Annotated in this window: 86 protein-coding genes and 2 pseudogenes; 42 read left to right on the top strand and 46 right to left on the bottom strand. The window is 38.7% G+C overall.

Annotated features, from left to right (window positions below; translation table 11 throughout):
• The first annotated feature begins 113 nt into the window (after positions 1-113).
• The gene (locus tag ACE1B6_RS04595; protein ID WP_413256064.1) at positions 114-1,058 is read left to right on the top strand and encodes a DUF1848 domain-containing protein; all 945 of its coding nucleotides are present in this window, start codon (positions 114-116) and stop codon (positions 1,056-1,058) included.
• On the opposite strand, the gene ACE1B6_RS04590 is transcribed toward ACE1B6_RS04595, so the two are convergent.
• The 3 genes from ACE1B6_RS04590 to ACE1B6_RS04580 all read right to left on the bottom strand — a co-directional run bounded on the left by ACE1B6_RS04590 (position 1,048) and on the right by ACE1B6_RS04580 (position 6,606).
• Positions 1,048-2,400, bottom strand: coding sequence for a hypothetical protein (locus ACE1B6_RS04590; protein WP_413256063.1), 1,353 nt, complete (start codon positions 2,398-2,400; stop codon positions 1,048-1,050). The genes ACE1B6_RS04595 and ACE1B6_RS04590 overlap by 11 nt on opposite strands.
• 228 nt (positions 2,401-2,628) lie before the next feature.
• Entirely contained in the window at positions 2,629-3,339 is a 711-nt protein-coding gene (locus ACE1B6_RS04585) for a tRNA1(Val) (adenine(37)-N6)-methyltransferase (RefSeq protein ID WP_413256062.1), read from the bottom strand.
• A 6-nt stretch (positions 3,340-3,345) separates the two neighbouring features.
• Positions 3,346-6,606, bottom strand: a complete 3,261-nt coding sequence (locus ACE1B6_RS04580) for a diguanylate cyclase domain-containing protein (RefSeq protein WP_413256061.1) — start codon at positions 6,604-6,606, stop codon at positions 3,346-3,348.
• A gap of 175 nt (positions 6,607-6,781) precedes the next feature.
• Here ACE1B6_RS04580 and ACE1B6_RS04575 point away from each other — a divergent pair, with 175 nt between their 5' ends.
• The 3 genes from ACE1B6_RS04575 (at position 6,782) to ACE1B6_RS04565 (ending at position 9,703) form a co-directional block, all read left to right on the top strand.
• Positions 6,782-7,054 carry a DUF4212 domain-containing protein gene (locus ACE1B6_RS04575; protein WP_413256060.1) on the top strand — a complete coding sequence of 91 codons (273 nt, stop codon included), beginning with the start codon at positions 6,782-6,784 and terminating at the stop codon, positions 7,052-7,054.
• 134 nt (positions 7,055-7,188) lie between these two features.
• Positions 7,189-8,877 (top strand): sodium:solute symporter family protein, encoded by a 1,689-nt coding sequence (locus ACE1B6_RS04570; protein WP_413256059.1) that lies wholly within the window; start codon positions 7,189-7,191, stop codon positions 8,875-8,877.
• 430 nt (positions 8,878-9,307) lie between these two features.
• A complete protein-coding gene (locus ACE1B6_RS04565; protein WP_413256058.1) occupies positions 9,308-9,703 on the top strand; it encodes a hypothetical protein in 396 nt (131 codons plus the stop codon).
• A gap of 210 nt (positions 9,704-9,913) precedes the next feature.
• Here the strand turns inward: ACE1B6_RS04565 and ACE1B6_RS04560 are convergent, their stop codons facing one another.
• From ACE1B6_RS04560 to ACE1B6_RS04525, 8 genes are all read right to left on the bottom strand, one after another.
• Positions 9,914-10,390 carry a DUF29 domain-containing protein gene (locus ACE1B6_RS04560; RefSeq protein ID WP_413256057.1) on the bottom strand — a complete coding sequence of 159 codons (477 nt, stop codon included), beginning with the start codon at positions 10,388-10,390 and terminating at the stop codon, positions 9,914-9,916.
• A 98-nt stretch (positions 10,391-10,488) separates the two neighbouring features.
• Positions 10,489-11,040, bottom strand: a complete 552-nt coding sequence (locus ACE1B6_RS04555; RefSeq protein WP_413256056.1) for a Uma2 family endonuclease — start codon at positions 11,038-11,040, stop codon at positions 10,489-10,491.
• A 345-nt stretch (positions 11,041-11,385) separates the two neighbouring features.
• On the bottom strand, positions 11,386-12,798 hold the full coding sequence (locus tag ACE1B6_RS04550; RefSeq protein WP_413256055.1) for an MBL fold metallo-hydrolase: 1,413 nt from the start codon (positions 12,796-12,798) through the stop codon (positions 11,386-11,388).
• Positions 12,799-12,846: 48 nt separating this feature from the next.
• The gene (locus tag ACE1B6_RS04545; protein ID WP_413256054.1) at positions 12,847-13,341 is read right to left on the bottom strand and encodes a hypothetical protein; all 495 of its coding nucleotides are present in this window, start codon (positions 13,339-13,341) and stop codon (positions 12,847-12,849) included.
• Positions 13,342-13,487: 146 nt separating this feature from the next.
• Positions 13,488-13,895, bottom strand: coding sequence for a DUF4279 domain-containing protein (locus ACE1B6_RS04540; protein ID WP_413256053.1), 408 nt, complete (start codon positions 13,893-13,895; stop codon positions 13,488-13,490).
• Between the two features lie 24 nt (positions 13,896-13,919).
• Positions 13,920-14,159 (bottom strand): polymorphic toxin type 33 domain-containing protein, encoded by a 240-nt coding sequence (locus tag ACE1B6_RS04535; protein WP_413256052.1) that lies wholly within the window; start codon positions 14,157-14,159, stop codon positions 13,920-13,922.
• Between the two features lie 118 nt (positions 14,160-14,277).
• Positions 14,278-16,347 (bottom strand): SPFH domain-containing protein, encoded by a 2,070-nt coding sequence (locus ACE1B6_RS04530; RefSeq protein WP_413256051.1) that lies wholly within the window; start codon positions 16,345-16,347, stop codon positions 14,278-14,280.
• Positions 16,348-16,359: 12 nt separating this feature from the next.
• On the bottom strand, positions 16,360-17,103 hold the full coding sequence (locus ACE1B6_RS04525) for a DUF1449 domain-containing protein (protein ID WP_413256050.1): 744 nt from the start codon (positions 17,101-17,103) through the stop codon (positions 16,360-16,362).
• Between the two features lie 101 nt (positions 17,104-17,204).
• On the opposite strand from ACE1B6_RS04525, the gene ACE1B6_RS04520 reads away from it, so the two are divergent.
• The 4 genes from ACE1B6_RS04520 (at position 17,205) to ACE1B6_RS04505 (ending at position 21,177) form a co-directional block, all read left to right on the top strand.
• Complete coding sequence (locus ACE1B6_RS04520; protein WP_413256049.1) at positions 17,205-17,570, top strand: VOC family protein; 366 nt, start codon at positions 17,205-17,207, stop codon at positions 17,568-17,570.
• Positions 17,571-17,895: 325 nt separating this feature from the next.
• On the top strand, positions 17,896-18,078 hold the full coding sequence (locus ACE1B6_RS04515; protein ID WP_413256048.1) for a hypothetical protein: 183 nt from the start codon (positions 17,896-17,898) through the stop codon (positions 18,076-18,078).
• 91 nt (positions 18,079-18,169) lie between these two features.
• Complete coding sequence (locus ACE1B6_RS04510) at positions 18,170-20,812, top strand: endonuclease MutS2 (RefSeq protein ID WP_413256047.1); 2,643 nt, start codon at positions 18,170-18,172, stop codon at positions 20,810-20,812.
• Positions 20,813-20,901: 89 nt separating this feature from the next.
• On the top strand, positions 20,902-21,177 hold the full coding sequence (locus tag ACE1B6_RS04505; protein WP_413256046.1) for a hypothetical protein: 276 nt from the start codon (positions 20,902-20,904) through the stop codon (positions 21,175-21,177).
• A 13-nt stretch (positions 21,178-21,190) separates the two neighbouring features.
• Here ACE1B6_RS04505 and cmoB read toward each other — a convergent pair whose 3' ends face one another.
• The 5 genes from cmoB to ACE1B6_RS04480 all read right to left on the bottom strand — a co-directional run bounded on the left by cmoB (position 21,191) and on the right by ACE1B6_RS04480 (position 25,681).
• A complete protein-coding gene (cmoB, locus tag ACE1B6_RS04500) occupies positions 21,191-22,174 on the bottom strand; it encodes a tRNA 5-methoxyuridine(34)/uridine 5-oxyacetic acid(34) synthase CmoB (protein ID WP_413256045.1) in 984 nt (327 codons plus the stop codon).
• Between the two features lie 10 nt (positions 22,175-22,184).
• A complete protein-coding gene (gene cmoA / locus ACE1B6_RS04495; protein ID WP_413256044.1) occupies positions 22,185-22,943 on the bottom strand; it encodes a carboxy-S-adenosyl-L-methionine synthase CmoA in 759 nt (252 codons plus the stop codon).
• On the bottom strand, positions 22,940-23,515 hold the full coding sequence (locus ACE1B6_RS04490) for a PspC domain-containing protein (protein WP_413256043.1): 576 nt from the start codon (positions 23,513-23,515) through the stop codon (positions 22,940-22,942). Before ACE1B6_RS04490 ends, cmoA begins: the two co-directional genes overlap by 4 nt.
• A 55-nt stretch (positions 23,516-23,570) precedes the next feature.
• Entirely contained in the window at positions 23,571-24,017 is a 447-nt protein-coding gene (locus ACE1B6_RS04485; RefSeq protein ID WP_413256042.1) for a hypothetical protein, read from the bottom strand.
• Between the two features lie 233 nt (positions 24,018-24,250).
• On the bottom strand, positions 24,251-25,681 hold the full coding sequence (locus tag ACE1B6_RS04480) for an MFS transporter (RefSeq protein WP_413256041.1): 1,431 nt from the start codon (positions 25,679-25,681) through the stop codon (positions 24,251-24,253).
• A gap of 316 nt (positions 25,682-25,997) precedes the next feature.
• On the opposite strand from ACE1B6_RS04480, the gene ACE1B6_RS04475 reads away from it, so the two are divergent.
• The gene (locus tag ACE1B6_RS04475; RefSeq protein ID WP_413256040.1) at positions 25,998-27,227 is read left to right on the top strand and encodes a U32 family peptidase; all 1,230 of its coding nucleotides are present in this window, start codon (positions 25,998-26,000) and stop codon (positions 27,225-27,227) included.
• Complete coding sequence (locus tag ACE1B6_RS04470; protein WP_413256039.1) at positions 27,217-28,383, top strand: U32 family peptidase; 1,167 nt, start codon at positions 27,217-27,219, stop codon at positions 28,381-28,383. The genes ACE1B6_RS04475 and ACE1B6_RS04470 overlap by 11 nt, the downstream gene beginning before the upstream one ends.
• Positions 28,384-28,404: 21 nt before the next feature.
• Here the strand turns inward: ACE1B6_RS04470 and ACE1B6_RS04465 are convergent, their stop codons facing one another.
• From ACE1B6_RS04465 to ACE1B6_RS04455, 3 genes and pseudogenes are all read right to left on the bottom strand, one after another.
• The gene (locus ACE1B6_RS04465) at positions 28,405-28,812 is read right to left on the bottom strand and encodes a helix-turn-helix domain-containing protein (RefSeq protein ID WP_413256038.1); all 408 of its coding nucleotides are present in this window, start codon (positions 28,810-28,812) and stop codon (positions 28,405-28,407) included.
• Positions 28,793-28,993: pseudogene (locus ACE1B6_RS04460) on the bottom strand (type II toxin-antitoxin system HigB family toxin); the annotation flags it as partial. The pseudogene ACE1B6_RS04460 and the gene ACE1B6_RS04465, both read right to left, overlap by 20 nt.
• Positions 28,994-29,193: 200 nt before the next feature.
• A complete protein-coding gene (locus tag ACE1B6_RS04455) occupies positions 29,194-30,543 on the bottom strand; it encodes a cytochrome P450 (RefSeq protein ID WP_413256037.1) in 1,350 nt (449 codons plus the stop codon).
• Between the two features lie 261 nt (positions 30,544-30,804).
• On the opposite strand from ACE1B6_RS04455, the gene ACE1B6_RS04450 reads away from it, so the two are divergent.
• Together ACE1B6_RS04450 and ACE1B6_RS04445 are read left to right on the top strand one after the other, a co-directional pair.
• Complete coding sequence (locus tag ACE1B6_RS04450) at positions 30,805-31,434, top strand: AAA family ATPase (protein ID WP_413256036.1); 630 nt, start codon at positions 30,805-30,807, stop codon at positions 31,432-31,434.
• 5 nt (positions 31,435-31,439) lie between these two features.
• A complete protein-coding gene (locus tag ACE1B6_RS04445; RefSeq protein WP_413256035.1) occupies positions 31,440-32,108 on the top strand; it encodes a hypothetical protein in 669 nt (222 codons plus the stop codon).
• Between the two features lie 48 nt (positions 32,109-32,156).
• On the opposite strand, the gene ACE1B6_RS04440 is transcribed toward ACE1B6_RS04445, so the two are convergent.
• Positions 32,157-33,251 carry a site-2 protease family protein gene (locus ACE1B6_RS04440; protein ID WP_413256034.1) on the bottom strand — a complete coding sequence of 365 codons (1,095 nt, stop codon included), beginning with the start codon at positions 33,249-33,251 and terminating at the stop codon, positions 32,157-32,159.
• 258 nt (positions 33,252-33,509) lie between these two features.
• Between ACE1B6_RS04440 and ACE1B6_RS04435 the strand changes: the two genes are divergently transcribed.
• Positions 33,510-34,010, top strand: coding sequence for a 2TM domain-containing protein (locus ACE1B6_RS04435; RefSeq protein WP_413256033.1), 501 nt, complete (start codon positions 33,510-33,512; stop codon positions 34,008-34,010).
• A 25-nt stretch (positions 34,011-34,035) separates the two neighbouring features.
• Here ACE1B6_RS04435 and ACE1B6_RS04430 read toward each other — a convergent pair whose 3' ends face one another.
• On the bottom strand, positions 34,036-34,332 hold the full coding sequence (locus ACE1B6_RS04430; RefSeq protein WP_459562972.1) for a Mo-dependent nitrogenase C-terminal domain-containing protein: 297 nt from the start codon (positions 34,330-34,332) through the stop codon (positions 34,036-34,038).
• A gap of 326 nt (positions 34,333-34,658) precedes the next feature.
• Between ACE1B6_RS04430 and ACE1B6_RS04425 the strand changes: the two genes are divergently transcribed.
• Positions 34,659-34,853 (top strand): hypothetical protein, encoded by a 195-nt coding sequence (locus ACE1B6_RS04425; RefSeq protein WP_413256031.1) that lies wholly within the window; start codon positions 34,659-34,661, stop codon positions 34,851-34,853.
• A 72-nt stretch (positions 34,854-34,925) separates the two neighbouring features.
• Here ACE1B6_RS04425 and ACE1B6_RS04420 read toward each other — a convergent pair whose 3' ends face one another.
• Both ACE1B6_RS04420 and ACE1B6_RS04415 read right to left on the bottom strand, forming a co-directional pair.
• Positions 34,926-35,945 carry a sodium:calcium antiporter gene (locus ACE1B6_RS04420; protein ID WP_413256030.1) on the bottom strand — a complete coding sequence of 340 codons (1,020 nt, stop codon included), beginning with the start codon at positions 35,943-35,945 and terminating at the stop codon, positions 34,926-34,928.
• A gap of 62 nt (positions 35,946-36,007) precedes the next feature.
• Entirely contained in the window at positions 36,008-36,976 is a 969-nt protein-coding gene (locus ACE1B6_RS04415; protein ID WP_413256029.1) for an SGNH/GDSL hydrolase family protein, read from the bottom strand.
• A 103-nt stretch (positions 36,977-37,079) separates the two neighbouring features.
• Between ACE1B6_RS04415 and glsA the strand changes: the two genes are divergently transcribed.
• On the top strand, positions 37,080-38,054 hold the full coding sequence (gene glsA / locus ACE1B6_RS04410; protein ID WP_413256028.1) for a glutaminase A: 975 nt from the start codon (positions 37,080-37,082) through the stop codon (positions 38,052-38,054).
• 24 nt (positions 38,055-38,078) lie between these two features.
• Here the strand turns inward: glsA and ACE1B6_RS04405 are convergent, their stop codons facing one another.
• Positions 38,079-38,462, bottom strand: coding sequence for a DoxX family protein (locus tag ACE1B6_RS04405; RefSeq protein WP_413256027.1), 384 nt, complete (start codon positions 38,460-38,462; stop codon positions 38,079-38,081).
• A 422-nt stretch (positions 38,463-38,884) separates the two neighbouring features.
• Here ACE1B6_RS04405 and ACE1B6_RS04400 point away from each other — a divergent pair, with 422 nt between their 5' ends.
• The 4 genes from ACE1B6_RS04400 to ACE1B6_RS04385 all read left to right on the top strand — a co-directional run bounded on the left by ACE1B6_RS04400 (position 38,885) and on the right by ACE1B6_RS04385 (position 49,357).
• Positions 38,885-40,534 (top strand): choice-of-anchor I family protein, encoded by a 1,650-nt coding sequence (locus tag ACE1B6_RS04400; protein WP_413256026.1) that lies wholly within the window; start codon positions 38,885-38,887, stop codon positions 40,532-40,534.
• 363 nt (positions 40,535-40,897) lie between these two features.
• Entirely contained in the window at positions 40,898-44,599 is a 3,702-nt protein-coding gene (locus tag ACE1B6_RS04395) for a PAS domain-containing protein (protein ID WP_413256025.1), read from the top strand.
• Between the two features lie 69 nt (positions 44,600-44,668).
• Positions 44,669-45,763: a potassium channel family protein gene (locus ACE1B6_RS04390; RefSeq protein ID WP_413256024.1), complete on the top strand. Its 1,095-nt coding sequence runs from the start codon at positions 44,669-44,671 to the stop codon at positions 45,761-45,763.
• A gap of 21 nt (positions 45,764-45,784) precedes the next feature.
• Positions 45,785-49,357 (top strand): WD40 domain-containing protein, encoded by a 3,573-nt coding sequence (locus tag ACE1B6_RS04385; RefSeq protein ID WP_413256023.1) that lies wholly within the window; start codon positions 45,785-45,787, stop codon positions 49,355-49,357.
• Positions 49,358-49,364: 7 nt separating this feature from the next.
• On the opposite strand, the gene ACE1B6_RS04380 is transcribed toward ACE1B6_RS04385, so the two are convergent.
• Positions 49,365-50,705, bottom strand: a complete 1,341-nt coding sequence (locus tag ACE1B6_RS04380; protein WP_459562971.1) for an AAA-like domain-containing protein — start codon at positions 50,703-50,705, stop codon at positions 49,365-49,367.
• Between the two features lie 254 nt (positions 50,706-50,959).
• Here ACE1B6_RS04380 and ACE1B6_RS04375 point away from each other — a divergent pair, with 254 nt between their 5' ends.
• From ACE1B6_RS04375 to ACE1B6_RS04330, 10 genes are all read left to right on the top strand, one after another.
• Positions 50,960-51,691, top strand: a complete 732-nt coding sequence (locus ACE1B6_RS04375; RefSeq protein ID WP_413256021.1) for a helix-turn-helix domain-containing protein — start codon at positions 50,960-50,962, stop codon at positions 51,689-51,691.
• Positions 51,692-51,735: 44 nt separating this feature from the next.
• On the top strand, positions 51,736-52,254 hold the full coding sequence (locus ACE1B6_RS04370) for a putative quinol monooxygenase (RefSeq protein WP_413256020.1): 519 nt from the start codon (positions 51,736-51,738) through the stop codon (positions 52,252-52,254).
• Between the two features lie 295 nt (positions 52,255-52,549).
• The gene (locus tag ACE1B6_RS04365) at positions 52,550-55,960 is read left to right on the top strand and encodes a type 2 lanthipeptide synthetase LanM family protein (RefSeq protein WP_413256019.1); all 3,411 of its coding nucleotides are present in this window, start codon (positions 52,550-52,552) and stop codon (positions 55,958-55,960) included.
• 334 nt (positions 55,961-56,294) lie between these two features.
• Complete coding sequence (locus tag ACE1B6_RS04360) at positions 56,295-56,900, top strand: Nif11-like leader peptide family natural product precursor (protein WP_413256018.1); 606 nt, start codon at positions 56,295-56,297, stop codon at positions 56,898-56,900.
• A 153-nt stretch (positions 56,901-57,053) separates the two neighbouring features.
• Positions 57,054-57,683 carry a Nif11-like leader peptide family natural product precursor gene (locus ACE1B6_RS04355; protein WP_413256017.1) on the top strand — a complete coding sequence of 210 codons (630 nt, stop codon included), beginning with the start codon at positions 57,054-57,056 and terminating at the stop codon, positions 57,681-57,683.
• A 191-nt stretch (positions 57,684-57,874) separates the two neighbouring features.
• On the top strand, positions 57,875-60,682 hold the full coding sequence (locus tag ACE1B6_RS04350; RefSeq protein WP_413256016.1) for a two-partner secretion domain-containing protein: 2,808 nt from the start codon (positions 57,875-57,877) through the stop codon (positions 60,680-60,682).
• Positions 60,683-60,703: 21 nt separating this feature from the next.
• On the top strand, positions 60,704-63,316 hold the full coding sequence (locus ACE1B6_RS04345) for a CHAT domain-containing protein (protein WP_413256015.1): 2,613 nt from the start codon (positions 60,704-60,706) through the stop codon (positions 63,314-63,316).
• Positions 63,317-63,365: 49 nt separating this feature from the next.
• The gene (locus ACE1B6_RS04340; protein WP_413256014.1) at positions 63,366-64,991 is read left to right on the top strand and encodes an NHLP bacteriocin system secretion protein; all 1,626 of its coding nucleotides are present in this window, start codon (positions 63,366-63,368) and stop codon (positions 64,989-64,991) included.
• Between the two features lie 157 nt (positions 64,992-65,148).
• Complete coding sequence (locus ACE1B6_RS04335) at positions 65,149-67,329, top strand: NHLP family bacteriocin export ABC transporter peptidase/permease/ATPase subunit (protein WP_413256013.1); 2,181 nt, start codon at positions 65,149-65,151, stop codon at positions 67,327-67,329.
• A gap of 72 nt (positions 67,330-67,401) precedes the next feature.
• Complete coding sequence (locus tag ACE1B6_RS04330) at positions 67,402-70,332, top strand: NHLP bacteriocin export ABC transporter permease/ATPase subunit (protein WP_413256012.1); 2,931 nt, start codon at positions 67,402-67,404, stop codon at positions 70,330-70,332.
• A gap of 14 nt (positions 70,333-70,346) precedes the next feature.
• On the opposite strand, the gene ACE1B6_RS04325 is transcribed toward ACE1B6_RS04330, so the two are convergent.
• A complete protein-coding gene (locus ACE1B6_RS04325; RefSeq protein ID WP_413256011.1) occupies positions 70,347-72,908 on the bottom strand; it encodes an EAL domain-containing protein in 2,562 nt (853 codons plus the stop codon).
• Positions 72,909-73,487: 579 nt separating this feature from the next.
• On the opposite strand from ACE1B6_RS04325, the gene ACE1B6_RS04320 reads away from it, so the two are divergent.
• The 3 genes from ACE1B6_RS04320 to ACE1B6_RS04310 all read left to right on the top strand — a co-directional run bounded on the left by ACE1B6_RS04320 (position 73,488) and on the right by ACE1B6_RS04310 (position 75,083).
• Complete coding sequence (locus ACE1B6_RS04320; RefSeq protein WP_413256010.1) at positions 73,488-74,210, top strand: DUF928 domain-containing protein; 723 nt, start codon at positions 73,488-73,490, stop codon at positions 74,208-74,210.
• Positions 74,211-74,476: 266 nt separating this feature from the next.
• Entirely contained in the window at positions 74,477-74,692 is a 216-nt protein-coding gene (locus tag ACE1B6_RS04315; protein WP_413256009.1) for a DUF2949 domain-containing protein, read from the top strand.
• Positions 74,693-74,846: 154 nt separating this feature from the next.
• On the top strand, positions 74,847-75,083 hold the full coding sequence (locus ACE1B6_RS04310) for a hypothetical protein (protein WP_413256008.1): 237 nt from the start codon (positions 74,847-74,849) through the stop codon (positions 75,081-75,083).
• Here ACE1B6_RS04310 and ACE1B6_RS04305 read toward each other — a convergent pair.
• From ACE1B6_RS04305 to ACE1B6_RS04290, 4 genes are all read right to left on the bottom strand, one after another.
• Complete coding sequence (locus ACE1B6_RS04305; protein ID WP_413256007.1) at positions 75,080-75,244, bottom strand: hypothetical protein; 165 nt, start codon at positions 75,242-75,244, stop codon at positions 75,080-75,082. The two genes, ACE1B6_RS04310 and ACE1B6_RS04305, sit on opposite strands and share 4 nt — an antisense overlap.
• Before the next feature lie 77 nt (positions 75,245-75,321).
• A complete protein-coding gene (locus ACE1B6_RS04300) occupies positions 75,322-75,534 on the bottom strand; it encodes a DUF6887 family protein (RefSeq protein WP_413256006.1) in 213 nt (70 codons plus the stop codon).
• Positions 75,531-75,704 (bottom strand): DUF6888 family protein, encoded by a 174-nt coding sequence (locus tag ACE1B6_RS04295; protein WP_413256005.1) that lies wholly within the window; start codon positions 75,702-75,704, stop codon positions 75,531-75,533. Before ACE1B6_RS04295 ends, ACE1B6_RS04300 begins: the two co-directional genes overlap by 4 nt.
• 35 nt (positions 75,705-75,739) lie before the next feature.
• Positions 75,740-75,865 carry a hypothetical protein gene (locus ACE1B6_RS04290; RefSeq protein WP_413256004.1) on the bottom strand — a complete coding sequence of 42 codons (126 nt, stop codon included), beginning with the start codon at positions 75,863-75,865 and terminating at the stop codon, positions 75,740-75,742.
• Positions 75,866-75,964: 99 nt separating this feature from the next.
• On the opposite strand from ACE1B6_RS04290, the gene ACE1B6_RS04285 reads away from it, so the two are divergent.
• Positions 75,965-76,237 (top strand): hypothetical protein, encoded by a 273-nt coding sequence (locus ACE1B6_RS04285; RefSeq protein WP_413256003.1) that lies wholly within the window; start codon positions 75,965-75,967, stop codon positions 76,235-76,237.
• A 161-nt stretch (positions 76,238-76,398) separates the two neighbouring features.
• Positions 76,399-76,599, top strand: a complete 201-nt coding sequence (locus ACE1B6_RS04280; RefSeq protein WP_413256002.1) for a hypothetical protein — start codon at positions 76,399-76,401, stop codon at positions 76,597-76,599.
• Positions 76,600-76,731: 132 nt separating this feature from the next.
• On the opposite strand, the gene ACE1B6_RS04275 is transcribed toward ACE1B6_RS04280, so the two are convergent.
• Positions 76,732-79,089, bottom strand: a complete 2,358-nt coding sequence (locus ACE1B6_RS04275) for a glycoside hydrolase family 31 protein (RefSeq protein WP_413256001.1) — start codon at positions 79,087-79,089, stop codon at positions 76,732-76,734.
• Positions 79,090-79,365: 276 nt separating this feature from the next.
• Here ACE1B6_RS04275 and pstS point away from each other — a divergent pair, with 276 nt between their 5' ends.
• Both pstS and ACE1B6_RS04265 read left to right on the top strand, forming a co-directional pair.
• On the top strand, positions 79,366-80,478 hold the full coding sequence (gene pstS / locus ACE1B6_RS04270; protein WP_413256000.1) for a phosphate ABC transporter substrate-binding protein PstS: 1,113 nt from the start codon (positions 79,366-79,368) through the stop codon (positions 80,476-80,478).
• A gap of 650 nt (positions 80,479-81,128) precedes the next feature.
• Complete coding sequence (locus tag ACE1B6_RS04265; RefSeq protein WP_413255999.1) at positions 81,129-85,328, top strand: ExeM/NucH family extracellular endonuclease; 4,200 nt, start codon at positions 81,129-81,131, stop codon at positions 85,326-85,328.
• An 89-nt stretch (positions 85,329-85,417) separates the two neighbouring features.
• On the opposite strand, the gene ACE1B6_RS04260 is transcribed toward ACE1B6_RS04265, so the two are convergent.
• Positions 85,418-85,651 carry a Calvin cycle protein CP12 gene (locus tag ACE1B6_RS04260; protein ID WP_413255998.1) on the bottom strand — a complete coding sequence of 78 codons (234 nt, stop codon included), beginning with the start codon at positions 85,649-85,651 and terminating at the stop codon, positions 85,418-85,420.
• Between the two features lie 45 nt (positions 85,652-85,696).
• A complete protein-coding gene (locus ACE1B6_RS04255; RefSeq protein WP_413255997.1) occupies positions 85,697-86,197 on the bottom strand; it encodes a PRC-barrel domain-containing protein in 501 nt (166 codons plus the stop codon).
• A 162-nt stretch (positions 86,198-86,359) separates the two neighbouring features.
• Between ACE1B6_RS04255 and ACE1B6_RS04250 the strand changes: the two genes are divergently transcribed.
• A complete protein-coding gene (locus ACE1B6_RS04250) occupies positions 86,360-86,932 on the top strand; it encodes a hypothetical protein (RefSeq protein WP_413255996.1) in 573 nt (190 codons plus the stop codon).
• On the opposite strand, the gene ACE1B6_RS04245 is transcribed toward ACE1B6_RS04250, so the two are convergent.
• The 5 genes from ACE1B6_RS04245 to ACE1B6_RS04225 form a co-directional block, all read right to left on the bottom strand.
• Positions 86,925-87,437: a ferritin-like domain-containing protein gene (locus ACE1B6_RS04245; protein ID WP_413255995.1), complete on the bottom strand. Its 513-nt coding sequence runs from the start codon at positions 87,435-87,437 to the stop codon at positions 86,925-86,927. The two genes, ACE1B6_RS04250 and ACE1B6_RS04245, sit on opposite strands and share 8 nt — an antisense overlap.
• A gap of 431 nt (positions 87,438-87,868) precedes the next feature.
• Positions 87,869-88,396 carry a DUF3122 domain-containing protein gene (locus ACE1B6_RS04240; protein ID WP_413255994.1) on the bottom strand — a complete coding sequence of 176 codons (528 nt, stop codon included), beginning with the start codon at positions 88,394-88,396 and terminating at the stop codon, positions 87,869-87,871.
• A gap of 21 nt (positions 88,397-88,417) precedes the next feature.
• A complete protein-coding gene (locus tag ACE1B6_RS04235; RefSeq protein WP_413255993.1) occupies positions 88,418-89,020 on the bottom strand; it encodes a Tll0287-like domain-containing protein in 603 nt (200 codons plus the stop codon).
• A 142-nt stretch (positions 89,021-89,162) separates the two neighbouring features.
• A complete protein-coding gene (locus ACE1B6_RS04230) occupies positions 89,163-90,257 on the bottom strand; it encodes a Photosystem Q(B) protein 1 (RefSeq protein WP_413255992.1) in 1,095 nt (364 codons plus the stop codon).
• A gap of 271 nt (positions 90,258-90,528) precedes the next feature.
• Positions 90,529-91,575, bottom strand: a complete 1,047-nt coding sequence (locus ACE1B6_RS04225) for a heterodisulfide reductase-related iron-sulfur binding cluster (protein WP_413255991.1) — start codon at positions 91,573-91,575, stop codon at positions 90,529-90,531.
• Between the two features lie 268 nt (positions 91,576-91,843).
• Between ACE1B6_RS04225 and ACE1B6_RS04220 the strand changes: the two genes are divergently transcribed.
• Positions 91,844-92,941: an NAD(P)H-dependent flavin oxidoreductase gene (locus ACE1B6_RS04220; protein WP_413255990.1), complete on the top strand. Its 1,098-nt coding sequence runs from the start codon at positions 91,844-91,846 to the stop codon at positions 92,939-92,941.
• 47 nt (positions 92,942-92,988) lie between these two features.
• On the opposite strand, the gene ACE1B6_RS04215 is transcribed toward ACE1B6_RS04220, so the two are convergent.
• Complete coding sequence (locus ACE1B6_RS04215) at positions 92,989-94,134, bottom strand: AAA-like domain-containing protein (RefSeq protein ID WP_413255989.1); 1,146 nt, start codon at positions 94,132-94,134, stop codon at positions 92,989-92,991.
• A complete protein-coding gene (locus tag ACE1B6_RS04210) occupies positions 94,131-95,489 on the bottom strand; it encodes an AAA-like domain-containing protein (protein WP_413255988.1) in 1,359 nt (452 codons plus the stop codon). Before ACE1B6_RS04210 ends, ACE1B6_RS04215 begins: the two co-directional genes overlap by 4 nt.
• Positions 95,490-95,919: 430 nt before the next feature.
• On the opposite strand from ACE1B6_RS04210, the gene ACE1B6_RS04205 reads away from it, so the two are divergent.
• Positions 95,920-96,960, top strand: coding sequence for a diguanylate cyclase domain-containing protein (locus ACE1B6_RS04205; RefSeq protein ID WP_413255987.1), 1,041 nt, complete (start codon positions 95,920-95,922; stop codon positions 96,958-96,960).
• A gap of 36 nt (positions 96,961-96,996) precedes the next feature.
• Here ACE1B6_RS04205 and ACE1B6_RS04200 read toward each other — a convergent pair whose 3' ends face one another.
• The 3 genes from ACE1B6_RS04200 to ACE1B6_RS04190 all read right to left on the bottom strand — a co-directional run bounded on the left by ACE1B6_RS04200 (position 96,997) and on the right by ACE1B6_RS04190 (position 101,659).
• Positions 96,997-98,061: an AI-2E family transporter gene (locus ACE1B6_RS04200; protein ID WP_413255986.1), complete on the bottom strand. Its 1,065-nt coding sequence runs from the start codon at positions 98,059-98,061 to the stop codon at positions 96,997-96,999.
• The gene (locus ACE1B6_RS04195; protein WP_413255985.1) at positions 98,054-98,680 is read right to left on the bottom strand and encodes a DUF3611 family protein; all 627 of its coding nucleotides are present in this window, start codon (positions 98,678-98,680) and stop codon (positions 98,054-98,056) included. Before ACE1B6_RS04195 ends, ACE1B6_RS04200 begins: the two co-directional genes overlap by 8 nt.
• A 96-nt stretch (positions 98,681-98,776) precedes the next feature.
• On the bottom strand, positions 98,777-101,659 hold the full coding sequence (locus tag ACE1B6_RS04190) for a CAAX protease (protein WP_413255984.1): 2,883 nt from the start codon (positions 101,657-101,659) through the stop codon (positions 98,777-98,779).
• A gap of 541 nt (positions 101,660-102,200) precedes the next feature.
• Between ACE1B6_RS04190 and ACE1B6_RS04185 the strand changes: the two genes are divergently transcribed.
• The 3 genes and pseudogenes from ACE1B6_RS04185 to ACE1B6_RS30035 form a co-directional block, all read left to right on the top strand.
• On the top strand, positions 102,201-107,492 hold the full coding sequence (locus ACE1B6_RS04185) for a hypothetical protein (protein WP_413255983.1): 5,292 nt from the start codon (positions 102,201-102,203) through the stop codon (positions 107,490-107,492).
• A gap of 74 nt (positions 107,493-107,566) precedes the next feature.
• Entirely contained in the window at positions 107,567-108,460 is an 894-nt protein-coding gene (locus tag ACE1B6_RS04180; protein ID WP_413255982.1) for a choice-of-anchor L domain-containing protein, read from the top strand.
• A 172-nt stretch (positions 108,461-108,632) separates the two neighbouring features.
• Positions 108,633-108,758: pseudogene (locus tag ACE1B6_RS30035) on the top strand (RNA-guided endonuclease TnpB family protein); the annotation flags it as partial.
• Positions 108,759-109,115: 357 nt separating this feature from the next.
• On the opposite strand, the gene ACE1B6_RS04170 reads toward ACE1B6_RS30035, so the two are convergent.
• The 3 genes from ACE1B6_RS04170 to ACE1B6_RS04160 all read right to left on the bottom strand — a co-directional run bounded on the left by ACE1B6_RS04170 (position 109,116) and on the right by ACE1B6_RS04160 (position 115,225).
• Positions 109,116-109,301: a hypothetical protein gene (locus ACE1B6_RS04170; protein ID WP_413255980.1), complete on the bottom strand. Its 186-nt coding sequence runs from the start codon at positions 109,299-109,301 to the stop codon at positions 109,116-109,118.
• A 221-nt stretch (positions 109,302-109,522) separates the two neighbouring features.
• On the bottom strand, positions 109,523-114,892 hold the full coding sequence (locus ACE1B6_RS04165; protein WP_413255979.1) for a trifunctional serine/threonine-protein kinase/ATP-binding protein/sensor histidine kinase: 5,370 nt from the start codon (positions 114,890-114,892) through the stop codon (positions 109,523-109,525).
• Between the two features lie 96 nt (positions 114,893-114,988).
• Positions 114,989-115,225, bottom strand: coding sequence for a hypothetical protein (locus tag ACE1B6_RS04160; RefSeq protein WP_413255978.1), 237 nt, complete (start codon positions 115,223-115,225; stop codon positions 114,989-114,991).
• Positions 115,226-115,343 lie beyond the last annotated feature (118 nt).

Below are 115,343 nucleotides of genomic sequence, written 5' to 3'. Positions count from 1 at the left end.
TATTAATTTGTTAGCCGACAACTTTTGTCCATTAAAATTGATATCCTTGCCTCAAGCCAAGCTTAGTCTAAAAGCAGAAAAATAAGACAATTGTGTTTGGGAGAAAAAATCAAATGATTATTAGTGCCAGCCGACGCACCGATATTCCAGCATTTTACCATAGATGGTTTATGAATCGTATTCAAGCAGGTTATTGCGTCGTGCCAAATCCCTTTAATCGCAATCAAGTTTCCCGCATTGATTTGACTCCAAAAAATGTGGAAGTAATTGTTTTCTGGACGCGTAATCCTAAACCTTTATTATCATCATTATCTGAATTGGAGCGACTGGGATATAAATATTATTTTCAGTTCACAGTGATGAATAATCCCTGTTTTATAGACACTAATAAGCTACCTTTGCCTTCTTCTATTAAAACATTTCAAGAATTAGCTATCTTGATAGGTTATGAAAGAGTCATTTGGCGATACGATCCGATTATTTTTAGCGATCGTACTAATATAGATTTTCATCTTAAGCAATACTCGGAAATTGCTAGGCAGCTATCTGGTTATACTAGCCGATGTGTTATTAGTTTTATGGATAGGTACGCCAAAAATAATTCTCGCCTCAAAAAGATTGAAAAAGAACAAAAGATTAAAATTTTTAGCTTTGAAGATATCCCAGAAGTTTTTAGCGTTTTTTTGCCATCAATAGCAAAGATTGCTAGTCAATATAATATGCAGCTTTTTAGCTGTGCTGAATCTTATGACTTGCAATCTTATGGTATTAATCATGGTAAGTGTATAGATGATGATTATATTAATCAGATTTTTCAAATAGAAGTCAATCATAAAAAAGATTCTAGTCAAAGAGAAGCTTGTGGTTGTGTCAAGAGTAAAGATATAGGAATCTATGATACTTGTTTATTTGGTTGTCAGTATTGTTATGCAACTACCAGTTTTGATAAAGCAAGAGAAAATCACCGACAACATAATCCCGATTCGCCTTCTTTGATTGGATGGTATGAGCAAGAGAGTAGATCTCAAGTACAACAGGTAGAAACTACTAACCTTTGAGCTTAATTTTGTGCAAAGTTATAAAACTACAATCAATATCTTTACTACGAGGGATTAACTTATCTTTTCCGCTTAAGAGATTTTCTTTAATAATTGTGGGAATACTAGGGTAAGCTTTAATTTTTAAGTCTTGATATCGAGGACGATAAATTTCAAAATCATCTCGATTACTTACTTGTTCTTCCAATCGATCAATTATAGTTGCGTTTTGGCGATAATTACATAAATCGATAATAATTATTACCCGATCTAAAAGTATCTCATTAAGTAAGAAATCGATATTTTTTTGAACTGTAGATATATTATAAATTTCATTCAGACAATTTTGGAAAATGAATAGTTTGCTTTTCTTAATTATTGTTTTTATCGAATGAAGAGAATTAGATTCACATAAATCTAGGTAATTATTATTTAATTTTAAATCTCCTGACCAGTATTCCGGTATAATAAATTTTTTGGTAATATTTCTGCTTAAAGTCCATTCCTCAGAAGCAATGTCATATACATTAACAATTAACTTTTTAATATGTTGATATTGCTCTGATAACAGTTTACTTAAACCTACTATTTCTGGGCATGGCCCTCCACCAAACAAGCATACTTCTAGCGTTTCATTAGTTAAGTTTTGAAAGATATTTTGATTATGTATAATTTCTAAAATTTGAAAATTCATGTAAGCATAATGGGGATAGTAACGTATTAAATAAACTGCTTGAACTGACGCATCTGAATAATTGACTTTAACCTGATTTGATCTGTAAGAATTCCACAATTCTTCAGCTGTTTTTTGTAATGATTGTAAGTAGTTTTCAAATGTCTGGTGGTTTTCTTTGTTATAAAAATCTATTGAATTTTCTAATCCCGCTAAAATGCAATTGTATAATCCTGTTTTTTTGATTTGTCTTACTTCAGGTTTAACAGTAATTTTTTGCGTAATTTCTATTTCTTGATTTTCAAGGTAAAAAATTACAGCTTGTAGATTTTCTCGCTGCGTATTTAGAGATTTGATCTCTTCTTTAAGCTGATTAACTTGTCTAAGGATTGAGTTATATTCTTCTTCAAGCGTTATGTTTAATTGACTTTTGCTATCAATTACTTTTCCCAGACTTCTCTTTTGATTTTTCAGGTTTGAAATCTGATTTTCAAGGCTTTTTAAGTTTTCGGTGTGGATATTTTTTAGTTCTCGTTCAGATTTTTTTCTGAAAACAAACGCGCTACTAAGGGTGCTAATTGTCGCTATACTAGCTATGGCAGCACTTTTAGTAACATTTTTTTCTACTACTATACCTAAAGTAAAGGCAATACTAAAACTTAATGTTCCTAATACAAATAAATATTGCATAACTCAATTAGCCGTAATTTGATAATTTATGAAACTATAGTATTTTAGAGTAAAGCACTGATCGAAACAACCAGATTTATGAGTCCAAGCTTTTAAGCAAACTTTATTCAATTACTCACTGTAATGATACTTACAACCCATAATGAAAATTTTGTCCTTGCTGTAAGATTTCAGTTAAAGAAAGTTCCCGCAAATGCACTACAGGCTTTGAGCCTGTCTCAAAATTTGTTAATATTTCAAATAAAAGTCCTTGATTAAAGCCACAAATTCGGGGCTATAAATATGTCTTGCTGTTTCTATTACTAGCATACTTTCTTGATATTCTAGTTGACTTTTACCCAATTCTAATAATATGCGTTTAATCGGACTTTTTAAGGTTGGTTTAACGTAGAGTTTGCGCTGGCAATAAATGCCAAAACTTTTGGCTGTTTCTTGAAATGTTTTTGCTTGTTCTGTTGGATAAATTATCGCTAATCTGCCGTCTTCAGAAAGTAGCTTATCGGCTATTTGTAAGATTTCAATTTGATCGAGGGAATCGCTATGTCTGGCTATAGTTCGTGCTTTGACTGCGGCTTTGGAAGCGTTGGTGAAAAATGGGGGGTTGGAAGTTAATATATCGTAGCGTTTGGGACAATTAATTGCGTAATTTTGGATAGAATTATGATATATTTCGATGCGGTTTGACCAAGGGGAATTATTAATGTTTTCTTGAGCTTGATTAAAGGCTAGGGGATCAATTTCTACTGCGTCTATTTGGGCGAGGGAACGTTGGGCTAACATTAAGGCAATTAAGCCTGTTCCTGTGCCAATATCGAGAATTTGTTGACTGTTGGTAATATTTGCCCATGCACCTAATAAAACGCCGTCTGTACCGACTTTCATAGCACAGCGATCGTGAAATACTGTAAACTTTTTAAAGTGAAAGTAAGGATTAGGCATGGGAAATTATGGGTCAGGAACATGGATAAAGAAACGATTACGCCCGTTTAATTTAGCTTGGTAAAGGGCGCGATCCGCTGCTTCAATTAAAGCTAAAGGAACTTTGGTTTCATCGGGAATTTTTGTTGCAATTCCTATACTAATAGTTACTGATTGTGCCACAGCAGAAGCAATATGAGGGAGATGCAATTCTTGGATGGTTTGATGGATTTTTTGAGCAACTTTTACGGCTCCTTTACTATCAGTATGAGGTAAGATAATGGCAAATTCTTCGCCACCATAACGGGCGACTAAATCGATCGCCCTTTTAACAGCTTTTTTCAAAGCTTGGGCGACAAGTTTTAAACAAATATCTCCGGCAGTGTGACCATAAGTATCATTATATTGTTTAAAATAATCAATGTCACAAAGCAGTAATGATAAAGGACGTTGTTCGCGAATTAAACGATTCCATTCTTCCGCAAGAGTCAGATCGAAACAACGACGATTAGCAACTTGAGTTAACTGATCGATTAATGCTAAATTTTCTAACTGTTTGTTGGCAATTTGTAATTGTTGATGCAGTTCTGATTGTTGAATTGCGATCGCTACTTGCATTGCTAATTGTTGCAGCAATTCACTTTCCCAAGGATGCCACTGTCGTGGGGAACTACAATGATGCGCTACTAACAAACCCCAAAGATTATCACCTTGTAAAATTGGGACAATCAGCTTGGCTCTTACTTGCAATTTTTCCAATAATTCTATATGACAAGGATCAAAATTTGCTTGGTAAATATCTGAAATTTCTCGAACTGTATTGTACTCATATAACTTTCCTTTTCTTTCAACGAAATAAGTATCTGTGATTTCCATATTGAGAATTTTTAGCCAACCTTCGGCAACTGATTCTTTAACTACTATGCCACTCCAATCAGGATTAAAACGATAAATAATTACTCGCTCAGTTTGGAGAAAATGTCGTACTTCATCAACTGTGGTATTTAAAATTTGCTCTAAATCTAAGGATTGACGAATGCGTTGGGCGATCGTATAAATCATCCTTTCCCTTTCTGCTTGTTGGGTTAAAGCTTCTTCTATTTGTTTGCGAATTGTGATATCAGTAAATGATGTAACTACAGCATAAGGTTGAGTTTTATTCGGGCAAAATAAAGGTTGAGAATTAATCGAAATCCAGCTAAGATTTCCATCAGGTTTGTGAACTCCCATGATAATATTAAATTGCGGTTTTCCCGTGCGTAAAGTGACTATTGCCGGATGAGTTTCTCCCGGAAAAGGTGAACCATCTTCGTGTATTGCTTGCCATCGGGGATCGATCGAACTTCGCCCCATCATTTGATCGGCAGTTAACCCTAAAATTCTTTCTGCACTTTCGTTACAAGCGGTAATTGTTCCATCAGCTTGCTGTAAAACAATGCCTTCTGCCATCGTTGCAATTAAAGAACGATAACGTTCCTCACTTTCGCGCAAAGCTTCTTCCATAAATTTGCGTTCAGTGATATCAGTATTCGTCCCAATCATTCGCAAAGGTTGACCATTTTCTCTGCGCTCAATAACTTTACCACGAGCCAAAATCCATTTATAAGTTCCGTTTTTACATTGCAATCGGTACTCTTTAATAAGCTGTTCAGTTTCTCCACGAAAATGTTTTTCAATTTCTTGATAAACTCCCTTTAGATCGTCAGGATGCACCAATTTTTCCCAATCATTTATATTAGTGCCGATTTCGGTTCCGCCAAATTCCAGCATTTCTTTCCATTGCTGAGATAAGATCAGTTCATTTGTCTGAAGATTCCAATCCCAAACGCCATCTCCGTTTCCTTCTAAGGCATATTGCCAGCGGGTTTCGCTTTCATGTAGTGCGGATAGCATTTCGATGTATTCGCTAATATTTTCAGCAAAAACAAAACAATATTCTTCATCATTAAACTTGATATAATTAGCACTTATTTCTACTGGAAAAATTTCACCATCTTTTCTTTGATGTCGAGTAATCAAGGTAATATTTTTGCGTTGTTTAAGCGATCGCCAAGCTTTTAACCATAACTTCTGAGAAAAATCTGGATCGAAGTCATAAACGGACATTGATTCTAACTCGGTACGCGAATAGCCGAGCGATCGACAAGCGGCTTGATTGACACGCAAAACCTTACCTTTTTTGTCAAACCAAGTAGCAGAAAGAGATAAAGATTCAAAAGAAATATCAGTTAAGCGGAGAGACTTTTCTAACTGTTTGCGATCGCTAATATCTTCAAAAATATATAACCTGCCAAAATAGCGATCGTAAATATCTCGAACTTGGCTAGAAAAGCGACGAATCGTTCGCCCATCGACAAACAAAATTTCATCCTCAATTGTGCAACGATTTTCTTCAATCTGCAACGGTTTACAACTTTCTACAAAAGCGGGTATATCTGCAATTAAACGCACGCAATCAGGAATAATACCATTATTTTTTATCTCACCTCGTTGCATTTTTTCTGCTAAATGTTCAATTCCCCAAATTTCACAAAAGCGGTGATTAAAATATAAAATCTCATCATTACGGTTATTAACAACGTAAAAACCAAACTCTGAACTATCAGTCATCGAACGCAAAAGTGCTTCTTGACCTCGCAGTTCTTCTTCAATAGCTTGATGTGCTTGTGAAAGAACTTGTTCTCTTTCCAAGAATTTATTCTGCTGTCGTAATTGCTGCTGCATTTCTAACTTTTGCAAGACAACTCCCATTTGTGAAGTAATCAATTGCAGAAATTTAATTTCCAAAGATTTCCACTGACGCGGACTGCTGCATTGATGAACAATTAGTAAACCCCAAAGATCGGGATCGATAGTAGAATTATCTTGCGGTTGTTGGTGCGTTACCCAAATTGGTACGACCAATTTCGCTTGGATTTGTAAACTGATTAATAAATTTTTGTAACATGGTTCTAGAGGTTGGGCATCAATATCTTCTAAAATACCGATTCTTCCTTGTTGATATTGCGCTACCCATTTAGCTTGGAAGCAAGAATCATAAATCAGTTGTCCCATAATGGGTTGCCATTCGGGACTGACAGATTCTTCGGCTACTACTCCATCTCCTTCCGAGAGGAAACGATAGATGACCACCCGATCGCATCCCAACACTTCCCGAACTTCCCGCACAGTGATGCTAAGAATCTCACTTAAGTCAAGCGCCTGATGAATTTGCAGGGTAAATTCTCTCATGCGATCGAGTATTTGTTCTAAAGCAACATCAACACCTGATAAATCTCTGGGAAGCATGGCAGAAAAAATGTTAATCTCTGTACTATTTAATACAATTTTTTAGAGAAAATCTCTATAATCCAAGATTACACATAAATTAATAGAGAACTTAAGACAGGGTTACAAATAATTCCGTGACCTTTGGGATGTAAACTTATTGCTACACAATTAAACTGCAACCTTGATAACAAAGATGAATCAAAACAACCAACGTGCTTATTGGCGAGCAAACACAGCCTTGATTCGTAATTTACTAATCATTTGGGCTGTGGTTTCCTTTGGATTGAGCATATTATTCGTACAACCTCTTAACAACTTCAGAATCGGTAGTGTTCCTCTAGGTTTTTGGATAGCACAACAAGGCTCAATTTACGTTTTTGTGGCCTTGATTTTTTACTACGCCTACCGCATGGAAAAACTCGATCGCAAGTATCTGAAAAAGAATAATGATTCGCAACAGGACTAGAGGCTAGGAACTCTTGAGAAAAGGGAACAAGGAAAGTTCTTTAACTCAAAATTCAAAACTTTCCCAGTACCCAGTACCCAGTCTCCAATCCCCAGTCCCCTACTACCAATTACTACAATCTTTGAGGTTTCATAATGTCAGCAGAAGTTTGGACGACTGTACTCGTCATCATTTCATTTATTGTCTACATCTATATAGGATGGCACTCGCGAGTTAAAGATACCAAAGGCTTTTTTGTAGCCGATCAAGGTGTGCCTTCTTTAGCGAATGGGGCGGCGACTGCGGCTGATTGGATGTCTGCTGCTTCGTTTATTTCAATGGCAGGGATTATTTCCTTTTTGGGTTACGATGGTTCGATTTTCTTGATGGGTTGGACAGGGGGATATGTGTTACTGGCGCTGTTGCTAGCACCTTATCTTCGTAAGTTTGGGAAATATACAGTGCCGGATTTTGTAGGCGATCGCTATTACTCAAATGTCGCTCGTTTAGTAGCAGTAATTGCGGCAATTTTCGTGTCTTTAACTTATGTTGCCGGACAAATGCGGGGAGTGGGAATTGTCTTTAGCCGCTTTCTGCAAGTAGATATTAATACCGGAGTAGTTATTGGCATGGTAATTGTTGCCTTTTTCGCCATTTTAGGTGGCATGAAAGGCATTACTTGGACACAAGTTGCCCAATATGCAGTATTAATTGTGGCTTATTTGATTCCGGCGATCGCAATTTCTATGTTGCTCACCGGAAATCCAATTCCACAACTTAGTTTCACCTTTAGCGATATTGTCGAAAGACTTAACACAATCCAAACTGATTTAGGTTTTCCCGCTTACACTCAACCTTTTGCTAATAAACCAATGATTGATGTGTTGTTCTTTACTATTGCTTTAATGGTAGGAACAGCTGGTTTACCACACATTATTGTTCGATTTTACACTGTTCCCGATGTAAAAGCGGCACGTTGGTCTGCTGGTTGGGCGTTGTTGTTCATTGCTATTCTTTATACTACTGCCCCAGCTTTAGCTTCCTTTGCTCGTTACAACTTAATTGATAGTTTGAACAACAAAACAGTTGAACAAGTGCAACAACTTGACTGGGCAAGAAAGTGGGAAAATACAGGATTGTTGAAGTTTGAAGACAAAAATGGTGATGGGCGTTTTCAATTAACACCCGACAAAAAAACTAATGAGATTATTATCGATCGCGATATCGTAGTTCTCTCAACTCCAGAAGTTGCTAAACTCGCCCCTTGGGTAATTGCGCTTGTCGCCGCAGGTGGATTAGCAGCAGCTTTATCAACAGCTTCGGGTTTGTTATTAGTAATTTCCAGTTCGATCGCCCATGATGTTTATTATCGAATGATCGATCCTGGTGCTTCCGAAGCAAAACGGCTATTTATTGGTCGAGTTATGGTGGGAATTGCGATCGTTATTGCTGGTTATTTTGGCATCAATCCGCCCGGTTTTGTCGCTGAAGTAGTTGCTCTCGCCTTCGGGTTAGCAGCAGCTAGCTTTTTCCCAATTATTGTGTTGGGTGTGTTTGATAAAAGGACTAATCGGGAAGGTGCGATCGCAGGCATGATTGTCGGTTTAGTTATCACCACTTTTTACATTTTCAGCGTCAAATTCGGCGGGATGCAACCTTGGTTTGGCATTTCCGCAGAAGGATTCGGCACAGTTGGCATGATTCTTAATTTCATCGTCACTTTAACCGTTTCTCGCTTCACTCCCCCACCCCCCGCCGAAGTGCAAGCACTAGTAGAAGACTTGCGAATTCCAGAACATGAACCCCCAGCATTACCAGACATTGGCGAGGACGAATTAGATTAGAATTTGGCGACTGGGGACTAGGGACTGGGATTTCTGATGTAGAGAGGTTATATGTAACGTCTCTACAAACTTTTGGGGTATTGACTGTTAAGCACAATCAGTAGGGTGCGTCAGAAGCTCAAACCCTGATTCTATCAGTCAAATTTAATGTCTGACGCACCCTACAATTCGATTCAAATGTGACTAATTAATTTACAGTGCAAGACTCGTCATTGCATACTTTCCCTGGAGTTTTTGTATGTTACGTAACAAATTGTTTCTATATCATCCATTATGCAATTAGTTCTGATACTGTATAAGAGTACACAAAAAACGGGAGGGAGTTGTGAGTCAAAGAGTTACCATAGCAGTTCCAGAGTCACTATTTGCCCGACTTAAACCCGTTAAACAACACTTCAATATTTCTGCCGTTTGCCAGGAGGCTCTAGAAATGGCTATTACAATCGAAGAACTCAAAATCCAAGTTGCTGAAGAAGATAATTTAGTCGAACGCCTTCAGTCAGAAAAGAAAGTTCTCCTCAACAAGGTTCGTCAAGAAGGATTTGAATTAGGAATTCGCTCCAGTTCCAAATTGTCCTACAAAGATTTTCGCCATTTTGAACGGGTGCAGTCTCTAGCGGTAGCCCTCGATGAAGATGTTCTCGACTACCTATTTTCTTACCTGGATCTGAAAAACTGTCCCGAACAAGCACGCCATCTCGATGCGGATTTTGCCTACTTACTACAAGTCGATCCCCCTTGCCGGATCACCTTTGCACAAGGATGGATTGATGGAGTGTTATCCGTTTGGCAAACCCTGAAGACTCAAGTAGAAAACCTTCAGTAGGTTAAGGGTAGGGGCGAAGCATTCGGGCGACAATTTTTGGCTCAAACCCTAAATTTTCTGTCCGAATGCTTCGCCCCTACAAAGGCAAAAAATACTTAACCGAGCAGTATTGAGAGACGTTGTATACAACGTCTCTACAAAAATTCCCAGTAACGCACCTTTAATTTCTGGAGATGTCTAAAAATATCGCCAAAACCAAAAAGGACAATATTAATCAAGTTCTTCTTTTTTGTTGTCAGACTGATTAGGAAACCAGTCTTCATTAAGTAGTTCGTCAAGGGTGTAAGGGCATTCTAAGGGGAATTGTACCTGATTTTTAGTTTTTGCTTTTACAGCCTTTAAAGCTTGGTTGTAGATATGTTCTAATTCTTGTTTTAGGTAATTACGAAGGTTCGTCGTCATCCTTTGGCTTAACTGAAATCGGAAAGCATAAATTTCTTCTTGCCAATGAGCCGAATTATTTTCATACTCACTTATCCAATATTGCAGTAATAGTAAATATTTTATTGTTTGATATAATAAACTAGCTACTGCATTTTTCTTTTCGCTACCCAAATCTTCTAATTCCTCGATTAAATTATCTAAATCTAAAGCATTAAACTGCTTATTTTTTAGCAGTTCTATGGTTGACTTTAACCACTCTAAATTATCAGTTTCATAAAGACTTTTTAAATCAATCACATTCATTTTGCCTTCCTTTCCTAATTTTTATATCTACTACATTATTCTATTTTATCCTAGTTGTCAGATGCGTTATGTTAACACTAACCACCCTGAAAATAGTGCTAATCGATCAATCTTTGTACGGAGATGAAGATATGGGGAAATGCGATCGCGCAAATTTCTCCAGATGTTAATGTTTCCTCAGAACGATAATCACCATCAACCGGATCGCGAAATACTTTAAGTTGTTTATTTTTTAAGTCTACTACCCAATATTCTTGAATTAATGCAGCGGCGTAAGTTTTACGTTTAGCTTCCAAGTCTTTAGCGAGAGTTGTCTGAGAAAATTCAATCAACCAAAAAATGTTTTCCGGGTAAGGATGGTGTTGTAGGTATTCTCGTCCGAGTGGTTGGACGATCGCAATATCCGGTTCAGGTTCAGAATTACTGGCGATAATTGTAATTGGTTTGCCTTGGCGAATTGTAACTCGATCGCCTAACAATGCCTTGAGATAATCACTGCCTTCTGTTGAGTAGTAAGCATGGGGTTCTCCTTCTGGTGGCATTTCAACAATTTCTCCATTCAATAATTCTACCTGACGACCTACTAATAATCCCACTTCAATCATCTGGTGATAGTCGTCTAATGTCCATTTAGCAATAGTGACTGTCATGGCATGAACTCCTAAACTAAATTCTCAGAAACTTGTGGAATAGAATATTTTTAATATAAACCACCCGGAAATTAATTTTCGGGTGGTTGACTGAAAAATTGAAAAATATTAATTAATATCGTACAAATGCTTGGGAAAGGGCGGGTTTTGATTTTAATCTTATGGTTGGGTATTCCAGGCTTTTGGCTAAACCCGCCCCTACTTTATTTGTAGTTGTAGGGTGCTCTACTACAATAAATTCGATACGCCTACGGCAGGCTACGCGATCGACAATATCAGCTTTGAGTTTCTGAGGCACCATAAAAATAATGGGATGGTGCGTTAATAACGCACCCTACAAATAGATTAACTGACTCCAACCATTTGTTTAGGTTTTTCTACTGGAAGTTGAGCACCTTTCCAAGCAGTCCAAGAACCGGGAATATTAATCACATTTTCAAAGCCATGTTTTTGCAGCAAACTAGCAGCAATGGAAGCACGATAACCTGTACCGCAATAAGTTGCAATGGTTTTAGAACGATCCAATTCATCCAAATTTTCGGCTAAATGTGCGACGAAAATATGTTTAGCACCGGGAACAAAACCACTGTTAAATTCGCTGTCAGTCCGCACATCTAAAATGGTTAAATCTGGATCATCTTTGTGCTGATTCAATTCATGCACAGTCCATTCGCCAGTGCGTTGTAAAGGTAAACCTGCATTCTGCCAACTAGTCATTCCGCTGTGTAAATAACCTGCTAAATTGTCATAGCCAATGCGGAAAAGTTGTTCTGTGACTAGCTTGATATCTCGATCGCTTTCCACCACCAATAACAGCTTTTTCTCAGGCGGAATCATCCAACCAACCCAGTTAGGAAATGCGGGAAGCAAAGCGATATTAATTGCACCGGGAATATGTCCCCCACCAAAGGCGAGAATTGAGCGAGTGTCAATGACTAAACTATTTTCATCCTGCATTATTTCCCGGAATTCTTGGGGGGAAAGTGGCGCTAAAGTTGGTACACAACCTTTAATTGTTGCACCTTTGGCATTGACTTTTTTTAAGCGTGGGTAATGTGTCGGTGGTTCTGGCATATTGCTTAAAATCCACTCGACAAATTGTTGTTCGCTGCGTTCTTTTAAGGCGGGATTAAAGATTTTTTCATTACCAATTGTGCTTTGTCTGCGATCGCCAATTGATTTCCCACAAGAAGAACCCGCACCATGACAGGGGTAAACTTCGATGCGATCGCCCAAAGGCACTAACTTATCAAACAATGAATGATAAAGTTGTGTTGCTAATTCTTTTTCCGTTCCCGTTCCTAATAAATCTGGACGACCAACATCCAAATTAAACAAAGTATCTCCGGTAAAAATCCCAAAAGGTTTCTCCCCTTGTTTCGCATCAAAAATCAGCAAACAAATATGTTCGGGAGTATGTCCGGGAGTCTGCAAAGCACGCAAAGTTACACTACCTAAATGTACCTCATCTCCCTCTTGCATTTGCTGTAAATCAAACTGGTAATCATCAGTTTTTCCGCCGTAAATGGTAGCATTAGTTCTGGCTTTTAATTCATGAGAACCAGAAACAAAATCAGCATGAATGTGAGTTTCTAAAATGTGAGTAATTCGCACTCCTCGATCTCGCGCAATTTGCAAATAAACATCCACATCACGGCGCGGATCGATCGCAGCAGCTACCCCAGCTTTATCATCACCAATTAAATAGGAAAGATGTGCTAATCCTTCCACATTGATTTGTTCAAATACTAAAGCCATAAGCTAATCTCCAAAATCAGACAATTGACAAAAATGCTTTATCTTTATTTAGTTTTGTACTCCCACAACTTTTAAAGCTGCGTTTGCACGAGTACCAGCATCAGCTTCCGAAGCTTTTGGTAAGTTAGCAAAATCTCCGCGCAAGACTTTTAAAGCGAATTTTTCTTTGTCAATTTCGCTGCGAGTACGCACACCTAAGCGACGAATTACAAATATTGGTGGACACCAACCTTGTACGGCGTGTTGAAATAGAAATGGTAGGACAATTCCAGTTAACCAAAACCAATTGTGATTTACAAAAATACCCAACATTAAGCCAGTAAAAGCCAGTACTGATGCGTTGGCTTCTAATATGCGTTCAGTGTCCCATTCTCTGTCTAATTCGGCTATTTTTTGGGTAATATTTGCTTCAGGTTGGTTGGCGTATTGTTGAATGTTTGTGGCGATCGCTCGATCGATATTCTGATTAACCTCAGCTGAGGTACTTCTTCTGACGCGATCGCCATTATTTGTCTCTGCATTCATATTATTGTCAACAGTCATTTTCCCTAATTTCTGTCTAGTTCTATACTTATATGATGAAAAATAATCAAAAAAATACTTCTATCGCAGGTAAACGATCGCATCTATCTGCTGATAGACTAATTTCTTTCTAGAGGCTGATGTAATCTAGGTTTGTAGTAATGACTTTAGTCGTTTCTTTCCAGCACGTAAAAATCCACATCAATTTCTGCATTCAGTTCGGCAACTTGCTGCATAATATGTTTATCAAAATGAATAGCTGGAACACTACCACTCCAATAATAAATTACACCAGCAATTTCGGCATAATACTGAGAAGATAGTTCAACCAAAGGTAGCCAACCTGCTTGCAATTGTTCGAGAACTGATTTAATGTGATCTTCTAATTCAGCCGATTTATCCAGTTTAGAATTCAGCCTCCAACCATTGTGTTTTTTGCGAATAGTACCTCTAGGCGTAATCAAGTCACCAACTCTCCAAGTTTGATCGGGAATTATGCCAACTTTGGCAGTAATTTCTTCCGGTTCAAAATCAAACTTAGTTAAGGCGAAATAAGCGTAAATTTCAGATTCCATGCTAATAATCCTTTATTAAAATTATTAAAAATCATTAATATTAAGTCCTGTATTCTCACCTGGAGCTTGACCCCTTTTAGGTTTAACGTATATGTTTCCATCTCTGTCTTTATAAAGGTCTTTCTTAGAAGCACTTTCTTCATTTTTCAGAGCATGGATATCTATCCCTTCTCTTTGGAGTTTAGCAACTTCACCAGAAGTAAGTAGCTTGTCTTGTCTCCAGTTTCGCTCATGTTCGCCTCCCTCTGATTCTATTTCTGCCATGCACTCTCCAATGTAGATTTTAGCCATTTTAAACCGGAAGCGATCGCACTCTCCCCAAAAAAAAGCGATTCCCGTTATTACTACGCGAATCGCTTATAATCAGTTAAACAGGCAAAAGCTATGCCTCATTCTTATCAGTTTCTAAACCTTCAGTTGGTTGATTTACTGGAGTGGGATTTGCCACTAATACGGTTTTTTTAGTTGTTGGTGTTTCGGGAGTTTGTCGTTTAGCAGTTGTTTGATTTTGTTGGTTTTTTGGTGGTACTGGAGGGAAAGAACTTGCCACTGATTCAATTGTTGAATGATTACCATTATCACGCATTAACTGATTGATTTGTCCCAGTAAAGCGCCTAATTTTCCTTCATCCAACAAAGTGTTAATCAAGGATAAACCACTAGTCGATAACAGCAGTTTATTCACATCGCCAGCACCGTTACCATTATTGCCATTTGCGCCAGGGAAAGAGTAGATTCTGGCATCGCCTAAAACGCCTGGTTGTGGTGCTAAAGCTTGTAAAACTTCCGGCAGTTTTTCGGATAGTTCGGGCCAAATTGTAGTAATAATTTTTGCAGTTAAGTTGGCATTACTAATCGTATTTTCAGCGGAAATTTTAGCTGCAACACCTTCGGCTTCGGCGACGAGTTTATCGCGGTTTGCTTGTGCTAAAGTACGGATTGATTCTGCTTCTAATAGAGCCGCTTGTTGGGCGATTTCTGCTTGGCGTTTGCGACGGAAAACGTCGATTTCAACTACGTTTTGATCGGAGATGCGGCGTTCTTGTGCTTCTCTTTCGGCGGCGATAATTGAAAGTTGTTTTTCCCGTTCGGCTTTTTCAACGGCGCTTGCTGTGATGACAGATGATTCTGCTTTTGCTTTTTGTGCTTCTGCAAGGAAACTTTCGCGTTTTTTGTTGGAAACTGCGATCGCCACATCTTCCTGTGCTAACTTCGCTAATCTTTCCGACTCTGCTATTTGTACTTGTGCTTGTAGTTTAGCAGCTTCGACATTTTGTTGCCGCTGAATTTCCGCCAATTCTGCTTCCCGCTTTTGCAATGCTTGAGCAACTTTTAGTTGTTTACTGCGTTCTTCTAAAGCAATATCAGCATCAATTTGGTTTTGTTGTACAGATAGTTTCTTGCCAATTTCTTCTTCTTCAACTGACTTATTTTGTAATATCTTCGTCCGCTGAATTGTAGCAGCTTCTCGCGCTTTTGCTTCTTCAATTTCCCTTTCTCTTTGCGCCTTCATTGCCTCAACTTCTAAATGTTGCGCCAACTTAGCCGCTTCTTTTTCTTGAGCAATTTGCAAAGAGCGTTTTTGGGCATCTAATTCTTTTTGTTCAATTACAACTTGGGTAGTTAATTCCACTTCCCGCTTTTGTTGAATTGACTTTTGAATTGTTTCGGTTCGCAGTTTCACACCTTGAGCATCAAAGAAGTTATTGGTGTCGTAAGTATCGCCTTCTTCAATTTCGGAAATGGCAATATTATTCAAGGTTAAACCGACTTTTTTCAAGTCTGGTTCTACCAAGTTTAACACTTCTTGAGCGAAACCTAATTTATCAGAATCAATCTCTGCTAAATCTTTGGTTTTTGCTGCCGCCCTAATTGCGTCATCTGCCCGTTTTTCCAAGGCGTTTTTAATAATATCTGGCGTAATTTTGCCTTGATTAGAAAGTCGAGCAGCTGCCATTAACACATCTTCTTCGATTTCGTTGATGCAGACATAAAAGGTTACTCTCATATCTGCACGTAAATAATCTTTGGTGCGAACGGCTAATTTTCCGGTGCGTTCTACATCAATGGAAATTTCTCGTAAAGGTACGCGAGTTAATTCGTGAAAACCGGGTAAAACAATGCAACCGCCATTGAGAATTACCTTTTTCTTTTTAATGAAAACGCCGCCAGTTCTGACAAAAGCTTCGTTGTTCGGCGTAATTACATAAACTCGCGTGTAAGCCCAAATTCCTAAGATGAGTAACAGAACTAAAGCAGCAGTAATTCCGGCGAAAAAGGTTACTCCGCCACCTAAATCTACTTGCGCTAATGTGGGTTGAATTGAAGTTTGTTGCGCGATTAAAGTAGATTTTGAGTTGTGCGAATTTACTTCTGTGGGTAAAGATGCTGGTGCTGTTTCCGTAGCAGCAGCAAGAGGTAAAGATTGAATGAATGTTAACCAAAAAAGCATGATTTTTTCACCCTAACGGGGACTTTTCAATTTGCTGGAATTTTCTAACCAAAGTTCTTCATCGGAGCTATCTTTGGCAATTACTAGGTAACTTTTGGGTTGGCGATCGATCACCAAAACCTTTTGATTTCGGCAAGGAACAACTTTCGCCCATTCTGGCAAATTTGCAGTAACAGTGACAAGGTTACGGGCAGTATCTAAAACATCAACTTGACCAATTTTGCCTTCAGTTTCGAGGGGAATTTTGGCAGAAGAAACTGTACCAATGCAACCAATTAAGCGATCGCCACTAGCATCTTCTCCAAAACTAGCAAAAATTTTCCCCATTGGTCGGGCAATTAAACTACCTAAAAACAAACTCATCACTAACGCTAAAGTCGCTACAATCCCCGCCCAAAAACCTTGAGGAAAACTTCCCCAAACTCCGGCGAATGTAACATTAAGTATCCAACCAATTAATCCCAAAAGACTAAAATCTGTAGCCAACAACAACAGTAATGGCGCTTTGCCAAAACCTAACCATCCCAGTATTTGTAAAGCATTAAATTCACCATCACTATCGCTGTCTGTGTCTAAATGCAAACCTCCATCTCCGACATCTACATTTACATCTACATCAACATCAAGATCGATTTCGGCATCTGCATCTAGTTCGATATCATCATCGCCCCCACCAGAAACAATTACTAGTAGGAATAGCAACACACCCATTCCTAAAAAAATCCAATAAGGTAGATTGGCGAGATTAAACAGCATAGTACACAAACATCTATCTGGAGAAATAAAAGGTTGAAAACCTATTCCAAAGTAACTGCTATACAATAAAAAGTAGGGAGAAACGTTAAGATTTTTAATCTATGAAGTTGAAACGACTGGGGCACGTTGCTATCCGTGTTCAAGATGTTAGCCGAGCAGCTGAGTTTTACCAAAACTTAGGCATGGAATTAGTTTGGCAAGATGCAGACTGGGCTTACTTAAAAGCTGGGAATGATGGTTTGGCGCTGTTGAGTCCAGGTTACGATCAAGCAGGAGCACATTTTGGCTTTGTTTTCAGCGAGCGTCAGGAAATGGAAACTGCTTACGAACAACTCAAAGCGCAAGATATTCATTTAACCAAAGTTCACGAACATCGCGATGGTACGGCTTCTTTTTACGGTCGCGATCCTGATGGTAACTGGTTTGAGTATCTTTATGAGCCTGTACCAGTTGCTACACCTAGTTAGTTCGGAGCAGGAGAGCAGGGGAGAGGAGAATTCAAAACTGTGTAAGGGCGGGTTTTGTTGTTAAGTATTCTGCTTTGCCCAGACAATTGTCTGCTAAACCCGCCCCTACAAATGAAATTGTCCCAGTCCCGTAGGACAGGCATCTTGCCTGTCACCCTTATTCCCCCATCTTGCCTGTCACCCTTATTCCCCAAAATTTTCGTTATCCTACTTTTGAGAGGGATGATAGCCAGTCAGGTTAAGCAGATTGACAGAGGTTTCACTACCTCGATCGACCTTAGTTTGTAACCATAACTTTACAAACTCTCAGGCAATAGGATTCAATATGGTTAGCTTGACTGGCAATTACTTGGCTCCACTTAGACCTTTTTATGAACGAGATGAGGAAGTTTTACAGGAAATGTTTGCCGATTTGGATGCGGAAGAACTGAAGCATATCGAAAATTATCCTTTAATTTCAGAAAGTTTCATCTGGGAATTGTGGGAAGAAGTTAGCCTAGATTGTTAGATGTTCTTCTGTGTTTAATTCCCTGAATCCCTGTCGAAACTTCGCAATTGTCAAATTAATTTACACCTATTGAAATTAAAAATTTTAAGCCTTGATTCAAAACGAAACTTTAGACCTACTGGAATGGCCCCGCTTGTGCCATCATTTATCTACCTTCGCTGCTACTAAGTTAGGAGCGATCGCATCCCGTCACCTACAAATCCCTCAAACTCAAGATGAAAGTTTAGCACTTTTAGCCCAAACTAAGGAAGTTTACGAATTAGAAAATCGCTTAGTTTCTGGGTTAAGTTTTGATGGCATTACTGACATTGGTGATGCTTTAGAAAGAGCAGAATTGCAGGGGATTTTGTCTGGTGAAGAGTTGTTGAATATTGCTACAACTCTCGCCGGAACTAGACAACTGCGCCGAGTAATTGATAATCAAGAAGATTTGCCTGTTTTAAATGAATTAGTCGCAGATTTACGCACTTATCCAGAGTTAGAACAGGAAATTCATCGCTGTATTGACGATCGCGGTGATGTTGCCGATCGCGCCAGTCAAAAACTCGCCGGAATTCGCCATCAAATGCGCCAACAGCGAGACAGGATTTATCAGATTTTACAGGGAATAATTCAACGGCAATATAATGCGGTTCAAGAACAAGTAATTACCCAAAGAGGCGATCGCTTTGTGATTCCGGTAAAAGCAACTAGTAAAGATGCAATTCCGGGAATTGTTCATGATACTTCGATGAGTGGCGCGACTCTTTATGTTGAGCCAAATTCGATCGTATCTTTGGGAAACCAAATGCGGCAATTAATGCGTCAAGAACAAAACGAAGCGGAAGCAATTCGCAGAGCTTTAACCGAACAAGTCGCAGAAGTTAAACCAGATTTAGAGCGATTATTGGCGATCGCCACAACCTTAGATTTGGCAACTGCGAGAGCTAGATATAGTTTATGGTTAGAAGCAAATCCACCGCGATTTATTGAACCACAAAAAGAAACTATTACCTTGCGACAATTGCGCCATCCGCTATTAGTTTGGCAACAAAAACATGAACAAGGATCGACAGTAATTCCCGTTGACTTATTAGTTCAACCTCAAATCAGAGTTGTCACAATTACCGGGCCAAATACCGGGGGAAAAACTGTTACTTTAAAAACCTTGGCTTTAGCAGCTTTAATGGCAAAAGTCGGCTTATTTATCCCCGCACGCGAACCCGTAGAAATTCCCTGGTTCGACCAAATTTTAGCCGATATTGGTGACGAACAATCGCTGCAACAAAGTCTCTCTACTTTCTCCGGTCACATCCGTAGAATTAGTCGAATTTTAGCAGCAATTTCAGGGGAACAGGAAAACTCTGTAGGGGCGGGTTTAGCAGACAACCCCGATCGCCCAAAAGAGGATTTTTGGGCAAAACCCGCCCCGACAAACTCTGTAAGGGCGGGTTTTGCTGATGTAAGGGCGGGTTTTGTTGATGTAAGGGCGGGTTTTGTTGTTAACTCTTCTGCTGCGGACACAGAGTTATCTGCTAAACCCGCCCCTACAACTCAAAATTCTCCTAGTCCCCAGTCCCCAGTCCCCAATCCCCAGTCCCTAGTATTACTCGATGAAGTCGGCGCAGGAACCGATCCAGCGGAGGGAAGTGCTTTGGCGATCGCACTTTTACAACATCTCGCCAACACCACTTTATTAACAATGGCGACGACGCACTTTGGCGAATTAAAAGCACTTAAATATGAGGATGAAAGATTTGAAAATGCCTCAGTAGAATTTAATGATGTTACCCTTTCGCCAACCTATCGATTATTGTGGGGAATTCCCGGACGTTCTAATGCTTTAACTATTGCGAAAAGATTAGGATTGAATGCCGAAATTGTGGAACAAGCACAAAGTTATGTTGGTGGTGCATCGGAAGATGTTAACCAAGTAATTGCAGGTTTGGAAGCACAAAGAAAACGCCAAGAAACTAAAGCGGAAGAAGCAGCAGAACTGTTAAAACAAGCGGAAAAATTACATCAAGAAGTAGCGAGAAAAGCGGCAAATTTACAAGAAAGAGAACAGCAATTAAAGTTACAACAAGAACAAGCTGTACAAGCTGCGATCGCGCAAGCAAAAGGCGAAATTGCTCAAGTAATTCGCCGTTTACAACAGGGAAATGCGACAGCACAAGATGCTCAAGCTGCGACAGCTGCAATTAATCAAATTAAAGAGAAACATTTACCACCACCAGCAAAACCAAAACCGGGATTTAAACCGGAAGTTGGCGATCGCATTCGCATTCCCAAACTGAATCAAACAGCGGAAGTTTTAACTGCTGCTGATGAAAACGGTAACTTAAGCGTGCGATTTGGCATTATGAAAATGACCGTTTCTTTAGCAGATGTGGAATCTTTAAGTGGGGAAAAAGCCGAACTTCCAATTAAACAAAAACCCGCTGAAAAAGAAACACCTCGCACTTCGCCAAACAAAGGCGGAACTCAAGCACTACCACCTGCACCCGCTATTCGTACCTCGCAAAATACTGTTGATATTCGCGGTTATCGAGTCGCAGATGCAGAAAGCGAATTAGAACGGGGAATTAATGCGGCGACTAATGCTGGCGTGTTGTGGATCGTGCATGGTAAAGGTACGGGAAAATTGCGCCAAGGTGTGCATGAATTTTTGCAAGAACACCCACAAGTTGAGCGTTTCGAGTTAGCTGATTCTAAAGAAGGTGGTGCAGGAGTGACGATCGCTTACCTGCGTTAAAGAATTTAGATCCCCGACTTCTTGAAGAAGTCGGGGATCTGAGTTTTAATAACTTAACAACGTACCGCAGGTTAAGAATTAATTAATCAATGAATTTTGAGGAAGTTCTTGAAACCATAGAAAGGGTGTTACTATCCCGAAAACTAACTCCCATTGAGCGATTCATTTTGCATCAGTCATGGTTAGGTAAAGCTTATACGCAAATGGCAGAGGAGTCTTCTTATTGTAGTGCTTATATTAAAAGTATTGGCTCTCAATTGTGGCAAGATCTCTCCCAAGCATTAGGGGAAAAAGTCACCAAAAAAAATTTGCATTTGATTTGGAATGACTATCAGCAAAAGCAGCAAAAGTTAAGAGGAAGCTAATACATTTATCAAATTAATCTTTCCTCGCAATCAGATAATAACGCCAAGGTGCAGGATAACCTTCAATCGTTAAAGATGAATCATCAGAGTTGAGAAATTCCTGTAAACTATCAATATCTGCCCAAACAGTGCGACGCTGTTCTTCAACTGATAAAGGTGCAGCAAAAAAACAGTTAATCTGCGTAAAACCTGCACGCGCCAACCAATTTTCTAAACAACTTTGCGTAGGCAAAAACCAAATCCCTCTCGCCTGTGCGTAACGCTTTCGAGGAGTTAGGGAAACTGGTAATTCTCCGGGTATTCCTTGACAGTCTATAATGATTTCTCCCTTGGGTGATAAGGCTTGTTTCATTTTTGTTAAAAGCCCGATCGGATCGGGATGATGATATAAAATTCCCAAACAAAAGATAGTATCAAAAAAGTTAGGATAAAAATCAATATGTTCCACACCAAGTAACTCAAAAAATAGGTTTTCTTGCCGAACAATATTCTGGATTAATTGAAAGTTCCAAAAGTGTTTAGCTACAGGTTCAAACCCAATCACACAATCAGGTTTTTGTTCTGCCATGCGAAACATAAAATAACCATTATGGCAACCAATATCCGCGACTTTGCGATTTTCTAAAAATTGAATATAAGGTAAAATTCGCTCCCATTTCCAATCAGAGCGCCATTCAGCATCTATATTAATGCCAAATAGTTCAAAAGGGCCTTTTTTCCAAGGACAAAAAGCTTTAAGAGATTGCCAAAAACTTTGTTGTTGTTCTGGGGAAAGTTCCTCTTTTCGCCCAATTTTCACCACTGAATCGGAAAAGTCAAACCAATTACTTTTGATATCTTGAACAGCTTGCACTGCTTCTTGATACTGCCGATTTTGTGGGGTGAATAATTTAGCTTGGCGTTCCTGACGTAGGGTTAAAATTGCTTCTTTTTGTAGATGGGTGGAATAGCGATCGCAATAATCAGGCGCAAGATAACCAATCAACTCATCAAACATGAAAAAATTCCTATTTAAGTGCTACCAAAGAAAGAAAATTATGCAATTTAATCAAAGAATCAACCTGCTGAAAACCACTATCTTTTAACATTTGCAACTGCTCAGTTTCCGTCAAAGGTACTAAAACATTTTCCAGTGCTTCCTTTTTGCGTTCAATTTCTGTTTGAGCATAGCCATTATACGCCTTAAAAGCTTCATAATGTCGGGTAATTGTTTCTTGAAATTGGGGTAATGGTGATTTTACCTTTTCACTCAAAAATAATAAACCACCAGGAACTAAACCTTCATAGATCGACTTTAGTAACTTTTGGCGCACTTGTAAAGACAAAAACTGTAAAGTGTAATTAATAATCACTACACTGCTGTTTTCAAAAGAGCAATTTTCTGCACTATCACAAATTAATTCTAATTGATGTATTTGCTGAATTGGTAACAACTTTTCCCTAGCTTTTTCTAACATTGCTTGTGAATTATCAATCCCGACTAATGTCGCTGGTTGCTGCAAAAATCGCCCGATTAATTCTAAAAATGTGCCTGTAGAACAGCCAATATCAATAATTTTAGTTCCAGGTTGGTAGTACGCTTTAGTCCAATGAGCAGCACAGGCTAAAACTTCCCGATACAGAGGAACTGAGCGAGAAATCATGTTATCAAAAACATTGACAACATCCTCGTTAAACACAAAAGGTTTGGGCCAAGGGCCTTTTTCAAACAGTTCATCTTTTTCAGGACTAAGATAGAGATTGGTAGGATAAATTTCGTCTTTCATGAGTTTGGTTCTAAGGGAAAAGCTAACCACAACCAAAGATATAAAGGTGCGCCAAATCCAGGGGCAACTATTGCTAAAATTACGGTAACAATTCTTACTGCTAACAGTGGTAAATTGGTTTTTTTAGCGATCGCACTACAAATTCCGGCGATTAATTTATGACGACGACTCCGGTAAAAAATCGCAAATGGTGCTTGTGATGTTTCTTCTCCTTTTCGCAATTTAACGAATTTTATAACTAAAGAAATTAGCATTCCAATTATACCTAAAATGCCAGAGGGAATAGTAATAATTGCCAGTAAATGAGCAAAAGTCATTAAGGTAATTGTTTCTCCCAAAGAGGGATTTCCCGGACATTTATAGATATTAATATCTGTGGTACAGTTGTAGACTTTTGCCAAACCAACTCCGCCCAAACCTATTAGTATGGGGAAAGCTGCGTACAAAATGCAAATTACTAGCAGAACTAATTGCCAAGGAATTGAGAGAGAACGGCGAATGGCGATCGCTGCTAATGCTGGCCCAAAAAACAACAGCAGCGAAATCAAAGAAAGGAAAAAAATTTCACCCATTAGAAAGGTTTAAAGTAATCTAGTTTACCAACTAATAGTTTACTTTATCCTCTCTTTAATGCCTAATAAATTCTTGAATAGAGCCAGCTAAATAGTGTAATAATTGATTGTCCGTACTGGGAATAGGAGTTAAATAAAATCTTTCTCCTGACAATAAGTTTAGTCTTAATCTATAAAACTGAATACCAAATAATTTAAAGGGTTCAACTTCAACTAAAGAAATCTTGCTAATAGGAAAATGGTAATGTCGCCTTCCCAACCATCCTGTTTGTTTAAACACTACCCGATTGTCTACTTTATCAAATAAACAAAATTTTTCCGGGCTACCAAACATCATAAAATTAGCACAAACGATGCAAAAGAATCCAAACCAATCAGTAGGGAATTTAGAAGAGATAAAAATGAGCAATCCAATTGCTGCGGTAAAAATGCTCAAAACCCAAATGGTAATTGGGCGTTCCCGCAAAGTTAGTAAGGTAAAAGTGCGTTGAACTACTCTCATATTTTAAGTATGTCTAGAATTGCAGTTAAGAAAAACTACATTTAGGAAGATTAGGTTTTCGCGATCGCACCTAATAAATCTTACCTCCCATAGAAAAATCAACCTAAAGCAGTACTCACTACCTTACCAAAAGTAGAGGTCATCTTTTTTATAACTAATTAACTCAACATTGATTAAGGATGAGATTTGGGATTTTAGATAGAGATAACCCAAAATTCCAAATCTTAACTCTATCATTCGTTAACTGCTTCCAGAGATTTCCCAGTTGTTTCAATGCGAAACATATAGGTAATTACTGCTGCTAATACGCAACAGATAGACAACAAAACTAGCACAATTGAAATTCCTACCGATTTTTGTAAAATTGGTAAAGCGAAAGTCCCTAAAACGGCTCCAGCTTTGGCGAAAGCAGCGGCAAAACCAGCACCACTGGCGCGAATTGAAGTGGTAAAAACTTCGCCTGATAATAGAAAAGTTGTAGAATTTGGCCCAGCATTCATCATTAAATTAAAGATGAAGAAACCGAGAAAGACGATCGCCGTACTCCAAAAACTACCTGAGCTAATCAAATTAGAACTTGCTAACACCAAAAGTCCCACAGCCATGCCACAAAAACCAACAATTTGTAAGCGAATGCGTCCAACTTTTTCCACTAAAAATACTGCAATCAAAAACCCAGCAATTAAAAACAAATCGACAAAAGCAGAACCTCTTGCAGCAGCAGTTTCTCGCTCCAGAAAACTGGTAGCATTTTCAAAAGCTAAAGCGCCAATAATTGTCGGAGTAAAAATGCCAATTCCGTAGGTAGCAATATCTTGTAAAAACCAAGGAACTGAAGCCAAAATTGTGCTGCGAAGGTATTTAGGAGAAAATAAGGCACTATAAGAAAGACTTGGTTCTCTTTCTGGGGGATCGCTTTCTGCGGTGATTGCGATCGGTTCATCTAATAAAGTAGATGCCGCCTTAGAAGCTTCATCATATTCACACCTGGCAATGTAATAACGCGGACTTTCTAACAAAAAACTAAAACGCAAAATCGCCACAATAATTGCTAATATTAATCCTACTCCTAACATCCAACGCCACGAATATTGAATAATTGGTAACATTGAATCTGGATAAATCACTTGAAACAAATGAATTGTAATTAATCCAGTTACAGCACCCAAAAGTGCTCCCACTGCTTGAAAAGTAAAAGCACCAATTACCATTCTTCCCCGCAGTCGAGAAGGAACATTTTCCGTAATATACGAAACACTAATTGGATAATCTGCACCAATACCAACACCCACCAAAAAACGAAATATAATTAATGAAGTGGCATTCCAAGCAAATGCTGTTCCAGCAGTAGCAATCACAAAAATGGCAATATCAATAACTAACATTAACTGGCGACCAATTTTATCAGTAATTGGACCCAAAGTTAGTGCTCCTACTAACGATCCTGCGATCGCAGCTACCGCCACAGCGCCAACTTGCGTCGAACCCAAATTAAAGTCTCGCTGAAGAAACGGTAAAGCAATACCAATAATAAAAAAATCAAACCCATCTAAGGCAATTAATCCCGCCGATAATATCCAAAGTAACCACATCACGCGAGTTACTGGTGCAGCATCCAGCCTTTCTTCAAAGGATAAAGGTTGGGTAGTTAAAGTTGTAGTCATTTCGTTACTTTCTTAGTTCCTGAATTTTATTGCTAAAGAAGGAGTTTTCATGTTACAAGATTTTTGCCAACGAATTTGAATACCCAGCGATAGAAATTCCGGCAAAACCCGCCCACCTCTACAATTTGTAGCAAATATCCCAACCCTAAATCAATTGTAAAAACCCCTTCTTTTCCTCTTTCTTCCTCTTCTCTTCGCGCTCTTCGCGTCTTCGCGGTTCAAAAATTTTTCTTTCACAAATCATAGAAGATTGCTAAACTTTTGTAAATAACCAATTAAAATCAAGATAACATAAGTTTAGCCCCAAGTAATACCAATGTGGAAACCCGAACTCCTAGCGCCAGCTAAAAACTTAGAACGCCTCAAAGTTGCCATTGCTTATGGTGCAGATGCCATATATTTAGGCGGACAAAAATACGGCTTGCGGGCGCGTGCAGATAATTTTACTGACTATGAATTAGAGCAAGCAGTAGTATTTGCCCATCAACATAATGCGAAAATTTATGTTACCCTAAACGCCTTTCTGCACGATTCTGATTTTGTCGGATTAGCTGAGTATTGTCAATTTTTAGAATCTATTGGTGTTGATGCTGTTATTGTTTCCGATCTGGGTGTAATTCGGGCTATTCGTAACAGTTCAAACTTGAATATTCACTTATCGACGCAAGCTTCTTGTCTCAATTCTTATGCTGGGCTGTTGTGGAAACAAACGGGAGTAAAGCGGTTAATTGTTGGGCGAGAATTGACGATCGCAGAAGCTGGCGCAATTCGAGAAAAATCCGGCATTGAAGTAGAAATGTTTACTCACGGTGCCATGTGTATGGCTTATTCTGGACATTGCACCATTTCTAATTTTACCGCAGGTCGAGATTCTAATCGCGGTGGTTGTATTCAATCTTGTCGATTGCCTTATCATTTAGAAACTGAAGAAAATAAATCGGATGATTTAGTAAGTTTCATGTCTTCAAGAGATTTGTGGGGAATCTATCAAATCGGAGAATTTTTTCAACATCAAATTTGCTCTTTAAAAATTGAAGGGCGGATGAAATCTTCTTTCTATGTTGGCTTAACTTGTAAGGTTTATCGCCAGTTAATTGATGCTTATGCTGCTGGAACATTGAATGCAGAAATGTTGCAAGTTGCGGCGCGAGAACTGCAATCTGTACCTAACCGAGACTATTTTTCTGGCTCTTTAGAAACGCCAGCAAGTAAGGATTCTGTGTTCGGACAATTGTCTGGGATAAATACAGGAACTTACGAATATTTAGGTTTAGTTGTGGATACCACTCCTGATGAAATTGTGCTGCAACTTGTGGAACCTTTAGCATTAGGAGAAGAGATTGAGATTATCCCGTTTCAAGGAGAGGCTATTCGGGGGAGAGTCGATCGCCTTTTCTCCATCACAGGTGAAAGTGTAGAATTTATGCGTCAAGATAGTATTGTGCGAATTCCCAAATTTTCCACAGCAACAAAAGCAGCAAATATTGCCAAATACAATGTAGTTCGATTCAAATCAGCAGTTAAAGAAGTCGCAAATGCAATTTAACACTTTTGTTTCATCAATTTCTGATTTAGAACGGTGCGTTAATGCTCCTAATTTACAGGAAGTATTATTAGAACCGATATTATTAGCACGTCAGGGAAAACTTACAGAAAATCAGGTACAAAGTTTAGCCAAGGAAGCTTTAAAACGAGGATTGCGCCCAGTTTTAGTTTGGGATATTTTGATGCCAGAACGGGTAATGAACGAGGTTTGTGAAAGGTTAAAAAGTTGGGATTTCAGTCAATTTGCAGCGATTCGCGTTTGCGATCCTGGTGTTGCTTACTGGTTGAAAATTTATTTCCCAAAAATGCCGTTACAGTTAATTGTAGAAACGGGAAATCATAACTTTGAATCTTTGCTTGGATGGTGCGAAATTTTTGGGGAAAGTTTGGAAAGATTGATATTGTCGATCGAACTCCCCGAAGAAAAACTCATTGAATATTGCCAAAAACTCCCTCTACCTTGCGAATTACTTGGTGTTGGTCAAATTTTACTATTTTACTCACCACGCTCTCTATTAACTGAACCTTTAGCAGCAGAAGATGATTTAAATTCAACGCTTTATTTACAAGCTAATGCTGCTTTTGAAGATGCACCAAATCGGCATTTTCCCACATTAGAAACTATACATGGAACTTTCATGTTTTTGGACAAAGACCAGTTTATTTTGGATAAATTGCAGGGATTAGAATCAGCAGGATTACATACAGTAAGATTAGACTTAAGACATTTAGAAAAAAATGGCGATGTCGCAGTTGATATCGATAATATTTGCTGTCAAATTCTCGAAGATCCCGCAAGTTTACGATTAAATTGGTTTAGAGAAACTCGCGCCCCATTCTTTAAAGCAAATCGCACTACATCACTTTTCCCCAGAATGAAATCGAAAGTGGCAGATTACCGAAATCAAAATTGTTTAGCAGAAGTGTTAACCGGAGAAAGCGGCAAATATGTAGTTTTTCAAACCTTCCGTTCTTTCGATGTTTCCCAAATAAAAAACATGATTATGCCTACAGGTGAAGAGATTAAAATCCCGCCCGAAACTGTCTTTCGTAATATAAATGGCGAACAATTATCAACTTTTACATCTGACCAAATTCTAGTAACAAATTGGATTAAAAAAGCCGTACCAGGAACTTTACTTTTGAGTAAAGGGTAGAGGATAAAAGGTAAAAATATCCTATTCCACAAAATCCTCTGGCGACATATTGAATAAATCAGCAAGTTGCCGAATTTGATTTTCTGTAAGTTGACGCTGACCACTCAATACTTCAGATACAATTGACTCATTCCCAAAAATAGGAACTAAGTCTTGTGGTTGTAAATTATATTCTATTAACAATGCCTCAATTAGCTCTGCACCAAAAATGTCAGGTATAGGTTCATGATGAAGTTGCTCGTACTCATAAACTAAAGTACCTAAAACATTCAAATAGTCTTGTTCGTCCAGTGTTAATTCACTTCGATCGATCAATGAATCAATTACTTTTTGGGTAGCTAGTAGTTCCTCCTCAGAATTAATTGGACGAGGAGGAAATTTTTTGAGTAATTCTATATATTCGTTAGTGTTAGTTGTACCAGTCGTCATTTTTCCAGTCCTCTTTGTCGTATTCTGCATGGGTGAGGACATGGCGGATAAAAACTTTTTGATATTTGTAATCTACAAATGTAATAAGTCTATAGTTATTACCGCCGATGTTAAAAACTGTGAGATTACCGACTTGATCGGCTGAAGGTATTGTTTGGCGCAATTCATCAAAACTTTGCCATTACATTACCAAATTTAACAAATTATATTATTTATGTCAAATTATTTGAGATTATTTATTCGGGCAATTATTATTTCATTGTAATATTGATTAATTTGAATCAGGACTTACACAGATATTAGTAAACACACTATATTTTGTAGTGAAAATTCATGAAATTTCACTACATACATCATTGCTGTGTAAGCCTTATAAAAATTCTAGCGATAATTTGCCACCATTCGCATTCCGGCGGGTGCTGCTAAAGTTAAACCGCGACGTACTGGACGCACTGGGCGTTTATTAACTAAAGAAACTTGAAAACGTGAGAGAATTGTTGCTAAAACTAACTTCATTTCATACTGAGCAAAAGCCATACCAATACAACGTCGATTTCCGCCACCAAATGGCAAATATTCGTAGGGGGAAAACTGTTTTTCTAAAAAGCGTTCTGGCTTAAATTCCTTGGGTTGAGGGTAAACTTCTTCTCGATGGTGCGCTAAATAAATACTGGGAATAATTACATCTTTTGGTTGTAATTTGTAACCCATGATTTCGATCGCAGTTTTTACCCGACGCGGAAAGCCATTTATAACAATGGGATAAATTCGCAAGGTTTCTTGACAGACTGCTGTTAAATAAGGCAACTTAGCAATAATACTTGGATCTGGATTTTCTCCTAAACTTTCTAATTCTCTTAGTAGTTTTTCTTGGACTTGGGGTAAGCGATCGATCCAATACAACGCCCAAGTTAAACCTGAAGCAGTAGTTTCATGTCCTGCTATTAACAAAGTCATTAATTCATCCCGTAATTCTATATCAGTCATTGGTTGATTATTTTCGTCACGGGCTGACATCATTAAACTGAGAATATCTTGGCGATTTGAGTTGACTTCGGCTCGACGTTCCCGAATTAAAGCATAAATTAATTCATCAATTTCTTGGACTTGGCGTAACATCCAACCCCAAGGACTCCAAGCACCTAAATCTTTTTGCAGAAAGCCAAAAAATAAGGCAAAAGATAAGATGGGAGAACCGAGAAATTCTAACACTGAACTAATTTTGTGTCGCAGTTGTTGTAAATTTTCTCCTTCATCCAAACCAAACACAACTCGCAAGATTACCCGCAAGGAAATTTCTTGCATTGAATGACGAACATTGAAAGATTTTCCTGGTTTCCATTCGGTGATTACCTGTTGGGTAATCTCTGGAATAATTTGACCATAAGCTCGCATTCTTTCGCCATGAAAGGGAGGAGTTAAAAGTTGACGTTGCCGCTGATGACGATCGCCATCTAAAGCTAACAATGAGTTAGTTCCCAACAAAAATGATAAACCGATATTTCCTCCACCTACCTCAAAATAATTAGCATCAGCCGCAAAAATTGCTTGCAGTGCTTCCGGTTGACTGAAGTAAATTAGGGGAATATCATTGCGCCCCAAAACAGTAAAGGAATCGCCATAAATTTTGGCAAAATCTTCTACATATTCCACTGGTTGAGTAACAAACTTAATTAGCCGCAGAAATCGAGGCATTTTTGGGCCATTAGGGAGAGTGCGATCGAAACTCATAAATATATTTTGCTAAATTCCCATCTACTTTATTCTGCCAATTTCTACTTGACAAATGCCATGAAATTTTCAAGTAGGGGCGAAGCATTCCGGTAGATATATTTGGGTTCAACCAACCAATTATTACCGGAATGCTTCGCCCCTACCAATCTACCAACTACCAATTACTGATGAGTAAAACCAATTTACTAAATATGAAAAACTTAAGAAAAAAGTCAAAGAAAGCGGTATATTCTGGAAAGTGAGCGTCGGAAGCAACCAGTGGCTAAAATCATCGCAATTCTAAACGGTAAGGGAGGCGTAGGAAAAACTACTACGGCTATTAATTTAGCTGCAACCCTCTCGGATAAATCAAAAGTTCTTTTAGTTGATGCAGATATTCAAGGTTCCGCCAGTTGGTGGTATGAACGAGCTAAGGATTCCTGGGGATTTGACTTATCGAAAGAAACAAATCCTAAACTTTTGAATCGGTTACGCAAGATAGAAGGCTATGATTTAGTAGTGGTAGACACACCTCCGGCGCTGCGCTCGGAAGCATTAGCAGCTGTCATAGCGATCGCAGATTATCTAGTTTTGCCCACACCTCCAGCACCAATGGATTTAGCCGTACTGATTGAAACAGTCAGGGAAGCAGTCACACCAAAAGGTGTCGCCCATCGGGTGTTGTTGACAAAAGTCGATTCGCGGAGTTTGGGCGAAGCACTAGAAGCACAAAACACGCTTTTAGAACTAGGAATCCCCGCTTGTCATGCTTTTGTTCGGGCTTATAAAGCTCACGAAAGAGCCGCTTTAGATGGCGTACCAATTACACATTGGCGCGGCAAAAATGCGCGGGAGGCTGAAGCTGACTACCGTCGAGTTGCTAACGAATTACAACGAGATTGGAGGTAACGATTATGGCAAGAAAAAATCTTTCTGACTTACTGCGCCAAGAAGCACAAAAAAACCCAAATTCTGAAGATGACAATGTGAAAAATCAGGAAAAAGTAATTGATGTATCAGCAGTAGAAGCAGTGGAAGTTACAGCAGAAGAAGTTACCATAAATGTAAACGATCAATCTTCTCCTAAACGCAGTAGTTCCACTAAAGCCGAATTAGAAACAACTGTCTCGGAATTGCAAGCAGCTTTAGACGCAGTTAAAGAAAATGAAACAAGCTTGCATAAAGAAGTTGAGGAATTACGATCGCACTTAATCAAATCTCAACAAAATGAAGCTAAGCTAGAAAAACAACTGGCAGAATCGCGATCGGAAATAGAAAGTCAGAAAAAATTGCTCAAACAACAAGAACAAAAGCTAGAAAAAACTAGCCAAATCAAAAAGGAATTAGACGAAGCTAAGAAAACTTCCCTGCAATTAGCAAATGCTAACTCGGCAATTGAAGAAGAGGTGAAAGAGTTAAGGAAAAAACTGGAAGACTTACAACCCAAACCCGCACAGTTAACAACAAAATCCGCACAATTAACAGTTAAACAAATAAGAAAAGAAGGGAAACATTTACATTTCCCCTCCCAAACAAATGATAATTCAGATGATTTTGCCTCTAATACTTGGTTGCTGGACTAGAACTTATAGCAGTTGGCTAGTAACCTTCTGCTTTCTGCCTTCAACAAGTTAGCGTTTTTGTAATTTGTTTTCCAGCAATTTGGCGATCGAATCTTTTTCCAGCAATCCCACTAACACACCATCAGCTTGAACTACAGGTAGTTCAGTAACATTATTTTGTTCGATCAACTTTGCCACATCAAGCAACGATCGATCGGGACTTACTACCTTAGTTTGATCTACAGGTTTTGTTAGTTCTCTTACTGGAGTGAAGGGCCAAAGATCGGTAGCAATAGTTCTCATGTCATCAACCGCCATTTCTCCCACTAACCTACCTGTTTCATCGATGACTAAAAACTTGCGCCAAACATCTTTACCAATCACATAATCATTAGCTAATTTTCGCAAAGACATTGATTCTAAAACAATTGGGCTGTTAGGATTTACTGCTTCCTCAGCTTTCAAATTGGTAAGTTGATCTTGTAATTTAGCGTATTGAACAGCACGCCCAGCATTTTGGAATAAGAACCAACCAATCAATGCGTACCACCAACCACCAGCAAAGCTAGTTCCCAACAATCCTAAAACAATTGATAACCCAAAAGTAATTCCTAGTACACCAAAAATTTGACCGACTCTACCAGCGAAAATCACACCTTTAAAAGGATTACCAGTGATTTTCCAAACCAGGGCTTTCAGAACATTTCCACCATCTAAAGGTAAGCCAGGAATTAAGTTAAATACACCCAATGCCAGGTTAATATAACCTAGCAATGCTAACATTCCCGCCAAAGGCCCAGAAATGCCAGTACCTAAACTAATAAATGTAAACAATCCAAACAGCAGAAAACTGACTAATGGGCCTGCGATCGCTACCCAAAAAGCACCCGATGGAGTCTTAGATTCTTCCGCTAAATTAGCTAAACCACCAAACAAAAACAAAGTAATTGATTTGACTTCTATTCCCTGACGAATAGCAGCAAAACTATGTCCTAGTTCATGCGCCAAGACAGAGGCAAATAGCGATAAAGCTACAATTAATCCCAGTACTAAACCCAGTTGGCTGCTATAGCTTAACGTCACTAATCCCAAAATGAAAAACCAAGTGGGATGGACGAAAAACGGAATGCCAAATAAATTACCAATGCGAATAGAACCGTTCATTTGGTTGCCTCTGATTTCAGCTTATAGAAGATAATTTTATCTTCTCTTCTTTTCAATTGTGACAAAATGTAACTATTGTTTTCATTTTTCAAGTAGCGTATTTCCCGTCCTTTTCGGTTCGGTTTTGCCGATCGCAACCAAATTTCCCGATAATTTCGGCATAATATAAGAAGAATCACCAAATCTGAAAACGCATATCAGTCCTCAGATTTATCTATGAGGTAAATCTAAAATTGAAAATCTAAAATCGAAAATCCCATGACACCCACATCCCAAAACAACCAAGTCACTCGCTGTTACAAACAAGAAGATATACAGCAAATTCTCCAAATCGCCATTTCCCGACAAGTTAACGATGGGGAATTTTCCCGCGAACAACTCTGGGAAATAGCTGATGAATTAGATATCGATCCGCAAACATTAGAATTAGCGGAATCCGAATGGTTAGCTAGACAAGGAGAACAAAGAAAGCGCCAAGAATTTAACTTATATCGTCGGAGTAAATTTAAAAGACATTTTGGTAGATATGCAATTACGAATTCATTTTTAATGTTGTTCAACTTTGTAGTAGTTGGACATTTAACTTGGTCGCTTTATCTTCTATTACTGTGGGGTTTAGGTTTGGGACTGAATGCCTGGAATACCTTTCAATCGGATGGTGAAGAATACGAAAGGGCTTTTCAACAATGGTATCGGCGCTACCAATTTAAAGAAACCGTTAATGGCTTTTTCCAGAAGTTAATCAAAGCAGTTAATTAGTCATTGTCTATTCACAAATGACTAATTAAACGCAATAAATGCTAATATCTTCTCCACATCGATCGGCTAGGTAAGACAAAGCCCGAAACCGTAAACTCATTAGTTGATCGTAGAGAGGATTAATTTTACAAAGTGGGGGAATATGTAAAACAGTTTTCCCGAAAACTTTAATATCTCTAGCAAAGGGACATTGGGCGGGAATTAAACGGCAAACTAACTGGGCAAATTGGCGATCGCGCACATCAATATTATCTAAAGATTGACGCATCGGATGTAAAATGTAATCTACAATACTGGGTGATTTGTGATAGTTGCTAGTCATAACAGTCATAATCTCACCTGGGTTAACTTATATTTTTATCTTCATCCCTACAGCGAGTTTTTCCGGTGACTTTGCAAGTAATTATTTGTGATAATTATGGGGAAAATTTGCGATCGGACATCCACCTATTGAGTGACTTGTGACAGCTTTAAGAGTGACTCACCTCACTTTAGTTAAAATTAATTACATATTGTTATTACTCATCACAATTTAATTAACTAGAGTTACGTATTGTTATTACAGATACAGTTTATTTTGGTATTTCATTAAAATAGAAAACTATAGATGCTCATCGCAGCCTCATCACTGCCAACGGAGGTCAGTTTATGTCAGAACTTAAATCTAAAGTTCCAGTGCTTCATAACAATCAAGAACTTGAAGAAGCAATCAAGAAATACAAATCTAGCGATCTAAGCGTTAACGAACTCCTTTGCCAGTGGCAAGCAATCCGTGACGCAGCTTTGAATTTAGGTTTGTCCAACAAAGATACTGACAAAGTTCCAGGTCAAGATAGTTACTAACTCTAGCAAGGGTAATACAGGTATTCCACAAGTATAAATCTGGTAGAATCAAAATTGGTTTTACCAGTTTTTTCAACCGGAAAAAAACACTAACAAAAATCCGCCCAGATACAACAGCAATAACAGAAAACTCTCAAAGCCAATGTTGCCAATGCCATGTTTTTCGCGCCGCAACAAGCCCAAGAGTAGAATCCCAGTCATTAAAATAGTTAAAGCTAAAAGAAATACTTGGTGTTCTGTTAAAGCGTGATAAATTGAACCTTTGTGATAAGCGAGATCGCACAAAGCTAAAACTAAGACATCAAAGCTATTGCCACCGAGAACGCCGCTTACTGCTAAAGTAAAGGCGCGACGTTGTACGGCTGCGATCGTAGTTACTAATTCCGGCAATGATGTCGAAATTGCCGTGAACAAACTACCCACAGCATTTTCCGAAAGATGTGTCGATCGAGTAATAGAAATACCCGCTTTTTCAACACCATACCCAGCAATAGCTAGAATCACCGCAAGTATTAAGAAATATCCCCATAACTTAACTGTTCCCGAACTATCTGTTTCTTCGATCGAGGTTTCAAATTTTTCTGTATCCTGCGCTTTCCACATTGGGGAACTATGGGCTACTGCTACTAAACGTAAGCCAAAAATGTAGGTAATAACTAATCCAATAGAAGCGGGATGAATTCCCCAAATGTTAATCAGCGGATAAGCAGTTGCTAGTAAAGGAATTGTGAGTAAAACTATTAACAAACTTCCTTGGGTTAATGTTTCTACGGAAGCGGCAGCGTATTCTAAATTTGCTTCTAAATAAGTAATATCGGCAATTCCTAAAAATGCCGTTTGCACAGCAATATCACCTAGCGCATTACTTAAAGCTAATACTGGGTGATTGCCTAAAGCGGCACTGATTGAGGTAACAATTCCTGGTAAAGAAGTACTAAATCCTAAGAATAAAGCCCCCATTAATGCTTGTCCGAGTTTGGTTTTTTGGGCTAGGCGATCGGCAATTTCAGCTATGCGAGTACCACTGACAACTATTACCACAGCTGAGATTATAAATAAAACAATACTAATTTCTAGCGATAAGTTACTCAAGTTTTTTACTAATTTTTTGAGCTTTTCTCTTCTATTTTAGAGAAAATTACATCTTTTGAGGTTTAAGAACGATTTCCAATCCGTTTCCTTTGTTTCCACATAATTAAACTGACAGCCAAAACAGTAAATATGAGAATACTTAAAGGTATTGCTAATTTAATTGATGAGTTAGTTACAGATTTGGGAGTAGTTGTTAGCTTATGTGAAGCTAATTGTACTAATAATTTATGGGCAGCAGTTGAAGGATGAATTCCATCCCAAAATAAATATTCGTTGGGGCGATCGCACACATTTCCATCACCTAAACAAGCTTGCGTGACATTTTCCAATCCATATTTTTCTGGAGAATTATAAACTAGTTGAAACAGCGCATTAACATCAATATAGCCAATATTAGTATCACCGAATTCCTGGCGTAAACTTTTCAGAGATGCGGCTAATCCTGTGTTATGATTCTGAGTTAAACGGCTGAGTAAATTGGCACGTTCAGTGGTGCGAGTAGCGGGCAGTTTCCCTAAATCTGGCAAGTTAACCACAACAATATTTTTTGCCCCACTTTCCGCCAAACGCTTGACTGCGGTAGCTAAATTATTAATAGGTAAAGTAGTATCCGTAGCGCCACCAAGGTAATCATTAGCACCAGCCCAAATAATATACAGTGCCTTAGAATTGACAGTAGTATTTTCAGCTTTAAATCTTTGAATTTGGGCTAAAACTCCGGGAGGTAACTGTTGCGAATCGCCTGTTTTAGCGCCCCCATAAGCAAAGTTATTAACTAAATTTGAGCTTAATTTTAATCGAGATGCGAGATATTCTACCCAAACTGGGCCATTAGAATAACGCCCTTTAAAATAAGGTGGACTTGGGGGATTGTTACCGTTAGTAGCTTGGTAAACATTACCTACATCGGAAAGACTATCACCAAAGACATAAATTTGCGGAGAATTTTGTGCTGAAATCGGGTTGAGAGATCCTAAAATTATTGTTAAGCAGATTGTAAATCCGACCGTCGCTAACCACCATTTTTTCATTATTGCTGTTCCCAGATTTATTTTTGGGGTTTTTCTCTTCTATTTTAGAGAAAATTAGAGTTATTGTTATAACTAAGCTTACTTTGCAGGTAATATCCCGACTATGATTAACGAATCAGAGGCTATTTCATCTCCTTTACTGTCTGTATTACAAGATTTGCATCAAAAGTATCAGCACTTACAAGAAGGGGAATTAGCAGATTATATTCCAGAGTTGGCGAAAGTTAACCCAGATTTGTTTAGTATCTGTGTCATGACTACAGATGGTCAAATTTTTGCAGTGGGGGATTACCAACATTTATTTACAATTCAGTCAATTTCTAAAGTTTTTGTTTATGGAATGGCGTTAGAAGAACATGGGCGAGATTATGTTTTAACCAAAGTTGGTGTAGAACCGACAGGAGAGGCTTTTAATTCAATTGTATTAGATGAAATGTCGAAACGACCCTATAATCCAATGGTCAATGCTGGGGCGATCGCTACTACTAGTTTAATCAAAGGTTCTGGCCCAACAGAAAGATTAAACCGAATGTTAGATATGTTCCGGCGATATATTGGTCATGATATTTTTATTGATATTTCTGTGTTCATGTCGGAAAGAACTACCGGACATCGTAACCGGGCGATCGCACATTTAATGCTGAATTTTGGCATGATCGATCGAAACATTGAAGAGGTTTTAGATTTATATTTCCAACAGTGTGCCTTAATGGTTAACTGTCAAGATTTGGCAGTAATGGCAGCAACTTTAGCCAATAATGGTGTTAATCCGCTGACGGGAGAACAGGCAATAAAACGTGATTATGTGCGCGATATTTTAAGCGTGATGTATACCTGTGGAATGTACAATTTTACCGGGGAATGGGTTTATAATGTTGGGCTTCCGGCAAAAAGTGGAGTTTCTGGAGGAATCATGGTAGTAGTACCCAATAAGTTGGGAATAGCGGTTTTTTCTCCACTTTTAGATGAACGAGGAAATAGTGTGCGGGGGGTGAAAATTTGTGAGGAACTTTCGCAAAAATATGGGTTACATATTTTTGATTATTTGTTGGGTAGTTGTAAGTTTAACGGAAATTGATTTACTGGGAAGTTTGACTAACAATCAGGTTTTTTCATCTAAGCTAATCGGCCCCGAACCATAATAATAGACCATTAATAATCCCCCGAAAATTGCTAAGTTTTTCATAAATTGAATTACTTGCATTCTTTCAGCAAAGTTGGTGTGAAAAATCAAAGTTGCGGGGATTAAAAAGAGAATTAGGAGAAGGCTTCCCCAACGGGCTTTGTAACCGATTAGGACTGACAAACCGCCTAAAAGTTCAAATGCGATCGCACCCACCAACAACAAACCTGTTAACTGTAACGGGATACCATTCTGCGCCATATACTTTTGGGTTCCGGCAAAATCTGTGATTTTATCGAAAGCAGATTTCAGAAAAATGGCGGAGAGAAAAGCCCTTGCTATTAAAGGAATATATCTTTGCATGGCTGTGTTAATTTGGTTTGCAGTGCGACAGAGTTGAAGTAATTATTGTTATAGATCGAAGTGTTTGTTGGCATCTATCTTAGGGTAATAAAGGCGATTTATTTAATCCTAAATCCTTAGAAGTAAACCCAAATTTAGCAATAGAGGAGCAAGTTTTCACTACATTACAGAAAAACTGGGTTTCTGAGTCGGGGATTTTTAAAGTTTTCCGCAAAATGTCCGTAGGATTTTTAAAGATTTAGTAAAAATTACCGAAAATTACCGAAAGCTTAACTTCTCTTAAACTAACGCTGATACTTTCAATCAGGGCAAGTACAGCAGATTTACGGTTATTCAGCAACCAAGCCAACACAATGGCAGGGAATAATTCTGTAATTATCTATACCTGCTAACAGCGATTGTTTTTTCAGAGGTTAATTATCATGGCAAAAAATCTACCTGCGTCCAAAGTTTTCGGGAGAATGCAAAAATTCGTTAGTACAACTATTCAATCTACTTTGTTGTTAGGTGTAGTAACTGCACCAGCAACGGCTTTGAATCTGACACCAATGGGTACTTACAATACAGGTATTTTTGATGAAGGCGCAGCGGAAATTTCTGCTTACGATCCGATAACTCAGAGGTTATTTGTTACTAATGCTAATGCTAATACAATTGATATTTTAAGTATTAGCGATCCGACCAATCCATCTTTGTTATTTAACATAGATCTCAACCCTTATGGTGGCGGAGTAAATAGTGTTGCTTATAGCAATAATATGTTTGCGATCGCAGTGGAAAATGCGATCGCCCAAGACCCAGGAAATGTAGTTTTCTTCGACGCAAATGGTACTTTTTTAAACTCAGTCACTGTTGGCGCTTTACCCGATATGCTGACCTTTACACCTGATGGAAAAAAGGTATTAGTTGCTAATGAAGGCGAGCCAAACAGTGATTATACAGTCGATCCTGAAGGTTCGGTAAGCATTATCGATCTGTTTGATTTTAGCGTCAAAACTGCTGGCTTTAATGGAGTTCCGGTTACTGGTTTTGTGCGTCAGTTTGGCCCCGGTGCTACACTTGCTCAAGATTTAGAACCGGAATATATTGCTGTTTCCGCAGATGGGAAAAAAGCTTGGGTAACACTACAAGAAAATAACGCTTTGGGTATTTTGGATATTGCCGAAGGTAAGTTTGAAAAAATTGTTGGACTTGGTTTTAAAGACCATAGTTTAGCGGAAAATTCTCTGGATGCTAGCGATCGCGATAATCAAATCAATATCACAACTTATCCTAATTTATTTGGGATGTATCAACCAGATGCGATCGCCTCTTACAACGTCAATGGCAAAACCTATTTAGTCACCGCTAACGAAGGTGATGCTCGTGACTATGATACTTTTGCTGAAGAAGCCAGAATCAAAGATTTGTTACTCGATTCCGAAGCATTTCCTAATGCAAATGAACTACAAAAAGACTCACAATTAGGACGTTTGCAAGTTACAAATACGCTAGGCGACACTGACGAAGACGGCGACTTCGACAAACTTTATGCTTTTGGCGGACGTTCTTTTTCTATTTGGGATGAAAGCGGTAATTTAATTTTTGACAGCGGTGATGCTTTGGAAAAAATCACTGCGGAACGTTTTCCCGAATTTTTTAATGCTAGTAACGACGATCAAGAATTTGACAGTCGCAGCGATAACAAAGGGCCAGAACCAGAAGGTCTGACTGTAGGCGAATTTATGGGTCGCACTTATGCCTTTATCGGTTTAGAACGCATTGGCGGAGTGATGGTTTATGATATTTCCGATCCGGTGCAACCAGTGTTTGTTGATTATGTAAATAGTAAGCGCAACTTTTTGGGCGATCCTGAATTGGGAACCGCAGGAGATCTCGGCCCAGAAGGTTTATTATTTATTGCAGCAAAAAATAGTCCTACTGGTAATCCTTTGTTAGTGGTAACTAATGAAATTAGCGGTTCAACTACTATTTATTCCGCCTCTGTTCCCGAACCTTCAACAGTTTTAGGTTTGTTGGTTTTAAGCGGTTTTGGTTTGCTAGGTTTGAAACGCAAAGGTTTGTGTTCATAGTTTAGATAAGTTTGGATGGTGCGTCAGAGAAGTGAAAATTTTTAGCGAATTAAGGCTTTTTGCTCTGACGCACCCTACGAATCGAAGATTTTGATTTATTTGTTAGTAATTTGAAACAGTTTTTATTTAAAATTAACTAAAATTAAATTGGGCAATCTGGCGCTAATTTGACAAAATTTAGGACGAGAAGTTAGAAGGAAACTTTAGTGAATTCTGCCAAAAGACAGAGCAGCATTTCTACTCGGTTAACAGAAAATCAATTAATATAATGTATATCTTTAGACTCAGACTCGGTGACAGAGAAAATTGGTGTGCCGATGCGGGGTTGGTAGCTGTGTAGCAATTGCTTTTTGGGTGAGAAAAATGGAACAAGAAAAAGTGATGAATCAAACCCTTCTCGATCGCATTGCGGCACTGGAACAGCAAGTTCAACATTTAGAAAATATCGAGAGTAAGTGTAAGCAGGAAAAGGAAGTATTGCAACAAGAATTGGCGGAAATTCACGGGAAAAGCGATCGCCTAATTCAACTAGAGCAAGTCGAAGATAATTTGCGCGAAACTGAAGAACGTTTACAGTTAGCCCTGAACTCGGCTGAGATGATTGTCTGGGATGTGAATTTAAAGAGAAATCAGGTGATATGTTGCGAGAATGCGACTAAAGTTTGGGGGATTCAAAAAGGTACAGTGGAAGATTTTTTCACACTGGTGCATCCAGACGATCGGCAAAACATGATTCAAGCTTACCAGCAGGCTTTAACTGGCAAATCTGCTTACACTCAGCAATACCGAGTAATTTGTCCTGATGGAAAGGTGCGCTGGCTTTATAGTCAGGGAACTGTATATTTTGATGCCGCAGAACAACCAGAACGCTTAATTGGAATTTCGGTAAATATTACCGAACGCAAGCAAGTAGAAGCGGAATTACGGGAAAGAGAGCAGCGTTTTACTACCTTATTCAACGGCATGGAAGATTGGGTTTTAGTGTATCACGTTACACCTGATTATCAACCAGGAAAATTGATCGAAGTTAATGAGCAAGCTTGTAAACGATTAGGTTACAGCAGAGAAGAATTTTTAACTATGTCGGTTGCTGATATTTTAGGTTCGTCAACTTTAATTCCCAAAATTTATATTGAAAAATTGCAATCACTTAAACATATTGTTGTAGAATCAATTCACCGTACCAAAGCAGGCGAACTAATTCCTGTAGAAGTTAGCGCAACTTTATTTACTCTGAATAATTTACCGACAATTCAAGCAATTTGTCGTGATATTACTGGGCGCAAAAAAGCCGCAGAAACGCTTCGCGCCAGTCAGGAACGTTTAGTATTAGCAAATAAGGTAGGGAGAATTGGTACTTGTGAATGGGATTTTGCCACGGGAAAATTAACCTGGTCGGAAGAAATGGAAGCCTTATTTAATTTGGCTCCAGGGAGTTTTGAAGGAAGTTATGAACATTGGTTAAAAAGGGTACATCCAGAAGATCGCGCCAGTGCCCATGCTGCTGCCCAAAATACTGTAAATTTGGGGGTTGATTTTGACACGGAGTTTCGGATTTTACTTACTGATGGAAAGGTGCGCTGGGTACTAGGAAAAGCACAAATATTTAAAGATTCTTCAGGAAAACCTTACCGTTTGATTGGTGTAAATATGGATATCACCGATCGCAAAAAAGTGGAAGAAGAATTACGTACAAGTGCAGAACGCTTAAGCTTGGCATTAACAGCTGCCAAAATGGGCGATTGGAGTTGGGATACAGCAACAGATATGGTGACACTTTCGCCAAGGGCTGCGGAAATGTTTGGTATTCCAGAGGGTTCTTACATGACTTGGACTCAGATGCGAAATTTGTTGCATTCAGAAGATCGCGATCGAGCAAATTTGGCAGTAGAAAAAGCAATTATTGAAAACAGTGATTATGATATCGAATATCGGGTAATTCGCCCTAATCAGGAAATGCCTTGGGTTGCTGTGAAAGGAAGGGCATATTACAATGCTTCCGGCGAAGTTTTGCGGATGTTAGGTGTAGTACAAGATATCACTTCTCGCAAGCAAGTTGAAGCAGAAAGAGAACAATTATTGTTACGAGAACAAGCTGCTAGGGTGGAAGCGGAAACTGCTAAAGAACAAATTAGTAAGATTTTGGAAAGTATTACTGATGGCTTTGTTGCTTTCGATCGCGAATGGAGTTTCACATATATTAATCATGAAGGTACTCGGACTTTAGGAAAATCTGCTCAGGAATTGTTAGGAAAAAATCTTTGGGAGGAGTTACCGGAATTAGCAGAAACTAGTTTTGGTCGGTTGTTTCAACAAACGATGGTGGAAGGAGTACCGTTAGAATTGGAAGATTATTATCCACCTTTTCATGCTTGGTTTTCGGTGCGGGTTTATCCTTCAGAAGACGGAATATCTATGTATTTTCGCAATATTAGCGATCGCAAACAAACTGAAGCCGAAATTGCCCATTTAAACCGCAATTTACAAAACCGAGTTAACGAACTACAAACTTTGTTTGAAGTAATTCCGATCGGGATTTTAATTTCTCACGATCCAGAATTTAAACAGGTGAGATCTAACCCTGCCTTGGCTAAAATTTTGGGAACTCCTATCAATGATAATATTTCCTACAGGGCAGATATTTTCCCTCCCAAGTACAAAGTTTTTAGTAATGGTAAAGAACTCACCCCCGAAGAAACACCTTTACGTTATGCTGCCATTCACAATGTTCATTTGTCAGGAGTAGAAATTGATATTTTGCGTGAAGATGGGGTATGGTTTAATTTGTATGGATATGCTTCTCCTTTGTTGGATGAACAAGGTAAACCGAGAGGTGCGGTAGGAGCATTTTTAGATATTACCGATCGCAAACGCGCCGAAGCTGAACGAGAACAATTATTAGAACGAGAAAGAATTGCCCGCGAACAAGCCGAAGCAGCCAACCGGGTTAAAGATGAATTTTTAGCAGTTCTTTCCCATGAATTGCGAACTCCTTTAAATCCGATTCTTGGTTGGACAAGATTGTTACAAACCGGAAAATTAGACCAGCAAAAAACCGCTTTAGCTTTGGCAACAATTGAACGAAATACTAAGTTACAAACTCAATTAATTGAAGATTTGCTAGATATTTCCCGGATTTTACAAGGTAAATTAACCCTGCATATATTTTCGGTAGATTTAGCCATGACTATTGAAGCGGCGAAGGAAACAGTGCGGTTAGCCGCCGAAGCTAAATTAATTGATATTCGCACTGATTTAAAATCAGGAATTTCGGTTTTGGGTGATGCCAATCGACTGCAACAAGTAGTCTGGAATTTATTAAGTAATGCCGTAAAATTCACCCCAACGGGCGGAAAAATTGATGTGTATTTAGAATCAATTGACAGTTATGCTCAAATTAGGGTACAAGATACAGGTAAGGGAATTAATCTGGAATTTATCCCTTATGTATTTGAGTATTTCCGTCAGGCAGATAGTTCGATTACTCGTCAATTTGGGGGTTTAGGTTTAGGTTTGGCGATCGCTCGCCAAATAGTCGAACTTCATGGTGGTACGATTAAAGTAGAAAGCCCCGGAGAAGGATTGGGTGCAACTTTTACAGTCCAATTACCTTTAATTACAAGTACTATACCAATCAACCAAAATAATTGCCAGTTAATTCATAATTTGAACTTGCAAAATCAGCATATTTTAGTTGTAGATGATGAAGCAGATACACGAGAATTAATTGCCTTTTTATTACAACAATATGGCGCGAAAGTTACTACCTCAGCCTCAGCAAAAGAAGCATTAATTTTGATGGAACAAGCAACTTTCGACTTACTAATTAGTGATATCGGAATGCCAGATATTGATGGTTACAGCTTAATGCGTCAGGTGCGAAACCAAAACTTAAATAAACAAATTCCCGCCATTGCTTTAACTGCTTATGCTAGCGAAGAAGATCAAAAACAGGCTATTATTTCTGGATTTCAATTACATATTGCTAAACCTTTAGAATTAGAGCAATTAACGCAAGCAATTGTTAAGTTAATGAAATTTTACAGCCACCGCCAATCTGATTAAAAAGCTATTAATTGTTACTCTTGCTTTTCGGGCATTTGACCTTTACTACCAACCAGAATTTAATTAAAAATGACACTGATAAATTTTTATACGATCGCAGGTTTAGGATTAGTATTTATTGCTTTAATAGACATTTACCTCACGGTTTTACATCCGCGAATTGATAGCACTCTCATCAGTGCGCCACTCGCTAAAGTCATTTGGTTTTTCTTCCGCTGTGTTGCTAAAATTTTTCCGAGAATTAGAAAGCAGATGTTTTCTCACAGTGGGCCAGTTATTATTATTACTATTGTCGCTACTTGGTTATTATTACTACTTTTTGGTTTTGCCTTAGTTGTTTGGCCTAATTTAGGATATGCTATTAAATCTTCGGAAGGTTATACACAGGTTGATTTTGCTACCGCACTTTATTATAGTGGCTACTCTTTAACTACATTAGGGACAGGAGATTTAGTTCCTGAAACCGATTTTCATAGGTTGTTAATGGTGATTCAAGCGGCGATCGGTTTTTCCATTTTTACCTTAACAATTACTTATATTTTATCAGTATATAGTTCGATCGTTAAACGCAATACTTTTGCTCTTAGTTTATACCATCGTTCTGGAGAAACAGCAGATGGGGCAATATTTTTAGTAAAACTGATATCAAATAGTAATATTAGTAGCGTGCAGCAGGATCTATCTAATATCGCTAGGGATTTAATTAATTTACTAGAAACTCAAAAAACTTATCCTGTGTTACTTTATATTCGCTTACCACAAACTTACTATTCGTTACCCAGAATTCTGTTTTTAGCGATGGATACTACCACATTAATCAGAAGTGCATTACATAAACAAAAATATCGATCGCTAATCCATTGTGCCGCAGTTGCAGAATTATGGGGAGGGGGAATGCACTTGCTGAGAATCCTATCAAATTTGCTCGTACCAAAACGCCATTTACTCATTAGTGAACAGGAGGAAAAAAACTGGAGAGCGCGATATTATGAAGCTGTGGAACAGTTCAAGGGTGCTAACATTAAAACAGTCGATAATTTAGAAGAAGGAGCAGATTTATATGTGGAGTTGCGCCAGAAATGGACACCATACTTAGGTGATTTAATTGATTACATGGCATATAATTGGACAGAAATTGCTCCCCATGAAAATCACCCTAATTAGCTGAATTTGGTAATTTCGCTGATGAAAACTTACGAATATCAAGTTGGCGGTAGTCTCAAATTCAATGCGCCTAGCTACGTGGAACGACAAGCAGATTTGCAACTTTATAACGCTTTAGTGCGGCGAGAATTCTGTTATGTTCTCAACTCTAGGCAAATGGGTAAATCATCTTTGAGATTGCGAGTTAGACATCAGTTAGAACAAGCAGGAATGCGTTGTGCTTCTATTGATATGACGCGCATTGGTAGCAAGAATATTACCCCGCAGCAGTGGTACAAAGGCATAGTAGTTGATTTGTTAAAAGGGTTTAATATTTATGGCAAATTTAACCTGAAACAATGGTGGGAGTCGCAGGAAAGTTTTTCGGATAGTCAAAAGTTGAGTTTATTTATTGAAGAAATTTTACTGCAACAAATTCCCGATCGAAACTTGTATATTTTTATTGATGAAATTGATAGTATTTTGAGCCTGAATTTTCCGATCGATGATTTCTTCGCATTAATTAGATACTGTTACAATCAAAGGGCAGAAAATCCCGAATACGATCGCCTAACTTGGGCATTGTTTGGCGTAGCTACACCATCAGATTTAATTAGGGATAAAAATCGCACGCCGTTTAATATTGGGAGGGCGATCGATTTACAAGGTTTTCAATGGCATGAAGTTAAACCTTTAATTCAAGGATTAGTTGATAAAGTTAATCATCCCGAAGCGATAGTCAAAGAAATACTAACTTGGACAGGAGGACAACCTTTTTTAACCCAAAAAATTTGTAACTTAGTCAAAGTATTAAGTCAAGAATCGATCGATCCTTTGCTGACAATTCCTCTGGGTACAGAAGCATATTGGGTAGAGCGTTTAGTGCAAACTAACATTATTGAAGATTGGGAAACTCAAGATGAACCTGAGCATTTACGGACGATTCGCGATCGGATTTTAAGAAACGAACAACAAGCTAGTGCTTTACTCGGACTTTATCAGCAGATATTACAAAAAGGTGAAATTTTAATCGATGAAACTCCCGAACAAATGGAGCTTTTACTATCAGGCTTAGTAATTAAGAATCATGGTTTTTTAATCTGTAAAAATCGGATTTATCAGCAAGTTTTCAACCTGCAATGGGTCACTCAACAACTTAGCAATTTACGTCCTTATTCACAACTATTAGATGCTTGGGTAAATTCTCACTTTCAGGATGAATCAAGGTTACTGCGAGGACAAGCTTTAATTGATGCTCAAGCCTGGGCGGAAGGCAAAAGTTTAAGTAATTTAGATTATCAATTTTTAGCAGCTAGTCAAAAATTAGCTCAACAAGAAATTCAACGCACTTTAGTAGCCGAAAGAGAAGCCAAAGAAATTTTATCAGCCGCCCAACAGAAAGCCAAACAAACAATTCGTCGAGGTTTCATTGGTTTAATTATCATTTCTTGTTTAGCAGTTATTTTCTTAGGAGTGTCCAGCTTTTTAGCTTATCAATCAGCCGAACAAAAACGCCGTACCGTAATCAATGAAATCAGAGCCTTAGCCCTTTCGAGCAAGAGTTTCTTGGCAGCAAATCAAGAATTTGATGCCTTATTAGAAGGAATTAAAGCTGCAATTCAACTGGAAAAAGAGCCTTGGACGAAAGAGAATACTGACCTAAAAATGCAAGTTGAAACTTCTCTGCAACAAGCTATTTACTGGATAAAAGAACGTAATCGGTTATCGGGACATGAAGATTCTGTACTCAGTGTAAATTTTAGTCCAAATAACCAAATAATCGCTAGTGGAGGTCGAGAAGGAACAGTAAAACTTTGGACAAAAAATGGTCAATTAATCCGCACTTTGCGCGGTCATAAAAATGCAGTTTGGGGAGTAGTTTGGAGTCCTAACGGTGAGTTAATTGTCAGTACAAGTGAAGATAAAACAGCAAAAATTTGGCGTAAAGATGGCAAAGAACTACACACTTTAAGAGGTCATAAACTTTGGGTTGTCAATGCTGCATTTAGTCCAGATGGTAAAAAGATTGCGACAGCGAGTTGGGATGGAACTATTAAAATTTGGGATTTGAATGGGGAAGAATTGCGATCGCTAAAAGTTCCAGGTACAGGATTTTTTGACGTTAGTTTCAGCCCCGATAATTCAAGCATTGCGGGTGCAAGCCGCGATGGAAAAGTTCACATTTGGAACCAAAACGGCGAAGAACTTTCAGTAATTAACGCCCATGAAGATTGGGTTTTTAGTGTTGCTTTTAGTCCTGATGGTAAATCCTTAGCAACGAGTTCGCGTGATGGAAGCGTCAAAATTTGGCGCTTAGAAAAAGGCAAAAAACCCCAATTACGAACCAACATTAGCGGACATAAAGCAGCGGTTTTTCGCTTAAGATTTAGTCCCGATAGCCAGAAAGTTGCTACTACTAGCTGGGATACAACAACTAAACTTTGGAACTTAGACGGAGAAGAAATTCAAACCTTCCAAGGACACAATGATTCTACTTGGAATTTGGCTTTTAGTCCTGACGGAAAAACCCTAGCTACTACTGGCGAAGATAAGACTGTAAAACTATGGAATTTGCAACCAGGATTAAAAACTTTTCGCGGTCATGAATCAGCAATTCGTGGAGTCAGTTTCAGTCCAGATGGTACGAAATTAGCCACAGCTGGAATGGACATGACAGTAAAAATTTGGAGTATTAAAAAATCAGAAACACCCACTCTAATTCAAACATTAAGCGGGTTTAATTCTGCGATTCGTAGTGTAACTTTTAGCCCGGATAGTTCTAGGTTAGTTACTGCTAATTGGGGGAGTTTAGTAGAAATTTGGAACTTAGAAAATCAAACCCCAACTTTAGAACATAAACTTGCTGGACATCAGGAAGCAGTTTGGAATGTAGCTGTTAGTCCTGATGGCGAAACAATTGCTTCTGCGGGTGAAGATAGAACTATTAGATTGTGGAGTTTCCAGGGAAAAGAAAAGCAAATCCTGCGCGGACATCAAGCGGGTGTTTTGAGTCTCAGTTTTAGTCCTGATGGTCAAACAATTGCTTCTGCAAGTAAAGATAAAACAGTTAAATTTTGGCGTTGGGATAATCGAAGTAAAAGCTACATTGCTGATGTTAATCTTAGTGATTTTGAGGATTGGGTAATTGGCGTTAGTTTTGCAGCCGATGGTAAGACACTTGCTACTGTAAAGCGAAATGGTGTGGTTAAATTTTGGGATTTTCAACCGGGAAAAATGCCTGTTTTGCGATCGACTATCCCCGGACAAAATGATTCTGTGTGGAGTGCAAGTTTTAATTTTGATGACAAGCGAATTGCTTTCGCTTCCGAAGATGGGACGGTTAAATTATGGAGCCAATCTAGTGACAGTTTAAAAACTTTACGGGGTCATTTGGGAGCAGTAAGAAGTATATCTTTTAGTGCTGATGGGATGCAATTAGCTTCCGCAGATTCATCAGGAAAAGTGATTTTGTGGAACTTAGAATTAGATATGGATTTACCGGGACTTTTAGCTAGAGGTTGCTATTGGATGAAAGATTATTTGCAGTATAATTCGGAATTGACAGATGGCGATCGACAACTTTGCCAAAATGTTAAATTAGGAACGAAGCATTAGGAAAAAATTAATTTTTATCACTCAATTGTTCCGAGAAATATTGCCGATATAACTCACAACTAATTGTTGCTTCATTTCCCTGAAGTTTTACTAAACCCATGCTTTCTAATTTGTAGGCTGCGATCGCCTCTATTCTAACACTTACTGGCGTATTTACTACCTGTTGAAAAGCGGTAACTAACTCCGGCGATTTTTGCAACTGCGATAAATGAAATCGTAAATGATTACTATAAATTCCCGCTATTGTTGGAGCATCTTCTAATAACTGAATTAAACCTTCCATTCCTCCCAATTTACCTTGCGGAGGATTAGCTAAATGATAAAGTGCTAACCTTACTAACCGCGGATGTCCTCCCACCATTGCCATTAGTTGTTCCAGTTCATTTGGACCGATCCAACTTAACCCATGACGGATGACTAAATCTTCCACTTGCGCCACTGTAAATTCGGGTAATTTAATCGGTAATCCCACATTAAAAGGTGATTGATTAATATTTAATGGCACATAAGATTCTGTAGCATGAACCACAATAAACCGTAGTTTTTGCCATTCTTCAATCTCTGCTGCATCTTCATACCAAGAACGCAACAAAGGTAAAAAATCCTCCGAAACTTCGCCATATTCAAACAACCGATTTACTTCATCTAAGGCTAATACTACAGGTGTATCAATTTCTGCTAGTAAATAACTTTGAATATAAAGAGTACAACTAACTTTACTGCCAATATCCTCATCCCAATATTCGTCTAATTTTGGAGTCAAATTTAACTGCCGACTAACATTAGCACAAAACCAACGTAAGAATTTATCTAAAGATGTAAAAACGCTATTATCAGCCTTATGTAAACTCAACAATACTGTACGAAAACCTAATTGTTTAGCATGAGCTAAAACTCTTTGCATTAAAGATGTTTTTCCCATCTGTCTGGGAGCTTTGATCCGAATTAAACTACCAGGTTGCTCAATTTCAGTATAAGAAGATGCTTCAATTGGTGGACGCTCAATATAAAAATTAGAATTCAGGGGAACTGGTCCACTGGGAAATTCTAATTTATGATTGGTAATTAATGGGGAAGCAGGAGTTTTTGTACTGACTCGCTGATAGTTTGCTAAAACAGATTGCACATTTTTTTTCGTGACTTTTTCCCCTAACGCTTCCGAAAGAGATTGCCACAATAAGGAACCAACCTCTTTGATATAGTCGAAATCGTATCCCAGGTTTTCGGCAATCTCGGAATAAGTTTGTCCCATCCAAGACTGGGAAAAAACTAATTGTTGAGTGTGATTTAGACGCTTTGATTCGAGGATGCGATCGATAATTTCTAGAGCTTCTTCTAAGGTAATCATTTCCACCAGTGTGACAGGCTCAAGTTGGATCGAGTTTTGGGTAAAGGCGTTCGCGTAACGTGCCGTAGGCATTAGCATTCGGACAAGAATTTATTACTCTTTCTACCCGAATCCTTCGTCCCTACTTTTCTATTTTCCTCACTTTTCCCACTTTTTTCCAAAAAGCTAGCTGAATCTACCCACCTTTCCCCACAGACGCAGAACTTGGAGTTTGGTTTGATAAAGCTATAGAACATTCAGTTTGTGATTTGACCATGAGACAGGAAGCTAAGAGACAAGCAGAGTTAATTCAAGAGTTAGCGGCAATGCGTCAAAGCATAATGGAAAACAACCAAAGTTCTCCCCTAATAGCTAACTTACAAAGTCAGCTAAACCGAATTACAACTGAGTTGAGTACGATCGCTCAATCCGCAAACACAAATCACAACGATCCTAATTTAAATGGGTTAATTCAACATTTAACCACAACTTTGCAATCCTGCTACAATCTCGTTGCTGAAATTAATAATTCGGAACCACTATCATCAGATAAAAATTCTGTAACTAATTTAGCCGATCGCCCAAATCCAACACAATTCCAATTTCCTAACAATTCTCAACTGCGAGAAATATTTGCTTTCATTGAAGCTAATTATCAAAAACCGATCGGCTTAAATGAAATTGCTAAATCATTTGGTTATTCCCCTTCTTATCTCACTAGCTTAGTGCGTCGTTTAACCGGACAAACAGTGTATCAATGGATCGTAGAACGACGAATGTTTCAAGCCCGTCACTTGTTATTAGAAACCGATTTAGCAGTGCGTCAAATTGCCAAAGCAGTGGGATATATAGATACTGGTCACTTTGTTAAACATTTCCGCCAATTACACCAACATCCCCCAAACACTTGGAGAGAAATGCAACGCTTTCCAAACAAAAATTCAGCTATCGATCGCTTATTTAAAGACGAACAATTTGATTACACTGCCTTGACAGTAGCACTTTGATCCAAATAATTCCAATTTTTTTAATTAATCATAGGAGGACAATTATGATTCCTTGGAACTCTAAATTAGCTTTCACCAAAACCACTTCCTTATTGCTGTTTTTCACAGTTGTCAGTAGTGGTGTTGCCACAAAAATTGCTCGAAAAGATCACCAAGAACAAGAAACTGAAAAACAAGCTAATTATCAACTTGTCCAGGAGATAGCTCACAAAGAAACGCCAAATTTAATGATGCCGGAAAAGCAAGTTGAAGTTCCAGTTGTGCTAGCATCTAGATTTAAAGTTAAGCCGGAAAAACGACAGACTTTTTTAAAGCTAGCCACAGCCGCCCTAGAACCAACTCGCGCCGAAGCCGGAGTAATTAGTTACAGTTTTTATGAAGAATCTAATGCCAGAAATTCTTTTATCTACTTTGAGGAATGGAAAAGTAGAGAAGCATTAGAACAACACCTCAATGCTCCTTACGTGACAAGACTTTTAGAAAATTTCCCTGATATTATCGATGGCGAAGCCAATATTAAAGTTTATGACATTAAAAGTCTATCTCATGGATTGGATTCTTAGATGTCACGTAAGACTCCTCAAGCTTTCTCCCACAACTAGACTAATTTCAGACGGGATTCCTACCCGTCTTTTTTTGTTGACAGACTGAAGGGATATTGCGATCTTTGCGAAACTGAAAAAATTCGTTAACTATCGAAGCAATATTTATTGGTAATTTGAGAATTATAAAACTGACGATATTTGCCACAAAGGTTATGATAAAGTTGCAGTTTTCATCTTGACTATTTTTCGGTAATCTGTAATTAAGCTTCTTCTTATTTATTACCAACTACCGATTACTAACTATCGTAATACTATGCAGATCGCAAAATCCGACTTAGCCAAAATTGTTGCCCAAGCTAGCTCTCTGTCAGATCGCTTCCTGACGAATTCGTTTGCAGTTAAGGGTACAGGTACCGGAGAATCACAACCTCATCCTCGCCTAGAACGCTGGTGTCAAGTGGTGGCGCAAGGTAACTGGGAAAAGTTTGCTAAACGCTTGATCTGGGATGATTTAAGTTTGGAGCAAGCAAATCAAATTGTTCGATCGCTTCCCCCCATCAATCCTGAAGATTTGCCAACTTGGGCAGAAACCTTAACTGAAATTATTCAGGCTGCTTGGTTATTAGTTAATGACCCAGAAAAAAGAGCCGAAATTTTTGCTTGTGAACTCAAAGATCAGCATCATTTTATCTCCGACGATGAATATAATTATCCCCTAACCACTGAAATCGACAAATTGCCTTTAGATCCTGGACTAAAATTACCCTTCAAAGAAGTCTTACTTCCGGCGATTTATGTAGCAAGGCAGAAATTATTAAATACTCTAAATTGTGCGGCATCTTTGCCTTTAGAATTACTTTCTACTTCGGCTTATTTTACTTTAGAACGCAACCTACTAAACCAACTTTTAAATTTAAGTGGGAAAACTTTAGAATATGAATTTGCCCGATCGCGTCCTTTAGGGCAAAACTTACTTAATTTACTGCGACAATCAACAGGCGATCGCGCCCAAATTAAAGCTCAGTACGATGCTTTTGTGCAAAAAATTCTCCAAGATGGACTAGTAACTTTTTTCCAGAATTATCCTGTGCTAGGTCGATTAATGGCAACATCAGTTGATTTCTGGGTAGAAGCAACAGCTAAATTTTTCCGACGCTTGCAAACTAACTTAAATGAAATTCAGCAAGTATTCCAACCAGAGCAAACTTCATCCAGTGAATTAGGAAAAGTTATTAAAATTAAACCTGCTCTTTCCGATCCTCATAATTCTGGCGATACCGTAATTGCTCTTAATTTTGAATCTGGGTTACAGCTAGTTTATAAACCCAAAGGTTTAGGTGCAGAAGTAGCTTATAATCAATTTTTAGAATGGTGCAATCACCAGGGAATTATTTTAAAATTTAAAGTTGTAAAAGTCTGCGATTACCAAACTCATGGTTGGGTGGAATATGTCGAACATTTACCCTGTAAAGATGAAGCCGCAGCCAAACGTTTTTATCAACGATCGGGAATGTTATTATGCCTACTTTATGCCCTGCGAGTAGTAGACTGTCACCGGGAGAATTTAATCGCCAATGGAGAACATTTGGTGTTAATTGATATGGAAAGTATCATGCACCAAGAAGTTAATCCTTTAGCTGATTTACAGTCGGAAACAGAAGCCGAAATCACTGTTAATTCTCACTTCGCTGACTCAGTTTTACGCACAGGTTTATTACCCCGTTGGGAATTTGGCAAAAACAAACGTTTGGCTTATGATACCAGTGCTTTAGGCAGCGTTGACGCTCAAATAACTCCACCACCAGAAGCACAGGGAGACACAAAAGATCTGCAATTTTCCATTCCTTCTAATGTACCAGTTTTAAAGAATTTTCCCCTATCTCCGAATGATTATTTAGCCGAAATCATCACTGGTTTTGAGCAAATGTATCGGTTTTTAATGAAAAAACGGGAAATTTTGCTAGCAAGCGATACACCATTATTATTAATGAAAGATCGGCGAGTGCGGTTTATCTTTCGTGCTACTAGAATTTATTGGACAATTTTACAAAAAACTTTTGCACCACAATTTCTTCGCAATGGGTGCGATCGCAGCATTGAACTAGACATTCTCGCTCGTGCTTTCTTAGTTAGCGATCGAAAACCAAAAGCTTGGTCAATTTTTCAGGCAGAATTGAAAGCAATGGAGCAAATGGATATTCCCTACTTTGCCGCTTCTCCTGACAGTGAAGCCCTAACCATTGGTGTAGAAAAACCTATTGAACAATATTTTAGAGCATCTAGTTATCAGGAAGTAATCGCACAATTACAAAATTTTGATGAAACAAATCTAGTTCAACAAATAGAGATAATTAAAGGCTCATTTTATGCTAGAGTAGTACGAAATAACTACAGTAATACCACCATAAACGCCAACTTATCCACCTTAATTTCTACAGATTTATCCCAAATTCAACCATTAAATAAAAAGCAGTTAATTCAAGAAGTGAATCGCATTGCCACCGAAATCCAACAACGAGCAATTTGGGGAAAAGATGGCAGCGTTAAGTGGATTAGTTTTGCCTATATTCCCAATGTCGAAATCTTTCAATTGATGCCTTTACCTGAAGACCTTTACAACGGTAATGGCGGAATTGCATTATTTTTATCAGCCTTAGATTATGTCAGAGGTACACAACAATTTCATCACCTAAGTTTAGCCGCCTTTCAACCAATTCGCAAATTTCTCCAAACAGCTGATTTTGAATCTACTCGCAGATTCCTGCGCTTAGGAATTGGTGGAGGTACAGGTTTAGGTTCGATTATCTACGCCTTAGTAAAAACTAGTTACTTTCTCCAAGAACCTGCACTTTTAGAAGATGCTTTAGCTGTTGCTCAATTAATCACTCCTGAACTTATTACTACTGACAAACAATTTGATATTATGGGCGGTACAGCCGGAGCAATTTTAGGATTGTTGGCATTATACGCTGCCACAAAAGAAGCAAGCGTTTTAGCTACAGCTATTAATTGCGGTCAACATTTACTCGCCCATCAAACCGAACCCAAAAAACCATTTAATTATCCCAATTTCCTAACTCAAAATCCCCAGTCGGGCAAAGCTTGGAATATTTTAGGACAGAAACATTACACAGGTTTTTCCCACGGCGCAGCTGGCATTGCTTATGCTTTATTAAAACTTTATGCAGTAACCCAAATTGAAGCCTTTTTAATCGCTGCTAAAGATGCTATTACTTACGAACAAAGCGTATTTTCTCCTACTGCCGCTAACTGGCCCGATTTCCGAGCATTTACGCAACAAAATGGTCAACCTAGTTTTATGGTCAGTTGGTGTCATGGTGCAACTGGAATTGGTTTAGCCCGGTTGGGTGGCTTGTCAATTTTTAAGACCGATGAAATAGAACAGGATATAGAAATTGCTTTGCAAACTACTCAAAAATACAGCTTGCAAGATGTGGATTGTGTTTGTTGCGGTAATTTTGGTCGTATCGAACTGTTACAGGTAGCTGCGGAAAAATTATCCCGTCCTGAGTTGAAACAGATTGCCGAACAAAGAACTACTTGGGCAGTAAATTGGGCAGAAAAATCAGGAGGATATAAATTACCCAATTTGCCAAACTCTGTATTTAGTCCTAGCTTTTTCCAAGGAACTTCGGGAATTGGCTATCAATTACTCCGGTTAGCGTATCCAGATGTTTTACCTTCTGTTTTATTGTGGGATTGATAGTTAAAAATTACTAAAACCTTTGTCTGAGATAGTCTCTCAAGTTTTTATAGCCTAATTTAGTTATAGGGTTATGCTTAATATTGATGTAACAAACTAAACATAAAAATTACGTATTAATAATTAAAAATAGTAAAATTCTGTCAATAAACTTCATCGGTGAAATTACGCATAAATTGAGTACCAACACTGAAAATCTTATTGATAATTTCACAGTTAATTTACACTTATTTCAATATATTTCTTTTAAAGTATATTTAGGTTGAGCAACCCACAAAATTATGCTCACTCTGGTTTATAAGATTTTAATCGATTCAGTTTAGCGGTAAAAGTCATGATGTATAATCCTCCGGTTCAATCAATTAACGCAGAAGAATTACCTGCTGAAGAATATCACTTTGTCAAAACTCAGCAAGCTATCTACAACCTCTGTAGAGCGATCGAAAATAATAGCGATCTCAAATCTCAAATAGAACAAACAAAAGATATTGACTCTTTCCTGCAAATTGCCGCTGAAAATGGTTTTGACTTTACAGCTTCCGACTTACAAATTGCCTTGAGCTTGGGATTAGAAAATATTCAGGAAATTTCTGATGAGTTTGATGATTACGAACTGGAAGAAGACGAGTTAGAAGTCGTAGCTGGTGGCACCTGGGCATGGAGACGAGGCGCATTCTGGAACAGCTATTGGCATTCCACAGGGATTGAGGTCGAAGATCAATGTTTTTACTTGTTACAGCAATCTAGCGAACAACGAAACGTAGTAGTCAAAGCACTAAGGGATATGGAGCAATGGGAATGGGTTGGTAATAATTCCGTGAAGGTCACTGACTTGGATGGAAATCTTGGTTCATTCCTAATCTCTAATATCACTTATGACGGTAGTTTTACGACAGATAGGAGTGGTTTAAGTTCCTCAGTGTGGGAGACAATTTTCTAATTTGAGATTAGAAAAAGTTAATTTAACTACTTATTTACTCCCAATTATAGGAGCATTATCTTGAAAGTTAGAGGTAATTACTGAGGTAGCAAAACTTGAGGCAATCTAGAATCATCAGTGAAAATCTTCACTTGAATCCTTGAGGAATTACTGATGTTGCGAAATCCAATAGAGCCAATCAATGCTGAAGAATTACCTGCCGCAGAATATCGATTTATCAAAGCTCAACAAAGCATTTATGAGCTATGTCAAAATCTTGAGCAAGATCCCACATTAAGATCTTCTTTAGAAAATGCTCAAACTCCTCAAGACTTTCAAGAAATTGCTGCTAAATATGGTTATGAATTTGCCATTTCAGATTTGCAATTTGCGATCGACTGGGCTGGAGAAAAAAGCGAACAGAATTTTGATGAATTAGATGATTATGAGTTGGATGAAGAAGAATTGGAAGCAGTAGCAGGCGGTACATTTAGTCGCAGAGGAGTGACTAATAATAGTTATTGGCATGATACTGGTATTTTAGTTAACCAACAATGTTTTCATTTAATCGATCGATCTAGTGAAGCACGTATTCAGATAGAAACAGCAATGAAAACAATGGAACTGTGGGTCTGGGAAGGCAACAATACAGTTTCACTGATCGATCTCGATGGAGTACATAGCTCGTACAAATTGACTAACATTGCTTATGATGGCGTGGCTTTAGGTTTGTTGCAGGATACATCGGATCAAAACACTTGGTCGAATTACTCCTCTAGAAACTTAACAAACATTATTCTTTAAAAAGACTCAGTGCATTATTTTTGCTTAAAACAGTAGAGACGTTTCATCAAACGGCTCTATTTTTTTGCTTGTCCCTAACAGTCTCAATCGTGATTAACCAGTTATAATAGTTGCGTCTTGATTGAGTAGTGATATATAAAACTTCATAAAGTTGTGATAATTTTTGATTTTTTCTCAAGGCGGACGAGCAAATGCAAACTTTTGTGAGAAAAAGATTTGGCTGGTGGTTGGGTCAGTTAGGTTACTTAACTTTTAGTGGAATTGCTTTATCAACTCAACTTAGTGTAGCTCAGGTTATTCCCGATACTACGTTAGGGAATGAAAGCTCAGTTGTTAAACCTAGCGTCATTAAAGATATTCCTAGCGACCAAATTAATGGCGGAGCAATTCGCGGTAATAATTTATTTCATAGTTTCCGAGAATTTAATGTTGGTGCAGGGCGAGGGGTTTATTTTACTAACCCAGATGGGGTAGCGAGGATTCTGACTAGAGTAACAGGAAATAATATTTCGCAAATCTTAGGAACTTTGGGAGTTTTAGGTAATGCTGACTTATTTTTAGTTAATCCTAATGGAATTATTTTTGGCCCTGGTGCGAAATTAGATCTGAATGGTTCATTTATTGGAAGTACGGCTAGTAAGATTAGATTTGCTGATGGTTTAGAATTTAGTACTACTAATCCTGAAGCACCACCATTGCTGAGTGTTAATGTTCCTGTGGGATTACAATTTGGCACAAATCCCGGTCAAATTGTGAATCAAAGTGCAGATGAAGTGCCAAATTTTTATTCAGACCTTCCAGGTTTTCCTATTCCTAGATTAGGAGTAGCATCGGGAAGAACTTTCGCGTTAATCGGTGGTGATGTGCTGTTAGAAGGCGGCACTATGGGAGCTTCCGAAGGAAGAATTGAGTTAGGTAGTGTTGGTGATAATGGTTTTGTGGGTTTGAGTCCGATTACCCAAGGTTGGGCGTTGAATTACGATCGAGTGCAAAACTTTGGCGATATTAATCTCTCTCAAAGTGCCATTGTTGATACTAGCGGCGAAAGAGGTGGCGATATCCAAATTCGAGCTAGAAACTTGACTCTTAAAGAAGGTGCAGTTATTTATTATGCCCATCAAGGTTCACAAATTGGGGGAAATATAGATATTTTCACTACTGAATCAGTAGAACTGATTGGTGGAGTTAATCCATTTTTTGGCAATACTGATATTCCTACCTATACCGAAATTTCTGCTTTTGCTCTAGGAACTGAAACTGGAGCTACTGGGAATCTAACACTTCAAACTCGCAGATTAACTATTCGAGATGGCGCTTTTATAACTAATGCCTCTAGTGGTGATGGAAATGCTGGAAAATTAACAGTTTTAGCCTCAGAATTAGTCGAACTGATTGGAGTAGTACCAGACGAATCTTTATCCTTTCTGGCTAGTGGCATATTTACTCAAGTTGTACAAGGGGAAAATGGCAGCGATATACCGATCGGTAATGGAGGAGATATTACTATTGAAACCAAAAGGCTACTAATTCAAGACGGTGGGTTAATCAGTAGTAGCACTTTTACCGCAGGTCGGGCGGGAAATGTGACTATTAAGGCTACTGACTCTGTAGAATTGATTGGCTCAAACCCCGATCCAATTTATTCGGGTGGCATTTTCACAACAGTTGAGTTTGACCCGTTTCTCAATATTCGGGCTGTAGGTAATGGTGGCAATTTAAGGATTCAAACTAGACGATTATTAGTTCAAGGTGGAGGACAAATCGCTAGTTCTACCAGGGCAGATGGAAATGCAGGTGATGTGGTAATTGATGCTTCTGAATCGGTTGAATTAATCGGAACTGCCCCAAATCCTGATGCTGTATTTGGTAGCAGTGGTTTGTTTGTTTCGGCAGAAGGAGGTATAGATGGAGAATCCAGTGCTACGGGTAATGTGGGAAATTTAACGGTTAATACGAGAAGATTGCTGGTTGAAGATGGAGCGAGAATTTCTGCTGATAATTTTGGCACTGGAATTGGGGGAGATGTAACAATTAATGCCAGAGAATTGAGCCTTCAAAGTGGGGGAACGGTGAGAGCAGGTTCTTTTGGGGAAGGCTCTGGGGGAATGTTAAGTGTGAATGCGGAAAATGTGAGAATTAGTGGGAGCAGAATTTTAGGAGAGCAGTTAATTAATAGTAGTTTATTTGTAAGTGGTACGGGTTCTGGTGCGGCTGGTAGTTTGGAAGTTAATGCGGCAACTGTGGAATTGAATAATACTGGAAGATTGGCGGCTGATAGCACAGCTGGATCGGGTAATATTAGGGTGCAAGCCAGAAATTTATTAGTGCTACGCGATCGTAGTCAAATTAGCACTAATTCTACTGGTCAAGAGCCAGGAGGAAATATTAGCCTGACAACAAATAACTTAGTAGGGATAGGAAATAGTGATATTACTGCGAATGCTACTAATAGTCAGGGTGGTCGGGTAACTATTAACGCGACAGGTATTTTTGGTCTGGAATTTCGACTACAGCAAACTCCTAATAGTGATATTACGGCAACGGGGGGAAGTCCAGAATTAAGTGGGGTGGTGGAAATTAATTCACCGGAAGTTGATGTGAATTCTGGGCTAGTTTCTTTACCTACAAATGTGATTGATGTAGCGGGATTAGTTAGTCAAAATGCTTGTACGCCACAGTTGGAAGGTAGTTCTTTTGTGGTGACTGGTCGAGGTGGTTTACCGCCTAATCCGGTTAATTCTGCAACTAATGATGCAGTAATGGTGGAATGGGCAAGAGTGGCAGATGTGAGTCAAAATGTTGGTTCGCAAAGACGCATAAATAGTAGGAGTAATTATCATGCTAAGATGCCAAGAACTAATGAGCAAATTGTAGAAGCTCAAGGTTGGAGAGTGGGGGCTGATGGCAAAGTGGTACTAATTTCTGGGGGAGGGACAGCTTCGCCTCACAGTTTGGATTTAAGTCATCCTGGCTGTGGTGTTTTACCAGTTCAAAAGTAATTTGGGGCAGGGAAGCAGCTAATGAAAGTTAATAGTTTGTTAATTATTAGTTTGGGAAGTTTATGTTTTTTGGGCGTGAGTTGGTGGGGAAAAAATGCCATGTCGGTTTCGGCTTTCCCAGAAAATAAAGTAACTCACAATCAGTTAGTTGTGAATAATTCAATAAGTGATTGGGAAGCAGAAGCGGAAAAGCTTTATGTAGAGGGAAGGTTTGGGGAGGCGATCGCTATTTTAGAAAAACTAAATAATAATTATATTGCTCAAGGCAATGAGTTAGGTCAAGCGAGAGTGGCGAGAAATTTGGCTTTAGTTTATCAACAAACTGGTGAATGGTCTAAGGCTGAATCAGAAGTTGCTAAGAGTTTTAATTTGCTAGAAAAACAGGCTAATAGCAAAGAACGCCAACTACTATTCTCCCAAAGTTTAGAAGTTCAAGGATTGTTAGAATTAGCTGTTGGTGAGACGGAAAAAGCTTTAGATAGTTGGGAAAAAGCTACGACTAGTTATCAAAAAATTGGCGATTTAGCTGGGGTAAGTCGCAATCAAATTAATCAATCTCAAGCTTTACAAAAGCTGGGTTTGTATCGACAGGCGATTAAAATTTTGGATGATTTAAATTTAATTTGGCAAAACCAACCGGATAGTTTAATTAAGGTGAAAGGTTTGCAAAGTTTGGGCGATGCTTTGCGGGTGGTGGGGGAGTTAGAGCGATCGGAAAAAGTTTTAACCGGAGGTTTAACAATTGCCCAAGAGTTAAAGGTGGCTGATGCGATCGCGGCAATATTTTTAAGTTTAGGGGAAACAGCAAGATTACAGCAAGAAGTACCCACAGCTTTAGATTACTATGAAAAATCTTGGCAAATTACTACTTCTCCTTATATTAAAACTCAAGCAATGCTGAATAATTTAAATCTTTTAGTTGCTGAAAAAGAAGGAGAAAAAGCTCTAAAATTAGTCCCAAAAATTCAAGATAGTTTAGCACAATTACCTTTGAGTAGACAAGCAATTAATGGGCGGATTAATTTAGCGAGAAGGTTAATGCAGCTGAGAAAAGCGGGAAATAATCAATTATTAATTCCTAGTTATGGGGAAATTGGTAGAATTTTAGCAACCGCAGTCCAACAGGCAGAAAGTTTACAAGACAAAAGGACATTATCTTATGCTTTAGGGAATTTGGGTGGGTTGTATGAAGAAAATCGACAATGGAATTTTGCTCAACAATTAACGAATAAAGCTTTACTGTTGTCTCAAAGTGTTAATGCTACTGATATTAATTATCGTTGGCAATGGCAATTAGGGAGAATTTATAAACAACAAGGTAATCGTCAAGAGGCGATCGCAGCTTATAATCAAGCAGTGAATTCTCTGGAGTCTATTCGTAGTGATTTAGTAGCGATTTCCGCAGAAGCTCAGTTTAATTTTCGAGATAGTGTAGAACCAGTTTATCGAGAATTAGTGGATTTACTATTACCAGTAGGAGAAAATGTAAAACAATCAGATTTACAAAGAGCGCGAACTTTAATTGATTCTCTGCAATTAGCAGAATTGGATAATTTTTTCCGAGATGCTTGCTTAAATACTAAAGCGGTTAAAATTGACCAAATCGATCCCAAAGCGGCGATTTTATCAACAATAATTTTAAGTAATCCTAACAGTTCCACTGTTAACGAAAGGATAGAAGTAATTGTGACATTGCCAGGAAAACCTTTGCAGCGACACACAAATGTTATACCTAGCCAAGAAATTGAAGCCACAATTAAAACAGCTAATGATGCTTTAACTATTCCTCGGTTACGACTTTCTAAAAAAAATTATTTAGCTGCGGCTAAGAAATTTCATGATTGGTTAATTTATCCGATTGAAACTGATTTAGCAAATAGTGGCATAGAAACTCTAGTATTTGTGTTAGATGGTTCTTTGAGAAATATCTCGATCGCAGGGATTTATGATGGAGAAAAATATTTAGTCGAAAAATACGGTGTGGCGATCGCTCCAGGGTTACAATTAGTAGATGCTAAACCTTTACAACGTAGTGAGATTAAAGTGCTAACGGCGGGATTAAGCGAACCACGTCAAGGATTTGCCGCACTTCCTAGTGTAACTACAGAATTGAAAAGTATTGCCGAGATTACTAGTACTGAAAAGTTAATAAATCAAAATTTTACAGCATCTAATTTTAAGACAAAAGTGGAAAGTGATACTTTTCCGATTATTCATTTAGCAACTCATGGTCGATTTAGTTCTAAAGCGAGCGATACTTTTATTTTGACTTGGGACAGGAAGATTAATGCCAAGGAATTAGATCAACTGTTACGTAGCGATCGAGGAATTACTAACCCCATAGAACTACTTGTTTTTAGTGCTTGTCAAACTGCTGCTGGAGATAATCGAGCAACTTTAGGATTGACGGGTGTTGCAGTGCGGGCGGGGGCGCGAAGTACTATCGCAACTTTGTGGAGTGTGGATGATGAAGCTACTGCTTTATTGATGGAAAATTTTTACAAAGAGTTAAGTAATAGCAAAATTACCAAAGCTGAGGCTTTACGCCGTGCTCAACAGTCTATTTTACAGAACAGCAAATTTTCTCATCCTTATTTTTGGTCGGCTTTTGTGTTAGTAGGAAATTGGTTGTAGGTGATAGAAGATAGGCATTAGCAGTTTAGTAACTAATATTAAATTACCGATGAATCGCCCAGAGAAGAGGAAAATTTTCCGTACAGAATCACTGAATTATTTATCTACACCAGAACGTTTAGATGAGTTAATCAAAGTAATTAGTCCTCAAGATTGGATTCCTTTAGGGACGTTAGGTGGATTGGTATTAGTGGGTTTAGTTTGGAGTATTTTTGGCAGAATTCCGATTACTGTTGCTGGTCAAGGAGTTTTATTGCGATCGCGCCAAGTAGTAGAACTACAATCTCCCATTTCAGGACAATTGCAAGAATTAAAAGTTAAAGAGGGTGATTGTCTGGAAAATTCTCAAGAAGTTATTGCTATTATCGATCCAGTGGAATTAAAACAAAAACAACAATTAGAAATTCAGAAATTAGCAGAGTTGCGAAAGCAAGATCGGGAATTGGGTGCGATCGTATTACAACGAACTCAACTGGAAAAAGCAGCGTTACAGCAACAAAGAACTAGTTTACAACAACGTTTACAAGATGCCCAATCTCTGACTCCGTTGCTGAAAAGTCAAAGTAGTAGTTCGATCGCTAAACAGCGAGAAAGCTTACAACAACGCCTGCAAAACCTACAATCTTTAACGCCTGTTCTCCGCAGTAAAAGAAGCGGTGCAATTCAACAGAAACGAGAAAGTTTACAACAACGTTTGCGAGATGCTAAAGCCCAAGCTCCCGTGCTTAAAGAAAGGCTAGAAATCCGCCAAGAATTAGCAAAACAGGGAGCAATTCCCAAAGATCAAGTATTAGAAGCCGAACGACAATACAGAGATAGTTTGCAAAATGTCGCTGAAATTCAGGCACAATTAAAGCAATTAGATGTTGATGAAACCCAAGCAGAACAAGCTTACTTAGAAAACTTAAATTCAATTGGTGAAATTCAATCCCAGTTAAAAAAACTGGAACTCGATCGAACGGAAGCTGAACAAAGATATGTAGATAATTTAAATAAAATTTCGGAAATTGAAACTCAGTTAAAAGAGTTAGATACTAAAGAAAAAAACCAGGAACAACAAAATTTAGATGCGGCGAATAATCGCAAAAATCAAATTTTGGAAGTGGAAAAGCAAGTTAAAGCTCTGGAACAGCAAATTCAAGTAAATAGTGTAATTAAAAGCCCTAATAATGGTTGTATTCTGGAACTGACTGTTACTAATGGTCAAGTAGTGACTCCGGGAAGTCGCATTGGCTCAATTCAAATTCAAAAATCTGCTCAGCCACTATTAGCAGTTACTTATTTTGCGGTGAGAGATGGTAAACAAATTAAACCGGGAATGCCAATTCAAATTACACCCAGTATTGTAAAACGGGAAAGATTTGGGGGAATTGTGGGAAATGTGGTATCAGTTTCGCCTTTTCCGGTTACTAAACAAGGTGCTACGAGTGTAATTGGTAATTCAGAAATAGTAGAAAGTTTGCTATCTCAATCTAAAGAAGCACAAATAGAAATTTGGGCAGAATTAAAAGAAAATCCGCATAATTTTAGCGGTTATGAATGGTCTTCTTCTCAAGGGCCATTAGATGTGAAATTATCTACTGGTACGACTACTTCAGCACAAGTTACTGTACAGCAACGAGCTCCAATTGAGTTTGTTTTACCATTTTTGCGCGAATGGAGTGGGATTAAGTAATATCAGAAAAAGATCCCCCTAAATCCCCCTTAATAAGGGGGACTTTGAAAAAGCAAGTTAGGATTATCAGTTATGTTTCCCAGGCTTTTTTTACTCCTCTCCGTCTTCTTGTTCCCCCCTTATTAAGGGGGGTTAGGGAATTATCTAATTTAAAACAATGACAATCAAGAATCAAAAATCTAACTTCGTTAAGACTCCAACCGTACTACAAATGGAAGCGGTAGAATGTGGTGCTGCTGCTTTGGGAATGATTTTAAGTTATTACGGGAAATTTGTGCCTTTAGCGGAACTTCGGCAAGAATGTGGGGTGTCTCGTGATGGCATTAATGCAGCTAATTTGTTGAAGGCAGCTAGGCATTATGGCATGGAAGCTAAAGGTTATAAAAAAGGTTTAGAAGCATTACAAGAATTGCCAGTTCCTTATATAGTATTTTGGAATTTTGACCATTTTTTAGTAGTAGAAGGTTATCGGAGCGATCGCGTTTTTCTCAACGATCCAGCTAACGGTAGACGCAAGGTAACAAAGCAGGAATTTTCCCAAGCATATACGGGAATTGTACTAGATATAAAACCGGGAACAGATTTTGAAAAAGGTGGTCAAAAACGTAATACAATTCTGGCTTTACATTCTCGGCTAAAAAATTCATACTCTGCGGTTTTATTATCTATTTTAGCGGGTTTATTTTTGACTTTTCCTCGGTTAGCAGTACCCGCATTTAGTCAAGTTTTTACTGATGAAATTTTGGTACAAGGTCGGGAAGATTGGCTGCGACCTTTATTAATTGGCATGGTAATTACTGCGATCGTGCAAAGTCTCTTAGCTAGATTACGTTTAATCTATTTACGGCGATTAACAATTAAGCTTTCTCTGGTCATGACAAGTCAGTTTATTTGGCATACTTTACGCTTGCCAGTGCAGTTTTATGCTCAACGTTTTGCAGGTGAAATTGGCAATCGTGCTGCAATTAATGGCAAAGTTGTTGGTGTAATCAATAGTATTTCTACTACTATCATTGATAGCATAATGTTAATTTTTTACGCCATTTTAATGTTTATGTATGATTGGGTGCTAACGTTGATGACTATCAGTTTTGCAACGATTAATATTGTTACTTTGCAATTATTACGCCGTTTGCGACTTGATGCTAACTTAAAAATCAGTCAACAAACTAGTAAACTTTCTGGGGTAACAATTGACAGTTTGCAATCAATGGAAACAGTCAAAGCTTCTGGTTTGGAATCAGATTTATTTGCTAAATTTGCTGGCTACCACGCTAAAACAATTAACGCCCAACAAGAATTAGCTTTGCAAAGTCAGACTTTAACTTTATTGCCAACAATTTTAACCTCATTGGCAACAACTGCCCTTTTAGTAGTTGGCGGTTTCCGGGTAATGGAAGGTAGTTTGACGATTGGAATGTTGGTGGCTTATCAAACTTTAATTAGTAGTTTTCTAGCACCAGTTAATAGTTTAGTTAATTTTGGCAGTACTTTACAAATTTTAGAGGCGGATCTCGATCGCCTTGACGATATTTTACAAAATCCTGTCGATCCAGAAGTTGAAAGATCGGAAACAGCTAATCAATTAACTATTAATAATTATTCATCTTTTAAATTACCAGGTTATGTTGAATTACGCAATATTTCTTTTGGCTATAACCGCTTAAAAACTCCTTTAATTGAGAATTTTAATTTGTCTTTAAAACCCGGACAGCGAGTGGCAATAATTGGTAGTAGTGGTTCTGGTAAATCTACTATAGCAAAACTCATCGCAGGTTTATATATTCCTTGGTCGGGCGAAATTTTATTCGATCGCATTTCTCGCCAGGAAATTCCCCGTTTAGTTTTAGCAAATTCGCTAGCAATGGTTGAACAAGATATATTTTTATTCAAAGGTTCGGTTCGAGAAAATTTGACAATGTGGAATTCCACTATTAAAGAAGAAAATTTAGTACAAGCTTGCCAAGATGCAGCAATTGATCAAGTAATTTTATCCAATCTCGGCGGGTACAGTGCAGAAATTGCTGAGGGAGGAATTAATTTAAGTGGCGGGCAACGTCAGCGTTTAGAAATTGCTAGGGCTTTAGTAATAAATCCGACAATTTTAGTATTAGATGAAGCTACGAGTTTTTTAGATACGGAAACTGAATTAATTATCGATCGCAATCTCCGCCGACGCGGTTGTTCTTGCATTATTATCGCCCATCGCCTCAGCACAATTCGCGATTGTGATGAAATTATTGTCCTAGAACGAGGCAAAGTTGTTCAAAGAGGAACCCATGAAGAATTACAACAGCAGGGGGGAACTTATGCTAATTTACTATTAGCTACTAGCTGATGGATAATTATAATCAATAAGTTATTTACCGGAATACTTCGCCCTTACCAAATTGGGATACTTTCATTAGCGATGTTAAATTCTGATTTATTTAAATCATTGCATAACTTCAAAGGCAACCAACTTTTACTACTAGATAATCCGCAGAAAGTTTGGTTAGTTCAATCTGGTACAGTGGCAATATTTGTTACCAAAGTTGTCGCAGGAGAACCAGTAGGCGATCGGCATTATCTGTTTAGTGTTAATTCTGGAGAAGCATTATTTGGCGTTGCTTTGTGGGGAGAAGAAACACTAGAAAATGCCAACTTAGATGAAAGTTACCCATCTTTTAACTATGGAATTTTAGCAGTTACCATTCAAGAAAGTGTAGTTTTAGAATTAGATTTAGCTGATTTAATTGGTAAGATAGCCGCAGCTGATACCGAAGTAATTTTGCTATTAGAAGTTTGGATCGATCGCCTCAGTAAATCAATCGCAACTTCGGCAATATCAAACAAAAAAACTCAAATACAACCAGTAAAATCTAGCCCTCAAAAACTAGCCAAAGGTCAAGTAATACAAGCAACTTCTAAAACACTTTTTTGGATGAAATTGCATCAAGGTAGTACCGCGTGGATGGGAATAGAGGAATTAAACTTAGATGCTAAATCTCCCCCGTTCCCTCTTGCTGTTCCTACCTGGGTAGAAGCACTTAATTTGGTTGAACTTGACACAATTACTACTGGGAAAATTGCGGAGAACTTATTTCACAGTTTACCTTTATTTCATACTTATGCTTGTCGCTATTTCCAAATCAAATATCAACAGAAATTAGAAGCAGAAATTCAACAATTTCAGCAACTAGAACAGCTAAATATTCAAGTAACAGAAAATGCTTTTAATTCCTTAGCTTCGGCTTTACAACCGCAACAATTACCTTCAGAAGAAACAGCTTTATTAATTGCTGCTGGGGCTGTCGCTAAAGCAATGGGAATCACAATTCGTGCCCCAATCAAATCAGAAAACTTACAGCGAATAGATCCGGTAGAAGCGATCGCCATATCCTCTAAAATTCCCATTCGTCGTGTTTCCTTAAATGGGGAATGGTGGAAACAAGAGAATGGCCCTCTTTTAGCTTTCACAATTGACGATCATCCAGTAGCTTTATTAGTTGATAAAAGCAAAGGTTATCGTTATATTTTGTTCGATCCAGAAACGCGAATTCGCACATTAGTTAACCAAAATATTGCTGCTACTTTAGCCTCAGAAGCTTACATATTTTATCGTCCTTTCCCCCCGGTAATTAACAAAGCTTTTGAAGTGTTTAAATTTGGGGTAAAAGGATATGAAACAGAAACAATTAAAGCGATCGTTGTCGGAATTTTAGGGACGATTTTGGGAATGGCGGTTCCTCAAGCTACAGCAATTTTAATTAATCAAGCAATTCCTAATGGCGATCGCCTTCTTTTATTACAATTAGCATTAGGTTTATTAGCAGTATCCTTTGGCAAAACAGCATTTAATCTATATCAAGGATTAGTAGCTTTACGAGTTACTAACGGCATTAATAGCAGTTTGCAAGTAGCTATTTGGGATAGATTACTGCGATTAAAACCCTTATTAATTCGGCAATTTACCACTGGTGATTTGCTAGTAAGAATTATGTCCATCAGTCAGATTTATAGCATTTTTAGTGGTGCGACACAACGCACTTTGTTAAGTGGTTTATTTTCGTTATTAAATTTAGGATTAATGTTCATTTATGACTTGCAACTAACTTTAGTAGCAATAGGAGTAACTTTCCTAGCTGTAATTTTAACCATCATCTCTAGTTTAATTTTATTACGTAAAGAACGAAGGCAAGAAGAATTAAGCGGTGAAATTCAAGGATTAGTAGTACAACTAATTAATGGTGTACCTAAATTGCGAGTAGCTGTAGCAGAATCACGGGCTTTTGCAGCTTGGGCGAAAAAATATAGCGAACAAAATCAATTAACTAAGGAAATTATTCAAGTTAATGATATTGTTTCTGTATTTAATGAATTACTATCTTTAGTTAGTTTCATTTTGCTATATTGGTTTGGGTTTTTAGCAATTCAAGGTTCGCAAACTGGCGAAAGTAGCTTAACACTGGGAACATTTTTAGCATTTAACGCTGCTTTTGGGATATTTTTTGGCGGAGTCACGTCCTTGAGTAATACTTTAACTAATATCATAGAAATTGCTCCTTTATGGGAGCGATCGCAACCCATTTTACAAGGTCAATTAGAATTTGACGAACAGAAAACTAATCCCGGTCGTTTGAGTGGACAAATCGCATTAGAAAATATTACTTTCCGTTATCGAGAAGATAGCCCAATTGTTCTTAATGAAGTAAATATTTATGCCGATCCAGGGGAATTTATCGCTATAGTTGGCCCTTCTGGAAGTGGGAAATCAACTATTTTTCGCTTATTATTAGGCTTTGAAACTCCGCAAAATGGCAAGGTTTATTATGATGGACAGGATTTATCTAAATTAGATTTACAAGCAGTGCGGCGACAATTAGGAGTGGTTTTACAAAATGGTCGAGTTACCCAAGGATCGATTTTAGAAAACATTACTGGTGGCGCATTAGTGACAGTTGAAGAAGCTTGGGAAGCCGCAAGAATGGCGGGATTAGCTGAAGATATTGAACTCATGCCAATGGGAATACAAACGATGGTTAGTGAAGGAGGTACTAATCTTTCTGGAGGACAAAGACAAAGGTTATTAATTGCTCGATCGCTCATCTTTAAACCGCCCATTATGCTCTTAGATGAAGCTACCAGTTATCTTGATAATCGTACTCAAGCAATAGTCACAGAAAGCTTAGAAAAATTGAATGCTACCAGAATAATTATTGCCCATCGCTTGAGTACAATTCGCTATGCCGATCGCATTTACGTCTTAGAATCAGGTCGCATATTACAAGTCGGTTCTTTTACAGAATTAGTTCAACAACCTGGACTATTTACCAAATTAGTAGCCCGACAATTAGAGTAAATTAAATTTATTGATTACCATTGAGGTTGTTCAGCTAATAATGCTGTTGCAGCTTCACTATTTAGCGGTTTAGAAAAATAATAACCCTGTCCATATTCACAACCTAACTCTCTTAATATTTCCATTTGCGAGACTTTTTCTACTCCCTCTGCAACTACATCCATACCTAATTTATGGCTGAGCATAATTACAGTTTGGACGATCGCTAAATTTTCACTACTATCTTCCATTCTGCTCACAAAAGAGCGATCGACTTTTAATGTATCCACAGGAAAGCGATGTAAATAACTCAAAGATGAATACCCCGTGCCAAAATCATCAATACTAAAACGTAAATTCAAAGCCTTTAAACGTAGGATAGTAGTAATAGTAGTTTCGACATTTTGCATTGCCATACTTTCTGTAATTTCTAGTTTTAAAGTATGTCCATCCAGCTTGGTTTCATCAAGTATTTGTTCAATCCTTTCAGTTAAATCCGGTTGAGAAAACTGTTGGCTGGAAAGATTAACACTTAACGATAAAGGCGATGTTAGGGAAAATTGCTCTTGCCAAGTTTTTAATTGACGACAGGATTCTTTTAAAATCCACTCCCCCAAAGGAATAATTAAACCAGTTTCTTCAGCTAAGGGAATAAAATCAGCTGGAGAAATGAACTTACCCGGAGGTTGCCAACGAATTAAAGATTCAAAACCTACTATTTTACCCGTTTGCAAAGATATGATTGGTTGATAAAAAACAATAAATTCTTGACTTTTTCCCGTAGTTAAATTAGCGATCGCTCGGCGTAATTCATTTTCTAATTCCAAGCGCGAAACTATTTGGGTACGCATCACCGTAGAAAACACTTCGTAACGTGCTTTACCTAGTGCTTTTGCTCGATACATTGCCGTATGAGCATCTCGCAACAGTTCCTCTGGTTGGCGATTAACTAATAATTCTATATCTTCAGGTTTGTCACAACCTATCTGATTAAAAGCAATACCAAAGCTTGCTGAAATAAATATTTCTTCCCCTTTCAAGTTAAAAGGTAAAGACAATTTTTGTTGCATTTCGTCAGCTACCGATGTTGCTTGACTGACATGACTGATATTTCTTAAGAGAACAACAAACTCATCTCCGCCAATCCGAGCTACTGTATCCTTAGACTGTACGCAAGATTTTAATCTTTGCGCCACAGTAATTAACAGTTTATCGCCAATATGGTGATTGAATTTATCATTAACTATCTGAAAGCGATCGAGATCTAAAAATACTACTGCCACTAAGCAGTTTTCTTGTTGTTGAGCGCGAGTAATTTCTTTTTCGATTTTTTTGAGAAAAAAAGTTCGATTTGGCAAACCTGTTAAAGCATCATAAAACGAATCATGAAATAATTTATAAGCTGCTACACTACTGGCGGTTATTAATAATCCCAATCCTGGCACTATTAGCGGTATCCATCCTGCTTTTAAAAAGCTAACGGAGAAAACCGTCAATAAAATTCCTAATGCTATAACTGTAGCAATAACTAACACTAATGGTCGGCGAAAATACCAAACTAGCATTCCTCCTACTAGCGACCAAATCCAGATCCACAACCATTCTACCCACTGAGGCAAAAACCAAAATAAAGGTTGTTTATCTACGATAATACTAATAATTTGACTTGCCATCTGAGCATGAATCAGAACTCCTGGCATAGCGGCTTTATTGCGATCTGTAGCCGTATAAGGAGTAAAAAATAAATCCTTTTGACTGGGTGCTACTGTGCCAATAAGGACTATTTTATCTTTCACTAAATTCGGATCTACTTCTCCATTAAGAATTTGCCTTAAAGTTACTTGTGGCGCAATATTTTGACTTCTACCGCGGTATTTTAATAAGATTTGATAACCTGCTGTATCAATATTTTGATATCCCCCAGAGTCAGGATCTAAATGGGGGAAAACCCGATCGCCTAATTTAAGTTGATGAGGTTCGGCTTTTAAAACTGAATTCTGCTCTTGCAAATATTTTAAACTGATGCGTAAACCGAAAGAGTAATATGCTTCTTTATTGAGAGTAGCAAACAGGAAATTTCTCCGAATTACTCCATCAGGATCGAGTACAAAATCATTAAAACTAATTTGTTCTTTTGCTACACTAGGAGGCGGTGGCACACTTGCACTTTCCCGATCTCCTAATTTAGTAATTACTACTACATTTGGCGCTTGTAATTCCCTAATTAAATCTGTATGACCGGGCGGATAAGCCATCTCTCGGTACAAATCTAAACCGATAACTTTCGGTTGATACAATTGTAGAGTTGCTATTAGTCTCGCCAACGTTCGATCTGACAGAGGCCATTGCTTTTCCGCTTGAATATCTGCTTCCGTAATTCCCACTACCAAAATTCTTGGATCTGGCTTCATCTCCGGTTCCAATTGGGTAGCCCGATCGAACTCCATTAACTCCAACGGCTGCAAAATTTCCAAATGTCTAATTGCTAATAGCGAACCCGTAACCAGTAAACTGATAATCAACACAGGTTGCTGATAAATAATCAGTGATTTGTAACAAAACTTTTTAACTCCAGCATCCACTATCTTGTTAGACAATAGCTGAGGTAGTTTTTGAAACAGTTTAGCAGGCACAAATTTAAGCAAAAGCACTACCAGGCACGAATTTTCTTTTCAAGTGTGTTTCCGTAGGTCAACTAGAACTTCTGGCAATCATCTCTCTTACTTCTAGCCAATACCCTATTACTTTTTTGGCACAAGTTAGAGTTTGAAAGCAGCTTTTATCCTCACAGAGGCAAATTTTTTTGATGACCCTATATTACTTTTAACATTGTAACTAACTAATCATTAAAATTTTCCCTCTGCTTAATCAAAGTTTAACAAGTGACTATTCGTTACTTAATAAAAATTCAATCTTTATAGATTTACTCAGACAAACTCTGTATCAATTATCCAAGAATTGATTACGTAATAAAAAATTTTGGCTTCTTAAGAGAAATAACACAAAATTGTAAAAATACAGAGGCGATCGCAGTAGAGATTGTGTGTTTTTACGGAGCCATTTACCTCAACAATTCGACTATAATCAGCGAAAGACTGTTCCACATTAACATGATTAACCTGGCGACAGGTTTTATCAGTAACCATCCAGCTTATTTGAGATCATGATTGGTTAATATGCGTAGCGTAAACTTGCCTCAAATCATTACAGCCGCTTGCTTGTTATCCCTATTCGCTTTTTGCTTCAGTAGCGAAACCAAACAAGTATTAGCAGAAGACGTTAGCCAAGCTAGAGAAGGCTTACCAGGAAGACGAGTTGGTGGCGGTACTCGTTCCGATATGTTCGTGTCTGAAACGCCTTTGGTAGCATTGGTGCCAAACAATAATCAAGGGCTGACAAGCTCAGCTACTCCTACATTCTTTTTCTATGTTCCGAAGACTCAAAAGCCGCAAATAGTGGAATTTGTGTTGATAGACGAAAATGAACGTCCGGTGTATGAAAGACAATTTACAACTGATGGAAAATCAGGAGTAGTTGGGATTAAAATTCCCGGAAGTGAATCAGGAGAAACCCTAGAAGTTGGCAAAACTTACCGCTGGTATTTTGCGATAATTCCCGATCGCGAAAATCGCCGATCGGATATTTACGTAACAGGTTCCATTAAACGAGTCGCCGTTAATCAGGATTTAGAGAATAAACTCAATCAAGGTGCTTCTTTAGACCTGGCTGATAGTTACCAAGCTAACAATCTCTGGTATGATGCAATAGCAACAATAGCTGAGTTACGTCGTTCCCGTCCTGCTGATACAGCTATAGCAACTAAGTGGGAACAACTACTCAATTCTGTTAACTTGCAAAAACTAGCGCAAGAACCTTTAGTAGAATACAACAAACAGTAATTTCACATTTAAGATCGAGGGTGGTTTGATACTCTTTTGCTCCCCGATCGCATAAACCCGTAGCATCAAAATACGGGTTTTCCGTAGGATCGCGGTTTTTTTTAACTAGTTACTACTGATTTAACTTAGTTGGAGAATGCTAACTTCAGATATAACAAAATCTCGGTTTGGGGAAAATTTTTTCCTTCCCTAGTTTTTCCCGATCGCTTTCTAAATTCATAATTAACAAAAAAGACTATTCGGCAAAATATACTTAAATAAAGAAAATGGAAGCGATTCGGTTAAGAAAACTAATTAACTTTTTGCAAGAGGAGTTGAAAATTCCCCCTAACTCCCTTTCCCTAGCCCTGCGACACTCCGAACAGTCTGCCACATCTTTACCTATGATACTTTGGCAGTACGGGTTAGTCAGCCTCAATCAATTAGAAAAAATCTTCGATTGGCTAGAAACAGCAGCAACTCCCGCATCTTCTCATCAGTAAATTTTCAATTACTAATTTGAGATAGAATAAATTTGATCAAAAAACTGTTGGAACTTATTCTGTCAAAGCAATTCAAAATCAGGAAAAATTAAATCAGTCTTAGGGATGATGTATTAAATAGTGATATGCTGCTAAAAGCAGAGTTGTATTCACTATGAAAAAAGTATTTTGGAAAATAGAAACTTGCCCCAAATGCACCACTTTTGCAGTCAAAAGCTTAGATGAGTTTTGGGGATGTTTGAATTGTGGCGACTTATCAGAAACCGCAATTAACAACTTTTTAGCTGGGAAATGTGCCTTTTGTGGCAAACCGATAATTCCGCTAATGGATGCTTGCTTATGCTGTGGCAATCAGCCAAAGTATTTAAATACAGCTTTAAAAAATTATTAATTTAGTTTATTGTAACTGAGATCCGCGACTTCTCCGAGAGGTCGCGGATCTATTGCCATTTCAAAATAGAGGAATGTCAAAGTTGCGTGTCTATCACCTGCAAATTTCATCCAGCTTAGTTCTGAAGTTTGAATCGGCACGTTCCATGAAATTGTTTCCATATTTTTTAGGCGTTCTAAAAAGGTAGCTTGAATTTGTGCGATCGCACTACAAAAAAGAATTCTGCCGACATTTATCCCTATTTCGTCTTGAATTGTTCTAACTTTTGTCTAATTAACATCTCAACTTCCTCAACCTCAGAATTTGTTTTTGGGATGTCAAAAGTCTCAGTGGAAGCTTCAGAAGTAAAACGGTCAACAAAGGCATGAAACGCTGCTTTATCGTTGGGGTGAGCAATGACGTAAGCTCTTAGCTCGATTCTAGTCATGCTACTAAAGTCAGGCTTGATCATAAAAACCTCCAAAGACCATTCGGATAAATTTCTATCTCTATGTTATCTCCTGCTAAGATAAACAGATTACCTGTTCTCTCATCCAAGCGGACAACAAAAATCGGCGTGAATGTATTGGTCAAGGATTGACATAGAATCACACATCTAATAGCTTGTTTAGCAGTTGGCAAAGTTGCTCGACCTCATAATCATATAAATTAAATCATTATATATTGGGGTGCGATCGCACCTGAGAAAAAACAAAGTGCGATCGCTTTTTCATTTTAGGCGATCGCACATCTGAAAAAAGGGACTGCGATCGCCTTTGGCGCTGCGCTTCGCGCAATCGCAAAGTGTGTTTTTTTGCATATCGTTCTTGGTTTTGGTTGTTTATTATTCGGTAAATTGCTCTCAAGTAAGCTATAATTTGGCAAAACTTCTCCGATCTGATATGGAAACAATGAAACTGCGATCGCAAATTGGAACAGATGGCATATTGCTTCTCCAGATGCCTACCGAGCTTAAAAATACTTCTGTTGAAGTGGTGGTAGTTATACAGCCGTTATCATCTGAAGAAACTAAACTACAGTATAATGCTTGGGGAAAACCAACTACTAAAAAATCGATTCAAGAAGCAGTTGCCAAAATGCAACAACTAAGGCAAGAAGTAGGAATAGATAAAAATTCCATTCGCGAAATGATTGAAGAGGGGCGCAGGTTTTAATGCGGTTTGTCTTGGATTGTTCGATAGCAATCAGTTGGTGCTTAGTAGATGAAAATGACAATTATGCTAATGCTATGTAATTGATTTAATTATTGCTTGCATTATCTGAAAACGAAAAATATCGATTAAAATGTATGTATGGAGCAGCAATAAAAATTTATATGGATACCCCATTAGAACTGAACCAGAAAGGCTTTGAAGCATTGATTGCAGCTTTGGGATATGCAGATGCGGTTCGATTTATTAAGCAATTCGATACGGGAACGGGCGATTACACCAACGATCGCCATCGGTGGTTAGATGCTTTTAGTCTGGACGATATTTGGGCTGATATAAAGCAGCAACAAGTTGTCGAAGAATAAGCAAATGTATTTTGGACTTCAGGGTATATCGACTCAGTTAAGCAAATTTGTGATCTGTAGGGGCAGGTTTAGCCAAAAGCTTGGAATACCCAACCATAAGATTAAAATCAAAACCCGCCCTTTCCCAAGCATCTATAGCTGGAAGGTTAATTTTTTGGCAGTTCCATCGTCTTGAAAGCGTTGTTCGCCAATGCCAACTACTTGTACAATTACTTCACGAGTTGGTAGTTTCCATTCTCCTTGGCGTGCGGCAATTTCTACAATTATCTGTTGTTCTTGGTGGTAAACTTTGTAATTTGTCGTGGCATAAATGCCATTTTCATAAGCGAAAGTTTCGCCGTCATCTTCATAGAAAGTTAACTCGCTATTTGCACCTGGGTAAATTCGCAAAGTTAAAGGATCGATCGCCCTTTCCCCCACATATTGCATCACAGGAGACATAGGAATTATTGCCCCTGCACGGACGAAAAGTGGCATTTTTTCTAATGGCGCATCTGCTAAAATATGGGTTGCACCTTGATACTTTTCACCCGTCCACCAATCATACCAAATTCCTGCGGGTAAATAGACCGATCGACATTCCACACCCGGACGATAAATTGGTGCAGCTAAGATATGAGAACCGAGTAATACTTGATCGTAAAGATGATAAGTTTTCTGGTCATTTGGATAATGATAAAGTAGCGGTCTTAAAATTGGTGCGCCAGTGGTTGCTGCTTCCCAAAAAAGTGTGTAAATGTAAGGGATTAACTGATAGCGTAACTCGATATATTCTCGACAAATCTTTTCTACTCTTTCCCCAAAAACCCAAGGTTCATGTTGTGCTGTACTTAACGCAGAATGTCCGCGCATTAATGGGTAAAGTATGCCTACTTGCATCCAACGGGCGAACATTTCCGCCGTTGCATTGCCAGCAAAACCGCCAACATCACAACCAACAAATGCGACTCCTGATAATCCCATGTTACAAAGCATTGGCAGGGACATTTCTAAATGTTCCCACAAAGATTGATTGTCGCCCATCCAAACGGATGACCATTTTTGGATGCCAGCAAAACCCGATCGCGTCAACACAAAAGAACGTTTGTCTCGATGTTTTTTCAACCCTTGAAAACAAGCTTTAGACATGGAAAATCCATATAAATTATGCACTTCGGCGTGAGTTGCCCGTTCATCTTTTGGCCCTTGGGGTGCATCTAAAGGAAACCAAATTTTATTACCTGGATCTCCGAAAGGTCGATCGTCCAAAGCAGGTTCATTCATATCATTCCAAATGCCAGCAACCCCAATATCTGTAAGAGATTTTTGTAAGTCTCCCCACCAGTTTTGCACATCAGGACGGAGAAAATCAGGAAATACTGCTTTATCGGGCCAAACATAACCATGAAACAATTTTCCTTCAGCATTACGCACAAAGCAATCTTGTTCTATTCCTTGGTCAAAAACATGATAATCTGCTTCTGGTTCGTACTTGACTCCCGGATCGATAATGGTGACAGTTTTAAATCCATTATTTGACAAATGTTGAATTAATTTTTCTGGTTCCGGGAAACGTTTCGGACTCCAAGTAAACACTCGATAACCGTGCATATAATCAATGTCTAAATGGATGACATCGCAGGGAATTTTGCGCGATCGAAATTCTTTTGCTAACTCCTCAACTACTTCTTCTGATTCATAACTCCAGCGACATTGATGATATCCCAAAGACCATTTTGGCGGCATGGGCATTCGTCCAGTTAGTTCGGTATAAGTGTTGAGAACTTCAGGAATTTCCGGGCCATAAATAATGTAATAATCTAACTCTGGGGCGTGAGATCCCATTTGCAAAATTCCCGGTTGTTGGGCACCAATATTAAATTGACTCCAATAAGTAGTGTTAAAGAAAATTCCATAAGCAAACCCTGTTTCCTGTTCATCGGGACGCAAGGAAATAAAAAAGGGAATTGCTTGATACATTTCATCGGTAAGAACACCGTAATCTAAAGCATCAACCGTCCAATTAGTTTTAATTTCACTGTTTTTATTGAGTAAACCTGTGCGTTCGCCAAAACCATAAAAATTTTCGTTAGGTTCAATTTTTTTCCAAGCTGCAACGCTACCCATGCGCCAACCCATATTTAACTGTGCATCGTGGGCGAAGGGACGGTTATTTTTATCAAAACAAGCGATCGCACAAGGTTGACGTTGAATGTAAACTCGAATTTGGTCGGTTTCAATTTCGATTTTTTCTGGTGTTTCGCGGATTTCAAATTTTACTTGTAACCATTTTGGATCGTCCTTAGTAACGGCCCAAGAACGACGGGGAAAAATGTCTCCAATTGGAGACATTTTTACTCGGACAAGGTTAGGTGCTAGGATGGCGATCGCCACACTCGCCCCTTCACACTCACATATAACGCCACGTTCGTTGCGTTTAACAGTTTGTACCGCCCCAATAGATGACCATGCTTGTTCATTTACGGGTAATTGTCCGAAGTATTGTGGCATAAATTTATTGATTAGCAGCTAAAAGCATCTAACAACCAACTAGGGAATTCGATCACCTATCGATAGGTAGGTTTAAATATTTGGCACAGACGTTCTAAATTTACATAGGGAACATTAGAAAACATCAATTGCATAAACTTCTCTTAAATTATTCATATTAACTTCATAATTTTCTTATTTTAATCTAAAGCAATAATAATCTCAGTAATCCTTAAAAAATGAGCATTATACTCTTAACTCACTTGTATTCATCATTTGCATAAAGGAGTCAGACAAATGAAGCGACCTACAGGATATGATGTAGCCCGTTTTCTGTTAGCATTTGCTACCATAATTGGTTTCACTGGTTGTAGCGAAACTGAACGACCACAAGCCACTGTAGAAAAGAATCTTCCCTTTGAACAGCGGATGAGAATAAACGGTGCTGGTGCATCTTTCCCTGCTCCACTGTACCAAGCTTGGTTTCGCAACTTGAGTATCAAAGAACCAAGACTTCAATTTAATTTTCAATCTGTTGGTAGTGGGGCTGGCATAGAACGGTTTACTTTAGGAGTGGTAGATTTTGCAGCCAGCGATATTGGGATGACCGATCGACAAATTGCTAAAGTTGACCGAGGAGTTATTTTATTACCGATGACGGCAGGAAGCTTGGTTTTGGCTTATAACCTTCCCGAAGTCAAGAATTTGAAGCTAACTAGGCAAGCATACGTTGATATTTTCTTAGGCAAAATCACTAAATGGAACGATCCCAAAATTGCTCAATCTAATCCGGGTGTGAAGTTACCAAATCAAAATATTACTGTAGTACATCGCTCCGATGGCAGTGGAACTACAGCAGTTTTTACTAAGCATTTGGGAGAAATTAGCCCGGAGTGGAAAAAAAAGGTTGGTGTTGGGACAGCGGTACAGTGGCCTAGTGGTGCTGGCAAGACTTTCATTGCTGGGAGAGGGAATGATGGAGTAACTGGTCTGGTCAGCCAAACTCCAGGAGCAATAGGTTATGTAGAATATAGCTTTGCTAGTAAGAATAAATTGAATATGGCAGCATTACAGAACAAAGCTGGGAAATTTGTTGTTCCTAGTAATGAATCTGGTTCTGCAACTCTCGCCCAAGTTGAATTACCTGATAATTTATTAGCATTTATTACCGATCCTCCAGGAGAAAGTTCTTATCCAATTGTTACTTACACTTGGATGTTGTTGTATAAAAAGTATAACGATCCGAATCAAGCGATCGCGCAAGAAGCAATGATTCAATATTGCCTGACAGATGGACAAAAACTTTCTTCACAACTTGGTTATATTCAGTTGCCTCCTAATGTGGTGAAAAGAGTTGCAGCTGTAGCCGATCGAATTACCCCTGACTTCAAAATTACAATCCCCGAATAAACTTTAACCGGGAACCGAGGAAAAATGTCTCCAATTGGAGACATTTTTCCTCGCATCTAACTGCGAGGATAGCGATCGATCTCAGAGATAAAAGAGGAACATAATTCTTTTGTGCAAGAGTTGACCAGCCTCTTGGGTGAATCTGAGATCTGGCATCATTCTCAACAAGACCTGAAAAGCCGAGTTTCTTTACGGAAAATCAGTGCTTTCAGATTTAACCATTGGCAAAAAACCAAGTTTTTAGACCTGGTGCAAGATCTCAGTTAATCATTTTGCGTTTTTGGTAGCGGGGAACTCTAGCTTAAATTGTGTCTCCGTAAATTTACTCTGGTTTCTGCAATAATTCTTATGGTAGTTTGAACTCATTGGTTAATAAAGATTTACATATTTGTTTTTAAGCAACTGATAAATAAACTATCTGGGTTCACCCTTGATGCTTTCTTTCTCGGTTAGTTATTACTAGTGCATTTTTGTGAATAAACAGGCTGCCAACTTACTAAAAGTAAATTATTTAATCTTTCTACCGATCGCTGAAAGGAAAGTTGAGAACTTTAATTACCACTGGGTCAATTTTTGTGGTTTCAGATAACTGCGATCGACCCAATTGACGAATTTGCTAACTACTAAAATTACTCAAATGAGGTGCATCAATGGCTGATTTATTTTTTTCTAAATATATCGAAGGTAGCAGTTTCAATAAAGCTTTAGAAATTTACAACGGTACTGGATCTGCGGTTGACTTGGCAGCAGAAAACTATGTTGTCGAGATGTATTTCAATGGCAGTACCAATGCTGGCTTAATCATAAATTTGATGGGAACTGTTGCCAACGGAGATGTTTTTGTCCTCGCACATAGTTCTGCAAATCAAGCTATCTTAGATCAAGCGGATCAAACAAATTCATTTGGTGGATGGTTTAATGGAGATGATGCCATTGTTTTGAAAAAAGGTGGCGCAAGTGGAACAATTGTAGACTCAATAGGACAAATTGGTTTAGATCCTGGTACTGAGTGGGGAACTGAACTAATCAGTACAGCCGACAATACTCTTCGCCGGAAATCAAGCGTCATCACTGGGGATAGCGATTCAAATAATATCTTCGATCCATCTAGCGAGTGGGAAGGCTTCGCCAACAATACATTTGACGGACTGGGTAGCCACACGATCGCAGCAGTAACGCCAACAATTGCGATCGCCACTATCGATGCCAACGCTGCCGAAACTGGCAACGATCCTGGCACTTTCCGTATTACCCGCATAGGTGATACTACCAATGCCTTAACTGTCAATTATGCTGTAGCTACGGGATCTGGACAAGCCACAAATGGCACAGATTACAATCCCAATTTAACAGGTACAGCGACGATCGCAGCCGGACAATCCTTTGTCGATATCACCTTTACACCTGTAGATGATGCCATTATCGAAATCAATGAAACTGTTACTATTACTTTGCTTGATAGTACTGACTATAATTTGGGCGCAAATATTGCGGCTACGGTGGCGATCGTTGATAACGATCTAGTCACTAAACCAGATTTAAATCCTGGCATTTCTACTCCTGGTCCCCTAACCGTCGGAACTGCTTTCAACTACACTTTAGATATTCAAAATAATGGCAATGATAATGCTAGCGGCATCGAATTAACCTTCACTCTACCTGCTAATGTTACCTACAATTCCGCCAATATTTTCGGCGGTGGTTTTAGCAGTCCAACTATTAATGGTTCTACACTTACTTTCATTGGTGGAAGCATCAATGCAGGTACATTTGCCAAAATTAATGTTAACGTTACTCCCACCCAGGCAGGTATTCTCGGTGGCACTACTTTAATTGCCGATCCTAACAACAATATTGCCGAAAGTAACGAAACAAATAACTCAATTACTACCGCTGATTTTACAGTCAACGCTATACCAGGAGTTACTATAACTCAATCTAGTGGTAACACCAATGTTGTAGAAGGTGGTGCAACAGACACTTATACAGTTGTTTTAAACACTCAACCCACTGCTGATGTAATTATTGCCATCAATTCTGACAGTCAAACCACAATCAATCCCACAAATCTTACTTTTAATAATAGTAATTGGAACACGCCACAAACCGTTACTATTACCGCAGTTGACGATCCAACAGTAGAAGGAAACCATACTAATACAATTAACCATACTGCCACTAGCAGCGATAACAATTACAACGGAATTTCCATTACTCCTTTCAACGTCAGTATCACTGATAACGATATAGAAACTCAACCCGATCTGTTGACTAAAATTAGCGCAATTCAAGGCAGCGGCGCAACCAGTCCTTTAGTTGGTACTACACAAACAATTGAAGGTATTGTTGTAGGTGACTTTCAAACTCCTACAAGCGCCAACGGTTTAGGAGGATTCTTTTTACAAGAAGAAGCGATCGATCAAGATGGCAACTCCTTAACTTCTGAAGGGATATTTGTGTTTGCAGATAGTAACTTCATTGATGTTAGCGAAGGGCAAAAAATTCGCGTAACAGGTACAATTTCCGAAACCTTCGGACAAACTCAAATTACTCCTACTAATGCTGCTGCTATTCAAATTCAAACAGGTGGTTCTTTAACTCAAATAACACCCGCTACTGTTAACTTACCTTTTGCTAGTAGCAGTTTTGCCGAACAATTTGAGGGAATGCGGATAAATTTTTCCCAAACTCTTACGGTTAGCGATACTTTTGAATTAGTCAGATTTGGTGAAATTACTTTATCTAACGGACGTTTATGGCAACCTACTAATATTGTCAATCCAGGTGTAGCAGCAAACTCGCAACAAGCTGCCAACAACTTAAATCAAATTATCCTCGATGACGGCAGAAATGGTTCTTATCAAACTCCATTCGTTTACGGTTTTAACGCCACAAATCCGATCCGAACTGGACAAACAGTTACCAATATAGAAGGTGTCTTGACTGAGGCTTTCAACGACTACCGAATTCACCCAACCATTAACCCTACATTTACCGGAAACCTTCGTACAAATGCGCCAGAAAATGTGGGTGGAAATATTAAAGTAGCATCTTTTAACTTACTCAATTATTTTAACGGCCCAAACTTCCCCACTGCCAGAGGTGCTAGTAATTCAGCGGAATTTACTCGCCAACGTAATAAAACAATTGATGCCATTCTCAAGATGAATACCGATATTATCGGACTAATGGAATTAGAGAATGATGGATATGGAAGTGATAGCGCCATTCAAGATTTAGTTAATGGTTTAAATAGTTCTCTTGCTAAACCTAACGGAGTTACATATTCATTCATTAAACCTAGTTTCTCTCAGTTTGATTCCGATGAAATTACTGTTGGTTTAATCTACAATTCTGCGAAAGTTACACCTGTGGGTAATGCTGCTATTTTAAATACTGGTGCTTTCGCTCAAGGTTTGCATCGTCTACCCTTAGCACAGACTTTTCAAGATATGGCAACTGGGGGTAAATTTACCGTAGCAGTTAACCATTTTAAATCAAAAGGTAGCGATCCTGAAGCTGGCGATCCTAATACTGACCAAGGCGACGGACAAGGCGCTTGGAATTTAGCAAGAACTCAAGCTGCAAATGAATTAACTGCTTGGTTAGCTACCGATCCAACTAACAGTGGTGACTCAGATTTTTTAATAATTGGTGATTTAAATTCCTACGCTAAGGAAGATCCCATTACTGCTATTGAAGCGCAGGGTTTTACTAATCTAATCGCTAAGTTTGTCGGTCAAGATGCTTACTCTTTCAATTTCCAAGGTCAAGCAGGATATCTCGATCACGCTTTATCTAGTAATAGTTTAACTTCCCAAGTTACTGGTGCGACAGAATGGCATATTAACGCTGATGAACATCGCTTAATTGATTATAATCAAGAGAATTTGCCGAATAGTGCCCTTGCTAAACCAGCAGATTTTTATAATGTCGATCCTTATCGTTCTTCAGATCACGATCCGGTAGTAATTGGGTTGAGTTTAACAGTACCTTCGTCAACAGCAATTTTGTCATCTAATGGTTGTCAATGTGAGGATTTGGAACAGTTAGTAAATAATAGCTATAATGGGGCAATTCCAGAAAGTCATCCTCCTGACGATTTGATAGTGGGGAATGATGATTATAATGTTTTTTTTGGTGGTATTGGTAATGATAGTATCTTTGGCGGATCGGGTGATGACTTAATATTTGGTAATCAAGATCGGGATTTTATTAATGGGAACAAAGGAGACGATCTCATTTTTGCTGGGAAAGACAATGATTTTGTTAGAGGTGGTCAAGATAACGATCTTCTTTTGGGTGATTTAGGTAATGATACTATCTGTGGCGATCGCGGAAATGATAGCGTTTTTGGTATGATTGGCGATGATGTTTTATTAGGTAGTGAAGGCGACGATTTCCTCAATGGAAATTTAGGGAAAGATACGGTTTCTGGTGGGGAAGGTAACGACATTGTGCGCGGTGGTCAAGATGATGATAAACTCAGCGGCAATGGGGGAAATGATACTTTGTTTGGAGATTTTGGTAATGATAGTATTTGCGGTTGTGAGGGTGATGATTTAATTTTTGGTGGTGCGGGAAATGATACTCTTGGAGGTGGCGCAGGTCGTGATATTTTTGGTTTAATATCTGGTGCAGGAAGTGATGTTATTGTTGATTTTGTCATTGCTGAAGATCGATTAGGTTTAACTAGTGGTTTAAGTTCCCCCAGTTTGATTGTTTCCCAAGGAACAGGTGTACAAGTAAACGATACTTTAATTCGTGTTGCTACTACTGGTGAACTTTTAGTTTCCTTAGTGGGAGTTTCCGCAAGTGCGATCGCTTCTAATCAGTTGATAACTATTTGATAATTTTGCCCCACTCAGATCCCCGACTTCTTTAAGAAGTCGGGGATCTAGAGAAAAGAAAGAAGAAAACAGAATAGGGAGTGGCAATATTAAACGTCGTACATTCGACATTCATCGGCATCGGGGCGCTGTTGACAGTATTTTTCTAAGGAATTTGTAGAGCGTTCTTTGCCTAAACGATCCGCCTTTGCTGTCTGCATTTCTTCCACTGCATCCCAAGCTGCTGCACATTCAGTAGAGTAATCACCTGTAGTTTTACAAGCCTCTCTTGCTTGGTCGATCGCATCATTAATTGCTTGTTCTGTAAGTTGTTGATTTTCCATCAACTGAAACCTCGAAATTCTACATTGTTTTGTCGCTATTTTGAACTAACGACGAGAAGCTATTAAGCGTTCTTCGTAAATGCTAAAATCGCCATGTCTTTGCTGAGTCATTTCATACATTGATGGTTCTTGCTGATAGGAATAACTTTGGCGATTGAAATCAGATTCATTGGTTGACGTGGCATTTCCGGCTTTACCTTGGTAGATAATGCGGATTTTGTTTTCCTGTTCAGGAGTCAGGCTCATTTTTTCTTGATATTCTGGTAGTTGTTCAGCTTGTTCTTTGCTCAAACCATCAACAAAAACTCGTCCGGCATTATAATCAATTCGAGATAGTCCGATCGGTAACAGAATCTTTTTACCAAAACCTAAAAATCCTGTACTAACTACCAAATACCGGAACCGACCTTCTTCATCAACTAAAACTCGATCGACTGAACCAATTTTTTCTCCACCTTCAGTGTAAAGATCTAACGCTTTTACATCATCGCCATGAAAAGCTTCTTTGTAATTTGGGTAAAAATCTTGTAATTTATATAGTGGCATAATTGGTTTTTGAATTCATCCACCTAACTACAATAATTAATTAGCATTGGCGCTTCATCTTCCAGTAGATAGAATAAATTTAATCAGGGAGTTTCACCTAGTAAATGCTGCGCCAGTTTGTTATATTCCTATGAACTCACTACTACAAACTTTAATTAGACTATGGCTAATAATGGGAAGTGGGCAAGTTATGAAGCGGCTTTGTTACAGGTTATGGGGTGTGATTATGAGCCATATCCTGAGTATTGGTGGTGGTATCGGTTTTTGTTTATTCCTAGTTTTGCTGTACCCAGTTGTTTAATTATTAGTGGTAATGAACTAGCGGGAGAGTTACATTTTGCTGTCTTAAAAGAGCAACCTTCTGACATATTTGAAGTTGTTTATTTGTCAAAAGAAACTGATTCCGAAGATTTAGAAATTTTGCGAGTTAGGCAATGTCGGGAGATGATGGAGTTGCTGACTAACAAAGAAGTACAACAATTTCGCCAGCATCTCGCAACTATTCAGCCCATGTTACTACCTGATTTAAAATTTTGGGGTCGGGATGGCATTTTTATTCGTTGTTGGTGTCAAGAATCTGGGAAAAAACATACTTTTGAAATGTCTCATTCTAATGCAGCACAATCACCAAAATATAAGTTACTTTTGTCTGCTAGCTTGCAGTTGCTTAAACCGCATATTACTGACCCAATTTTGCTAGAGTACTTGGCAAAAAATTGGCTATTTTCTAGTTAATTTGGCGATTTACACAACGTTGGAAAGCGGGAAGATGTCGTTCTTGGGAAACATAACGCAGTTGACTAAATGCGGCACGGAGATCTGGTTGTTGGATGAAAGTTAAAAAGCGATCGTACATAGCAACATTAGCAATTTCGGCTTTCACTCCAGCTTGACAAGCTGCTTGCAAAGTATCAGGAACGTCTACTTTCCCAGCAAATTTATCAGGGGGTATTGGTAGCCCATATTGAGTAAAAATTGTCTTCCATAAATTGACATGGCGATCTTCTGCATGGACAATGTTACTAAAAGGACGTACCTCACCAAATTTTTTAATTACAGCATTATAAAAAGCACGGGCTTGATATTCATCATTGATGGAATCAATCATTGCTTGTTGGGTTTGATTATCGATTTTTGTCTTGGTTGTAGCGTTAGTTATTGTGGCACTGGCAGCTATTGCTACTACGGATAAAACAGCTAATCTCCAACGATTTAAGCGCCTACTTTGGTAATTATTCATTGCTTTCTCCTAGAGTTTATTTAATCAACAATTTGAGTGATTCGATCCCCCCTAACCCCCCTTAACAAGGGGGGAACTAGATTTCTAGATTCAAACTTACCCCTTTTTAAGGAATTTAAGGAGTTCAAAGCCCTCCTTTTTAAGGAATTTAAAGGAGTCCAAAATCCCCCTTTTTAAGAGATCGAAGGAGTCCAAAATCCCCCTTTTTAAGAGATCGAAGGAGTCCAAAATCCCCCTTTTTAAGAGATCGAAGGAATTCAAAATCCCCCTTTTTAAGAGATCGAAGGAATTCAAAATCCCCCTTTTTAAGGGATCGAAAGGAATTCAAAGTCCCCCTTTTTAAGGGATCGAAGGAATTCAAAGTCCCCCTTTTTAAGGGATCGAAAGGAATTCAAAGTCCCCCTTTTTAAGGGGGATTTAGGGGGATCGAATTAATAGTTAGCAACAGTTTGCCATTCTTGAACTAAAGATGGGGGAATTGACAGTTTAACAGGTTCTCCATTAATTGTTGCTAATGTCAATGTTAGGGGAATTGCTGTCTGTAACTGTGTGACTAATGGCTGAAGATCGTACTGTCCTACATGAGGTTGGATCTCATCAGTAAAAATATTAGCGGAAGCATCATTAGCTTTCCAAGTTTTACCGAGTGAATCTGTTAGTAATAGGGGTTGAGTTCGATCGATCTCTACCATCCCCGGAAAACCCACTAATCTTAAATCAAAACTTGCTTTACCATCAGGACGAATCCGTTTAAAAGCGATCGTACCCCAACGATTTCCATGTTGATCTTTTAAAGTTTCTCTAGACTGATAAACTACTTGTCCCGGCGCTTCTTCTAATTGGCGAATTGCTGCGGCTGCGGTTGCAGTATTTAATATATCAGATATCAGTGATATACTCAACACTAAAACTCCCAATAACAGCAACCGGGAAAAGAATTTTCTCACACGACATTTCATAAGTAATTCCCAATTCAAAGTTTAATCATTGCTGGTTGAATTTGACAATGCTTGTTGCAGATCGGGAATAAATGCAGCATACATTCCCCGCAAATCACCAACATTAAAGTTGTAGGCTAAATCTTCAGGATATTTATCTTTGACGAACTGAGGTCGATCGCCTTTTTGCCCATGACAAACCAAACAACTAGCTTCGACATTAATTCGTCGATAATAACGAGTTCCCGCTTCTCCATTAATAGTTTCTCGCTGCCAAAAACCCATTAATTTTGGATCTTGTTCAAACCTTGCCAAAGCAATTTTCGCTGCCAAATTATCAGGTGCATGACTAGGATTGCGATATTTACTAGCGATTTGTTTCACCTGCCAGCCATTTTCCTGACTCAGTTTCGTCGCTTGCATTCCCACCGGACGGCACACTTCTTTCATCGTTTGTAATGTTGGTGGTTCAGTCCTTCCTTCCAATGTAGAAGCTAATCCAGAACGCATCAAATCGAGATTTTCAATTGCTTCAATAGCTTTCGCTAATTCAGCGGGATTCGTTTCAGCTTGTGCAGGTAGGGGAATTAAGTAAATAGCGATCGCCAACAAACCAATAAATAACCGATAAAAACCTTTCCACATATAGCAATCCTAAAACTTACTTGGAAAACTAATGCAGCGACCTCGAAAAAATTTTAAGTCGCTGCACTATAGCAATCATCTCTCTCTTCTCTCTGTGTTCTCTGCGCCTCTGCGGTTTAAAAAAAGAGGATTGCTATAAACTTCAACTAACAGCAGGCGCACTTTTCACACTAATTGGACTCATCTGATTACCAGAAATCAAAAGTGGAAAATGATGAGTATTTGGAGCTCGCATTTCTTGAATACCGATAGTTGCCCGATTCAGCAAATCAGCATCAGTAGGAATCACATTTCCAGTAGCATCAAGAACTGAATGGTTAAAATTAAATCCATTCAAATTAAAGGAAATGACGCAAATTCCCAGAGACGCAAACCAAATTCCAATTGTCGGTAAAGCACCCATGAGAAAATGCACAGAACGACTGTTGCGAACGCCAACTCCCGGAACTAACAACCGTCCTAAATAACCAGCGTGCCCAGCTAAAAGATTATAAGTTCCTTCTTGTTGCCCAAACTTATATCCGGCATTTGTAGATTCTAGTTCGCTGGTTTCTCGAATCAAACTGCTGGTAACTAATGAACCATGTAAAGAACTCAACAAAGCACCGCCCAAAACTCCAGCAACGCCTATCATGTGAAAGGGGTGCATTAATACATTGTGCTGTGCTTGTAGAGAAAACATGAAATAGAAAGTGCCAGAAATTCCTAAAGGCATTCCTTCCGAAAAGCTACCTTGTCCGATCGGATAAACGAGCAAAATAGCGGTAGCTGCGGCAGCGGGTGCAGAAAAAGCAACTGCAATCCAGGGACGCATTCCCAAGCGATAGCTTAACTCCCACAACCGACCCAAATAACACCAAACACCGATCGAGAAATGCAAAACTATGAGTTGATAAGGGCCACCATTGTAAAGCCATTCATCTAAAGAACTAGCTTCCCAAATGGGATAAAAATGTAAACCGATCGCAGCTGAAGTTGGTACTACTGCCGCAGTAATGAAATTTTGATTGCCAAGAATTGAACCAAAAATCGGTTCCCGAATTCCTTCCATATCTACTGGAGGTGCGGCAATAAAGGCGATCGTAAAAGTAATTGCAGCTACCAGAATTGTCGGGATCATCAAAACCCCAAACCAACCAATATAAATTCGGTTTTCTGTACTGGTGATCCAACCAGCAAATTTTGACCACAATTCGCCGATATCCAGTTCATTTCGGCGTTGTAAAACAGTACTCATAGAACAATACTCCTAATGCTAGAAAAACGAAAAAATTTCGTTGTTGAAGCTGAATTAAACGCTTCCTTTTGGCTTTTCAAGTGAGGTAATCCATAGCAACTAATTAGCCACAAATGTTAGTAGTATTTTTTTGCCCCTTGTTATGGCTAGCACAAGTAGTACGGATTACCTATTTTTGCTCTACCACATTATTATATGTCTACCTAGTAATGAAAAGAAATTAAGTTCTGTTGATTCTAAGTAAACAATTGTGGCTAAAGATTAATTCCTGTTAAAAAGGTCTTCTGCGTTCTTCCGCAGTTTTAGATTTGTCGTAGGGAATACCAATTTGATCCAGCAAAGGCTCGATCGGAACGACTTTCGCATTCATGCCGCAATCTTTAAAAGGATCGTAACCTAACAGCAACCCAGTCAATTGTGCATAGTCGAGGATGCTCACATTAAACTCTTCTTCCATCAGATCCTTGATCGCTCCCTGTTCGGCATCCAGAAATACCGTGCAACCCGGACAATTGGTAAGCATTAAGTTGCAATCAGGGTGCATTTCTTTGAGACTTTTTAACTTTTTGTAAACGTGACTTGCGGTGTAATCTCGGTTTTCTGGGAATGCACATTGCCGGAAACCCATGCCACAGCAATGTCTGCGTTCCGGGTAATCCACAACCTCTGCACCGAAAGCTTCCAGCAATCCGACTAAGACTTGGGGGAACTCAGCGCCACCCATTGCATGATCGGGAAACATCTTTCCGTAATGACAGCCAACGTGCTCGGTGGCTTTGATTCCCTTGAGGCTATACTTTGCCTTTGCTGCAAGTTTATCGCGATTAGCAAAGAAAACATCAGAAGCATGAACCACTGAAGGTCTACCACCAGAAACATGAGGAATCCAAAACTCTCTTCCAGTGGTTTCTTTCAAGGTTTTTTTGGTGTATTCTTTCAACTCTGGTTCTTCTTCCCAAAGATTGATTACTTCGGTGTAGTTGGCAAAGGAAGTGACGCAGAAGGAAAAAAGATTATCCACGCCTTGTTCGTAATGCGCCAGGGAAAAGTTCCGGGCGGCTACAACCATTTGGGTTTCTAAACAGGATACATCTCCGTGATATCCGATCGCACCACAAGAAGTATGCCCCGGCGCTTCCCGCAAATCTATCCCCAAATCATTCTGCAAAATCTTGTAAGCAACCCCTTCTGAGTAAGGGGCGGTACTTTGCAGGAAACAGCTACGGAAGCAACCCCACAATTTTCCACCTTGGTCATCGATGCTAGGAACCGCCTTTTGGTGTTTTTCCCAAGCTTTGTTCTTTCCTGCGAGTTTCATCAAATTTTCTCCTTGGTTAACTCTTTATCTAATGCCTCTTTCCCCGGCATTGATGCGGTCGGTTGGTAGACTTTAGTTTATAACTATATTGCTTATTAGTAATATAGAAGCTTTGAGAATGATTCGCAATAAGTAATTATGCTTATATTTTAAGTGCGTAGGACTTAGGCTTTAAAGTATCGATCGATAGCTTTTTAACTATTTAGCTGTAAAATCAATAAAAAGTATTTATACCCAAGCTAGCCGATCTACTCAACATTAGGAACTTATGCAAACATTACCTTCATTACAAATTGGTCAACATATTGCTCGTTACCCGATCGTCCAAGGCGGAATGGGTATCCGCATTTCTGGCGCAAATCTTGCCGCTGCGGTGGCTAATGCCGGAGGAATCGGGATTATCTCAGCGGTGGGATTAGGGCTGAATTCGCCTTACTTCGACATTAACCAGCCGAACGCTAGACAGAGACGAGAAGAGTTTTTTGAGGCGAATCGACTGGCGCTGATTGACGAAATCAAAAAAGCCCGCGAACTTAGCCCGAATGGGATTATCGGTGTCAATGTGATGGTAGCGGCGCGAGATTATGAAACTTTGGTTCGCACATCGGCAGAACAGGGGGTTAATTTAATTATTTCTGGTGCAGGTTTGCCGCTTCAGTTGCCGGAATTCACTTTAGAATATCCTGAAGTGGCGTTAGTGCCGATCGTATCCACCACTCGTGCAGCTAGGGTAATTTGCCGGAAATGGGAACAAAAGTACAAACGGCTACCAGATGCCTTTGTCGTGGAAAATCCCAATAACGCCGGGGGACATTTAGGCGCGAAGTACGAAGAACTCGAAGATCCAGCATTGGAAGCAGAACAGGTGATTCCTGAATTGGTAAGTTATTTAGCTAACGAACTTGGTAAACAGATTCCCGTGATTGCAGCGGGCGGTGTTTGGGATCGATCGGATATCGACAGGATGCTAGAGTTAGGGGCAAGTGGCGTGCAAATGGGTACTCGTTTTATTACTACAGACGAGTGTGATGCTGATATTCGTTACAAAGAATTTCATTTGCACGCGCAACCGGAAGATGTCATGGTGGTGAAAAGTCCAGTGGGATTACCTGGACGGGCGCTGCGAAATCCCTTTGTAGAAAAGGCGATGTCGGATTCTGCACCATCAGAAAAAGGATGTAAGTTAAACTGCTTACAAGTTTGCCGTTTCCGCGAAGCTGGGGAACTTTATTGTATTGTTCAGGCGTTGGATAAAGCAGCGCGGGGTGATGTGGAAAATGGTTTGGTTTTTTCCGGTAGTAATGCTGGACGTGCGGAACGGATTGTGCCTGTGGCTGAGTTGATGGCAGAGTTAGTTTCAGTTTGAGATTTAGATTTGTAGGGTGCGTTAGTCATAACGTAACGCACCTCAAGCTAGAGATTTGCTAATTGTTTGCTTATCCAGGCTAAGTTAAAAACCTGCTGATAAATCGGATTTTTGATGCGGCAAACTCCAGAGCATTTTTCGACTAATCCTGTTAATATCAGTTCGCTTTGTTCCGGGCTATTATCAACGGGAATTCCTGAGCCGTTATCTGAAGCAGAAAATAGGAGAATTTTTTGGTATAATCCCAGTAAATTGGCGGCTTTTTGTTCGTTGTACAGGAGGCGATCGCGAATGGTCTTTAAATGCTCCGGTTCATCTTGCTCTTCCCAATTATTAATAATCTCATTTTCCACAATATAACTAATCAACTTTGGACTTTCTAGCGACAAGTTCCCTACTTTTTCCTCATCCAAGCTCCTACTTTTATCCACTACTAATTTACACAATTTTTGGGTTAAAAACGGTTGTCCTCCTGTCCAGTAGAGAATCGATTCTAACACCGTTTGAGGTTGAGAAATTGTTGACGCTAACCCAGGAATCAAAGGTGTAGATTCGGACAATTGAAAACCCCGTAAGTCAATTGCTTTACCAATATTAAATGGGCTGAGAGTTGAATTAGAAATTAAAGCTGTTGGAGTAGCTACCCCAAACAAAGCAAAAGTTAATCTCTGATATTCTGGTTTTTCCGATCGGCTATTATAGCAAGCCCGAATTAAAGCAAAAAAGTCATCAGTGGAAAAATCTAAACTGAGAACGCTATCAATTTCATCAATAAAAATAACGATCGGTTCACCTATTTGAGCTAATAAAACTGTATCCAAAAAATCGCTTAAACGATTCACAAAAGAAAGATGACTACGTTCTTGCCACCAACTTACTAAATTAACCTTTAATTGAAAAGATTTAGCCAAAAGTCCGACAATTGAACTATACCATTGTTCTGGGGAAACTTCTTGAGTGCCAATTGTGGTAATATCAATAATTCCACAACGAATTCCGGTTTTTTCTAAGCGATAAGTAGTTTGCACTCGCAGACTAGATTTCCCCATCTGTCGGGCATTAAAAATATAGCAAAATTCCCCCCGTAACAGTCCGGCAAATAATACTTCATCCGCCTGTCTTTGAACATAAGTAGGCGCATTAAAAGGTAGACTACCACCAACTTGATAATTATTATGAGAACTGGCAATCATTTGAAAACTTCACTAAAATAGGTTTGATATAATAAACAGCTAGGAATTGCTAGTTGGTTTTTAAAACTAATTAGTCCTAATCCTTGGAGTTTGAAAGCTTTGATTGGGTGTAGTTCAATTCCATGAGGATGGGAAACTATTTCTTGGATAGCTTCTTTTAACTCTGGATAGTTCTCTAAATAACCTAGCAGTTGGCGCAAATGAGGATCAAAAATACTTTTAGGAGTAAGTATAGTTTCCATTATTTGCTTTAGGGTCAAGTTTTGTTGGCTTAAGTAAAAGAGTGTTAGTTGAGTTAGGTAGGGATTACCACCTAGTAGTTTAACTAATTCTTGAGCATAAAGTTCTGCTGGTGCTAGTCCGTAACGGACTACTAGTTCTTTTACTTGTGCTTCAGTAAAGGGAGGTAAGCTAATTAACACCCCGATGTTGAAGGGAGATTGATGTACATTTAAAGGTAAAAATACCTCTGTAGAGTAAACAATTATTAACCGGAGTTTTTGCCATAATTGATGACTGTGGTTATTGTGTCGCGATCGCTCATGCCAAGCCCGTAACATTCCGAAAAAACTAGCGGCTGTTTTCGGATAATCAAACAGCAAGTTTACTTCATCTAATACTAAAAGTAAAGGAGTTTCCCCACCAACTAACAAATAGCTTTCAAAATAATCATTACAACTATAGATACTACCAAAAATCTGATTCCAATATTCTTCTAAGTTGTTCGGTAAGCCCAAACTGCGACTTACCATAACACACAACCACTGAAGGAATAGATTTAAATTTTCTAAAACTTTGTTATCTGCTAATTGTAAACTTACTACCGCTGTGCGAAAGCCACTTTCTTCGGCGTGACTTACTGCTTTAGCAATTAGAGAAGTTTTGCCAAATTGTCGGGGGGCGCGAATCCGAATTAAACTCCCTGGTTGCATAATTTCTCTTAGCAAGAATTTATCAGCGGGAGGGCGATAAATATAAAATGGAGAGTTTAACGCTAGTTGTCCTTTCAAAGGTTTTTGCAGCAAGGTAGAAAAAGTTGATTGGGAGCTTTCTTCCTCTGATTCTTGGCTAATATAGTCGTCTTCTTCTAAAGAAAGTTCAAAAGCTTTAAAGTATTCCGTTAATGTTAGTTGATCTACAGGATTTTGCCGACGGCGCACTTTAGTTAAAGTTTTGGCACTAATACCTGTCAGATCGCTTAATTGTTCTAAACTGTAAGCATTACCACGATTTTTTCTTATTGCTGATAAATATTCTGCTGCTTGTAGACGCTGCCATCCCTGAGTACTTAGGATAACACCTCTTCTACGTTTCGGAGATAAAGACTGTTCAGAGATATCTTCTGGAGAACACACAAGAATAAAAGAACCTTTTTGTTATTTGGTTTCCCTGTGAACTATTTTACACAACACGATTTTGCCTCAAAATAAATTTCTGTATTTAGCTTTTAAGTTACCGACTTAAATTTCCCAAATCTATTTTAATCACTTGTAGGAGATGTTACAGTTAATATTGTGAAAACAATCTTAAGTTTAGAAACTTTTGCTTTTATTAATGCTAATAGGGAGACGAGCGAGATTTTCCTTTATACTGATAAGTAAAGCTGATTAATTTTCAAAATTTTGACAATCAGCACTTATAGTTACTCAGTTCCTAATCTCCTATCCCCCCCTTAGATCAGGGTTTTCTATCACAAGAACGAGACAGCCGTCATTAGTTGAGTCTGTGTTAATGAAAATCAAGGAATAGGAGTTAAAAGTACTCGAAACAATTGGAGAAAAATATATGATTACTCAACACGAGTTAGACTATGACTTACCAGCAACTTTTCGACCATATATCCCATATATTATGATTGTTGACGATCGGCTAGAAAATATCCGCTTGCTGGCAGATATATTAACTACAACTGGTTATTTAACTCGAAAAGCAATTAATGGCGCACTGGCTTTGCAAGCGATCGAAAATGAGCCACCAACCTTAATTTTGTTAGATATAAAAATGCCGGGAATAAATGGTTTTGAAGTTTTTGAAAAAGTGAGATCTAATCCGAAAACTGCTCATATTCCGATTATTTTTTTGAGTGCTGCCAGCAATCTGGAGTATAAAGAGCAAGCTTTTAATATGGGTTGTGCAGATTATATTACTAAGCCATTTTATATAGAAGAAGTGCGGGCAAGAGTGCAACATCAGTTAACAATTATTGCTGCTAAGGAAAAAATTATTCATCTAATTACTCAGTTAGACGAGACAGTTAAACAACGTACCCAATGTTTAGAAATTGCTAATGCTCAACTGACAGAAATGGCTTTTCATGATTCTCTGACTAAGTTAGCTAATCGAGAATTGTTAAGCCAGCGACTTAGGCAAGCTATAGAACAGCAGAAAGCCAATTATAATTATAACTTTGCTGTATTTTATTTGGATTGCGATCGCTTTAAAGCTGTCAACGATTCTTTAGGTCATCAAGCAGGGGATGAATTACTGATTGCTATTTCTCAACGCTTAAAATCGCTAGTTCGCCAAGAAGATTTAGTTGCCAGGTTAGGTGGCGACGAATTTGTGATTTTAGTCTCTAACCTGGGTAATTTTGATACCATTAGCCTAATTTCCGAACGAATTTGGCACACTTTTTCCCTTCCTATCACTGTAAAAGAAAAGCAAATTTTTGTCTCCTTTAGTATTGGTATTATCTCTGAATGTTCGCAATACGAAACTCCCGAACAAATCCTCGAAGCTGCTGATATGGCTATGTATGAAACCAAGTATTCCCGAAAATATCAAGAGCAAATCGAGTCCGGGATGAATGTGAAAAAAGCAGCATAAATAACAAACGGCTGGGAGTCAGTGATTAAAGTGACTTTAATCTTTTTCTAATTTCGTTTCTAATACCGATTCTAATTTTGGTTCAACAAAATCTGTTTCATCAGTCCAAGTTGCAATCATGGCAGCAATGGGAATTGAGAGAAAAATTCCTAAGACTCCAGCAACTCTTTCGCCGACAAATATGGCAAAAAATAACAATACTGGATGTAAATCTAGGGAATCTTTCATAATTTTGGGAGAGATAAAGTTATCTTGAATTTGTTGCAAGATTATACAAGCTACTAAAACTTTTACAGCCATCCAAAAGCCTTGGGAAGATAGGACTAATGTGGTGACGATAAGCACTCCCAAAGTTGCACCAATTCCGGGTATTGCGTCCATAATTCCGATAACTAGGGACAAGATTAAGGAATATCTAGTTCCTAAAATACCGAAGATTAATAAACTAGCAAGGGTGAGGAATGCCATTAAGGTTAGTTGGGCGCGAAAGAAACCTAAGAAGCTTTTTTGAGTTTTGTAGGCAAAGCGATCGCGCACATCCAAAGGTACTAATTTTAAAACCCCGTGCCAAATTTTACTGCCATCAAATAACATATATAAACAAATGACAGCAATCAGGATAAACAGCAGAAAATTGGAAAATAAAGATTGTAAAAAACCTAAGCCAGTAACTAAACCTGTCTGGAGAGTTTGCAAAATTCTGTCAATATTTTCTTCTAATCTCAAATTTCTTAAGGGTGGGATAGTAGGTTCAGCAGTGTCAATAAATTCTTTAATTTTTTCTACCAATCCTTGTCCCTGATTTAAAATTTCTAAACCGAGAGTGACTACAAAAGTTGTTAACAGTAACAAACTAGCGAGAAAAACTACTAATACTGCTAATTTTCGGGGAATTAATCGAGATAGCCAATTAACTGGATAATTAAGTAAAGCTGCGGCAATTGAGGCTGTAGTAAACACAAAAATCAGCGTACTAAAGTAAGTGATTAACTGTACAAATGCCCAGCCACAAATAAACAGTAGCAAAAACATCAATAAAGAACGAACTCGCGATGAGTTAGTGAGTTGTTGCCAAATACTAGTGTTAGGTGGTTCATTCATCGTAGTAGTTTTCCTTAACTTCCATAGCTGGGCGTTGGTTGATTCGATGTAGTAGCCAAAGGGCGACAATTAAGCCAATTATTTCAGCTGCGATCGCACTAATTACTGCTTGCAATCCCATCATTTGTAACGGTGTAATTGGTACTCTTGCCACCACAGATCCGCCCTGAGCAGGATTCAATATGGTAGTCGATCCTTGAGGTAAAGATAGTAACTTAACCAACAAATTATTTACTTGGTACATTGCCACAATTACCGCAAAAATCATTCCGGCTAAATTCACCAGTAAGCCAATTGACAAAGTGCGACTCACTTCAAATCGAGAAGGACGTAAGTCAGGATTTGTTAATTTTTGTCCAATTCTGGTATAACGATAACACCAATAGATAGTGAAAACTAGAGCAATTAATGAAGCGTAACCAAAAAAGAAAGCTATACTTCCAGTACCACCTAACTTAGTCGTATTTCGGGGAATAAACAGAAAAAATACGGCGAAAGCAACCGGAATAAACCCAAAAAACAATTGTAACCAAAACCCAGTCCAGCCAATTATCCGCATTTCTTTAGCAATGCGCTGCACACTTGGGGGGGGAGAATTTGACTCCAGTAATTTCAGCATTTGTAGTTAACCTATCCCAAAGTAAGGCAGGAAAATTTTAACTTGTTTAGCTGAACAATTCTACCACGGGTAAAAATAATTAACCAAACTTTTTTACTACCAACCTATAGGTGTGGGTGCGATCGGCTCAATATTAGGTTCTGCACCTATTTGATTGGCACGTAATACCCAAATAGTTGCTCCCTGTTTGAGGAATATTTTTATAACTGTTTCGCCAGTAAGCCTGGGTAAAAGTGTCCGCCAACTTACTAATCCTGTCAGTAATCTTTCTAACAAATCCTGTTCGGGACTAATTCCTAAATTAGTTTGGTTATTTTCCCAATCAGCACGGGCACTACCAAAAGGCAAAAGTTTTCTTTTAATAGATTTACCTAGTTTAATTAATTGCTTTAATTGTTCTGGTTCTCCCGGATCGTCTTGCAACCATTCTAACAGTTGGGGACGAGATTTAATCGCGTCTAGCGTCATTTTAATTGTGGCATAAAGTGCTTGATTGGAATCTTGAGTGCAGTTGTGTGCAGGGCCAATATATGTGCCGCCTGTACCATCGCCAATTCGATAACGTGCCACCATTATTTCTAATTGATATGTTAAAAGATCCAGGGCAGAAATTTTTGTGCCTTTAAGATCAAAATCGTTGGTAACAGAGTCAAATTTAATCAGTGTGTCTGCTATGGGGCGATTCCCTAACCAACCAAATTGTCGATCGCCAATAAACCGATTCCAAGCTATTTTGCCCGCAATAATTCCATCTGGGTTATGAGTATAAACTTGATAATAAACAATATCAAAAATCAATTCATTCGCTAAAGGTTCTCTAATTACTTCTGCAATTCCATAAGCAAAATGTCCGAAGAAAATCGGAGTTTTAGCAGCGGGTTCGCGTTTTTTGCCCCCAATTCCTCCGTAAACGTGCAATACTAAAGCCCGATCGCCTTCTTGCCATTGGATACTAGGAACTGGGGATTGAGGAATTAATAATACGGATTGAATTGTACTTTTTTTTCCTTTAACTTGCCAAGATTTATGTTTAATATAATCCCAACTGTCAGATTTTCCATAAATTACTTGATGTGGTTGCAATCTTAATAAAGCTAGGGGTGCGATCGCTTGCACAACAAACACGCCAGAATTATCTAACGCACCATAAATATACCAACCTGTAACATTCAGTTTGGACTTGTGTAAATTCTGATTTTTCGAGGGGAAAATTCCATTTACATCAGCAACAACTTGAGGAATTCTGATAACTTCTTGAATTCCATCAAATTGGTGAGATTTTTGATTAAAATGCACTACTAGAAAGTAATCTTTGGTTTCTCCATAGTTAGTTACTGGTTGTAAAATTCTCACTAATCCATAAAAGCGTCCCGTAATTTGGATCGGTTCTTGAGAAATCACCAAACTTGGGCGATTTTCTCCTACTAAAAACTCCACTTCTACTGGTTCAGATAACTTGACAATTACATCATCATTTGGTCGAGAACCTGCTAAAGATTCTAAAGGATCTACTTGTCGCCAACCATTTAAGCGATCGGGATGAATCGCCCCTTGTCTTTGACTATATTTGGCATCTTCGCTGAAATACACATCTTTTTTGGCAGAACGAACTGATGATTGGACGATCGGATCTTTACTCCAACGCAAATTCACAACTTGCCCAACTAAATTTTGATAATTAGCATCAGCATGATAAACTTCCAACAAAACACCTTTTACCTCTTTCCTTTGTTCGGGAGTTGGTAAAATTAATCGACCCATCCAATTAGCGATCGGACGATAAATCACAGGATTTACTCCTTGATTTATCGGATAAAAACTAGGTCGATTAAAGTCAGCTTCTTGATAAAGTTCGTAATTACTCGTTTCACGAGTAAAATTTTCTTTTATTAAAGATGAGTTGCCTAAAATAATTCCCGAAACATAATCTAAAGTTTGTTGGAAATAACTGCGACCATCAGGTAAATGAGTGTGCCGATCTAATGGCCCCCCAGAACCATTATGACCTACTGGCCCTAAAGAAGTAATAGTTAATTTACCATATTTTTTCGCTCGATTCCAACAGGATAAAAAAGCAATTTTCCACCTTTTGGGAAAGACAATTGCCCCTAATCTTTCTGCTAAATCTTTGTCACCAACAAAATGATAAAAATGTTCCAATGCTAAAATATCATTATTACCACTAAAGACACCCGAAATAGAAATTATCTCAATAGGGGCTTTTAATGCTCTTTTTAAATAAGGTGCTGCTGCCAGCGCAATTTGTCCACCACCACTATATCCAACTAATGTAATTGGTACACCACTATCCGGTTGATAACCATGATTAATTAGGCTGTTATACATCACTTGGGCGGTTCCCTGATTGTAAATAGGGCCGTAGCGTTGGTCGGCGGAAATCGCCACTACAATCAGATTCCGTAATTGAACTATTAAACTCATTAAAAAACCAATAATTCCCGCAGAGTTTGATACTTGTAAGTCATCAATTATTCGCCAAAAAAATGACAGAATTTTATGTTCTGTCAGAGGTTCATTGATTGGAGAATAGGGCATTAGTCCTTGAATTATTAAAATATCCTCTGGCAAAACTTTTTCCAGTGATTCAACAAAATCAGCTGCCTCTGGAAGGTACTCAAATTTCGCTTGGGCAATGCCATCAAGATAAATTACATAGCGAGAAGCTAGCATATTTGGGGGTACATTTCTAACTAATTCTCCGGGATGAAGATTAGTATTTATTCCCTCTGCATACCATCCCGCCCACCAACCTAATGTCTCAAAGGGAATTAATAAACCTGCAAATATAAAGGCTATTAAACTGATAGCTAGTATATCAATTATTAATTTCCAGGTTGCCCCTAAAGCCATATATGTTACTTGCCATAAACTGCGAACTTGCGGGAAGAAAATGGCGATTAGTAAGGCTACTAACCCTAAACCTACAAATTTAGTAATTCTAGCTAAATTTCTATTCATAAAGTTTTTGAGATAAAATTTATTAGCCTAAAGCTTAACATAACCAATACCAAACTGAATGAAACCTTACCAGTCAACTTCATCTTTTTATACTTTTTTATAAATCCATCCTTAGCTAGATGCTGAATTCTTGCTGTGAGAACAAGGATAACGACTAGGATCGTCCACAAAATGAAAATGACTAATTTTTGTAAAAATTTTGTATCTAAACATTTAATTTCAAGCAAGTTACTATTAATATTTAAAAAAAGACACACTAAAAAACAACGCATTACTTTGTAATGTGTTCCAGTTAAAATTTTCGTTTGAACACAGCTTTTATCGATCGGCTAGTCAACAGGTATTAGTTACTAGTAGTTTCTTGCCAAGTAAGCAAACTAAGCAAAAAGATTGTCGGGTAGTAGCTTAAGCGAAGGCTACAGGAAACGCGCATCTACCTATTCAAAATATGTCATCAATAAGTTGACTTGTGTTGCCTGAGTAACTCAACAAAAAGAGTAAGTTTCAGCAAAATATTCTTTAATACTGCGAGAGTATAGCCATGTCTAAACTCGATTTAATCAATGATTTTTCTGTTCAGACTGTCAGCAATTTTTTGGCAGAATTTGCGACAGACGATGATTTTGAAACAAACGTTGCGATCGCATTTGGTGACGACTTCAACGCCGCAGAATTAGAACCACTTTCCCAGCAATGGGCAACAGGTTATTTTACCGATTTACCAAAGATTGACATCCTCCCTGCGACAGAGCTTAACAACGCTAGCGGGGCTTTTTCCCAACAGACAAACACTATCTATTTGTCTGACAGATATTTAAGTAATCATCAGAGAATTACCCGCATTTTATTAGAAGAAATCGGTCACTTTGTCGATTCTCGAATCAATCAAATCGATACCCCAGGAGATGAAGGAGCAATTTTTGCCGCACTGGTACAAAATGAAACCTTGGACGCAGGGAAACTGGAACGACTGAAAAACGAAAGCGATCGCATTACCATTACAGTTGACGGGCAAACAATTTCAGCTGAAGCCGCAACTGACCCAGAAGATAATTTAACCTTAATCACTGATTCAATTCAACCTTTACTAAATAGCATCAAATCATTACTTAACACCCAAACTTTAAACAACTTGCCAGTTTTGGGCGATTTGGGCTTGCAAACTTACGTAGATCAATTTATTACCAATACCGTCGAACAGAAAATTATTGATGAGTTAAATCAAGAAACGGAAAAAACCGTTACCTCTATTCAAAAAGCTTTGTTTGAAGCTTTAGGCCCCACAGATCTAGGAGGATTGGGATTACTGCTTGACTCCAATGATGACGATCGAATTCAGCAAGACGATATCCAAACTCCAACTGATGAAAACAGCATTGCCTTCAATTTCAAAATTGGTAAAACTTTTAATCCCAATCTGAACTTTTCCGAAAACTTGGGTTTACCAAATTTAGGATTTAACCTCAATGGTGGTATTACTCCTGAATTAAACTTTGGCTTAAATGTCGGTTTTGGGGTTGACAATACCACTGGAAGCGATGCTTTTTTTATTGATACGGGAACAACCGGAGAATTTACCGCTGGACTCAATGCTAAATTAGTTGATAGCAGCGATGAACCGCTAGAATTTGACGGAACATTTGGCTTTTTAAAACTGAAAGCAACAGACAATGGTAGCAATTTAACTAGTAATTTTTCCGCTGATTTTACCAGCGATTTGGCAGATGCTAGCGATCGCGTTAAATTATCCAACCTCAGCAGCATTGAAATCGATCCCAAATTAACCGCCAACGCCGATTTAAAATTCAAACTCAATAGCGGACTTTCTGATAACGGAGTCTTACCTTCGATTTCTTCCGATTTCAACTTATTAGGATGGCAATACGATAGCACTAATTCTGCAACCCCTGCCCCTAGCATTCAATTTAACCAAGTAGAACTTGATTTAGGGTCATTTGTCAAGAATTTTGCCGGAAATATTATCGAAGACATTCAAACTGTCACCCAACCTTTCGATCCGATTATCAATACATTAAATAAACCCCTTCCGATCGTTGGTAGTTCCCTACTTGATTTAGCAACTCTTTTAGCTGAACTTGGCAGCGGCACGATCGATCCTGACACGGTGAAATTTATTGGTCAACTGGCAGAAGTTGTGGATTTAATTAACGAAATTCCCACCGATCCAGATGAGGTAAAAATTAATCTTGGGGATTTCAATCTCAGCGGAACAGATGTTAGAGAAACTTCCGTTAGCAATGTAGAACCAAATCCAGTTCCCAGCTTTTCAGCTTTAGATACTGCACCCGAATCTTATGGAAATTTAGCACCATTTTTTAATGCAATTGAAAACTCAGAAAATGGACTTGCCGATGATTTGGAATTTCCCATTTTAGATGATGCTACAGCAGCACTTAAACTGTTGTTGGGAAATAGTAATGTTGAGTTGTTTACCTACGAAACTCCCAAGTTAGGTTTTGACTTTGAGATCGATTTACCTGATATTCCGGTTTTTGGTCCGATCGTCTTACAATTTGGCGGTAGTGCAGGCGCAGGAGCACAGTTAAAATTTGGTTTCGACACCAAGGGATTAAACGATTTTAGAGCGGATGGTTTTAACAATCCCGAACAAATCTTTGATGGATTTTTTGTTAGTAGACCTGATATGGGGAATAATCTATCTCTATTCGGGGAAATAACTGCCGCAGCAGCTGTTAGTATCGGAATTGCAGATCTTGCCGCTGGAGGCGGAATTAATTTAACGGTTGGTTTAAATGTAACTAATCCAGATCCCGGTTTATCACCACCAGAACAATATAAAGTTAGAGGAAGCACAATTGCCAGCACTAGTCCGCTGTGTTTATTTGAGCCATCGGGTGCTTTATCGGCAATTATTTTTGCTTCGATGTCTCTGGATTTTGGATTTTTTAGTTTTACTAAAAGGTTCGATTTAGCTGATATTAACTTGATTGATTTTACAGTTAATACAGGTGGTTGTGAAGGGTCATTAGCTTCTCATTTTGATGTGGAAGATCCCGAACCAGATCCGCAAATGCAAGCGTTGTTGGCAGGACAAGGAATTATCGATCGCAAAGGCACAAACAACGGCGATACTATTACCGTTACTCACACCGAAGATGGTGAGGACAAAATCGATGGAGAAGTTATTTTGTCTGGTTTAGATCCCGAACCGAAAGCTTATGAAGATGTCAAACTGATTATCATTAATGGCAGCGATGGTAACGACGAAATTAAATTTGTTGACATTGTTGCTAGCGGTCAATTAGATGGCGATACAGGGGATGATTTAATCATTGCTGGAAAAGGATACGACTTTCTTAATGGTGGTGCAGGTAACGATACTCTCGACGGTGCAGGGGGAAATAATACAGCAGTTTATAGCGATTCTCCAGCAGGTGTAACTGTTAATTTAGCAACAGGTATTGCTAATGATGGTTTTGGCACTACAGACAAACTAATTAACATTTACAATGTTGAAGGATCGGGTTTTAACGATGTTTTAATCGCTCACAAATCCGGGAGTGTTTTAGATGCAGGTGCGGGAGACGATCGACTCAATGGCGATACCGGAGATGATGTAATGTTGGGTGGTGCTGGTGCTGATTTTATGGATGGCATGGCAGGCACAGATACCACAACTTACATCGCTTCTAATGCTCCTGTTTATGTTAATCTTTCCGCAGAAGATGTTTTTCTGACTTCGCCTATTGATGGTTTACCTGTTGGTTTGATTGCCAATGGTGGCATTGGTGGCGAGGCAGAAGGCGACCAAATATTTAATGTGGAAAATGTCCAAGGATCGGTTTATGACGATGTTTTGGTGGCAGGAAATACCAGCGTTAATGTTGATGGACTTTTAGGAAATGACTTGATTGTTGCCGCACCAAATGCACAAATTTTAGATGGTAATAAGGGTATTGATTGGGTTTCTTACAGTCCTTCAAATGCGGGAGTTAATGTTGATTTGACCACTGGAAATGGTTCTGGTGGTTATGCTCAAGGAGACGATCTGGTATTTGCGAAAGATAACAAAGGAAATCCGACAGCAGATAGTTCTTTTGAGAATTTAGAAGGGTCGATTTTTGCTGATAATTTGACAGGCGATCGCCAAAATAACATTATCAGAGGTTTAGCTGGCGATGACAACATTTCCGCACTTGCAGGAGACGATCTGTTAATTGGTGGCGCAGGTGCAGATACTCTTGATGGTGGTAAAAACAGCGATTTGTTAAGTGCAGATATTGCTATTTTACAAGTGCGATTCGGTGTCAAAGGCGGAGGCGATACTGCCAGTTATCAAGATTCTAACGATTATGTTGTGGCGAATTTATTATCAGGTAAAGGTTCTCATGCAGATGCCGAAGGTGATACTTTCTCGGAAATTGAAAACTTAATTGGTTCCAGTTTCGGCGATACTTTGATCGGCAATTTTGGCAATAATGATATTAATCCGGGATTGAGTAACGGTGAAACTGATGTTGTTAATGGTGTGTTTGGTACCGATCGTTTAACTTTAGATTACAGTTTCAACGATTTTGGTACAGGAATTAAAGGCGGATTTGAAAATACTACCAGTAATTCCGGTTTCATTTCTCGAAATACCAGTGATGGTAGCAGTATTCAAGATGCGGTTTCTTTTAGTAATATCGATCGCCTTTTCGTCACCGGAACAATTCAAGACGATCGAATTGTCGGTGGGAAAAATAGCGATGCTTTGTTAGTTGGTGCTGGGAATGATTCTGTCAATGGCGGCGGTGGAATTGACTTGCTAAATGGTGATGATGGGATTGATACTTTATCTGATGACTTGTCAGATAAAAATGACGATATTACTCTGATTAGTACCGACATTACCAAAGAAAACCCCGATCAAGTTTTGTCCCTTGCTGATGGTACTTACATTACTCAATTTGAAGTTTTCCAAAACATTCAAACTGGCAGCGGAGACGATGAACTTACTCAACTCGATCGAGTTGACAACAATTTTAGTACCAATTCTGGTACTGATACTGTTAATCCAGGTTTAGGTTTTGACACCGTTGATGGTGGAGTTGGTGGAAGTTTCTTACCTGGAATCGAGCCAATTTTTATCCCTGAAAATGACTTGTTAATTTTGGATTATTCAGTGAAAGATACAGGCAGTGAAATGTTGATGTTTGTATCTCCTCAAGCACAAAAGGGAACTGCTTGGCGAACGATCGATCCAAACAATCTGGAATCTGCATATTTAGATTTCGTCGATTTTAGCAATTTCGAGCGGTATCAAGTAACAGGCACAATCAAAGATGACTTGTTAGAAGTTGGCGATGGAAATGACACTGTAAATGGCGGTGTTGGTAACGACGATTTAATTGGGAATCGCGGTAATGATTTGCTGCAAGGTGAAGCAGGAGACGATATTCTCAGAGGTACTAATAACGTCAATTATGGCGGTGAATTAGGCACCAATAATCCCCCCGATTATCCCGAAGATATGGACACGCTTAGTGGAGGTTTAGGCGCAGATACATTTGTCCTGGGAGATGGCAACCGAAACATTTATTACGCTAACGCTGGTTACGGTGATTATGCGTTGATTACTGATTTTAACCCCACTGAAGGAGATGTAATTCAATTGCGAAATTTGACTAATTGTTATACTCAATATTCGCTGGGTTCTTCTCCTAGCGGTTTCCCCAGTGGCACTGCTCTTTTTGCTGGATCAGATCCCGAATTTCCTGATTTAATTGCCATTATTCAAGGAGAAACTAACTTGAGTTTGACCGAAGCTTATTTCGAGTTAGTTGGCGATCCTTGTGTAATTATCGGTTGATTTTTAGCCTTGAATCGGTGAAAAATCAAACTGATTCAAGGCAATTGTGACATTTTTTGAAGAGGGATTTAACAATGAAATTTTTTGGTCATGTTTTAACTTCGATCGCACTTATTTCCACTGCCGTTTGTAGTTGGCATCAGGGAAAAGTGTTGGCTTTCACTATTACTCAGAACAACAATTTTAGTCAATTACTGACTAATTTACTTGGTGATACCACTGGACTGAGCAATTTTAGTATTAATCTTGTAGGTGATGGGAGAGCTTATGGCACTTTCACAGACGATCCTTTTAATTTAGGTTCAGCTGTGGCAATGAGTACCGGAAAAGTGGTAGATTTGGCGGGAGTGAATCAGATCGATCGCTCCGGTCAAGATTTAAGTACAGATTTCGGCTTACCTGGATCGATAGGTGATTCGATCAGTATGCAAGTCAGTTTTGATAACAGTTCTGCTGACAATTTGTACTTTCAATATGTTTTTGGTTCGGAAGAGTTTGTCGAATTTGGTGGCAGTTCATTCAACGATTCTTTTAGCCTAGCGTTAAATGGTATCAACCGAGCCAAATTGAGCGATGGTAAAACCGTCACTATTAACAACATCGCTACTACACCTTTGGGCCCATTTCATCCTGATTTTATCAACAACCGAGCGGGAACTGGCCCTGCTAGTGCAATAACTAGAATGGATGGTTACACCAAACCTTTGCTTTTTGAAGCGCCGCTGCTGAAAAATCGTAGAAACACGCTAGTTATCAATGTTCAAGATATCAGCGATGGCATTTATGATTCCGCGATATTCATTAAAGGCGGCACTTTCGGCACAGTTCGTCCTCCAGATATTGACGATGGAGACGATGATGGCGATCCAGAAAGAGTGCCAGAACCTTCATCTATCTTAGGACTTTTAGCATTTGGAGCTTTTAGTACTTTCTGGCTGAGGAAAAAGCGATCGACCAGAGTTACCTAATTTGGGAGAATATCCGGCTTGCTTGGTGCGTTCTCCCGGATTCTGATTAATAGAGTTTTTGCCTGTATAAGCTGTTACGCATTTAAATCACTTATTAACGAGTAGGGTGCGTCAGACGGTAAAGCCTATGTAGAACGGAAAATATCTAAATCTGACGCACCCTACAATATGACTGTCAGCAAATACCGTTGGGCAAACGGAATTTCAAGCTTGTGGAGAAGCAGTAAGACTCGGTGGTACTTGTACCAAAAAGCGTGTTTCTGAGAAACAAGAATCTCCCGTCACAGCGCCAGCTTGACGCGAGAGTGTCAATTCTGACTTGGTGTTCTCAAGCATTTGCTTAACTAGAATAGTCAGAATAGATCCGGCAACCTCAACCACTTTAGCCGACCAGATCCAAACCTCATCTGCATAACCATCGACCAGGACAACTTGCCCCTCATATTCATTCAAATGAATTTCATCTAGTTCTGGGGGTTGGGCTTCTGGCATCCTCATTGTAGTGAGCCGACGGTAGCTGCCTGCCATAGAATCTGGCATTAGAAGCTTGAATCTCCCAACCTCTACAATACCTAAATATTGATGCTTCAGATTCATATCCTTATTCTCCTTTTGCATAGAGTCAAAGTTGAAGTGTCAGGAATTGAAACAATATTTAGAGATGACTCAGCGTGCGATCGAGAAGCTCAAATCCTCCCAAAAGATCGGCAGACAGACCAATGAATAAAACTATCAAAGCAACAGCATGGTTCACATTCCACAGTAAATAAGCTAAACCAAACAATAGTGGGAACAGAAGAATCATGCTCAGGAATACAAAGAGGGGTTGTAAACTTTTCATTTTAAATGCCTCCTTGAGCCAAGGATGTGCTTAGAGTTAGAAAGCGACCTCTCAGTTTAATCCTAAGTCAGTTCATTGAGGATAATAAAATCCATTAATAACAATTAATATAATTAGGCTTTATCAGATAAAGATTTCAAGATTAAACCTCCCGATCGGGAAATAAAGTAATAAACTAGCGTTGGCGTAGCCTGCGCGTAGCGCGTATCGCTTAGTCACCTTTATGATGGTGAGATTGGCAGTCGGATGCAGAACTCGGTTTGGCGACCAACTGTTGACTGGACTTCGATCGTCCCCTGATGTTTTTCGACGACGATTTGACGAGCGATCGCTAACCCTAGCCCCGTACCTTTGCCGACAGCTTTGGTCGTAAATAAATGGTCAAATATTTTGGCTTTGACTGCCGATGTTATCCCTTGACCATTATCAGCAATCCGAATTTCTACCTGGTTATCTACTAAGGATGTTTGAATGCTAATTTGATTGGGACTTGCCTTGATCTGTGCAAAAGTTCGTCCCATATTTGATTCCTCTATTGCATCGATCGCATTAGCAATAATATTCATAAATACCTGATTTAATTGACCGGGAAAGCATTCAATGTCAGGTAAATCACCGTAATTAGTTATTACTTCAATCGCTGGACGTTGTTCGTTGGCTTTCAAGCGATGTTTGAGAATGAGAATGGTACTATCGATACCAGCGTGAATATTAAATGGCACTTTTTCATCTCGATCGGCACGCGAGAAAGTGCGTAAACTGGTGCTGAAATTTTTTAGTTTGTCGCAGGCTATAGACATAGAATCTAGCATTTTGGGCAAGTCTTCTAAGCTATATTCCAAATCAATTTCTTCAGCATGATCTATAATTTTATCAGTTCGATCGGGAAAAGTTTCTTGATAGAGTTTTAAGTGTTCGATAATATCTATGAAGGTGGGTTTAGCTTCTTGCAGACTCGCAGAAATAAACCCCAAAGGATTATTCATTTCGTGAGCGACACCAGCAACTAAGTTACCCAAAGTAGACATTTTCTCGCTTTGTACGATCTGTAATTGAGCTTGTTGCAAGTCTTGTAATGCTTGTTGGGATTTTTGATAAAGTTGGGCATTCTCTAATGAGATGGCGGCTTGGGTGCAAAGTAGATTCAGGATTTCTACCCGATCTTTTGTAAATGCACCCGTCGTTAAATTATTTTCGAGATATAAAATGCCCATCAACTTCCCTTGGAGTAAAATTGGGCTGCACAAAATACTCTTAGGTTGCTGATGAATAATATAGGGATCGTTAGCTAAAGTTGGCTCTGCTGTCGCATCCACTAGCACCACAGTCTGCTTGTTGTGCTTGACTTTGTAAATGAGCTTGTGGGGAATTTCCTGACTATCTTCAACCGGAATCCTCTGCAATACTACTGGGTTTGTTCCCTGGGTAATTGAGCCTTTAATTAGCAGGCGCGAGTCTCGCCACAGCATTAACACGCATTTATCAGCCCCCGCATTTTCAATGACGATTCTCAGCAACGATGACAGGAGTGTTTCTAGTTCGATTTCGCTGGAGATAGTTTGGGAAGCTTTGAGAATGGCAGCTAAATCTAAAGCCACAGAAGCACTACTACTGGATGTAGCGGTACTGGCAGAGGTAACGGTTCCCATAGCGAAGATAGTTTCGTCAGTAGAAAGGGTGGAACGGCTTTGCTGTAATATAGGGGCGAGTAATTGGGAATAGCGTTTTTCTAAATCGGCAACTTTGGCTTTTGCTCCCCAACGGGCATAACAATAGTATGCTTCTTGCATATATATTTGAGCGATTTTTTCTTTATCCCAATTGAGATAAAATTTAGCGGCTAATTCATTTGCTAAAGCTTGTTCTTGAATATATTCGTTTTCTTTGGCTCCCAAAATTGCCTTGTCGTATAGCTCAATGGCTGTGGATTTCTGTCCTAAAACTCGACTTTTTTCGGCTTCTACGAGATCGACTTTATGCTGGTGATTCATCGGCGCATAATCTGCCCAATGCTGTAACTTAGTTTGGTTTTCTGCCACCCGTTCTAATAGAGTCGATACTTCCGATGAAGGTTGACTCAATAGTGCTAAAGCTACCAAAGAATCATAGAAATAAAACGCAGGTTCGCCAACTGTTCCCGCACCCGACACATAATAGTTTCTGCACTCAAAGGCATGGTTGTTAGCTAGCTCAACTTCCCCAAACAAAAAGCAAAGCATCAACTTATGCGAGTGGAAAATATATAATCCATTTAGATCGTTGACAGACTGCAACCGGGAGAGAAATTCTGTTTCTTGGAAAGCCGATCGAGACAAAATGGTGGGATGCTCTGCCAAACCTAGTAAATTTGAAGTCACTTGCCAATAAATCAGACAGTAATTAGCTGTTCCCAATTGCTTCAGTTGCAGTAAAGCATGGTAGTAAGTGCGTGTATCTTCCTCCAAATTAGCAAGCGGTTGACCGCACCAAGAAGAAATTAAATAGAATAAGTGAATCGCATATCCAGCGTATTCCGGGTTTCCTACTTCTAGCCCCAGGGTATAACTCTCACGCAAGAGGGGTAACATTTCTTGGAGGTGAGATTTGCGGTGGAGGATATAACCTCCCAGCAGGAAAAATACTTCCATCTTACTTGCTTTATCATCAAATTTTGCCGCCACATTCAATGCCAAATTTCCAAACTCTGTAGCTAAATCTATATTCTGCATATTACAGAGAACTAAGCTGTAACAAGCATAGTTAGTAGCAGAAATAGATATATTGCCATGCCGCAGGGATAATTTGACTAACAAAGTAGCTAGTAATGGATACAACAGAGATCCACAGGCGTAAGCTGCTGCCATGATGCTGCTGGCAATTTGGATAATGGCGATTTTATTTGCATCTGTCATCACAGGAAGGTAGACAAAATCTGCAATTTGCCGATCGCCAATCAGTTCGTTAATTTCTTGAATTGATTGTTGAATATCTTCGGGTGTGGGTGATTCGGTAATGTTTGCGCCCAACTGTTGCAAGATATTAATGCCGATCGCCAGCACTTCATTGAGTTGGATCTGGCAATTTTTACCTTGAATCCTAATGCGGTAAACATTGACTTGTTCTAGTAAAGAATGTGCCTGTTCGATGACAATATCGATCGACTTTTCCATCGCTTCAAAGTCACCGCATAGCATTGCCACTTCTGCCGCTAATTCATGAAAAGCGAGGCTCATTTCATACTGCTGTTGCCAAGCATTTTCTCCCAACAAAGACAGTCCCACTGTGGCATATTCACGCGCTGCTTGATAGGCGGTGGCAGTTCTAGCTTTGCGACAGGCGGTGAGGTTAAGTCGTGCTAGTTCATTTCGTTCTGTTTGTTCGCTAATTAAAGAAGTTCCATAATTTAATTGATTGACTATTTCAAAAATGCGTTCAACTCTTGCTTCTTTTGAAACTTGTTGCAGGAGTAGTTGACCAATTTGGTAATGAGTTGCCTGTTTTTGGCGATCGGGAATTAGGGAATAGGCAGCTTGTTGGACGCGATCGTGTAAAAATTTATATATAATAGTTTCTTGATTTTCTGATGTAGTTTTTGTGGTTTCCTGCCAGACATAAAACTTATAAAAATCACCGATCGGTACAATAAATCCTTCTTGTAATGCTTTCCATAAACAGCTTGCTGTTTCGATTTGAGATTGTTCTGAAACAATTGCCAAAGTTGCTAAATCAAAAGTGTTACCAATGCAAGCTGCTAGCTGTAAAATCTGTTGAGTTGATGGCTGAAGTTTGCGTAATTGAGAACTCATAAAAGCTACAACGTCATCTGTCACTGCTTGAGTTCTTATTTGCGTGATGTCGCATTGCCAACAGCCTAACTCAAAATCAAATTGAATCAGTTTATCTTGATACAATGCTTTGAGAAACTGGGTTGTAAAAAAAGGATTGCCTTGAGTTTTTTGATATATTAATACCGAAAGATTACCAGCTACATCTTCTGAAGTTTTGAGCGTGTCAGCAATTAATTTATTTACTTGTACTTGACTTAACGGTGCTAAAGTAATCGTATTAATTGTCGATCGTGATTTAGCAATGTCACTCAAAGTTAACATTAATGGATGACCTGGATAAACTTCGTTATCGCGGTAGGCACCAATGATGAAAAGATAACCCGTATCAGCCATTAATAGCTGCATTAAGTTCAGAGAAGCTAAATCTGCCCATTGCAAATCATCTAAAAATATCGCTAAGGGATGTTCTACTCTGGTAAAGACTTGGGTAAAATTTTGAAATAATAAATTAAAGCGATTTTGCGCCGCCGTTCCTGATAATTCTACTACTGCTGGTTGCGGGCCAATAATACTTTCTAATTCAGGAATTACTTCAATAATTACCCGTGCGTTTTCTCCCAAAACCTCTAAAATTTGTTGTTTCCATTGCTGAATCTGGGCATCGCTTTCGCTTAATAATTGTCCCACTAAATCTCGAAAGGCTTGTACGAAAGCACTAAAGGGAATATTGCGCTGAAATTGGTCAAATTTGCCTTTGATAAAATATCCTCGCTGTCTGACAATTGGTTTATGCACCTCATTGACAACCGCAGTTTTCCCAATCCCAGAAAACCCAGCAACCAGCATCATTTCTGTTGCGCCAAGGCTGACTCGATCGAATGCTTGAAGGAGGATTTCTACTTCAGTTTCTCTGCCATAGAGTTTGTCAGGGATGATGAAGCGATCGCACAAATCCCGTTGCGCGATCGGGAAGGTTTCAATTTGACCTTTTGTTTTTAATTGTTGCCAGCATCGTTCTAGATCCCATTTCAATCCTAATGCACTTTGATAGCGATATTCTGCATTTTTCGCCATCAATTTGGCTACTATTTCTGAGATGACGATCGGAATTTCTGGATTGATTTCATGTACTAATTTGGGTAGTTTAGCTAGATGAAAATGCAGTAACTCCATTGGATCGTTTGATTGAAAGGGTAACTCTCCGGTGAGTAATTCGTAAAAAGTTACACCTAATGAATAAAAATCTGTTCGGTAATCAATTCCCCGATTCATTCTGCCAGTTTGTTCGGGGGAAATATAAGCTAATGTTCCTTCGAGTAGATTGGGGTTTAACAGGGTTTGGGTTTCTCTGGGTAATAAGGAGGCAATACTAAAGTCAATTAATTTAACTTCTTTGGTTTGGGGATTAATCAGAATGTTGCTGGGTTTAATATCTTTATGAATAATCCTTTCTCGGTACAACAGATCTAGGGCTTCGCACAGGGAAATGGCGATCGACAAAAATTCTGGCAGCAATTGGGCAGGTAATTTTTCCCGAATTTGGAAATAATCAGACAAAGAAACTCCCCCAAAGTCTTCCATTACCAAGGCATAACCATTTTGGTAAGTTTGTAAACTATAGGTTTTGACAATTCGGGGAGAATTCAAATTTTTGGCAATAGTATACTGATTGCGAAATTGAACTAATTCACTGAAATTTGGATGAGGATTTTTCATTAATTTAATGGCGACTGGTAAACCATCAAATTCTCGTTCACCTCGATACACAATAGTTCTCGAACCATTGTACAATTGTTTGTTGAGTTGATATCCTGTTAGATTCATTACGATCGATCTCCTACTTGCAAATGATTTATTTGTGAGATTTACTAAAAAGGAGTCTGGACAGCAAGATTAGCCGATAACAAAATCAATCGTCATTCACCAATGGTATTGGACTAAATATTCTAACCCTAACCGCGAGGAGAACATTAAAGAACAAGGTTCTTGTTCTCCGGGTAATAGTCCCTGTTCTAGCAAAGCTTCAGCTTCTACTTTACTGCTAATGGCAACTAAAGAAGAATGTTCTTCCCACTGATCCGAGCGAAAATGGCGATCGCCCATTTCCGTTTGCACCACAAAGACCAAATCGACTTCCGTTCTGCAAAACCTACTCAAATCTACCTAAGTAGACTGATGTTTGCTTCCTGCTTCGTAGAATCCTTAATAGCAGCGCCATTAAGTTGATTAGATTCTCCACAGGCTAACCCCGTCGAACTGACGGTTAAAGGATAAT

Source organism: Floridaenema fluviatile BLCC-F154, assembly GCF_041929135.1.
Lineage (GTDB): Bacteria > Cyanobacteriota > Cyanobacteriia > Cyanobacteriales > Aerosakkonemataceae > Floridanema > Floridanema fluviatile.
The sequence above is the reverse complement of the archived record's forward strand: the minus strand, read 5'-3'. Positions and strand labels throughout refer to the sequence as shown.

What these genes read in the sequence shown, in the direction of transcription:
- ACE1B6_RS04400 (WP_413256026.1), top strand. Translation starts at nt 38,885, where the DNA reads ATGGCAAAAAATCTACCTGCGTCCAAAGTTTTCGGGAGAATGCAAAAA.
- ACE1B6_RS04340 (WP_413256014.1), top strand. Translation starts at nt 63,366, where the DNA reads ATGAATCGCCCAGAGAAGAGGAAAATTTTCCGTACAGAATCACTGAAT.
- ACE1B6_RS04490 (WP_413256043.1), bottom strand. Translation starts at nt 23,515, where the DNA reads ATGGGTGAAATTTTTTTCCTTTCTTTGATTTCGCTGCTGTTGTTTTTT.
- ACE1B6_RS04580 (WP_413256061.1), bottom strand. Translation starts at nt 6,606, where the DNA reads ATGCTTCCCAGAGATTTATCAGGTGTTGATGTTGCTTTAGAACAAATA.
- ACE1B6_RS04245 (WP_413255995.1), bottom strand. Translation starts at nt 87,437, where the DNA reads ATGAATAATTACCAAAGTAGGCGCTTAAATCGTTGGAGATTAGCTGTT.
- ACE1B6_RS04195 (WP_413255985.1), bottom strand. Translation starts at nt 98,680, where the DNA reads ATGCTGAAATTACTGGAGTCAAATTCTCCCCCCCCAAGTGTGCAGCGC.
- ACE1B6_RS04465 (WP_413256038.1), bottom strand. Translation starts at nt 28,812, where the DNA reads ATGACGACTGGTACAACTAACACTAACGAATATATAGAATTACTCAAA.
- cmoA (WP_413256044.1), bottom strand. Translation starts at nt 22,943, where the DNA reads ATGAAAGACGAAATTTATCCTACCAATCTCTATCTTAGTCCTGAAAAA.
- ACE1B6_RS04240 (WP_413255994.1), bottom strand. Translation starts at nt 88,396, where the DNA reads ATGAAATGTCGTGTGAGAAAATTCTTTTCCCGGTTGCTGTTATTGGGA.
- ACE1B6_RS04180 (WP_413255982.1), top strand. Translation starts at nt 107,567, where the DNA reads ATGAAATTTTTTGGTCATGTTTTAACTTCGATCGCACTTATTTCCACT.
- ACE1B6_RS04525 (WP_413256050.1), bottom strand. Translation starts at nt 17,103, where the DNA reads ATGCTGTTTAATCTCGCCAATCTACCTTATTGGATTTTTTTAGGAATG.
- ACE1B6_RS04260 (WP_413255998.1), bottom strand. Translation starts at nt 85,651, where the DNA reads ATGGAAAATCAACAACTTACAGAACAAGCAATTAATGATGCGATCGAC.
- pstS (WP_413256000.1), top strand. Translation starts at nt 79,366, where the DNA reads ATGAAGCGACCTACAGGATATGATGTAGCCCGTTTTCTGTTAGCATTT.
- ACE1B6_RS04300 (WP_413256006.1), bottom strand. Translation starts at nt 75,534, where the DNA reads ATGATCAAGCCTGACTTTAGTAGCATGACTAGAATCGAGCTAAGAGCT.
- ACE1B6_RS04190 (WP_413255984.1), bottom strand. Translation starts at nt 101,659, where the DNA reads ATGAATAGAAATTTAGCTAGAATTACTAAATTTGTAGGTTTAGGGTTA.
- glsA (WP_413256028.1), top strand. Translation starts at nt 37,080, where the DNA reads ATGATTAACGAATCAGAGGCTATTTCATCTCCTTTACTGTCTGTATTA.
- ACE1B6_RS04595 (WP_413256064.1), top strand. Translation starts at nt 114, where the DNA reads ATGATTATTAGTGCCAGCCGACGCACCGATATTCCAGCATTTTACCAT.
- ACE1B6_RS04205 (WP_413255987.1), top strand. Translation starts at nt 95,920, where the DNA reads ATGATTACTCAACACGAGTTAGACTATGACTTACCAGCAACTTTTCGA.
- ACE1B6_RS04485 (WP_413256042.1), bottom strand. Translation starts at nt 24,017, where the DNA reads ATGAGAGTAGTTCAACGCACTTTTACCTTACTAACTTTGCGGGAACGC.
- ACE1B6_RS04480 (WP_413256041.1), bottom strand. Translation starts at nt 25,681, where the DNA reads ATGACTACAACTTTAACTACCCAACCTTTATCCTTTGAAGAAAGGCTG.
- ACE1B6_RS04280 (WP_413256002.1), top strand. Translation starts at nt 76,399, where the DNA reads ATGGATACCCCATTAGAACTGAACCAGAAAGGCTTTGAAGCATTGATT.
- ACE1B6_RS04380 (WP_459562971.1), bottom strand. Translation starts at nt 50,705, where the DNA reads ATGATTACCTTAGAAGAAGCTCTAGAAATTATCGATCGCATCCTCGAA.
- ACE1B6_RS04445 (WP_413256035.1), top strand. Translation starts at nt 31,440, where the DNA reads ATGGCAAGAAAAAATCTTTCTGACTTACTGCGCCAAGAAGCACAAAAA.
- ACE1B6_RS04560 (WP_413256057.1), bottom strand. Translation starts at nt 10,390, where the DNA reads ATGAATGTGATTGATTTAAAAAGTCTTTATGAAACTGATAATTTAGAG.
- ACE1B6_RS04335 (WP_413256013.1), top strand. Translation starts at nt 65,149, where the DNA reads ATGACAATCAAGAATCAAAAATCTAACTTCGTTAAGACTCCAACCGTA.
- ACE1B6_RS04440 (WP_413256034.1), bottom strand. Translation starts at nt 33,251, where the DNA reads ATGAACGGTTCTATTCGCATTGGTAATTTATTTGGCATTCCGTTTTTC.
- ACE1B6_RS04230 (WP_413255992.1), bottom strand. Translation starts at nt 90,257, where the DNA reads ATGAGTACTGTTTTACAACGCCGAAATGAACTGGATATCGGCGAATTG.
- ACE1B6_RS04250 (WP_413255996.1), top strand. Translation starts at nt 86,360, where the DNA reads ATGGCTAATAATGGGAAGTGGGCAAGTTATGAAGCGGCTTTGTTACAG.
- ACE1B6_RS04200 (WP_413255986.1), bottom strand. Translation starts at nt 98,061, where the DNA reads ATGAATGAACCACCTAACACTAGTATTTGGCAACAACTCACTAACTCA.
- ACE1B6_RS04305 (WP_413256007.1), bottom strand. Translation starts at nt 75,244, where the DNA reads ATGGAAACAATTTCATGGAACGTGCCGATTCAAACTTCAGAACTAAGC.
- ACE1B6_RS04365 (WP_413256019.1), top strand. Translation starts at nt 52,550, where the DNA reads ATGCAGATCGCAAAATCCGACTTAGCCAAAATTGTTGCCCAAGCTAGC.
- ACE1B6_RS04165 (WP_413255979.1), bottom strand. Translation starts at nt 114,892, where the DNA reads ATGAATCTAACAGGATATCAACTCAACAAACAATTGTACAATGGTTCG.
- ACE1B6_RS04390 (WP_413256024.1), top strand. Translation starts at nt 44,669, where the DNA reads ATGACACTGATAAATTTTTATACGATCGCAGGTTTAGGATTAGTATTT.
- ACE1B6_RS04285 (WP_413256003.1), top strand. Translation starts at nt 75,965, where the DNA reads ATGGAAACAATGAAACTGCGATCGCAAATTGGAACAGATGGCATATTG.
- ACE1B6_RS04550 (WP_413256055.1), bottom strand. Translation starts at nt 12,798, where the DNA reads ATGGCTTTAGTATTTGAACAAATCAATGTGGAAGGATTAGCACATCTT.
- ACE1B6_RS04350 (WP_413256016.1), top strand. Translation starts at nt 57,875, where the DNA reads ATGCAAACTTTTGTGAGAAAAAGATTTGGCTGGTGGTTGGGTCAGTTA.
- ACE1B6_RS04405 (WP_413256027.1), bottom strand. Translation starts at nt 38,462, where the DNA reads ATGCAAAGATATATTCCTTTAATAGCAAGGGCTTTTCTCTCCGCCATT.
- ACE1B6_RS04360 (WP_413256018.1), top strand. Translation starts at nt 56,295, where the DNA reads ATGATGTATAATCCTCCGGTTCAATCAATTAACGCAGAAGAATTACCT.
- ACE1B6_RS04170 (WP_413255980.1), bottom strand. Translation starts at nt 109,301, where the DNA reads ATGAAAAGTTTACAACCCCTCTTTGTATTCCTGAGCATGATTCTTCTG.
- ACE1B6_RS04535 (WP_413256052.1), bottom strand. Translation starts at nt 14,159, where the DNA reads ATGGCAGAAATAGAATCAGAGGGAGGCGAACATGAGCGAAACTGGAGA.
- ACE1B6_RS04315 (WP_413256009.1), top strand. Translation starts at nt 74,477, where the DNA reads ATGGAAGCGATTCGGTTAAGAAAACTAATTAACTTTTTGCAAGAGGAG.
- ACE1B6_RS04570 (WP_413256059.1), top strand. Translation starts at nt 7,189, where the DNA reads ATGTCAGCAGAAGTTTGGACGACTGTACTCGTCATCATTTCATTTATT.
- ACE1B6_RS04520 (WP_413256049.1), top strand. Translation starts at nt 17,205, where the DNA reads ATGAAGTTGAAACGACTGGGGCACGTTGCTATCCGTGTTCAAGATGTT.
- ACE1B6_RS04505 (WP_413256046.1), top strand. Translation starts at nt 20,902, where the DNA reads ATGAATTTTGAGGAAGTTCTTGAAACCATAGAAAGGGTGTTACTATCC.
- ACE1B6_RS04370 (WP_413256020.1), top strand. Translation starts at nt 51,736, where the DNA reads ATGATTCCTTGGAACTCTAAATTAGCTTTCACCAAAACCACTTCCTTA.
- ACE1B6_RS04585 (WP_413256062.1), bottom strand. Translation starts at nt 3,339, where the DNA reads ATGCCTAATCCTTACTTTCACTTTAAAAAGTTTACAGTATTTCACGAT.
- ACE1B6_RS04545 (WP_413256054.1), bottom strand. Translation starts at nt 13,341, where the DNA reads ATGACTGTTGACAATAATATGAATGCAGAGACAAATAATGGCGATCGC.
- ACE1B6_RS04435 (WP_413256033.1), top strand. Translation starts at nt 33,510, where the DNA reads ATGACACCCACATCCCAAAACAACCAAGTCACTCGCTGTTACAAACAA.
- ACE1B6_RS04530 (WP_413256051.1), bottom strand. Translation starts at nt 16,347, where the DNA reads ATGCTTTTTTGGTTAACATTCATTCAATCTTTACCTCTTGCTGCTGCT.
- ACE1B6_RS04425 (WP_413256031.1), top strand. Translation starts at nt 34,659, where the DNA reads ATGTCAGAACTTAAATCTAAAGTTCCAGTGCTTCATAACAATCAAGAA.
- ACE1B6_RS04185 (WP_413255983.1), top strand. Translation starts at nt 102,201, where the DNA reads ATGTCTAAACTCGATTTAATCAATGATTTTTCTGTTCAGACTGTCAGC.
- ACE1B6_RS04215 (WP_413255989.1), bottom strand. Translation starts at nt 94,134, where the DNA reads ATGATTGCCAGTTCTCATAATAATTATCAAGTTGGTGGTAGTCTACCT.
- ACE1B6_RS04385 (WP_413256023.1), top strand. Translation starts at nt 45,785, where the DNA reads ATGAAAACTTACGAATATCAAGTTGGCGGTAGTCTCAAATTCAATGCG.
- ACE1B6_RS04375 (WP_413256021.1), top strand. Translation starts at nt 50,960, where the DNA reads ATGAGACAGGAAGCTAAGAGACAAGCAGAGTTAATTCAAGAGTTAGCG.
- ACE1B6_RS04345 (WP_413256015.1), top strand. Translation starts at nt 60,704, where the DNA reads ATGAAAGTTAATAGTTTGTTAATTATTAGTTTGGGAAGTTTATGTTTT.
- ACE1B6_RS04455 (WP_413256037.1), bottom strand. Translation starts at nt 30,543, where the DNA reads ATGAGTTTCGATCGCACTCTCCCTAATGGCCCAAAAATGCCTCGATTT.
- ACE1B6_RS04225 (WP_413255991.1), bottom strand. Translation starts at nt 91,575, where the DNA reads ATGAAACTCGCAGGAAAGAACAAAGCTTGGGAAAAACACCAAAAGGCG.
- ACE1B6_RS04475 (WP_413256040.1), top strand. Translation starts at nt 25,998, where the DNA reads ATGTGGAAACCCGAACTCCTAGCGCCAGCTAAAAACTTAGAACGCCTC.
- ACE1B6_RS04415 (WP_413256029.1), bottom strand. Translation starts at nt 36,976, where the DNA reads ATGAAAAAATGGTGGTTAGCGACGGTCGGATTTACAATCTGCTTAACA.
- ACE1B6_RS04565 (WP_413256058.1), top strand. Translation starts at nt 9,308, where the DNA reads ATGGCTATTACAATCGAAGAACTCAAAATCCAAGTTGCTGAAGAAGAT.
- ACE1B6_RS04255 (WP_413255997.1), bottom strand. Translation starts at nt 86,197, where the DNA reads ATGCCACTATATAAATTACAAGATTTTTACCCAAATTACAAAGAAGCT.
- ACE1B6_RS04235 (WP_413255993.1), bottom strand. Translation starts at nt 89,020, where the DNA reads ATGTGGAAAGGTTTTTATCGGTTATTTATTGGTTTGTTGGCGATCGCT.
- cmoB (WP_413256045.1), bottom strand. Translation starts at nt 22,174, where the DNA reads ATGTTTGATGAGTTGATTGGTTATCTTGCGCCTGATTATTGCGATCGC.
- ACE1B6_RS04265 (WP_413255999.1), top strand. Translation starts at nt 81,129, where the DNA reads ATGGCTGATTTATTTTTTTCTAAATATATCGAAGGTAGCAGTTTCAAT.
- ACE1B6_RS04395 (WP_413256025.1), top strand. Translation starts at nt 40,898, where the DNA reads ATGGAACAAGAAAAAGTGATGAATCAAACCCTTCTCGATCGCATTGCG.
- ACE1B6_RS04515 (WP_413256048.1), top strand. Translation starts at nt 17,896, where the DNA reads ATGGTTAGCTTGACTGGCAATTACTTGGCTCCACTTAGACCTTTTTAT.
- ACE1B6_RS04355 (WP_413256017.1), top strand. Translation starts at nt 57,054, where the DNA reads ATGTTGCGAAATCCAATAGAGCCAATCAATGCTGAAGAATTACCTGCC.
- ACE1B6_RS04430 (WP_459562972.1), bottom strand. Translation starts at nt 34,332, where the DNA reads ATGACTAGCAACTATCACAAATCACCCAGTATTGTAGATTACATTTTA.
- ACE1B6_RS04310 (WP_413256008.1), top strand. Translation starts at nt 74,847, where the DNA reads ATGAAAAAAGTATTTTGGAAAATAGAAACTTGCCCCAAATGCACCACT.
- ACE1B6_RS04540 (WP_413256053.1), bottom strand. Translation starts at nt 13,895, where the DNA reads ATGGAATCTGAAATTTACGCTTATTTCGCCTTAACTAAGTTTGATTTT.
- ACE1B6_RS04590 (WP_413256063.1), bottom strand. Translation starts at nt 2,400, where the DNA reads ATGCAATATTTATTTGTATTAGGAACATTAAGTTTTAGTATTGCCTTT.
- ACE1B6_RS04470 (WP_413256039.1), top strand. Translation starts at nt 27,217, where the DNA reads ATGCAATTTAACACTTTTGTTTCATCAATTTCTGATTTAGAACGGTGC.
- ACE1B6_RS04555 (WP_413256056.1), bottom strand. Translation starts at nt 11,040, where the DNA reads ATGACAGTCACTATTGCTAAATGGACATTAGACGACTATCACCAGATG.
- ACE1B6_RS04320 (WP_413256010.1), top strand. Translation starts at nt 73,488, where the DNA reads ATGCGTAGCGTAAACTTGCCTCAAATCATTACAGCCGCTTGCTTGTTA.
- ACE1B6_RS04275 (WP_413256001.1), bottom strand. Translation starts at nt 79,089, where the DNA reads ATGCCACAATACTTCGGACAATTACCCGTAAATGAACAAGCATGGTCA.
- ACE1B6_RS04330 (WP_413256012.1), top strand. Translation starts at nt 67,402, where the DNA reads ATGTTAAATTCTGATTTATTTAAATCATTGCATAACTTCAAAGGCAAC.
- ACE1B6_RS04575 (WP_413256060.1), top strand. Translation starts at nt 6,782, where the DNA reads ATGAATCAAAACAACCAACGTGCTTATTGGCGAGCAAACACAGCCTTG.
- ACE1B6_RS04220 (WP_413255990.1), top strand. Translation starts at nt 91,844, where the DNA reads ATGCAAACATTACCTTCATTACAAATTGGTCAACATATTGCTCGTTAC.